The sequence below is a fragment of the Peribacillus sp. Aquil_B1 genome (assembly GCF_022603275.1).
Lineage (GTDB): Bacteria > Bacillota > Bacilli > Bacillales > DSM-1321 > Peribacillus.
Genome location: NZ_JAKXEE010000003.1, coordinates 1 through 115343, shown reverse-complemented (window position 1 = coordinate 115343; position 115343 = coordinate 1). Strand labels below are relative to the sequence as shown.

General features: G+C 41.9%; 115 protein-coding genes, 1 tRNA gene, 1 rRNA gene and 1 riboswitch (1 of these 118 running past the window's edge). Of the genes, 70 read left to right on the top strand and 47 right to left on the bottom strand.

Going from position 1 to position 115343, the window contains the following annotated elements; translation table 11 throughout:
* Positions 1-237: the final stretch of a leucyl aminopeptidase gene (locus tag MPH60_RS18715; protein ID WP_241592754.1), read on the top strand. 1269 nt of this gene lie to the left of the window's left edge; only the last 237 of its 1506 coding nucleotides appear in the window; its start codon lies off the left edge, out of view; it ends in the stop codon at positions 235-237.
* Positions 238-301: 64 nt separating this feature from the next.
* Here MPH60_RS18715 and MPH60_RS18710 read toward each other — a convergent pair whose 3' ends face one another.
* A complete protein-coding gene (locus MPH60_RS18710) occupies positions 302-697 on the bottom strand; it encodes a hypothetical protein (protein WP_241592764.1) in 396 nt (131 codons plus the stop codon).
* Between the two features lie 255 nt (positions 698-952).
* Between MPH60_RS18710 and MPH60_RS18705 the strand changes: the two genes are divergently transcribed.
* The 6 genes from MPH60_RS18705 (at position 953) to MPH60_RS18680 (ending at position 5843) form a co-directional block, all read left to right on the top strand.
* On the top strand, positions 953-1702 hold the full coding sequence (locus tag MPH60_RS18705) for a GTP cyclohydrolase II (RefSeq protein WP_241592766.1): 750 nt from the start codon (positions 953-955) through the stop codon (positions 1700-1702).
* A gap of 13 nt (positions 1703-1715) precedes the next feature.
* Positions 1716-2816, top strand: coding sequence for a bifunctional diaminohydroxyphosphoribosylaminopyrimidine deaminase/5-amino-6-(5-phosphoribosylamino)uracil reductase RibD (gene ribD / locus MPH60_RS18700; RefSeq protein WP_241592768.1), 1101 nt, complete (start codon positions 1716-1718; stop codon positions 2814-2816).
* Between the two features lie 17 nt (positions 2817-2833).
* Positions 2834-3931 carry an FAD-dependent monooxygenase gene (locus MPH60_RS18695; protein ID WP_241592770.1) on the top strand — a complete coding sequence of 366 codons (1098 nt, stop codon included), beginning with the start codon at positions 2834-2836 and terminating at the stop codon, positions 3929-3931.
* 15 nt (positions 3932-3946) lie between these two features.
* Entirely contained in the window at positions 3947-4510 is a 564-nt protein-coding gene (locus MPH60_RS18690) for a 5' nucleotidase, NT5C type (protein WP_241592773.1), read from the top strand.
* Positions 4511-4626: 116 nt separating this feature from the next.
* Positions 4627-5025, top strand: coding sequence for a hotdog fold thioesterase (locus tag MPH60_RS18685; RefSeq protein ID WP_241592774.1), 399 nt, complete (start codon positions 4627-4629; stop codon positions 5023-5025).
* 98 nt (positions 5026-5123) lie between these two features.
* Positions 5124-5843, top strand: a complete 720-nt coding sequence (locus MPH60_RS18680; protein WP_241592775.1) for an MOSC domain-containing protein — start codon at positions 5124-5126, stop codon at positions 5841-5843.
* Between the two features lie 53 nt (positions 5844-5896).
* Here MPH60_RS18680 and mnhG read toward each other — a convergent pair whose 3' ends face one another.
* From mnhG to MPH60_RS18645, 7 genes are read right to left on the bottom strand one after another with little or no spacing between them, the layout of a single operon-like run.
* Positions 5897-6235 carry a monovalent cation/H(+) antiporter subunit G gene (gene mnhG / locus MPH60_RS18675; RefSeq protein ID WP_241592776.1) on the bottom strand — a complete coding sequence of 113 codons (339 nt, stop codon included), beginning with the start codon at positions 6233-6235 and terminating at the stop codon, positions 5897-5899.
* Positions 6219-6491, bottom strand: a complete 273-nt coding sequence (locus tag MPH60_RS18670) for a Na(+)/H(+) antiporter subunit F1 (protein WP_370023645.1) — start codon at positions 6489-6491, stop codon at positions 6219-6221. The genes mnhG and MPH60_RS18670 overlap by 17 nt, the downstream gene beginning before the upstream one ends.
* 11 nt (positions 6492-6502) lie before the next feature.
* Positions 6503-6979, bottom strand: coding sequence for a Na+/H+ antiporter subunit E (locus MPH60_RS18665; RefSeq protein ID WP_241592777.1), 477 nt, complete (start codon positions 6977-6979; stop codon positions 6503-6505).
* Positions 6980-6985: 6 nt separating this feature from the next.
* Entirely contained in the window at positions 6986-8467 is a 1482-nt protein-coding gene (locus MPH60_RS18660; protein ID WP_241592779.1) for a Na+/H+ antiporter subunit D, read from the bottom strand.
* The gene (locus MPH60_RS18655) at positions 8460-8801 is read right to left on the bottom strand and encodes a Na(+)/H(+) antiporter subunit C (RefSeq protein WP_054398868.1); all 342 of its coding nucleotides are present in this window, start codon (positions 8799-8801) and stop codon (positions 8460-8462) included. The genes MPH60_RS18660 and MPH60_RS18655 overlap by 8 nt, the downstream gene beginning before the upstream one ends.
* Positions 8801-9223, bottom strand: a complete 423-nt coding sequence (locus tag MPH60_RS18650; protein ID WP_034310256.1) for a Na(+)/H(+) antiporter subunit B — start codon at positions 9221-9223, stop codon at positions 8801-8803. The genes MPH60_RS18655 and MPH60_RS18650 overlap by 1 nt, the downstream gene beginning before the upstream one ends.
* The gene (locus MPH60_RS18645) at positions 9220-11625 is read right to left on the bottom strand and encodes a Na+/H+ antiporter subunit A (RefSeq protein WP_241592781.1); all 2406 of its coding nucleotides are present in this window, start codon (positions 11623-11625) and stop codon (positions 9220-9222) included. Before MPH60_RS18645 ends, MPH60_RS18650 begins: the two co-directional genes overlap by 4 nt.
* 330 nt (positions 11626-11955) lie before the next feature.
* On the opposite strand from MPH60_RS18645, the gene MPH60_RS18640 reads away from it, so the two are divergent.
* Positions 11956-12513 (top strand): DUF5366 family protein, encoded by a 558-nt coding sequence (locus MPH60_RS18640; protein ID WP_241592783.1) that lies wholly within the window; start codon positions 11956-11958, stop codon positions 12511-12513.
* Positions 12514-13384: 871 nt separating this feature from the next.
* On the opposite strand, the gene MPH60_RS18635 is transcribed toward MPH60_RS18640, so the two are convergent.
* Positions 13385-15244 carry a transglycosylase domain-containing protein gene (locus tag MPH60_RS18635; protein ID WP_241592785.1) on the bottom strand — a complete coding sequence of 620 codons (1860 nt, stop codon included), beginning with the start codon at positions 15242-15244 and terminating at the stop codon, positions 13385-13387.
* 261 nt (positions 15245-15505) lie between these two features.
* Between MPH60_RS18635 and kapD the strand changes: the two genes are divergently transcribed.
* Positions 15506-16132, top strand: coding sequence for a 3'-5' exonuclease KapD (gene kapD, locus MPH60_RS18630; protein ID WP_241592787.1), 627 nt, complete (start codon positions 15506-15508; stop codon positions 16130-16132).
* A 40-nt stretch (positions 16133-16172) separates the two neighbouring features.
* Here kapD and MPH60_RS18625 read toward each other — a convergent pair whose 3' ends face one another.
* On the bottom strand, positions 16173-16559 hold the full coding sequence (locus tag MPH60_RS18625) for a kinase-associated lipoprotein B (protein ID WP_137016358.1): 387 nt from the start codon (positions 16557-16559) through the stop codon (positions 16173-16175).
* A 181-nt stretch (positions 16560-16740) separates the two neighbouring features.
* On the opposite strand from MPH60_RS18625, the gene MPH60_RS18620 reads away from it, so the two are divergent.
* The 4 genes from MPH60_RS18620 to MPH60_RS18605 all read left to right on the top strand — a co-directional run bounded on the left by MPH60_RS18620 (position 16741) and on the right by MPH60_RS18605 (position 18970).
* Complete coding sequence (locus tag MPH60_RS18620; protein ID WP_098371439.1) at positions 16741-17331, top strand: peptidylprolyl isomerase; 591 nt, start codon at positions 16741-16743, stop codon at positions 17329-17331.
* A 134-nt stretch (positions 17332-17465) separates the two neighbouring features.
* Complete coding sequence (locus tag MPH60_RS18615; protein ID WP_137016354.1) at positions 17466-17690, top strand: hypothetical protein; 225 nt, start codon at positions 17466-17468, stop codon at positions 17688-17690.
* 148 nt (positions 17691-17838) lie between these two features.
* Positions 17839-18315, top strand: coding sequence for a GNAT family N-acetyltransferase (locus tag MPH60_RS18610; RefSeq protein WP_241592846.1), 477 nt, complete (start codon positions 17839-17841; stop codon positions 18313-18315).
* A gap of 40 nt (positions 18316-18355) precedes the next feature.
* Positions 18356-18970 carry a PH domain-containing protein gene (locus MPH60_RS18605; protein ID WP_241592793.1) on the top strand — a complete coding sequence of 205 codons (615 nt, stop codon included), beginning with the start codon at positions 18356-18358 and terminating at the stop codon, positions 18968-18970.
* A gap of 40 nt (positions 18971-19010) precedes the next feature.
* Here MPH60_RS18605 and MPH60_RS18600 read toward each other — a convergent pair whose 3' ends face one another.
* On the bottom strand, positions 19011-19868 hold the full coding sequence (locus tag MPH60_RS18600) for a manganese catalase family protein (protein ID WP_241592795.1): 858 nt from the start codon (positions 19866-19868) through the stop codon (positions 19011-19013).
* A 143-nt stretch (positions 19869-20011) separates the two neighbouring features.
* On the opposite strand from MPH60_RS18600, the gene MPH60_RS18595 reads away from it, so the two are divergent.
* Entirely contained in the window at positions 20012-20767 is a 756-nt protein-coding gene (locus tag MPH60_RS18595) for a TraR/DksA C4-type zinc finger protein (protein WP_241592797.1), read from the top strand.
* A gap of 40 nt (positions 20768-20807) precedes the next feature.
* Here MPH60_RS18595 and MPH60_RS18590 read toward each other — a convergent pair whose 3' ends face one another.
* Positions 20808-21992 carry a MalY/PatB family protein gene (locus MPH60_RS18590; RefSeq protein ID WP_336275674.1) on the bottom strand — a complete coding sequence of 395 codons (1185 nt, stop codon included), beginning with the start codon at positions 21990-21992 and terminating at the stop codon, positions 20808-20810.
* Between the two features lie 93 nt (positions 21993-22085).
* Here MPH60_RS18590 and MPH60_RS18585 point away from each other — a divergent pair, with 93 nt between their 5' ends.
* Positions 22086-22346, top strand: coding sequence for a DUF1871 family protein (locus MPH60_RS18585; RefSeq protein WP_241592801.1), 261 nt, complete (start codon positions 22086-22088; stop codon positions 22344-22346).
* A 267-nt stretch (positions 22347-22613) separates the two neighbouring features.
* Here the strand turns inward: MPH60_RS18585 and MPH60_RS18580 are convergent, their stop codons facing one another.
* Positions 22614-23456, bottom strand: coding sequence for an alpha/beta fold hydrolase (locus tag MPH60_RS18580; RefSeq protein ID WP_241592803.1), 843 nt, complete (start codon positions 23454-23456; stop codon positions 22614-22616).
* Positions 23457-23740: 284 nt separating this feature from the next.
* On the opposite strand from MPH60_RS18580, the gene MPH60_RS18575 reads away from it, so the two are divergent.
* Together MPH60_RS18575 and MPH60_RS18570 are read left to right on the top strand one after the other, a co-directional pair.
* Positions 23741-24241: an Lrp/AsnC family transcriptional regulator gene (locus MPH60_RS18575; RefSeq protein WP_241592804.1), complete on the top strand. Its 501-nt coding sequence runs from the start codon at positions 23741-23743 to the stop codon at positions 24239-24241.
* The gene (locus MPH60_RS18570) at positions 24238-25407 is read left to right on the top strand and encodes an aminotransferase (RefSeq protein ID WP_241592806.1); all 1170 of its coding nucleotides are present in this window, start codon (positions 24238-24240) and stop codon (positions 25405-25407) included. Before MPH60_RS18575 ends, MPH60_RS18570 begins: the two co-directional genes overlap by 4 nt.
* Positions 25408-25564: 157 nt before the next feature.
* Here MPH60_RS18570 and MPH60_RS18565 read toward each other — a convergent pair whose 3' ends face one another.
* The gene (locus MPH60_RS18565) at positions 25565-25918 is read right to left on the bottom strand and encodes a helix-turn-helix domain-containing protein (RefSeq protein WP_054398881.1); all 354 of its coding nucleotides are present in this window, start codon (positions 25916-25918) and stop codon (positions 25565-25567) included.
* A gap of 140 nt (positions 25919-26058) precedes the next feature.
* A complete protein-coding gene (locus MPH60_RS18560; RefSeq protein ID WP_241592808.1) occupies positions 26059-27402 on the bottom strand; it encodes a sodium-dependent transporter in 1344 nt (447 codons plus the stop codon).
* Positions 27403-27747: 345 nt separating this feature from the next.
* On the opposite strand from MPH60_RS18560, the gene yugI reads away from it, so the two are divergent.
* The gene (yugI, locus tag MPH60_RS18555) at positions 27748-28152 is read left to right on the top strand and encodes a S1 domain-containing post-transcriptional regulator GSP13 (RefSeq protein WP_034310304.1); all 405 of its coding nucleotides are present in this window, start codon (positions 27748-27750) and stop codon (positions 28150-28152) included.
* A 155-nt stretch (positions 28153-28307) separates the two neighbouring features.
* Here the strand turns inward: yugI and MPH60_RS18550 are convergent, their stop codons facing one another.
* A complete protein-coding gene (locus tag MPH60_RS18550) occupies positions 28308-28541 on the bottom strand; it encodes a DUF378 domain-containing protein (protein WP_063234087.1) in 234 nt (77 codons plus the stop codon).
* A gap of 203 nt (positions 28542-28744) precedes the next feature.
* On the opposite strand from MPH60_RS18550, the gene MPH60_RS18545 reads away from it, so the two are divergent.
* From MPH60_RS18545 to MPH60_RS18535, 3 genes are all read left to right on the top strand, one after another.
* Positions 28745-29908 carry an iron-containing alcohol dehydrogenase gene (locus tag MPH60_RS18545; protein ID WP_241592811.1) on the top strand — a complete coding sequence of 388 codons (1164 nt, stop codon included), beginning with the start codon at positions 28745-28747 and terminating at the stop codon, positions 29906-29908.
* 147 nt (positions 29909-30055) lie between these two features.
* Positions 30056-31402 (top strand): glucose-6-phosphate isomerase, encoded by a 1347-nt coding sequence (locus tag MPH60_RS18540; RefSeq protein WP_241592813.1) that lies wholly within the window; start codon positions 30056-30058, stop codon positions 31400-31402.
* A 201-nt stretch (positions 31403-31603) separates the two neighbouring features.
* Positions 31604-32008, top strand: coding sequence for a YugN-like family protein (locus tag MPH60_RS18535; protein WP_137016332.1), 405 nt, complete (start codon positions 31604-31606; stop codon positions 32006-32008).
* Here the strand turns inward: MPH60_RS18535 and MPH60_RS18530 are convergent.
* Positions 32005-32997 (bottom strand): potassium channel family protein, encoded by a 993-nt coding sequence (locus MPH60_RS18530; RefSeq protein WP_241592814.1) that lies wholly within the window; start codon positions 32995-32997, stop codon positions 32005-32007. The two genes, MPH60_RS18535 and MPH60_RS18530, sit on opposite strands and share 4 nt — an antisense overlap.
* Positions 32998-33241: 244 nt before the next feature.
* Complete coding sequence (locus MPH60_RS18525) at positions 33242-34528, bottom strand: glycosyl hydrolase family 18 protein (protein ID WP_241592815.1); 1287 nt, start codon at positions 34526-34528, stop codon at positions 33242-33244.
* 166 nt (positions 34529-34694) lie between these two features.
* Here MPH60_RS18525 and MPH60_RS18520 point away from each other — a divergent pair, with 166 nt between their 5' ends.
* A complete protein-coding gene (locus tag MPH60_RS18520) occupies positions 34695-34904 on the top strand; it encodes an alpha/beta-type small acid-soluble spore protein (RefSeq protein WP_034310322.1) in 210 nt (69 codons plus the stop codon).
* Positions 34905-34964: 60 nt separating this feature from the next.
* Here the strand turns inward: MPH60_RS18520 and MPH60_RS18515 are convergent, their stop codons facing one another.
* Complete coding sequence (locus MPH60_RS18515; protein ID WP_241592816.1) at positions 34965-35708, bottom strand: glycerophosphodiester phosphodiesterase; 744 nt, start codon at positions 35706-35708, stop codon at positions 34965-34967.
* A 153-nt stretch (positions 35709-35861) separates the two neighbouring features.
* On the opposite strand from MPH60_RS18515, the gene MPH60_RS18510 reads away from it, so the two are divergent.
* From MPH60_RS18510 to MPH60_RS18495, 4 genes are all read left to right on the top strand, one after another.
* Positions 35862-36689 carry an undecaprenyl-diphosphate phosphatase gene (locus tag MPH60_RS18510; RefSeq protein WP_272492834.1) on the top strand — a complete coding sequence of 276 codons (828 nt, stop codon included), beginning with the start codon at positions 35862-35864 and terminating at the stop codon, positions 36687-36689.
* A 374-nt stretch (positions 36690-37063) separates the two neighbouring features.
* A complete protein-coding gene (locus MPH60_RS18505) occupies positions 37064-38386 on the top strand; it encodes an APC family permease (protein ID WP_241592817.1) in 1323 nt (440 codons plus the stop codon).
* A gap of 151 nt (positions 38387-38537) precedes the next feature.
* A complete protein-coding gene (locus MPH60_RS18500; RefSeq protein ID WP_241592818.1) occupies positions 38538-39728 on the top strand; it encodes an MFS transporter in 1191 nt (396 codons plus the stop codon).
* 100 nt (positions 39729-39828) lie between these two features.
* Positions 39829-40158 (top strand): hypothetical protein, encoded by a 330-nt coding sequence (locus tag MPH60_RS18495; RefSeq protein ID WP_241592819.1) that lies wholly within the window; start codon positions 39829-39831, stop codon positions 40156-40158.
* A 107-nt stretch (positions 40159-40265) separates the two neighbouring features.
* Here MPH60_RS18495 and MPH60_RS18490 read toward each other — a convergent pair whose 3' ends face one another.
* Complete coding sequence (locus MPH60_RS18490) at positions 40266-40409, bottom strand: hypothetical protein (protein ID WP_241592820.1); 144 nt, start codon at positions 40407-40409, stop codon at positions 40266-40268.
* Positions 40410-40554: 145 nt separating this feature from the next.
* Between MPH60_RS18490 and MPH60_RS18485 the strand changes: the two genes are divergently transcribed.
* From MPH60_RS18485 to MPH60_RS18475, 3 genes are all read left to right on the top strand, one after another.
* The gene (locus MPH60_RS18485) at positions 40555-41418 is read left to right on the top strand and encodes an STAS domain-containing protein (RefSeq protein ID WP_241592822.1); all 864 of its coding nucleotides are present in this window, start codon (positions 40555-40557) and stop codon (positions 41416-41418) included.
* 175 nt (positions 41419-41593) lie between these two features.
* The gene (locus tag MPH60_RS18480; protein ID WP_241592823.1) at positions 41594-42031 is read left to right on the top strand and encodes a hypothetical protein; all 438 of its coding nucleotides are present in this window, start codon (positions 41594-41596) and stop codon (positions 42029-42031) included.
* A 272-nt stretch (positions 42032-42303) separates the two neighbouring features.
* Positions 42304-44673 (top strand): penicillin acylase family protein, encoded by a 2370-nt coding sequence (locus MPH60_RS18475; RefSeq protein ID WP_241592826.1) that lies wholly within the window; start codon positions 42304-42306, stop codon positions 44671-44673.
* 55 nt (positions 44674-44728) lie between these two features.
* Here MPH60_RS18475 and MPH60_RS18470 read toward each other — a convergent pair whose 3' ends face one another.
* Complete coding sequence (locus tag MPH60_RS18470; RefSeq protein ID WP_241592828.1) at positions 44729-44947, bottom strand: hypothetical protein; 219 nt, start codon at positions 44945-44947, stop codon at positions 44729-44731.
* Positions 44940-45563 (bottom strand): sigma-70 family RNA polymerase sigma factor, encoded by a 624-nt coding sequence (locus tag MPH60_RS18465; protein WP_241592830.1) that lies wholly within the window; start codon positions 45561-45563, stop codon positions 44940-44942. Before MPH60_RS18465 ends, MPH60_RS18470 begins: the two co-directional genes overlap by 8 nt.
* Positions 45564-45719: 156 nt before the next feature.
* On the opposite strand from MPH60_RS18465, the gene MPH60_RS18460 reads away from it, so the two are divergent.
* The 3 genes from MPH60_RS18460 (at position 45720) to MPH60_RS18450 (ending at position 47615) form a co-directional block, all read left to right on the top strand.
* Positions 45720-45884, top strand: coding sequence for a YvrJ family protein (locus MPH60_RS18460; RefSeq protein WP_081088496.1), 165 nt, complete (start codon positions 45720-45722; stop codon positions 45882-45884).
* 412 nt (positions 45885-46296) lie between these two features.
* Positions 46297-47115: a GNAT family N-acetyltransferase gene (locus tag MPH60_RS18455; protein ID WP_241592832.1), complete on the top strand. Its 819-nt coding sequence runs from the start codon at positions 46297-46299 to the stop codon at positions 47113-47115.
* A gap of 41 nt (positions 47116-47156) precedes the next feature.
* Positions 47157-47615 (top strand): DinB family protein, encoded by a 459-nt coding sequence (locus MPH60_RS18450; RefSeq protein ID WP_241592834.1) that lies wholly within the window; start codon positions 47157-47159, stop codon positions 47613-47615.
* Positions 47616-47851: 236 nt separating this feature from the next.
* On the opposite strand, the gene MPH60_RS18445 is transcribed toward MPH60_RS18450, so the two are convergent.
* On the bottom strand, positions 47852-48337 hold the full coding sequence (locus MPH60_RS18445; RefSeq protein WP_241594845.1) for a DUF2798 domain-containing protein: 486 nt from the start codon (positions 48335-48337) through the stop codon (positions 47852-47854).
* A gap of 596 nt (positions 48338-48933) precedes the next feature.
* Between MPH60_RS18445 and MPH60_RS18440 the strand changes: the two genes are divergently transcribed.
* The gene (locus MPH60_RS18440) at positions 48934-52752 is read left to right on the top strand and encodes a bifunctional 2',3'-cyclic-nucleotide 2'-phosphodiesterase/3'-nucleotidase (protein WP_241594846.1); all 3819 of its coding nucleotides are present in this window, start codon (positions 48934-48936) and stop codon (positions 52750-52752) included.
* Positions 52753-52841: 89 nt separating this feature from the next.
* On the opposite strand, the gene MPH60_RS18435 is transcribed toward MPH60_RS18440, so the two are convergent.
* A complete protein-coding gene (locus MPH60_RS18435) occupies positions 52842-53300 on the bottom strand; it encodes a TspO/MBR family protein (protein ID WP_241594847.1) in 459 nt (152 codons plus the stop codon).
* Positions 53301-53443: 143 nt separating this feature from the next.
* Here MPH60_RS18435 and MPH60_RS18430 point away from each other — a divergent pair, with 143 nt between their 5' ends.
* Positions 53444-54310, top strand: a complete 867-nt coding sequence (locus tag MPH60_RS18430; RefSeq protein ID WP_241593965.1) for a DUF4349 domain-containing protein — start codon at positions 53444-53446, stop codon at positions 54308-54310.
* 44 nt (positions 54311-54354) lie between these two features.
* On the opposite strand, the gene MPH60_RS18425 is transcribed toward MPH60_RS18430, so the two are convergent.
* From MPH60_RS18425 to MPH60_RS18410, 4 genes are all read right to left on the bottom strand, one after another.
* A complete protein-coding gene (locus MPH60_RS18425; protein WP_101223582.1) occupies positions 54355-55722 on the bottom strand; it encodes an amino acid permease in 1368 nt (455 codons plus the stop codon).
* Positions 55723-56038: 316 nt separating this feature from the next.
* On the bottom strand, positions 56039-57196 hold the full coding sequence (locus MPH60_RS18420; protein WP_241593966.1) for an endonuclease: 1158 nt from the start codon (positions 57194-57196) through the stop codon (positions 56039-56041).
* Between the two features lie 587 nt (positions 57197-57783).
* Positions 57784-58131, bottom strand: a complete 348-nt coding sequence (locus tag MPH60_RS18415) for a phage holin family protein (protein WP_101223581.1) — start codon at positions 58129-58131, stop codon at positions 57784-57786.
* Between the two features lie 446 nt (positions 58132-58577).
* Positions 58578-59468, bottom strand: a complete 891-nt coding sequence (locus tag MPH60_RS18410) for a TetR/AcrR family transcriptional regulator (RefSeq protein ID WP_241593967.1) — start codon at positions 59466-59468, stop codon at positions 58578-58580.
* Positions 59469-60086: 618 nt separating this feature from the next.
* On the opposite strand from MPH60_RS18410, the gene katA reads away from it, so the two are divergent.
* Together katA and MPH60_RS18400 are read left to right on the top strand one after the other, a co-directional pair.
* Positions 60087-61541 carry a catalase KatA gene (katA, locus tag MPH60_RS18405; protein ID WP_101223579.1) on the top strand — a complete coding sequence of 485 codons (1455 nt, stop codon included), beginning with the start codon at positions 60087-60089 and terminating at the stop codon, positions 61539-61541.
* Positions 61542-61782: 241 nt separating this feature from the next.
* Entirely contained in the window at positions 61783-62976 is a 1194-nt protein-coding gene (locus tag MPH60_RS18400) for a M14 family metallopeptidase (protein WP_241593969.1), read from the top strand.
* A 440-nt stretch (positions 62977-63416) separates the two neighbouring features.
* Here the strand turns inward: MPH60_RS18400 and MPH60_RS18395 are convergent, their stop codons facing one another.
* A complete protein-coding gene (locus MPH60_RS18395; protein ID WP_241593971.1) occupies positions 63417-63743 on the bottom strand; it encodes a hypothetical protein in 327 nt (108 codons plus the stop codon).
* 276 nt (positions 63744-64019) lie between these two features.
* Between MPH60_RS18395 and purT the strand changes: the two genes are divergently transcribed.
* From purT to rpsN, 11 genes are all read left to right on the top strand, one after another.
* Positions 64020-65177 (top strand): phosphoribosylglycinamide formyltransferase 2, encoded by a 1158-nt coding sequence (gene purT / locus MPH60_RS18390; protein ID WP_241593973.1) that lies wholly within the window; start codon positions 64020-64022, stop codon positions 65175-65177.
* Positions 65178-65850: 673 nt separating this feature from the next.
* Positions 65851-67218 carry an alkaline phosphatase gene (locus MPH60_RS18385; protein ID WP_241593975.1) on the top strand — a complete coding sequence of 456 codons (1368 nt, stop codon included), beginning with the start codon at positions 65851-65853 and terminating at the stop codon, positions 67216-67218.
* Positions 67219-67239: 21 nt separating this feature from the next.
* Positions 67240-67887 (top strand): DUF4352 domain-containing protein, encoded by a 648-nt coding sequence (locus tag MPH60_RS18380; protein ID WP_241593976.1) that lies wholly within the window; start codon positions 67240-67242, stop codon positions 67885-67887.
* A 105-nt stretch (positions 67888-67992) separates the two neighbouring features.
* Positions 67993-68145, top strand: a complete 153-nt coding sequence (locus MPH60_RS18375; RefSeq protein WP_072272311.1) for a YpzG family protein — start codon at positions 67993-67995, stop codon at positions 68143-68145.
* Between the two features lie 205 nt (positions 68146-68350).
* Positions 68351-68731 carry a nucleotide excision repair endonuclease gene (locus MPH60_RS18370; protein ID WP_170971597.1) on the top strand — a complete coding sequence of 127 codons (381 nt, stop codon included), beginning with the start codon at positions 68351-68353 and terminating at the stop codon, positions 68729-68731.
* A gap of 154 nt (positions 68732-68885) precedes the next feature.
* Positions 68886-69056, top strand: coding sequence for a hypothetical protein (locus tag MPH60_RS18365; protein WP_156500230.1), 171 nt, complete (start codon positions 68886-68888; stop codon positions 69054-69056).
* A gap of 425 nt (positions 69057-69481) precedes the next feature.
* Positions 69482-70675: a GTP-binding protein gene (locus MPH60_RS18360; RefSeq protein ID WP_272492851.1), complete on the top strand. Its 1194-nt coding sequence runs from the start codon at positions 69482-69484 to the stop codon at positions 70673-70675.
* Positions 70676-70697: 22 nt separating this feature from the next.
* Positions 70698-70847 carry a 50S ribosomal protein L33 gene (gene rpmG / locus MPH60_RS18355; RefSeq protein ID WP_034310390.1) on the top strand — a complete coding sequence of 50 codons (150 nt, stop codon included), beginning with the start codon at positions 70698-70700 and terminating at the stop codon, positions 70845-70847.
* A 66-nt stretch (positions 70848-70913) separates the two neighbouring features.
* On the top strand, positions 70914-71351 hold the full coding sequence (locus MPH60_RS18350; protein WP_241593978.1) for an FAD/NAD(P)-binding protein: 438 nt from the start codon (positions 70914-70916) through the stop codon (positions 71349-71351).
* Between the two features lie 254 nt (positions 71352-71605).
* Positions 71606-72082: a hypothetical protein gene (locus tag MPH60_RS18345; RefSeq protein WP_241593980.1), complete on the top strand. Its 477-nt coding sequence runs from the start codon at positions 71606-71608 to the stop codon at positions 72080-72082.
* Positions 72083-72121: 39 nt separating this feature from the next.
* Entirely contained in the window at positions 72122-72391 is a 270-nt protein-coding gene (gene rpsN, locus MPH60_RS18340) for a 30S ribosomal protein S14 (protein ID WP_241593982.1), read from the top strand.
* Positions 72392-72524: 133 nt separating this feature from the next.
* Here rpsN and MPH60_RS18335 read toward each other — a convergent pair whose 3' ends face one another.
* Together MPH60_RS18335 and MPH60_RS18330 are read right to left on the bottom strand one after the other, a co-directional pair.
* On the bottom strand, positions 72525-74168 hold the full coding sequence (locus tag MPH60_RS18335; protein ID WP_241594031.1) for an alkaline phosphatase: 1644 nt from the start codon (positions 74166-74168) through the stop codon (positions 72525-72527).
* A 173-nt stretch (positions 74169-74341) separates the two neighbouring features.
* Positions 74342-74746, bottom strand: a complete 405-nt coding sequence (locus MPH60_RS18330) for a VOC family protein (RefSeq protein WP_241615855.1) — start codon at positions 74744-74746, stop codon at positions 74342-74344.
* A gap of 297 nt (positions 74747-75043) precedes the next feature.
* On the opposite strand from MPH60_RS18330, the gene MPH60_RS18325 reads away from it, so the two are divergent.
* The 3 genes from MPH60_RS18325 (at position 75044) to MPH60_RS18315 (ending at position 77737) form a co-directional block, all read left to right on the top strand.
* Positions 75044-75313 carry a DUF1292 domain-containing protein gene (locus MPH60_RS18325; protein WP_137020263.1) on the top strand — a complete coding sequence of 90 codons (270 nt, stop codon included), beginning with the start codon at positions 75044-75046 and terminating at the stop codon, positions 75311-75313.
* Between the two features lie 381 nt (positions 75314-75694).
* A complete protein-coding gene (locus MPH60_RS18320; RefSeq protein ID WP_137020264.1) occupies positions 75695-76123 on the top strand; it encodes a cell wall hydrolase in 429 nt (142 codons plus the stop codon).
* Positions 76124-76270: 147 nt separating this feature from the next.
* Positions 76271-77737 carry a PAS domain-containing sensor histidine kinase gene (locus tag MPH60_RS18315; protein ID WP_241593986.1) on the top strand — a complete coding sequence of 489 codons (1467 nt, stop codon included), beginning with the start codon at positions 76271-76273 and terminating at the stop codon, positions 77735-77737.
* A gap of 37 nt (positions 77738-77774) precedes the next feature.
* Here MPH60_RS18315 and MPH60_RS18310 read toward each other — a convergent pair whose 3' ends face one another.
* Positions 77775-78767 carry an NADPH:quinone oxidoreductase family protein gene (locus MPH60_RS18310; RefSeq protein ID WP_241593987.1) on the bottom strand — a complete coding sequence of 331 codons (993 nt, stop codon included), beginning with the start codon at positions 78765-78767 and terminating at the stop codon, positions 77775-77777.
* A gap of 162 nt (positions 78768-78929) precedes the next feature.
* Here MPH60_RS18310 and MPH60_RS18305 point away from each other — a divergent pair, with 162 nt between their 5' ends.
* Positions 78930-79370, top strand: a complete 441-nt coding sequence (locus MPH60_RS18305) for a peptidylprolyl isomerase (protein ID WP_202315618.1) — start codon at positions 78930-78932, stop codon at positions 79368-79370.
* Positions 79371-79447: 77 nt separating this feature from the next.
* Here MPH60_RS18305 and MPH60_RS18300 read toward each other — a convergent pair whose 3' ends face one another.
* Together MPH60_RS18300 and MPH60_RS18295 are read right to left on the bottom strand one after the other, a co-directional pair.
* Positions 79448-80386, bottom strand: a complete 939-nt coding sequence (locus MPH60_RS18300; protein ID WP_241593989.1) for an oxidoreductase — start codon at positions 80384-80386, stop codon at positions 79448-79450.
* 334 nt (positions 80387-80720) lie between these two features.
* Complete coding sequence (locus tag MPH60_RS18295) at positions 80721-81491, bottom strand: TSUP family transporter (RefSeq protein WP_241593992.1); 771 nt, start codon at positions 81489-81491, stop codon at positions 80721-80723.
* 212 nt (positions 81492-81703) lie between these two features.
* Between MPH60_RS18295 and MPH60_RS18290 the strand changes: the two genes are divergently transcribed.
* Entirely contained in the window at positions 81704-82486 is a 783-nt protein-coding gene (locus MPH60_RS18290; RefSeq protein WP_241593993.1) for a TrmB family transcriptional regulator, read from the top strand.
* Positions 82487-82550: 64 nt separating this feature from the next.
* On the opposite strand, the gene MPH60_RS18285 is transcribed toward MPH60_RS18290, so the two are convergent.
* Positions 82551-82904 (bottom strand): hypothetical protein, encoded by a 354-nt coding sequence (locus MPH60_RS18285; protein ID WP_241593995.1) that lies wholly within the window; start codon positions 82902-82904, stop codon positions 82551-82553.
* Between the two features lie 182 nt (positions 82905-83086).
* Between MPH60_RS18285 and nagZ the strand changes: the two genes are divergently transcribed.
* Together nagZ and MPH60_RS18275 are read left to right on the top strand one after the other, a co-directional pair.
* Positions 83087-84325: a beta-N-acetylhexosaminidase gene (gene nagZ / locus MPH60_RS18280; protein WP_241593999.1), complete on the top strand. Its 1239-nt coding sequence runs from the start codon at positions 83087-83089 to the stop codon at positions 84323-84325.
* A 91-nt stretch (positions 84326-84416) separates the two neighbouring features.
* Positions 84417-84605, top strand: coding sequence for a hypothetical protein (locus tag MPH60_RS18275; protein WP_241594000.1), 189 nt, complete (start codon positions 84417-84419; stop codon positions 84603-84605).
* Between the two features lie 173 nt (positions 84606-84778).
* Here the strand turns inward: MPH60_RS18275 and MPH60_RS18270 are convergent, their stop codons facing one another.
* Positions 84779-85180: an SET domain-containing protein gene (locus tag MPH60_RS18270; RefSeq protein ID WP_034310428.1), complete on the bottom strand. Its 402-nt coding sequence runs from the start codon at positions 85178-85180 to the stop codon at positions 84779-84781.
* Between the two features lie 273 nt (positions 85181-85453).
* Positions 85454-87079, bottom strand: a complete 1626-nt coding sequence (locus MPH60_RS18265; protein ID WP_241594002.1) for a M4 family metallopeptidase — start codon at positions 87077-87079, stop codon at positions 85454-85456.
* A 443-nt stretch (positions 87080-87522) separates the two neighbouring features.
* Between MPH60_RS18265 and MPH60_RS18260 the strand changes: the two genes are divergently transcribed.
* The 3 genes from MPH60_RS18260 (at position 87523) to MPH60_RS18250 (ending at position 91174) form a co-directional block, all read left to right on the top strand.
* On the top strand, positions 87523-89004 hold the full coding sequence (locus MPH60_RS18260) for an amino acid permease (RefSeq protein WP_241594004.1): 1482 nt from the start codon (positions 87523-87525) through the stop codon (positions 89002-89004).
* A 238-nt stretch (positions 89005-89242) separates the two neighbouring features.
* On the top strand, positions 89243-90346 hold the full coding sequence (locus MPH60_RS18255; protein ID WP_241594006.1) for a CaiB/BaiF CoA transferase family protein: 1104 nt from the start codon (positions 89243-89245) through the stop codon (positions 90344-90346).
* A gap of 300 nt (positions 90347-90646) precedes the next feature.
* Positions 90647-91174, top strand: a complete 528-nt coding sequence (locus tag MPH60_RS18250; RefSeq protein WP_241594008.1) for a hypothetical protein — start codon at positions 90647-90649, stop codon at positions 91172-91174.
* A gap of 107 nt (positions 91175-91281) precedes the next feature.
* Here MPH60_RS18250 and MPH60_RS18245 read toward each other — a convergent pair whose 3' ends face one another.
* Positions 91282-92742 (bottom strand): aldehyde dehydrogenase family protein, encoded by a 1461-nt coding sequence (locus MPH60_RS18245; protein ID WP_241594010.1) that lies wholly within the window; start codon positions 92740-92742, stop codon positions 91282-91284.
* 115 nt (positions 92743-92857) lie between these two features.
* On the opposite strand from MPH60_RS18245, the gene MPH60_RS18240 reads away from it, so the two are divergent.
* Positions 92858-93736 carry a LysR family transcriptional regulator gene (locus MPH60_RS18240; RefSeq protein WP_241594011.1) on the top strand — a complete coding sequence of 293 codons (879 nt, stop codon included), beginning with the start codon at positions 92858-92860 and terminating at the stop codon, positions 93734-93736.
* A gap of 55 nt (positions 93737-93791) precedes the next feature.
* Here the strand turns inward: MPH60_RS18240 and MPH60_RS18235 are convergent, their stop codons facing one another.
* Complete coding sequence (locus MPH60_RS18235) at positions 93792-94895, bottom strand: 5-methyltetrahydropteroyltriglutamate--homocysteine S-methyltransferase (RefSeq protein ID WP_241594013.1); 1104 nt, start codon at positions 94893-94895, stop codon at positions 93792-93794.
* A gap of 82 nt (positions 94896-94977) precedes the next feature.
* Positions 94978-95079: riboswitch (SAM riboswitch) on the bottom strand.
* Positions 95080-95235: 156 nt separating this feature from the next.
* On the opposite strand from MPH60_RS18235, the gene MPH60_RS18230 reads away from it, so the two are divergent.
* From MPH60_RS18230 to MPH60_RS18205, 6 genes are all read left to right on the top strand, one after another.
* A complete protein-coding gene (locus MPH60_RS18230; protein WP_241594014.1) occupies positions 95236-95664 on the top strand; it encodes a hypothetical protein in 429 nt (142 codons plus the stop codon).
* Between the two features lie 170 nt (positions 95665-95834).
* Complete coding sequence (locus MPH60_RS18225; RefSeq protein WP_048683275.1) at positions 95835-96377, top strand: glycerol-3-phosphate responsive antiterminator; 543 nt, start codon at positions 95835-95837, stop codon at positions 96375-96377.
* 226 nt (positions 96378-96603) lie between these two features.
* Positions 96604-97428 carry an MIP/aquaporin family protein gene (locus MPH60_RS18220; protein WP_241594015.1) on the top strand — a complete coding sequence of 275 codons (825 nt, stop codon included), beginning with the start codon at positions 96604-96606 and terminating at the stop codon, positions 97426-97428.
* Positions 97429-97449: 21 nt separating this feature from the next.
* Complete coding sequence (gene glpK, locus MPH60_RS18215) at positions 97450-98940, top strand: glycerol kinase GlpK (RefSeq protein ID WP_241594016.1); 1491 nt, start codon at positions 97450-97452, stop codon at positions 98938-98940.
* Between the two features lie 365 nt (positions 98941-99305).
* Positions 99306-100958: a glycerol-3-phosphate dehydrogenase/oxidase gene (locus tag MPH60_RS18210; protein ID WP_241594017.1), complete on the top strand. Its 1653-nt coding sequence runs from the start codon at positions 99306-99308 to the stop codon at positions 100956-100958.
* Between the two features lie 200 nt (positions 100959-101158).
* Complete coding sequence (locus MPH60_RS18205; RefSeq protein ID WP_241594019.1) at positions 101159-102613, top strand: alanine/glycine:cation symporter family protein; 1455 nt, start codon at positions 101159-101161, stop codon at positions 102611-102613.
* Positions 102614-103010: 397 nt separating this feature from the next.
* On the opposite strand, the gene MPH60_RS18200 is transcribed toward MPH60_RS18205, so the two are convergent.
* The 4 genes from MPH60_RS18200 to MPH60_RS18185 form a co-directional block, all read right to left on the bottom strand.
* Positions 103011-104231, bottom strand: a complete 1221-nt coding sequence (locus tag MPH60_RS18200; protein WP_241594021.1) for a PucR family transcriptional regulator — start codon at positions 104229-104231, stop codon at positions 103011-103013.
* Positions 104232-104361: 130 nt separating this feature from the next.
* Positions 104362-105831: a sodium/proline symporter PutP gene (gene putP / locus MPH60_RS18195; RefSeq protein WP_272492852.1), complete on the bottom strand. Its 1470-nt coding sequence runs from the start codon at positions 105829-105831 to the stop codon at positions 104362-104364.
* Between the two features lie 164 nt (positions 105832-105995).
* Positions 105996-107537 carry an L-glutamate gamma-semialdehyde dehydrogenase gene (gene pruA, locus MPH60_RS18190; RefSeq protein WP_241594023.1) on the bottom strand — a complete coding sequence of 514 codons (1542 nt, stop codon included), beginning with the start codon at positions 107535-107537 and terminating at the stop codon, positions 105996-105998.
* Positions 107538-107594: 57 nt separating this feature from the next.
* Complete coding sequence (locus tag MPH60_RS18185) at positions 107595-108512, bottom strand: proline dehydrogenase family protein (protein WP_054398961.1); 918 nt, start codon at positions 108510-108512, stop codon at positions 107595-107597.
* 406 nt (positions 108513-108918) lie between these two features.
* On the opposite strand from MPH60_RS18185, the gene MPH60_RS18180 reads away from it, so the two are divergent.
* Positions 108919-109083 carry a hypothetical protein gene (locus tag MPH60_RS18180; RefSeq protein ID WP_214744096.1) on the top strand — a complete coding sequence of 55 codons (165 nt, stop codon included), beginning with the start codon at positions 108919-108921 and terminating at the stop codon, positions 109081-109083.
* A gap of 375 nt (positions 109084-109458) precedes the next feature.
* Here the strand turns inward: MPH60_RS18180 and MPH60_RS18175 are convergent, their stop codons facing one another.
* Positions 109459-109689 (bottom strand): helix-turn-helix domain-containing protein, encoded by a 231-nt coding sequence (locus MPH60_RS18175; RefSeq protein ID WP_134782497.1) that lies wholly within the window; start codon positions 109687-109689, stop codon positions 109459-109461.
* Positions 109690-109935: 246 nt separating this feature from the next.
* Here MPH60_RS18175 and MPH60_RS18170 point away from each other — a divergent pair, with 246 nt between their 5' ends.
* The 3 genes from MPH60_RS18170 to MPH60_RS18160 all read left to right on the top strand — a co-directional run bounded on the left by MPH60_RS18170 (position 109936) and on the right by MPH60_RS18160 (position 112237).
* Entirely contained in the window at positions 109936-110331 is a 396-nt protein-coding gene (locus tag MPH60_RS18170) for a VOC family protein (RefSeq protein WP_241594024.1), read from the top strand.
* 24 nt (positions 110332-110355) lie between these two features.
* Positions 110356-110727, top strand: a complete 372-nt coding sequence (locus MPH60_RS18165; protein WP_241594026.1) for an MmcQ/YjbR family DNA-binding protein — start codon at positions 110356-110358, stop codon at positions 110725-110727.
* Positions 110728-111049: 322 nt separating this feature from the next.
* The gene (locus MPH60_RS18160) at positions 111050-112237 is read left to right on the top strand and encodes an aminotransferase-like domain-containing protein (protein WP_241594034.1); all 1188 of its coding nucleotides are present in this window, start codon (positions 111050-111052) and stop codon (positions 112235-112237) included.
* Positions 112238-112525: 288 nt separating this feature from the next.
* Here MPH60_RS18160 and MPH60_RS18155 read toward each other — a convergent pair.
* Together MPH60_RS18155 and MPH60_RS18150 are read right to left on the bottom strand one after the other, a co-directional pair.
* Positions 112526-112598: transfer RNA gene (locus MPH60_RS18155), tRNA-Ala, on the bottom strand.
* Between the two features lie 114 nt (positions 112599-112712).
* Positions 112713-113420: an MgtC/SapB family protein gene (locus MPH60_RS18150; RefSeq protein WP_101223535.1), complete on the bottom strand. Its 708-nt coding sequence runs from the start codon at positions 113418-113420 to the stop codon at positions 112713-112715.
* 152 nt (positions 113421-113572) lie between these two features.
* Between MPH60_RS18150 and MPH60_RS18145 the strand changes: the two genes are divergently transcribed.
* Complete coding sequence (locus MPH60_RS18145; RefSeq protein WP_245406423.1) at positions 113573-114472, top strand: DMT family transporter; 900 nt, start codon at positions 113573-113575, stop codon at positions 114470-114472.
* 32 nt (positions 114473-114504) lie between these two features.
* Here MPH60_RS18145 and MPH60_RS18140 read toward each other — a convergent pair whose 3' ends face one another.
* Positions 114505-114690: a hypothetical protein gene (locus MPH60_RS18140; RefSeq protein ID WP_101223533.1), complete on the bottom strand. Its 186-nt coding sequence runs from the start codon at positions 114688-114690 to the stop codon at positions 114505-114507.
* Between the two features lie 432 nt (positions 114691-115122).
* On the opposite strand from MPH60_RS18140, the gene MPH60_RS18135 reads away from it, so the two are divergent.
* A 16S ribosomal RNA gene (locus MPH60_RS18135) occupies positions 115123-115343 on the top strand; the annotation flags it as partial.

Genomic DNA, 115343 nt, shown 5'->3' with positions numbered 1-115343 from the left:
CGGGTACGCAATAGTAAAATAGCGGATTTGAATAATTCACCTGGAGGGGCGGGGCATGCGATCATGGGCGGCGCCTTCATCGGTGAATTTGCCGAAGACACTCCGTGGGTCCATCTGGATATTGCCGGAACATCCACAACCTCGAGCAGCTCTGAATTGTGCACGGCGGGGGCTACCGGTGTCATGGCACGAACGCTTGCACTATTGGTCGAAACCTTTGAATCGAAAACAAGATGAACCCAAATATCCGAAGCCGAAAATAGGCTTCGGTTTTTTTACCAAAAAGGGTATTGGACGGACATTATATATCCCTCCATTTCAAGCTTACGATGATATGGCAATTTTCTTCCCCTGCTTTAGGATAGAAATCAAAACGGATCCCATCGGGGTTATACGTGATATCAGGTTCGTTCTTAATTCCTATCTTTTTGATCATATCGATTACGACATTTTTTTGCGATGCTTGGGCAGCAGTCATCAACCGGTTCGAAAAAGGCTTGGATGTGGCTAAAGTATCCATGACTTTTTTTACATCAAGCATCAAAGATTGCGAGGTCTTTGCCGATTTTACTAGCAGATCTGGATTGGTTGCCGAGTAGGGTCGCAATGTTCCTTCCCGTTCCCGATTCATATTCATTGCCCTGGCGTGAGGCGGAAACAGGATAGGGTCATATAAAAAATAAGGGAAATCCTCCAAAAGGTTTCCTTCCTTTCCTTGAGTCTGTCTATAGACACGTTTTCGTTATACGTTAAAATATGTATAAAGGCCAGCCGATATGATAGCGGTTTGGGGATGACCTTTCTTCTGCAAAAAAACTTCTTGAAAATTATGATCAAAGACACACTATTATTTGTAAACTGCTTCATTGACAGGTATAGTGTATAGTAATATACTTACTTACCTAAAGTAAGGAGAAGGCACACTATAAATTATAAAATAGGTGATGTTAACATGAAAATAACCGAGGAAACAAAAAACCTTTTAATAGATAAAATGAATATCATAAAAACACCGGGAAAAGCTGATATATGCCTTGTAGGGCCTGTGAACCTGCCTGTTGAGCAAGGAGATTTCTCAACAGTTTTCCAATGGTATACATGGCTGCAGCTTGACGGATCGGATAATGACAAGGAAGCGGTGCTTGATTCGCTTTCGGAAGCCAACCTCGCTTTTGGACAGCAATCCTCCGTATTGGTGTATGGTGACTTTAAAAAGTCGGAGGATGCACTTGTCCGGATGCATAGCATCTGCCACACAGGTGATATATTCGGCAGTAAACGCTGTGATTGCGGCTACCAGCTCCACCAATCGATGAAGATGATAGCCGAGCATGGGTGCGGGGCCATTTTTTACCTTGCGGACCATGAAGGAAGAGGGATCGGCCTATTTTCCAAATCTCTTGCCTATTTGCTTCAGCAGGAAGGTTATGACACGGTCGAGGCGAATGAGGCTTTAGGATTCGAAGACGATACGCGATCTTACGAGGGAGCCATACGCGTGTTGAGGGAACTGCGCGAGGATCCGGTGACTTTAATCACGAACAACCCCAAAAAGCTGGACGCCCTCACGAAGCATGGCCTTGCGGCGAAGGACCATATTCCGCTTTGGGGCGGTTTGACGGAAGATAATAGTTTCTATCTCGATACAAAGGTTAAGAAGTCTGGGCATATTCCCGAAAAGAAGCCAACTTTGATTGTATAAGGAGAGCTATAGTATGAATGATGATCAATATTACATGAAGCTGGCACTGGATTTGGCAGCCAGTGCAAAAGGAAAGACGAATCCGAATCCTGTGGTCGGAGCAGTCATAGTCAAAGACGGTGTGATAGCCGGGACAGGGATCCACCGTAAAGCGGGTGAACCGCATGCGGAAGTGCATGCTTTCAAAATGGCGGGAGAGTATGCAGAAGGTGCAACGCTATATGTGACTCTTGAGCCTTGTTCCCATTATGGAAAGACACCTCCTTGTGCAAATTTGGTGAAAGAATCAGGTGTCCGGCGGGTTGTCGTGGCTACTCAAGATCCGAATCCGGAAGTGGCAGGCAGGGGGATATCGATCCTAAAGGATGCGGGAATTGAAGTGGAAGTTGGCGTCCTGAAAGAGGAAGCTCAAAGGCTGAATGAGCGTTTCATTCATAATATGCTGACGAATAGGCCCTTTGTCATATCGAAGTATGCGATGACGCTCGATGGAAAGCTCGCAACCCACACAGGCCATTCAAAATGGATAACAGGAGAAGAATCACGTCATTCCGTTCATTTGCTGCGTGATGAGGTGGATGCCATTCTCGTTGGAATCGGGACTGTGTTGGCCGATGATCCATCACTGACGACCAGACTTCCGGAGGGCAATGGGAAAAATCCGATCCGGATCATTTTAGACAGTGAATTACGGGTTCCCTTGGATGCCAATGTTGTACAAGCAGCAGATGCGAAAACCTTGATCGTAACGCATGAAAATGCACCTGCGGATAAAATGGACCTTTTACGTGAAAAGGGGGTCGAATTCATTTTTGTCCCCAAAAACGAAACGGGATTGAATCTAAGGGCTTTGATGGAAGAGCTGTATAAAAAGGGGATTACTGATGTCTTGCTGGAAGGCGGAAGCGAAGTGAATGCCTCTTTCCTTAGGGAAGGGCTCATCGATAAATACTTGATTTATATAGCTCCTAAACTATTGGGCGGGAGAAACTCACTAACTCCGTTTACTGGAATGAATGTGGATTCGATGGGTGAAGCGATGGATGTTTCCTTCTCTGGCGTGGAAACGTTTGGTGAGGATATACGCATCATGGCTTATCCTAAATTAAAATAGACAACAGGTGAAGAGGTATGTTGGTTAAATCAGATGTATGCATAGTCGGATCAGGACCGGGAGGAGCGCTGCTAGCTTATCTATTGGCCAAGCAGGACATTTCAGTCGTCCTGCTTGAGAGGCATTCTGAGGTTTCAAGGGAGTTCCGGGGTGAGTTCCTGAACGATGAAGGAGAGGCCATTCTTAATAAGCACGGTTTATTCGAGAGTGTGGAAAGACTAGGGTTACTTAGGATGGAACAAATTGAATATTGGAATGACGGCCAACTATTCAAGAGGATTTTCCCGGAATTTCCTATGGACCATGTTGGGATACATGTCCCTCAAAATCATCTGATTCCAGCTATATTGAATGAAGCCATAAAGCTGGAATCTTTTAAATTGATGATGAATACGAGGGTTACTGACTTGATACAGGATGAAATGGGCCGTTTTACGGGAGTCAAGGCTCGAAATGGCGGAAATGACCTGGAAGTGCAAAGTTCATTGATAATCGGAGCGGATGGCAGATTTTCCATCGTTCGAAAAAAAGCGGGAATTCCAGTCGTGATTAAAAATCATGGCTATGATTTACTATGGGCAAAAATTCCAGCTCCGGAGGGATGGAAGCCTTCGATCAAGATGGCATTGGTCAATGGCTCCCAAGTTGCCCTCTTTACCCAGGCTGGAGGTTTCATCCAAATTGGCTGGAATATAGAACATGGTTCATTTCCCCATTTGCGAAAACAGCATTTTGAACCGTTCATAGAAGATTTGCTATTTGCCTTTCCTGAATTAAAAAAGGTTGTGCATGAAAATATCCGCACTTGGCAGGACTTCATTTTATTGGATGTTTACAGCAGCTATTGTGAAACATGGACAAAGGATGGCGTTGCTTTATTAGGTGATGCAGCCCATACGATGACGCCTACAGGTGCGTTCGGACTCAATTGTGCCATGAAGGATGCCGATATATTGGCCGAGCTTATTTCTGGATGCATCCTGCAGGAGGATACTGGCTTCCTTGGACTTAAAATGGCTGAGCCAAAAAGAAAAGCCGAGATTGAAAGATTACAGGCCATTCAGGTGGACAAGGAAATTTCCTTTGCATCACAGTTTGCCGCAGCTTATGTTTGAATAGGAGTGAAGGATATGAAATTCGGTTTTGATATTGACGATACCCTTATTAACTTGAGGGAGTTCGCGTTCCATCTTTATAATGAAAAGCTTAATACAAACATAGAGTTAACGAAATTCAGAGCTTTAAAGACGTTGGAGATTCATGAAGCTTTCGGGCTTGATAAAGAGGCTGGGGGCAAAATGTGGAACAGCCTTGCCGATGAAGTGTATTATTCATCCTGTCCGGCCTTCGAGGGCGCAGTGGAAACGCTACAGGAACTTGAACGCGATGGTCATGAAATCTATTACATCACCGCCAGAAAAGCGGAGCATGGTGAACGGACGAAGAAATGGCTGATTGAAAACGGCTTTCCGGTTAAGGATGACCATTTTTACTGCGGGATGAAGGATCATGAAAAAATTGATACGATCCGCAAATTGGAATTGGATTATTATTTTGATGATAAACCGGCAGTGCTGGAAACGTTATTGGATATTCCAACGAAAGTGTACGCAATGGATAACTCCTATAACAGGGAATTGGATATTCCAAGACTGACAAGCTGGTATGAATTAAAAGAAATCCTCTCCAAATAATGCAAATCACATAATTGACGGATGACTTGATAGACTTGGGTCATCCTTTTTTTGTATACTAATATGAATAACGGTTCATTTTTTGCTAAAAAAACAAGAGAGTCGGGGGTAATGGGATGGAGAGAAATATTGAAAAGTCATTGATAGGTACGCTTGGGATTGAAATGAAAGAAGTCGGCGAGGGGAAAGTCATTGCGACGATGCCTGTGGATGAACGGACTAGGCAGCCGTATGGTTTATTGCATGGGGGAGCGTCCGTTGCGCTTGCGGAATCCGTTGCAAGCTTTGGAGGAATGCTGCTGGTAGATAGTACAAAACAAGCCGTCGTCGGCCTTGAAATCAATGCCAATCATGTTAGGGGCGTCCGTTCAGGTTTTGTGACCGCAGAAGGGAACATCATGCATCGCGGGAAGACAACGATGGTGTGGGACGTGAAAATTCGTGATGAAGAGGATCATCTTATCTGCATTTCACGCTGTACATTGGCGGTTATCGACTTACCAAAGCCAAAGTGAATCAAAAGAACGATCTCAATAAAGGGACGCAATGATTCTACGGTGTCCGGTTTAAGTATAAGATGGCAGTAGACTATTGTATGAAAAGAGGTTTTTTTATGCTGGTGGGTCATATACAAGAAATCACCCGTCATCCTGTAAAATCATTCACTGGTGAACAGGTACAGAAAACGAAGGTGATGGACTATGGACTATATGGAGATCGCAGTCATGCCTTTAAAGGTAAAAATGGGAAGTTCCTGACGATAACCCAGGTCCCTGAAATGGTCCGTTATCAAGCTGCTTTTTCTGGTGAGGAAGCACTTGACCAATATCCGGAAATCCAAGTGAAGACCCCTTCAGGAAACGTTTTGACATGGGGAGAAGGAGCCTTTCAGGAGGAAATGGAACGGTTGTTGAAACAGGAGGCAGAACCAGTTGTTTATCACCCTGCACATATTCCGTTAGGAGCGATTGAAGAAGAAAACATCCTGCTTGTTAGTGATGCCTCGATTGGCGAATTGACAAAACTTTGGGGAAAAGAACTGGATGGCAGGAGATTCAGGCAAAATTTAGTGCTATCTCTAGTGAACAAAACACCCTTTTTAGAAGAGAAATGGTTCGGAAAAAGGATCCTAATCGGAAATGAAGTGGAATTGGAGATCAAAAGGCATTGTGAACGCTGTATGATCATAACTGTCGATCCAAGCGATTCCCAGAGAGATCCATCGCTTCTGAAAACTGTGGTCAAGGAAAGAAAAAATCATTTTGGCGTATATGCCTCGGTTATGCAAACAGGTGAAATCAGAGTGGGCGATAAGGTATTTTTAAAGGATTGAGACAGAAAAGAGCTGCTCCTGTAATCAGGGCAGCTCTTTTGCAATGGCAGGAATCACGGGTTTTTCTTTAAATCATCCTGGACACTCCGATCCCACATTTTTACGCCAGTATGATAAGCCGAGCGCATGATTAAATGTCCGGCAACAGGGCTGGTCATGAAGATAAAGATGATCGCGAGCACGACACGGAAATCGAAATGGCTATGTTCATAATAAAAATATAACAAGGTGCCGATCAGGATGAACATGATTCCAAGTGTCGAGCTTTTTGAGGCAGCGTGATTTCTTGTATAGACGTCGGGCAGCCGGATGATGCCGAAAGCCGAGACTAAAAAGAGAAAGACTCCCATTAAAAGGAATAGGGCCGATAGGATTTCAACGATTACGGTCATCTTCGATTATCTCCCCTTTCTCAAGGAATTTGGCGAAAGCGACCGTTCCGATGAAAGATAGGATCCCGAGCAGAAGAATGGCTTCCAGATATGCGCTTGTATCCATGACAATGGAGGCAAGTGCAACGATTGCGATAAGATTGATTCCCATTGCATCGAGTGCGATGACGCGATCCGGCACGGAAGGCCCTTTGATTAAGCGGTATAAGAATCCAATCATGGAAAGCGAAACACCGAGCAGCGCGATTTTAAGCATTAGATCGAACATTATTTGCCCACCTCCATAATCGCTTTTTCAAATGTATTTTTAATGCTGTCCACGGCCTCAACTTTGTCGGCAATATCCATCGCGTGGATATAAAGAATCCGATTATCTTCCGATACTTCAACGACAAGTGTTCCTGGTGTCAGAGTAATTAAATTCGATAGTATCGTAATTTCCCAATCCTTGGTCAGCACGGTTTCAAATGCGAATATGCCAGGTCTCATATCCAGGTTCGGTTTAAGCACGGCCTTCAGGACGCTAATGTTGGAAAGTATAAGTTCCCTTGCGAATATGAGCAGCAATAAGACGACGGCATTCACCCTTTTCAAGTAAAAACGATCATTGAAAAAATGACGGAAGACGAACATGATGCCGAGCCCCAATAAATATCCGATGATAAAAGTGCTCCCGTTAAACTCATTTTTTAAAAACATCCAGATAACCGCAAGGAACACATTCAGTAAAATTTGGAATGACATCAGGCACTACTCCTTTAAAACCGCTTTGTTATAGATTTCGGGATTCATTAATGAATCTACAGCTTGTGTAATGTATGGGTATATCGATTCTGTTCCTACTCCGAATAAAACGGAAATGATGACAAGGAGTACGGCAGGAACCAGCATTTTATTAACCTTTCCATTAGTTAAGGCATAATCAGCTTTTGGAGTTCCCCAAAAGCCATTCATGAATATTTTCATCACGGAATAGAGGACCATCAAGCTTGAAATTAAGACAACGGCCATTCCCAAGTAGGCCCCTTTTTCTGCTGCTCCTTGAAGAATCAGGAGCTTGCCGGCAAAACCGCTGAACGGCGGAATTCCCGCCAATGATATGGCCGCTATGAAGAAGGTCCATGCAACGGCAGGGTATTGCTTGATCAAGCCGCCCATGTTCCGCAAATCATCCGATCCGCTGATTTTGACCATGATGCCTACAAGCAGGAAGAGTGCAGCCTTGATCAGCATGTCATGAATGATATATAGAATGGAGCCTGATAAGGCCTGTTCATTCATGACGGAGATGCCGAATAGGATAACCCCGACGGCGATGATGATATTGTAAATGATGATTTTTTTTACATCCCAATAAGCTATCGCGCCAATGACACCGATGATGATGGTCAAGATTGCCAGTATCGCAAGGAATGTATGGGTGAAATCCTGGTCATGATAAAACATCAGTGTATAGGTCCTGAAAATGGAATAGATCCCGACCTTTGTCAGCAATGCCCCGAATAGGGCCATCACTGGAATGGGCGGAGCATAATAGGAACCAGGCAGCCATTGGAAAAGCGGGAAAATCGCTCCCTTCAAACCGAATACGATCAGAAAGCCAATCGCTATCACCGAGATGATTCCAGGCTGGTTGACTTCCGTTATCCTCTGACTGATGTCCGCCATGTTCAATGTTCCTACGACTGAATAAAGATAAGCCACCATGATGACGAAAAAGGAAGAGGAAAGCACATTGACGATGATATACTTCAATGATTCCCTCAGCTGGATTTTCGTACCTCCCAGTACCAGCAGCACATAGGAAGCCATCAGCATGACTTCGAAGAATACGAATAGATTGAAAAGATCCCCCGTAAGGAAGGCGCCGTTTACCCCGATCAGCAAAAATTGAAATACAGGATAGTAATAATGCCTTTCACGATCTTCCCCTATGGAGTAAAACGAATAAATCAGTATGGCAAATCCAATGATATTCGTGGTCAGTACGAGCAGCGAAGAAAGCATATCCGCGACGATCACGATCCCGAATGGCGCATCCCAGCTGCCGACGCCTAAAGTCAAGATCCCTTGAGACTGGACCGTAAACACTAGATAAAGGGAAATTACAATTCCGATAAAAGAGGAAAAAAGCGATATCCCTCTTTGCAGCTTGATTTTTTTTGCAAAGAATATGAGAAGGATGCCTGTGAAAAGCGGCCATAAAACAGGCATGAAAGTAAGATTATTCATTCGTTTCCGTACCTCTCATTTCTTCCATGTCATCCGTACCGAGTTCCTGGTAGGTCCGATAAGCAAGTACCAGCAGAAATGATGTGACTCCGAAACTGATGACGATTGCCGTCAAGATAAGCGCTTGCGGAAGCGGATCGACATAGGATGCAGCTTCATCACTTAGCAATGGAACGGAACCGCCTTTCAAACCGCCCATCGTCAAAATCAAAAGGTGGGCGCCGTGACTGAGCAGCCCGGTACCGATTATGATTCTTAAAATGCTTTTGGAAAGCATTAAATAGGTCGCACACATAAATAGTATTCCAATGACAATGGCCATTAAAAGTTCCATTATTCACTCTCCCCTATCGTTTGAATAATGGTCATCGTTACACCAACAACCACAAGATAAACACCCAGATCAAAAAGGACCGCGGTATGAAGCGAGATATGCCCAAGAAGCGGTAAATCAACATATTGATAAACATGTGTCATGAGGGGCACCCCGAACACCAGCCCACCGGCCACGGTCAGGCTTGATATGAACAGCCCTGAACCGATCATTAACTTATAGTCAATCGGCAAAATGCCGGTGACGGTTTTAATGTCGAAAGCGAGCAACAGCAGGACTATGGCGGCTGAAGTCATTAAACCGCCGACAAACCCGCCACCCGGCGAATAATGCCCGCCTAAAAAGATGGCTACCGCAAACAGCAAGATAACAAAGGCGGCGACTTTCGTAACCGTTTGGAGAATCAGGTCATTTTGCTTCATGATTTATCTTTCCCCCCTGTCAAACGCAATTTGATCATCGCGAATATTCCGAGCGCAGCGATGGAAAGGACAGTGATTTCAAACATCGTATCAAGTCCGCGGAAGTCAACGAGAATGACATTTACGACGTTTTTCCCTCCCGCTTCCTTATAAGCATTTTCAAGATAGTAACTGGATATGGAATCAAATAGTTTGTTGCTATGTGCCGATAAGGCAATCAATGTCACGATGACCCCTACACCAATGGATATCAGGGCATTATTCAACTTGAATGTCATCCGTTCTTCCTTTCTGCTTGCCATTAACGGAAGGTGGAAGAAACAGAGCAAAAACAGCGATACCGAAATCGTTTCGATGACTAGTTGAGTCAAGGCTAAATCAGGTGCCCGCAGCAAAACGAAAAATAAGGAAATCGTATAACCGACGGCTCCCAAGATGATTATAGAAGTTAAACGGGATCTTGCAAACAGAATGGCGACGGAGCCAATCACAATAATTCCGGATAATACCAATTCATATATGCCGATCGGGGCAAAATTCCCTGCATCCAATTTAAATGCATTCTTCCAATAGAGCGTAAAGCCCAAGGAAAGAATGAAGAAAAGGAAGATTGAAAGCAGATACGTCCGAATCGAACCTGTCATTAATACTTTCATGACGAAGGAAGCTGAACGTTCGAGCCCTCTTACCCCGTTATCATACAAAGCATTCAGGGAAATGCGTTCAGGAATCCACTGAGTGACTTTCTGCCACTTCGGAAGTGTTTTATATAATAGAATTCCAAAAGCTATGATGCCGATGGTCATCCATACTTCAGGTTCGAATCCATGCCAGAAGGCGATATGGACTTGGAAATCCGGTCCCGCCAAGCTTGGCTGTATGCCCGCTACCGCAGGTTTAATGATGGATGAAGACAGCAAGTTTGGAAAAATACCGAAAACGATGACCAACGAAGCAAGGATGATCGGGGATATCAGCATCCCGACCGGTGCCTCGTGGGGCTTCTTTTCCAAAAGTTGTAACTGAAGTTTGCCTGTAAAGGGTTTGAGCACGACAATCATGCTATAAATAAAAGTGAATACACTGGCTACCCATGCAACTACAGGGAACAGGCCCCCCCATGTCTCCATATTGAAGATATTCAATTCCAATACATCCACCATGCTGGCCAGGAACATTTCCTTGCTCAAAAAACCATTGAAGGGCGGAAGTCCAGCCATTGAAAAAGCACCTATCACAGCGACGGTGAAAGTGATCGGCATCAACTGCATCAATCCGCCAAGCTTTCTGATATCACGCGTACCGGTTTCATGATCAATGATGCCTGCAACCATGAATAGGCTCCCTTTAAAGGTCGCATGATTAATCAAGTGGAATACTGCTGCAACCGTGGCTGCCAAGTATATATTTTCCCCCAACGTTTCATAGTGGAGTGCCGCAGCACCAAGTCCCAAAAGCGACATGATCAATCCGAGCTGACTGATGGTGGAAAAAGCGAGAATCCCCTTCAAATCAGTCTGCTTGATTGCAGAGAAAGAACCCCAGAACAGGGTGATCAATCCGGCGATCGAAACGAGCCAGAACCATAATCCTGATTCTGCAAAAACAGGGCTTAATCTGGCAACCAAATAAATACCAGCCTTGACCATTGTGGCGGAATGAAGGTAAGCACTGACCGGAGTAGGGGCTTCCATCGCGTCGGGAAGCCAGATATGGAACGGGAACTGTGCGGATTTAGTGAACGCGCCAAGCAGCACAAGCAAAAGTGCAGGAACGAAGAGCGAGTGGTCCATAAGTTCTCCGCTTTGGGCAATCAATTCACGTATGCTGAATGTGTTTCCCATAATGGAAAGGAGAATGATGCCTCCAAGCATGCTTAAGCCTCCAAGCACAGTGATCAGCAGCGATTTCTGAGCCCCATAACGTGAACGCTCCCTCTCATTCCAATATCCTATCAATAGAAAAGATGATAAACTCGTGAATTCCCAAAACGAATAAAGGACTATTAGATTATCGGAAAGGACGACACCAAGCATTGCCCCCATGAAAAGCAAAAGGAAGACGTAAAATTGGTTCAGCTTTTCTTTCTCCTTCGATAAATAGAAAATGGAATAAAGAACGACGAGTGAACCGATACCTGTAATGAGCAAGGCAAACAAAAGCCCTAGTCCATCCACATAGAAATCAACATCAATTCCGAGAGAAGGAATCCATGTGGCGCTTTCCATGATGATATCCCCTTGTTTGGTCAAGGAAATGAACCTTGAAAAATAGGTGAAAAGGAGAATCGGTAAAATCAAAACAAACCATCCTGTATGTATTTGTCGAAATAGTTTGTACAATATCGGTACAATAATTGCTAATAGAAACGGTGATAATACCGCCCAATGAAGTAAAGACATAAACTCCCCCCTTTTTTAAAACGAAGTCAGTCGTCTTATTATGCTTTTGTCGCGCAATTCTAGACGTTAGGAATCTTCGTTGAATATGTATTTTTTTATCGAATGCTTGCCTCGCTTAAAAGTATAACGCAATTTATGTGGGTTTGCATGGCTTTAAAAACGGTGAAGGTCAACTTGAATGATGTTTTATATATAGGTAGAAAAGGAGGGGGAACCGCCCTGAAAAATTTATTAAAAAAAGTTTTCAACGGTGAATGAGTAGAGTATCCATTGTGAAATCATGGATTATCTTGCATAATATAGGATAAAAGACACATGGATGGAGAAATCATGAAAAACACCTATTTATTTAGCTATTTACCAATCATTTCGATCCTATTATTCAGTCTCTCCTTTGCCATTTATGGCGAAATGCAAATGCTCAAGTTATTTGGGAATTTGGGAATCTACCAAGGGATGCGGGAGTTCTTTTCTGAAGCCGGCATCAAGCTGGCGTTGCTGATCGTATTGCTCCTTTTATTCTTCATGGTTTTTGCTGCATTGAAGCTGATCTCCGATACGATATTGGAGCTTTCTTTATTATTCTTTTCCAGGGATTCGGAGGGGAAAGCCCTGAACAGTGCAAGAAAGGGGTCTGTCATTTATGTGATTGGCGGTGCCTTTTCATTGTTCAGCGTTCAATTCATCTTCGGGCTTGGAGCGATCTTTATCGCGACGAATGTCGTGGCTTTAATTTATTTTGTCAATAAGTTGAGCCCGAGCCTGAATTTGTCGAGGCTAGTGGGATTGGTTTTCTTTCCAATCTTCGTTTGGACGGCACTGATTTCAATAGTCGCTTATGCAGGATTGAAGCTTTATAACAGCATCATCGCAAGCATTCCCATATAGCAAAAAAGAAGGTGGCATCATCGGGCCTTACAGACTGTAGACGATAATGGAGTTGCCTACAGTTTTTTTGAGGAAATGTAAAATTAACTGAACTTGATTTCCACACCAGGCACTCGCTTTCCGCGGGCGGTCCGGGAGCCTCCTCGGCGCAAGCACCTGCGGGGTCTCCCTTTGACGCGCTTTTCCCGCAGGAGTCTCGTACCTTCCGTTCCAATCCAATCAACTTTGTTTTAACATTTAGATGGAACTTCTTTTGTCTACACAACAGGAAGGTGCCATCAGACTGTAGAGTCGATAATAATGGAGTTGCCTACAGTTTTTTTGAGGAAATGTAAAATTAACTGAACTTGATTTCCACACCAGGCACTCGCTTTCCGCGGGCGGTCCGGGAGCCTCCTCGGCGCAAGCACCTGCGGGTCTCCCTTTGACGCGCTTTCCCCGCAGGAGTCTCGTACCTTCCGTTCCAATCCAATCAACTTTGTTTTAACATTTAGATGGAACTTCTTTTGTCTACACAACAGGAAGGTGCCATCAGACTGTAGAGTCGATAATAATGGAGTTGCCTACAGTTTTTTGAGGAAATGTAAAATTAATTGAACGTTGAGTTCCACTCCAGGCACTTGCTTTCCGCTGCCTTTCTGCCAAGCCTCATCAAAGCAAGCATATATTGGGGTCTTGGCTTGCAGGCTATTCGGCAGGAATGTCGCAATTTTCTACAATCCAGTGAGTTTTCATCCCATGTAAAACAAATCATGGAGTAGGAGCATGTTCATAGCAATAATTCCATGATCATATCGCATCAGGGATTGAGACCGTTCCAAACCTCATTTTATCGACAAAAAAGAAGGTGCCATCTCGGCACCTTCTTTTTTCACTCGGCAGTCTGGCTGATATCTTTCCAAATCAATACATGGGGCGTATGTGAATAAATGGATTGTAGATTGGATGGCTTGTCCCTTCCAATCCAAACCCCGGTTGTATAGTTTGCTGTCAGGCCGACAAACCACATGTCTTTTACATCATTGGTCGTACCGGTTTTACCGCCGACATATTCTGTAGGAAAGTAGGCTTTGCGGGCTGTCCCGGAAATGATCGTTTCATGGAGCAGCTGCCGCATCTTGGCTACAGTGCTTTTGCTCCATATTTCCTTGGAGCGGTCTTTCCATTTATAAAGGACTTTACCGTCCTGATCGGTGACTTTAATAATGGCGCGCGCTGGCTGATAGTTTCCGTCATTGAAGGAAGTATAGGCATTTGTCAGTTCAAGGGGACTCATGCCATATTCGAATCCGCCTATGGCCGAACTCGTATGGTGGTCTTTTTTGCTCACCTTTTTAAAGTCGAATTCATCGAGGTACTTGAAACTCGTTTCCACTCCCGTCTTTTCAAAAATTCTTATGGCGGGTGTATTATAGGACTGAGCGAAGGCAGTTCTTAGTGTGACCATCCCGTAGCTGTCGCCGCTATAATTCTTTGGACAATAACTATTGCTGCAATAGCTTGCTCCGCTAACTAGCTGATTGATGTCAGAATCCGTTTCCTCCAAATAGGGAGCATAATCGAGAAGCGGCTTAATGGCTGATCCAGGCTGCCTATAGCTTTGGTATGCACGGTTGAAAGAATTTTTTTTATAATCTTTTCCCCCAATCAAAGAGACAAGCTCGTGCGTATGATGCTGTATAACCACTAAAGCTCCCTCGATATCATTGACACCGATTTTCGATTGTACGGCAGTCTTTGACTGTGATTGCAGCTTGGTATCGAGTGCGGTATGGATGGTTACACCGGAATTCAAAAGCTTTTTGACCTTTTTATCCAGCTCAGCTTCCGCTTTCTTACGGATGGCGACTTCAGGGCTTTGCAGAGATTTGTCAAGACCCTCGGAGGATGCCACCAGGTTTTTCAACTCCTGATGAACATATGTCACATAATCGGGATATAAGTCGACCGGGGTGGACAAGTCTAATTTAATCGTACTTTTAATGAGCTTCTCGTACTCGGCCTGTTCTAAATCACCTTCGGCCACCATTTGTTTCAGTAATCTCTCCTGCCGCTTTTTAGTCGCATCGAAATGTTTAAGAGGGTTATAGAGTTCCGGATTATTAGGGATTGCGGCCAGGAAGGCAAGTTCCGCCTTGGATAACTCTCCAGTGGGTTTACTGAAATAATATTGGGAAGCAGCTTCGATTCCATAAGCTCCATTACTGAAATATATGGCATTCAAATACAGCTCCATGATTTCCGGTTTTGATTTTTTTCGCTCTATCTGATAGGCGTAGATGAGTTCACTGAGTTTTCGGTTATACGTCCTATCATGTGAAAGATAAACATTCCTGGCCAGTTGCTGGGTAATGGTACTGCCGCCTTGTTCGATTGTTTTATTTTGTGAATTGATAAGAAGCGCCCTGCTTATGCCGGATAGGTCAACGCCTGCATGATCATAAAATTTCTGATCCTCTGTAACGATGAATAGATTTTCCAGGAAGAGGGGGATGTCTTCAAGTTTTAGGTAAGTCCTTTTCTCACCAGTGGAAATTTCACTGATGACCTTTCCATTTGCGGCCTTCATGTAACTATTCTGAGCCAGTTCTATCGATTCAATGGGAATTCGCTCGTCGAGTACATGATAGGGAGATTGTGCTAAGGACCACTCCTGATAGGAAAGAAAAATGAAAAGGATCAATACGGGAATCAAAAGGAAAATCGTGGTATAACCAAGATACGTGCGCATAGTTCAACTTCCTAACTAATATATTTTTAGTATGTCCTTGGATTGAAGGAATGAAAAAATGGTACTTTTGGTTTATTCATCCATCATAATCCAAATAATGTAGACAATAAAGAGTTTTGGGTAAATTAGGTATGACGGCTATAGCGTATCCGGATGGTGTATTACGGAAAACTTTCTAAATCTTCTGTTATAATAGTCTCGTGAGAAAAAAACATCTTTTGTTTATATGTTGATGTCAGGAATATGAAGGGGGTCATAAAAATGGAGGAACAACAGCAATATGTATTCATTGATTTTGAATTTACGATGCCGGAAGGAAAAGCCAATCCAGTAGGTTTTTATCCGGAAATCATTGAGGTTGGCTTAGTCACCGTCATTAATGAGACCATTCAGGAACAATTCTCATCTTTTGTTAACCCATTGAAATTTCCAGTCTTAACGGGAAGATGCAAAAAGTTCTTGAACATTACCCAGGATCAGGTGGACCGGGGGATTTCATTTGAAGAGCTTGTTAATTTATTGAAGAAAGTGGATGAGCAGCACCCGACGACGACGATTGTTACTTGGGGTAATATGGATATGAAGGTACTTCGCCAGAACTGTCAGAAAGCAGGATTGGATTTCCCTTTTTCAGGGAAACAAAGTGATCTTTGCCTGGAGTATAAACGCTTTTTCGGGGATCAAAATCAAACCGGGCTTTGGAAAGCTGTACAGGCCTATGGCAAAGAAGGGACAGGCAAGCATCACCGGGCGCTGGATGATGCGATTACGACATATAATATCTTTAAGTTAGTGGAAAAAGATAAAAGTTATATGAAAAATCATGAACCTACGACAATTGGCGATCGCATTGATTTATCAAAAGTATTGAATCATTTAGCGTTATAAAAGCCAAATCATATACTATTGATTTGGCTTTTATCATGCTTTATTTAAAATAATCCGCCTCTAGATCTTCAAGCAACTGTAAGCTTTTATCATTCCACTCTGTTTGGGCTTCGCTTAAAGTGCCTTTCATTTTCTCAACAGCTTCTCTTAAGGATTCCTTATACTCAGGGATCTCCTCATTAAAGTTCCTGACCATATTCTTTGGCACATTGGTTTGCTCCCGGAAAGCTAGAGCACGCCGCTGATGGAACATGGACACTTCCGTTTGCTTCGGGTTATGAAGATCTCCCTGCATGGGATGCTTCAAGACAGCCAACACTTTAACAAGATATGCAGCAGGTCTGATATCGGTGACTTCCCCGATGTATTTTCCAGTTTTATATATGGCGGTGACCTTATCGCCGATTTTAAAATCCTGTTCTGACATTTCCCTACCACCTTTCTTTCTTTTAACTTCCTTCATGATACATAAGAACGACGATTTTTCACAGCGAATTTGTTCAATTTCGTAAAGATGCTTTTTTTATGAAAATCGTGTAAAGTGTACAAATGAAGATGAAAAATGGTGTTTCATGCCATTTAATTTTAAAAGAAAGAGGTTATGTAGTATGACAAACTTTCCACAATTAACAAGTGAAGTTTTGGAAAATGAAAAAGCGGTCATCATGCAAACGACGATGGGCGATATTAAAATTAAACTATTCCCTGAACTGGCTCCAAAGACAGTGGAGAATTTCTTGACACATGCTGAAAACGGTTATTACGAAGGAATCATCTTTCACCGTGTCATCAAGGATTTCATGCTTCAAGGCGGAGATCCGACAGGCACTGGAATGGGTGGAGAAAGTATTTGGGGAACTCCATTTGAGGACGAGTTCTCCATGCAATTATTCAATTTGCGCGGAGCTCTTTCCATGGCAAATGCAGGCCCGGGAACAAACGGCAGCCAATTCTTCGTCGTACAAGCCCAGCATGTGGACAGCAGGATGGGTGAGCAAATGAAGCAAGCCGGTTATCCGGAAGAAATCATCAGTGCTTATATGGAGCAAGGCGGCACACCTTGGCTGGATCACAAACACTCTGTCTTCGGACAAGTGGTCGAAGGCATGGACGTTGTTGATACGATTGCTAACGTAGAGACAGTTGCGGGAGACAAGCCTGCAGTGGACGTAGTCATTAAAGGGATCACCATTTTATAAATAAAAGAGAAGTGAGGGGCTCAATGCCTCTCTTTTTTTTCGGGGTTTAGGGAGTAAGCTCCACTAGTGGATTCTTTTGGTAATTGATATAATGGGATAATGCAGTTAATTCCCTATCAGGAAGGATGTATCGGATGGACTTTCTCAATCATGCTTTACTAGGTTTGTTTCTTTACTTTCCGGAAGACAAGACTGAATATATCTCAGCTGGTATAACTTGCTTCATTTTTTTAGTAGCAGCCGTTTTTACGATGAGGGCAATTATAAGATATTCAAAGAAGGAAGAAATGAAAACGAAGCAATTCGAAGATGAGGTCACCAGAAGGAACCAGCGAATAAAGGATGATACAATTTCTTGATCCCGGAAGATGCCTTTTGATATTGATTATCTTAATATGAATGGTATTATGTTTTGTTAGAAGGTGTAAAGAATTAAATGTTCCCTTATCAGCATAAGCATTTTATACTATAAGCATAGAGATAGAAATTTTGGGGGCGTAGTTGGTTATGCAAATCATGGCGAAAAGAATGATTGCGGCAGATACGGTTAAGGATTTTTTCATTCAGCACTGGGAGACGACCCAAGTCGTTTTTTCAAGAGGCTTGTTTCATTATGCGGAACTTGAGGGTTTTGGGGTGATGGACGAGAATGAAAAAATCACGGGGTTGGGAACATACAAATTATCCGACCATGTATGTCAGATCATCTCTTTGAATAGTGAGCATGAGAATCAAGGTGTTGGCTCATCGTTGCTTTATGTGATGGAGAATAACGCTAAGGAAAAAAATTGCCATACGATTAAAGCGATTACAACGAACGATAATTTACAGGCATTGAAGTTTTTTCAAAAGCGTGGTTATGTCATTTCGGAAATCGTTAAAAATGCCGTGGAAGAATCCCGGAAAATTAAGCCTGAAATACCATTTTACAGTTTTGATGGAATTCCGATCAGAGACGAGATAATACTGGAGAAATACTTATAATAAGGTGTAATTCACCTGGATTTTGATAGGGGGAATAGGGATGTTCAAGAAAATGGCGGCAGATGCCCTTGGTCTTAGTGATATTGGAAGTGTGATTAGTCCTGCTGATTATGACAAGGTGGATGCAGATGACTATATCATGCATGAAGATGGGGAAAAAATTTATTTCCTGATTAAATCAAAAACGGATGAGTACTGTTTCACGAATCAAGCGTTCATACATTTGGACGGTACAAGTGCGATAAGCAAAAAGCGTACACTAACGAGATATAGCTACAGCCAGTATACGATTTCCAACGCCACGCTTGAAACCGCAGGGACCGTGGATTTGGATGCTGAAATAAAATTTTCAATCGGTGCAAAGACTTTCTCCATTGATGTCCATAAGAAATTCATTGAAGAATTAAAGGACTTGTTCAAATCACTCGTGAAAATTTCGGAAATTTGCCATGAGAATGAGTTTGCCCTTCAATATGCCCATCAAAGCGTAAATCTTGCTTCTTCCACTTTGAACCAAGTTCGCACTGATGGAAGCCAAATGGCTGCAAGCTTCAAGGAAATTAATTCCGCCGCTTTCGAATGGCTGATGGACAGCCGGAAAAAGTACCATGTGAAAGATTTTGGCTTTGTTTTTGAAAAATATATCAATAATTAAAAAAGAAGGCGAACACAGAATGATGTGTCCGCCTTCTTTTTTAATTGTTCAAATCACTCAAGCCAGGGCTATGTTCGTTGGGCATATCCGGCATATCGGGCACCGGGAATCCTTTTGGCGGCTCGGTAACAGCAAGGTTTCCGCCATTTCGGCTCGGTGTTTCCCCTTGGAAAATCTCGCCGATTCGAGTTTGATCCATCCTGAAATTGAATTGGGCATTATGGTAGCCTAAATCCACATATTTGCGGCATTCAGGATATTTGTTCAAATCATAATTAGGTACAGGGAAGATTTTCCCCCAGTCGACCCCAAGTGTTTCCAATGCCTTGGCAAATGCATTTTGATGGGCATTGTCCCGAACCATTAAAAATGCCAGTGTTTCGCGCATTGATTTATTGGAACTCATTTCATAAATCCTGGACTTTTGCAGGACTCCCGTAGATTCAAGCATGACATTGTTCAAAAGGTTGGCCACAAGATTACCGTGATCATAAACCCATGATCCGTTCCATGGATTGCCGCCGGCATCGACGGGGAGGGATGCTTTTGCACCGATGATGAAATGGTGAGGGTTTGCGCCGCCTTTGATGACTTCATCCAATGGGGCGCCATCGGTAGCGACATCTCCAGGCATATCCCCGCCAGCATCATTCAGCAGCTGGTTGATAGTTGATTGGACAAGTTCAATGTGGCTAAGTTCCTCCAAGAAAACTCCACGGATTAAATCACGATATTGTTTAGCCTTGCCGCGGAAATTGGCGCTCTGGAAAGAATACTGCATCATCGTCCGCATTTCACCGAATTGCCCTCCAAGCGTTTCTTGAAGCACTTTTGCCGCATTCGGATCAGGCTTATCAGGAACGATCATATTGATTAAGTCTTCTTTATAGAAATACAAATGGAAGCCCTCCTTGAAATTAATATTTCTAAATTAGCTTCTGTTATCTGAATTAAATTATTCCTAAGGTAAAAAGTACCTTTATGGAATGATGGGAAGAGAGAAATACTAGAAGGAAGAACGATTTTGAAAGGATGTTGCACATGCTATCCAATCAGCAGCTAAAAGAATTTCAACAGCAATTGCAGCAAACGAAGCAAGAGTTGGAAGAGCGATTAAATGATTCAGGCAACTACGATTTAAGAAGAAGCCTGGAGGATTCGACTGGTGAGTTATCGAGTTACGATAATCATCCCGGAGATGAAGGAACCGAGTTATATGAACGGGAAAAGGATTTGGCCCTTTCCGAGCATGATCGGGATGAGATAAGGGATATTGAACGGGCGCTTTCAGCCATCGAGGCAGGTGAGTATGGAAAGTGCCAGGTATGTTCACAGGAAATACCTCTTGAACGTTTGAAAGCAATCCCTACAACGACTTATTGTGTCGAGCATACCCCATCACAGGAAACTTCGGACAATCGGCCGGTCGAAGAGGAAGTATTGGGACCGCCATTTGGAAGGTTTGATTTTGACGACCGGCACGAATCGGTTGCGTATGATGCGGAGGATTCTTGGCAGGATGTTGCCAGTTATGGAACATCTGAATCGCCTTCAGATTTTGTAAATCCGCCAAACGATTACGAAGATATGTATGTCGAGTCCGAGGAAAATGTCGGCTATGTCGAAAATTATGAAAATTTCGTTGGTGTGGATATATACGGTAAAGAGATAACGGTTTATCCGAACTCGCAATATGAAGAATTGAAGGAAGAACTATTTGAAGAAAACATCCAAACATCATTTGGGGATCTGCCCCGATATGAGCATGATCCTTATGTGGATGAAGAAAAAGAATAAAAAAGAAGAACCAGGATTCTTAGCCTGGTTCTTCTTTTATTTAAGAAAAAGCCAATTTCAAACGGTTTAGCCCATCCATCAGGACGGTGCGTGAACAACCGAGATTCATTCGGACGAAACCTTCTCCGCCAGGTCCGTATTTAGATCCAGGCTCCAATGCGAGCTTCCCTTGATGAATCAGCCGATCCTTGATTTCTTTGTCGGTCAATCCAAGGTCACGGCAGTCAATCCATAACAGGTAAGAGGCTTCCGGATGCATGACATGGAGTGAAGGTATTTCGGCTGCAATGAATTCCTCTGCCACTTTTATATTCTCCTCAATGTAGCCAATCATGTCTTCAAGCCATTCCAAGCCCTCACGATACGCGGCTTCCATTGCTGTTAAGGCAAAGATGTTGAGACCATGGAAGGCCAGTTTCGTTTGCGCCTTTTGCAATTGCTTCTGTAATTTTTCATTACTTGTGATCAGGAATGAAGCCTGAAGGCCGGCAATATTGAATGTTTTGCTTGGCGCCATCAATGTAACGGTCATGTCCGCCAATTTTTCTGAAAGCGAGCCGATCGGATAATGCCTTGATGTTGTATGGAATAAATCAGCATGTATCTCATCACTGACGATGACTACATCATATTTTTCACATAGCTCCCCGATCCGTAAGAGTTCGTCCTTTGTCCAAACGCGTCCGCCGGGGTTATGCGGACTGCAAAAAAGGAATAGTTTCACTCCGCTTTTCAGCTTGTCCTCAAAATCAGTGAAATCAATCTCAAAGCGGTCCTTATCCATGATAAGGGGACTATTGACCACTTCCCGGTCATTATTTTTGATCATATCAAAAAATGGTGTATAAACGGGAGATTGTAACAATATTTTATCGCCCGGATTCGTGAATGCTTGAATCGTTGTACCGATTGCGGAAACGACGCCGGAGCTGAATGAAATCCACTCTTTATCGATTTGCCAGGAGTGCCGGTCCCTAAGCCAGCTCTGAATTTCAGTGAAGACCGTTTCAGAAGGGACGGTATAGCCGAAAATCGGATGATTCAAGCGTTCCATCAATGCCTTTTGTATGGCCTCAGGAGATGGGAAGTCCATATCGGCAACCCACATTGGCAGGACATCCTCGCGCCCATATAAGGATGTCAGGAAGTTTTTATCCCATTTTGCAGACCCTGAATTTTCCCTGTTGATTTGTTCTTCAAATATTGACTTGTTCAAAATATCCACCACCGAATAAAAATTTGTCGTCTTCGCGAAAAGCCTGTTGTTATGATACTATGATATCATGTTCTTTGAAAATATTGAGCAGGTGATGATTTTATGGATACACAGCAAATGAATTTAGCGTTGGTTGCCGTTATGCAAGAATGGGACCCTTTCAAGATAGGATGGGATCTATATGAGCCTGAAATTGCCGATACGGTCGTAGCAATCCGGGATATAGATGATCCAAAGGAACTGGCGGAAAAGATAAAATCCATTTATGAGTTCTCGTTCGATGAATCCGTTCAGATCGATAAGTGCATGGAAGTTGCTCAAAAGCTACTCATCATCAAGAATGATGCGAGCTGTTCGATCTAAAGGTGACAAAGGGTGTACCCAAAACAGGGGCACCTTTTTTGCGTTTTTTTATACTTATAGTTTGTGCATCTGACTCGTGAAATGGGCCATTACTCGTAAGTTCTGGTGATTTACTCGTAAGTTTGTGCGATTTACTCGTGAGATGGGCCATTACTCGTAAGTTTTGGTGATTTACTCGTGAGTTTGTGCGATTTACTCGTGAGTTTGTGCGATTTACTCGTGATTTTGGACGATTTACTCGTGAGTTTTGGTGATTTACTCGTGAGTTTACGTTGGGGTGGCCACTCCTATAAACCCCTTAATTAATTGATACACTTCTTCCGGTTTCTCCTCTGGAAGAAGGTGCCCGGTATCCTCAATGACAACAAGTTCGGAATTAGGCAGATCTTCATGGAGCCTTTCGCCAATACTTAAAGGTACCACTCGATCATGCCTTCCCCAAATAAGCAGGCATGGTGTATGAATATCACTAAGGTCCTCCTTCAACAAATCGATTTCCTTATCTCGAAGCATCCTCCCCAATGCCCGGAAAATATCATGCTTCTTAATGAATGGCCCTAGATATCCCTGCCGCATTTCATCGTCAATCATCGCCGGGTCATGGACGACATTTTTCAAGTTTTTTTCGATACCCGATTTTTGCAGATACCGTTTTATCCCGTATGAAAAGAAAGGCAGGTAACTGACCAGCTTCATTTTTTCCGAATATCCGGGCTGATAGCCTGAACCGGCAAGTAGAATGGCATGGTCGACAAGATCAGGGTATGATTTGATGAGCTGCAGGGAAATCTGTCCGCCCATTGAATGGCCGATGATACTGAATTTCCTGATGCTTTTTCCCTCTAAGAATAGAACGACGGATTTAGCGATATTCCGGAATGAATATGTATATCGATAATCTTTTCCGCTTTGCCCGAATGGCGGGAGGTCTATGGAAATCACATTGTATTCCTTGGTTAAATAGGGGACTAATTTACGGAAACTGAAGCTCGATGACAAAAATCCATGAAGCAGGACAAGGTTGGGGAGGGAATCATCGATTCGGTCATATTCAAAATAGATTTCGATGTCACCCACCCGTTCGACACCTTTGATTGTATGATTTTCCATAAAAGTTCCTCCTCCGTTATTGGTCCCTGAATATTCCAAAATAGGTCCTTTAATACTGTTGCATAACAGTAATTGTAATAATAACGATGAAAAAACACAATTACTATAACAGGTCACCAACCAATTTTGATATAATAGTGTAAGTTTATCCTGACAGCATAGGACTTATTAAATTATATTGTCATATAGGATTTTTAAAAGAGTCTAATAAGGTAATTCGTGAGACTATCTGCCAGCCGAACCATCACATCTAAATTAGTGAATTCCAAAAGGGGGGTTTTCCAATGCACTTGAATGAAGAGGAATTGGAAGTCTTGAGAATCATTGAAAATAACAGCCGGATTGATCTGAAGGATTTGGCTAAAATGACCGATCAATCAGAAGCGGACATTGAAATAACATTGAAGAAATTAGAAGATATGCGGGTCATTGTACGTTACTTAACCGTCATTAACTGGGCAAAAGTGGATGAATACCATGGTGTCACAGCGATGATCGATGTAAAAGTCACTCCAAAACGCGGTGTCGGTTTCGATGAGGTCGCAAAAAGGATTTACAAATTCAAAGAAGTCCAGTCCGTTTATTTAATGTCAGGGGCTTATGATCTTTCGGTCATTGTCGAAGGGCGTTCGATGAATGAAGTGGCAAGCTTCGTTTCGGAAAAACTTTCGACACTGGATTCCGTCATTTCTACGACGACTCATTTCATCATGAAAAAATACAAGCATGATGGCACCATTTTTGATCAAACTGAAGAAGATAAGCGGATAGTGGTGTCACCATGATTAAAACGAGTTATGTTTCAAAAACGATTGCAGAGCTTAAACCATCAGGCATCCGCCGCTTTTTCGACTTGGCAGCCAATTTGGAAGGGGTCGTATCTCTTGGTGTGGGTGAACCGGATTTCGTTACATCTTGGGCAGTAAGGGAAGCGGCGATCAATTCCTTGGAGGAAGGATATACCTCATATACGGCAAATGCCGGATTATTTGAATTAAGGTCGGAAATCAGCCGGTATATGGAGAAGCAGTTCCATGTTTCGTATAGACCGGACGATCAAATCATTGTCACGGTCGGAGCAAGCCAGGCCCTTGATATTGCCCTGAGGACCATCTTGAATCCAGGTGAAGAAGTCATTGTCGTCGAACCTTGTTTCGTTGCCTATGCACCGCTTGTGACCATGGCAGGGGGAATACCGGTCACGGTCCAAACATCCAAGGAAGAAGACTTTAAGTTGACTCCCCAACAACTCGAAGCGGCGATCACGCCTAAAACGAAGGCCGTTTTAATTTGTTCACCGAATAATCCGACGGGAACCCAGCTTGGGCAGGAAGAATTAGTGATGCTTGCTGACATCGTTAAAAAGCATGACTTGCTGGTGATTTCCGATGAAATCTATGCTGAACTTGCTTATGATGAGGAATTCACTTCTTTTGCTGCCATTGACGGCATGATTGAGCGGACAATTGTCATCAATGGGTTTTCGAAAGGGTTTGCGATGACTGGATGGCGTCTTGGGTTCGTTTGTGCGCCTAAGGAAATTTCGGAAGCGATGCTTAAGCTTCACCAATATGCGATGATGTGCGCGCCGACCGTTGCGCAGCATGCTGCATTGGAAGCACTAAAGAACGGTATGCAGGATGTGGAAGAAATGCGTCGCAGTTATCGGAGAAGACGAAATTATATCGTGAAATCATTTAACGATATGGGGCTGGATTGCCATAATCCCGGCGGGGCTTTTTATGCTTTTCCATCAATCGAAAGAACGGGGATGACTTCGATGGAATTTGCTGAAAAGCTTCTGACGGAAGAACTTGTTGCCGTTGTACCGGGAGATGTGTTCGGGGAAAGCGGTGAGGGGCATATCCGCTGTTCTTATGCATCCTCCATGGAACAGCTTCAGGAGGCACTCAGAAGAATGGAACGTTTCATGAAGAATCATTGCCAATAAAAGCAAAAAAATGGGGATCCGGTCTTTACAGCCGGATCCCTTTCCATAGGGGGAATTAGAAAAAAGAGTTAATCTAATGGATTAACATAGAAAGTGTTAATCATAGTATATCCAGTACCCAGAAAAAAAATACACATACTACGACCCATTTTTTGCATTAAGCTTGTGTATTATATAAAGTATGCATAACTTTCAGAATTTGTTCTTCGCTAAAGTCCTTGGCTGTTCTTAGAATGAGCTCCGCTTTTTTGGTTCCGATTTCTTCAATCAATTTTTTTATGTCCTCGTCGATACCAGCGGCGTTACCGGTCTGGGCATCCTTCAGGAATTCTGAAGCCGGAATGTCAAGAACCGTGGAAAGCCGTAAAATGGTTTGTGTATCAGGAACCGATTCACCCGATTCATACTTTTCGATTTTCTTCGTGCCGATTCGTAATTTCAAAGCCAGTTCCTGTTGAGTTAGGTTGTGATCTTCTCGGTATTGACGGATATTCTTCGCGATATTTGACATGGTCTGACACTCCTTTTTCAGGAAATATATTTTTATTATGTCATTATTTTACCATATTATTACTTAATGGAAGGAACGGAATATGTAGGTTTTGTGAAAAAAATGCCGCATCGAGAAATATCGAAACGGCAAGTTGCATGCTAAATGAGATTAGTTGACTTAAGGAATACGAGTATGATCATGATCGGCACGATGTAGCGAATCAGGAAGTACCAAAGTTTAAAAAGTGATCGGCCGGGATCAGCGCCGGTTTCGAACTCCTTTTGTACCTCGATCCTTTTCATTTGATAGCCGATGAAAAGGGATATGAACAAGGCGCCGACTGGCAGCGCAATATTGCTTGTCAGATAATCAGCGAAATCGAATATGGATAAATTGAATATCTTCACATCCGAAAGCACCCCGAATGATAATGCGCTTGGAATCCCAATTAAGAAAACGGTGATACCAGCTATCCAAGAAGCCTTCTTACGCTTTGCAGCCTCCCCCTTGATCATGGCGGCAACGACGATTTCTAGAATGGAGAATGCCGTCGTAAGGGTGGCAAATAATAATAATATGAAGAAAATGAACATGAAGATCCCGCCAAGCGCCATTTCATTGAAAACGGCTGGCAACACGACAAATACCAGTCCAGGCCCGCTTGAAGGGCTGAAGCCTAGTGCGAAAACGGCCGGGAAGATGACCAAACCTGCCAGCAATGAAATGAAGATATTCAGTCCAACTACCGAAAAGGCCGATTTTGTAATATCTTCTTTTTTGCTTAAATAGGATGCGTAGGTTACCATCACGGAAACACCAACACTTAGTGCAAAGAAGGATTGGCCCAGTGCCAATAGGATCGTTTCCCCTGTTAATGCGGAAAAGTCCGGCTTCAAGAAGAATTTAACACCCTCCATCGCTCCATCCAGTGTCAAGGAACGGATGAGAAGAATGATGAAAAGGATGAACAAGGAAGGCATCATATATTTATTCGCCTTTTCAATTCCTTTGGAAACGCCGCCTTGTACGACCCAAATGGTAAAGACCATGAATAATAACTGAGCGATAACCGTTTCATAAGGATTACTGATTATCTTATTGAAGAAGTTTCCATATTCTTCTTGAGTCAAGTTTGAGAGGGAACCTGTAAAGCTTCTGGCTAAATAAGAGATGATCCAGCCTCCGACAACACTGAAGAAGGAAAGCAGAATGATGGAAGCGACGACACCGCCATATCCGATCAATGCCCAAGGCTTCCCCGGGGCGATATGTTTATATGCGCTAATGGCATCTTTCTGTGCATTGCGGCCAATCGTGAATTCCGCTATTAATATCGGTGCACCGATAAGCAGGGTGAATAAAATGAAGAGCAGGAAAAAGACCCCTCCTCCATTTAGCCCGGTCATATATGGGAGCTTCCAAATGGCACCCAATCCAATTGCGGATCCAGCGGCTGCCAGGATGAACCCAAGTTTTGAAGTCCATTGATCTTGTTTTGACATGATGGAAAAACTCCTTTAGATGTAAAAAATATCTAGCTGCATATTGTATTTTTAAAACATTTTCTCATCTTACTATGATTATGTGGAATTGAATAGTGTTTTAATATTACAATCTTTAGAAAAATGAGTAAATATATTAAGGGAAATAGAGGTTATTTGCAAATTATTAGGATAAGTTATAAATAAAGATCTTATAATATTTATTATTTCCAAAAAACAAACATTTTTAATGAGTAAAATCCTAAAAAGTATGGTATACTTAACTTTGATTATTTTCCAATTATGTGATATAATTTTTTATTGCGTGAAAAGACGAAAAAATATATATAAAATAGGAGTGTTACCATGTCTGAAAAATTCGAAATTGGTGCGGTAGTTGCTGGTAAAGTTACTGGTATTCAACCATACGGTGCATTTGTTGCTCTAGATGAATCAACTCAAGGTTTAGTTCATATTTCTGAAATCACTCACGGCTTCGTTAAAGATATCAACGAACATTTAAAAGTGGGCGATGAAGTGAAAGTTAAAGTGCTTTCCATCGATTCAGCAGCTGGAAAAATCGGCTTATCGATCCGTGCTACAGAAGAAGCTCCTGAGCGTACTGAAGCTCCGAAAAAAGCTCCGAAAAAACGCCAAGCATCTGTTAAAGCGACATCTCACATCGAATCTACTGAAGGTTTCAACACATTGAAAGACAAACTTCAAGAGTGGATTGAACAATCTCAACGCGAAGACTTAATCAAAAAATAATTTTTTTTTAACCGGCAGATCCTTAGATCAGCCGGTTTTTTTGTACATTGTCCTGGCTGGTAGCGGGACATATGAATGAAATAAAGCCGGGTCATGTGTTTATCCATGGTCCGGCTTTATTTTATCGAATAGAAACATTGTCCATTGTCATGATCTCAACGAGTCGGTTTGGTTTCAGGCTCTCTGGAAATTTCAGGACTTGGTTTGAAGAGAAGACCAAGATTAATGAGACCGGCAATTCCAACCAATCCATAAACGATACGGGCCAATCCAGCATCTTGCCCTCCGAAAATCGAAGCCACCAAGTCAAATTGGAAAAAACCTATTAAACCCCAGTTGATTGCCCCGATTATTGTAAGAACAAGTGCAGTTCTTTGTATTCCACTCATTGTACAGCCTCCTTTTTTTGAAAAAATCAGTTCTTTACTTATCATGCTTTTTCATCATGTAAATATACATCTACTCAAAAGTTCCGGGCGGATATTTTGTATTTAAATGGAACATTGGTCATAATGAATAAAAGAAATACTAGCACTTGGCACTGTCGACAATTCAAAAACGGAGTCAATGCGGCATAAAGGAGAGATATCCATTGGAAAATTTCACTTATAAAAATCCTACTAAAGTAATTTTCGGGAAAGGTCAGCTTGAAAGCTTAAAAGCTGAAATTCCTGTGTATGGCGATAAAGTTTTACTTGTATACGGCGGGGGAAGCATAAAGAAAAATGGCTTATATGAAAAAGTGGTCAATGCCTTGAAAGAAATCGATGCAGAGGTGCACGAACTTTCTGGAGTTGAACCGAACCCACGTATCTCGACGGTCAGAAAAGGTGTTGACCTTTGTAAAGAACATGGTATCGACTTTGTGCTTGCAGTTGGAGGAGGAAGCGTCATAGACGCTACAAAGGCCATCGTTGCAGGTGCTAAATATGAGGGCGATCCATGGGATCTTGTCATCAAGAAGGCACCAGTCGAACAGGCCCTTCCATTCGGAACGGTGCTGACTTTAGCGGCAACCGGCTCTGAAGCGAATTCCGGATCTGTCATAACAAACTGGGAAACGAAAGAAAAATATGGATGGGGAAGTCCATTGGTATTTCCGCAATTCTCCATTTTGGATCCTGAAAATACGTTTTCGGTACCAAAAAATCAAACGGTATACGGAATGGTCGATATGATGTCACATGTATTCGAAACGTACTTCCATCCTGAAACGCATGCGCCGCTTCAAGACCGTTTTTGTGAATCGCTGTTATCTACGGTTATTGAAACCGCACCTAAGTTATTGGAAAACCTGGAAGATTACGAGCACCGGGCCACTATTCTATATGCTGGAAACCTAGCCTTGAATGGGTCGCTTGGGGTTGGTTATAGCGGTGATTGGGCAACGCATAACATTGAACATGCCGTTTCAGCTGTTTATGACATCCCGCATGCAGGAGGATTGGCCATCTTATTCCCTAATTGGATGAAGCATGTGCTCCATGAAAATGTCGCACGCTTTAAACAAGTTGCAGTCCGTGTTTTCCATGTGGATCCGGAAGGTAAATCGGATGAGGAAGCGGCCCTTGAAGGCATTGAAAGACTTAGGTCATTTTGGAGCAGCTTAGGGGCGCCAACCAATCTTTCCGACTATGGCATCGATGACTCACAATTGGAAGTCATGGCTGATAAAGCGATGAGCAGAGGGGAATTTGGACGTTTCAAAGTCCTGAACCGTGAAGATGTCCTTGCCATTTTACGGGCTTCATTATAAAAAAGTGATAGGATCCTTTCTCCCGCCTTATTAGGTGGGAGATTACTTTATAGGGATAATTCGTTTTTTACTTGATCGATTTCTTGATTATGAGAATTACATCAGATAAAGTGAAAGGGAAACTAAAGAATTCAAGGAGGAATTTGAATGGCCCATATTCGTTTCGATTATTCAAAAGCCCTGCCGTTTTTCGGGGAGCATGAGATTACCTATTTACAGGATGCTGTAAAAGTGGCACACCATTCCCTGCATGAGCAGACAGGGGCAGGCAATGAATATCTTGGCTGGCTTGATTTACCCGCCAATTATGATAAAGAAGAGTTCTCAAGGATCAAAGAAGCGGCAGCGAAAATAAAAGAAGATTCAGATGTTCTGCTGGTTATCGGTATCGGCGGATCATACCTGGGAGCACGAGCGGCAGTTGAGATGCTTCAACATAGTTTTTATAACATTTTACCGTCGGATAAAAGAAATGCACCGCAAATTTTATTTGTAGGTAATAATATAAGCTCTACATATATGCAGGACGTAATGGACCTATTGGAAAATAGGGATTTCTCGATCAATGTCATCTCAAAATCCGGTACGACCACGGAGCCCGCATTGGCCTTCAGGATTTTCCGGAAACTGCTGGAACAAAAATACGGTGTTGAAGAAGCTAAGAGCCGCATTTATGCGACCACTGATAAAGAAAAGGGCGCATTAAAAACGGTAGCGACGGAGGAAGGTTTCCAAACTTTCGTCATTCCTGATGATGTTGGCGGACGTTACTCGGTCTTAACGGCTGTAGGACTGCTTCCGATTGCGGTCAGCGGGGCGGATATCGATCAAATCATGGAGGGAGCCGAGCGTGCTAGGGTCGACTTCAGTTCTTCCGAGCTAGGTGAGAATCAGGCTTACCAATATGCGGCGGTTCGGAATATCCTTTACAATAAAGGGAAAACGATTGAAATGCTGATAAACTATGAGCCTGGACTTCAATACTTCTCTGAGTGGTGGAAACAATTATTTGGAGAAAGTGAAGGAAAGGATCAAAAAGGGATATTCCCATCATCGGCCAACTTTTCGACTGACCTGCATTCATTAGGGCAGTATGTTCAGGAAGGAAGGCGTGACCTTTTTGAAACAGTCATCAAAGTGGAAAAGGCCCGTCATGAAATCTCGATTGAAGAAGCGGCCAATGACTTGGATGGCCTGAATTACCTTGCAGGCGAATCGGTGCAATTCGTGAATAATAAAGCATTTGAGGGTACGCTGTTAGCCCATACGGACGGTGGCGTTCCAAACCTGATCGTAACGGTTCCGCAACTCGATGCTTATACTTTTGGCTACCTTGTATATTTCTTCGAGAAAGCTTGTGCGATGAGCGGATACTTACTGGGTGTTAATCCATTTGATCAGCCTGGAGTGGAAGCTTATAAGGTGAACATGTTTGCTCTTTTAGGCAAGCCGGGTTATGAAAAGAAAAAAGCTGAGCTTGAACAGCGCTTATAATAAAAAAGGCATCAAGCTGGAATTACATCCAGCATGATGCCTTTTTTTCTGTTTGAAAAGCTAAATTAGTGTCAGGAGAAGAGAATGAAACTTCACAAAAGAACTCCCATTCCTTTTGTCCAATTGAAGGAAAAATAGGCCGGGTTTTTTTATGGTACTTTGGTTAAGCTAATAGAAAATTAGCGAAAGAGGTTTTATACAATGATTAAAATTTCTTCTCAATTGGAAGGGAAAACATTCGGTTTGTTCGATCTGGAGACGAAGTTAAAACCGGAAGGATATGCGATTGGCGGAGGATGGGATTATGACCACGGTTCTTTTGATTATAAGATTGATGACAGTGATGGCTACCAATTCTTGAGAGTCCCTTTCAAGGCTGTTGATGGTTCACTCGATCAGGACGGGGTAATGGTTGAACTTTTACAACCGTTTTTGTTATCTCATAAGTACGAGGACGGGATTGATGATGAAGGGAATATCGGAAACCTCTCCGCTTCCTTCAATCAGTTCGCCGAGCCTGAAAATCCGGATGCCGAATTTCCGGAAAACTATATTTCATATGGAAAAACGCTTGTCCGTGATTTGGAAAAGCTATTATTACATTAATCATCAATGATGAGCAGAGTGTCATCACGATGTATGATTACATCTCCAGGGGGCTTGATTAAGGTCTTGCCTCCTGAAATGATGCCGACCAATAAAATGTCTTGATCGAATAGCATTATGTTCAACTGTTTAAACGTCAAGTCCACCCAGTCATCTTGGATGGGCAGCTGTTTGAGGTTCAATCCATCCTGATCTTTTTGTTCTTCTGCTTCCACGATGATCCCCTTTGATAAGCACTCTTGCATATATTCACTCGCAAATTTATTCGTTTCGACTATACCGTCCGCTCCGGCCCGTAAAGCATTTTCTTTTTGTTCATGCGTCAATATTTCCACAAGACAATACACATGAGGGTTCAGACCTTTTACAGCCAGTAACGTTAAGATTGAGAACATATCCGTTTGCAGCTCGTCTTGTTTAAGGTCTGCCGTGATCAGGACGCGCATGGCTTGTTTAATATTGGCTTTCTGTAAAACGGAATCCAATGTAGCTTTTCCCTGGATAAAGTGGATATTCGTTCTTGGAAGCGGGTGCTTTTGCAGTGTATCATCGATAAGGACAATGGGTTGATGGTGTTTACGATCATGAATGTTTTGGATGATTCTCTTGGAACGGCCATTCCAGCCCACGATGATAATATGTCCGCCGCCGCCGAATACTTTTTTTCCTGTTAGAAATTGCTGTTCATTGGATATGGAAATTTTAGCGATGTACGCAAAATAAGAGGTGATCAGGCCTGCGCCTGACAAAATGAGGACTATCCCAATGATTTTTCCAAGATTGGTCACCGGAGTGAAATCTCCATAACCCACTGTTGACATAGTCACGATTGCCCACCAGATGCCATCAAGTAAAGTAGGGAATCTCTTTGGCTCTACAATATGGATCAAGACCCCGAATGAAAATAAAAATAATGCGATGATAGAAAGCAATCTGATGAAACGCGGAAATCTGGGAACGGTACTGATGTATGAACCGATTCGAATCATTTTTTTCACACCCTTTGAGCTGTTCTTTATAGTATGGTCAAAAAAGGCTTGGCTCATAAGGGTGCGGACAGACAAACTTTGAATGATGAATATCGCCATATTGCCTGTCAAATTACGGTAAATGATAAAAGCCCTCCGGAAGATGTCGGAAGGCTTTTAGTGCTGAGTCACGTATCCTGAATGGACTTCATGCTCGATGATTGATTATATGCCCGTTTGAGCTTCGTTATTCCTTTATTTTTTCTTAAACCCTTCTCCGTACATTGAAGTTATCACTAATTAGCAGCCAGTTTTGAGGGAAGGCTAAGCCCAGCTTCCAATAACTCATCCCCCTTAGGTTCAATTCTTTGAGTAAATCGAATTTTGCCTGAATGGATCTGGCATCTTCAAACCATACCTCATGCTGCCTATCCTCAATATCGGTATAATTGAAGTGCGGGGCCTGTGCGGTTTCATCATACTCGATGGAAACATCATTGTCCGCAGCAATCTGGATGGCCTGCTGCGGACTCACGGCCCTGGCGGTGGTTCCCTGTACAAAAGGGAGGGTCCAATCATAGCCATATAGATTTTGCCCCATCAGGATCTTGTTGGATGGAATATCGGTGACGGCATATTCGAGAACATCCCGAACAGGTCCGATAGGTGAAACTGCCATTGGGGGTCCGCCGCTATATCCCCATTCATATGTCATGATGATGACGAAGTCGACGATTTCACCATGTGCTTTATAGTCATGGGCCTCATACCAACGGCCTTTTTGCTCAGCACTTGTTTTAGGGGCCAAAGCAGTGGAAATGAACCATCCTTCCTTCTTGAAGCGATCCCTGGCTTTTCGGAGAAATTGATTATAGGCTTCTCTGTCGGCCGGCCGTAAATACTCAAAGTCAAAGTGGATATCGCGGAAACCATATTTCTTTGCCGTTGTAACGATATTGTTCAGGAACTTATTCTGAACGGAAGTATTCGTTAAGATGATACGCCCGAGTTCATCGCTGAATTGGTCATTCTCCTGATTTGTGATCACCATCATCAGGACATTTTTATTTTCCCTGGCGATGGCAGGGAATTCATTGAGTAATGGCTCTTTTAAGGAGCCGTCCCGCAGCGCCTGGAAGCTGAAAGGGGCTAAGTAGGTTAAATAGGGCGCAGCTTCCCTGGCGGCCGTCTCAAGGGCCGGTGCAACCGTCGTACCCCTCGGCTCGACATAGCCGTTGAATTCTGCTGTCCTTTTCTTCCGAGCCGGAATATAGAGCCGGTATCCAACGGATAGGACTTGATTTTCGGAAATGCCATTTATATTTGCCAATTCTTGAACAGGGACATCAACCCTTTGCGAAATGGAATAAAGACTATCACCCGGTTGAACGAAATAATAACTGCCGACGATTGGAATGACAAGAGCCTGCCCCGAAACAAGATTATTTGGGTTAGGGATCTTGTTTGATTCAACGAGCCTGTCAACGGTTACGCTGTATGTCTGGGCGATGCCATATAACGTCTGGCCTGGCCTAACCACATGTATTTGCAATTTCTTTTCCCTCCTACTGAAAGTTTCCTAACAGTTTATGAGCATAAAAAGAAATTCATGATAAAGAGCTTATGGTTGAGAGAAACACAGATAAAAAAATACAATAAATTGGCAATAATAATTTAAGCTTAAAATGCTAATTAATATTAGTAGGAGGTGAAAACACATGGCAAACAACAATAACAGCAATCAACTTTTAGTATCTGGTGCAGAACAAGCTCTTCAACAAATGAAAAATGAAATCGCTAGTGAATTTGGTGTAAACCTAGGTGCTGACACTACTTCTCGCGCTAACGGATCTGTTGGTGGGGAAATCACAAAACGTTTGGTTCAAATGGCTGAACAACAACTAGGCGGTTCAAACTTTTCTCGTTAATTAATTGAATAAATATGGATTTGAAAGAGAAGGAGCATCGCTCCTTCTCTTTTGCATTGTTCAGCCATGTGACTGCCAAGCTTTTAAAATCTTGATTGCCTTTTCAGGGAAATCGGTCATGATGACGTCGACTCCCAACTCTGCCATCTTGACGATATCGGCTTCATCATTGGCGACCCAAGGCCGGATTTTATATCCAAGCTTTTTCGCTTTTTCTTTAACTGCTGGAGTCAGGCTCTTTTTATCTGGATGAAAACCCGATTCTTTTTTATTACGTAAGATTTCTTCGAAGTTTTCAGGAAGCCCCTCGAACAATAATGCACGTTCAAGGTCTGGGGCAAGCATCTTCACTTTTTCAATGGATTGATGGTTGAAGGAAGAGAGGATCACCCGATTTTCCATTCCGTATTGACGAATTAAATCAATGATCTTCTGTTCGATTCCTTCGTAAGCGAGTTTATCCGTTTTGATTTCGATATTCATCAATAAAGCATTTCCCATAGCCCAGTCGAAAACGTCCCTTAAAAAGGGAATCTGCTCCCCAAGGAATTCATTGGAAAATTTGCTTCCGGCATCAGCCGTTTTCAGTTTTTGGGCTGAATGATCCTTTACATAACCAGTAAGGGTGGTCGTTCGATCAAGTGTTTCGTCATGGATGATGACCAATTCCCCGTCATAACTGAGGTGGACATCGAACTCGATTCCTTCGGCGCCGATTTCTGCCGCCTTTTGGAATGCTGCCATGGTATTTTCAGGATGCGTCCCCTTGGACCCTCTATGAGCGAAAATAAGTATGTTTTGCAAAATCATCACTTCCCCTTTAAACTTTATCTTGAACCCTATCATACATGTATCACTAAATTGTTTCAGCAATGTTTAATAGACAATATTTTAAACAACGAGTAAAATACATATGATATTTCCATAAATAGGTGTTCGAATTATGAGGTGAATAAAATGAATATGTGGGAAATTTTTGTTGCAGTTATCCTTGGTCTTGTAGAAGGATTAACTGAATTTGCTCCTGTATCGTCTACAGGGCATATGATTATCGTCGATGATTTATGGCTGAAATCAACTGAGCTTTTCGGGAGTGAAGTAGCCAATGCCTTTAAGGTGGTCATCCAGCTTGGTTCGATACTCGCCGTTGTCGTGCTCTTCTGGGGACGTTTCATGGACTTGCTTGGTTTAAGGAAGCTGAAAGGCACATCTGCTGTAAAAGGCCCAAAGCTTAACCTATTGCAGATCTTTGTCGGATTGTTACCTGCTGGCGTTTTAGGTCTATTATTCGAAGATTACATTGATGATCATTTATTTACGATGAAGACAGTTATCGTCGGATTGTTCTTGGGTGCATTTCTGATGATTGCTGCGGATAAATTCCGTCCAAAGCTGACTGCAGAAACGGTTGACCAAATCACTTATAAACAAGCTTTCGGTGTAGGGTTGATTCAATGTTTGTCACTATGGCCAGGATTCTCGCGTTCAGGCTCGACCATTTCCGGTGGAGTGCTTTTGGGAATGAGCTATCGGGCTGCTTCCGATTTCACGTTCATCATGGCCGTACCGATCATGGCTGGTGCCAGTCTGTTGAAAATTGTGAAATACTGGGAACACTTCACACCTGAAGTTCTGCCATTCTTTATTGCAGGTTTCATCAGTGCATTTATCTTTGCATTATTCTGTATCCGCTTTTTCTTGATTTTAATCAATAAAGTTAAATTGACTCCTTTTGCCATTTACCGGATTGTCTTGGCGGTTGTGCTTCTATTCATTATATGGTAATACGAAATGAAGCTTGAAAGAGGAGAGGAACCATCCCGTTGATTCGGGGTGGTTTTTTGTGTGTCCGAAAATAAGTAGGATTGCCATAAAATCATTAACGAATGATAATTTAGTTTTGTGGTTTTTAATTCGTTATTTTAATGTTAAATATCAATAATTCTTTTTATGATGAAAAAATATTCGGTTTTTAGTGCAGTTTCAGACATAATTAGTAAAAAAAATATAAATGTAATAAAGCTCCCTGAGCGTAATGATACCAACGTGTTTGGATATTTTTTGCAATATTCAAATGATTACATAAACTATTTCCGTATAATTTATATGATATAATTTTAGTATAAATAAAGTACATGTGTACACCTGGGGAGGACAACATGGGAAATGACCAATTGAAGAAAACGATTGGCTTTTGGGTTGGAACATCTATTGTAGTTGGAACGGTTATCGGTTCTGGTATATTCATGAGACCTGGTGACGTGCTTGAGTTAAGCGGTAATTCCACCATGGCCTTATTAGCTTGGCTGATAGGCGGTCTCATTACCCTTGCAAGCGGGTTGACGATTGCCGAAGTGAGTACCCGGATTCCTAAAACGGGCGGCTTATATGTCTATATGGAAGAAGTGTACGGAAAAGCATGGGGATTCCTATGCGGCTGGGTTCAGACATTGGTATATGGACCTGCAGTCATGGGTGCACTTAGTTTATACTTCGGCATATTAGTTGCAGGAATATTTAATATCGCTTCAGGCTACACTTTGGCAATAGGGATTTTTACGATTGTATTCATAGCAGGCATGAATCTTCTGGGAACAAAATACGGCGGTATTATCCAAACCATATCGACCGTTGCTAAATTGATCCCAATCATTTTCATAGCTGTGTTCGGTATCACGCAAGGTGATATGCCTGTATTCAATATCAGTAGTGAAAGTTCAATGAAAATCAGTATGGCCGGTGCGATTTTGGCTACGCTTTGGGCGTATGATGGCTGGATGAATGTCGGCTTCATGGCAGGGGAAATGAAAAACCCGCAGAAAACGCTGCCGCGAGCAATCATAACGGGATTGGTTGTGGTCATGGTCGCTTACTTGGCTGTGAACCTTGCGATGCTTTCTGTATTGGGAGCAGAGGGAGTCATAGCTCATGGTACGAATGCCGCGAACGTTGCGGCCACGATGCTATTCGGTGAATTGGGCGGGAAATTGATAGCAATCGGAATAGCGATTTCAATCTTCGGTTGCTTGAACGGAAAGCTTTTGACCTTTCCGCGCATTACCTTGGCGATGGCGACTGATAAAATGATACCAGGCCATGAACAAATCGGAAAAATATCGCCCAAGTTCAAAACGCCTATAAATGCCACGGTATTGCAAGTGATCATTGCAATCATCATGATGGTTGCAACAGACCCTGACAAACTTACCAATATGGCCGTATTCTCTGTCTTCTGTTTTTATGGATTAGCCTTCTTCGCGGTCTTCATCTTACGCAGAAAAGATCCGGATGCGAAAACGTATAAAGTGCCATTTTACCCATTCATCCCCATCGTGGCGATTGCTGGTGCAATATACATTGTTTTAAGCACCTTAATCCAAACACCTTTAAATGCTCTGTACTCGGTGATCATCCTCATTATAGGAATGCCTGTGTACTGGCTCCTTAAAAAAAGTGAGCGGAATGATAAACGGTCATATTAATGAAAAACCCTTCACTGCATGCCAGTGAAGGGTTTTTTTTGAGAATTGCTGGAACATAACTTTCCCTTTGGACAAAAGTGACGAAATAGACAACTCGCGAAGTTCGTATTAACATAGGGGGAAAGTTAAATAGTGAAGGGTCTGAACAACAGTGAATTATATCGAGCCTGCTGGTAAATCATTCAGGAAAACAATCTTGGCTTTATTTCTTGGTAGCTTTGTAACGTTTGCGGATCTGTATAGTACCCAACCGGTCATTCCGGTTTTCGCAAAGCAATTCGGAGTCTCACCTGCAATGGCAAGCCTTACATTATCTTTCGCAACAGGAACGCTTGCACTCTGTTTATTGCTTGTTTCTTTTTTCTCAGAAAATATCGATAGAAAAAAAATAATGGGGACGGCGCTCACTCTGTCTGCTTTGTTATCCATATGTGTCAGCTTCATCCAGGATGATCTATACATCCTGATTGCGATACGGGCGATTCAAGGAGCTGTGCTTGCAGGTTTCCCGGCCATTGCGATGGCCTATATCAATGAAGAGTTTCATCCGAAAAGCCTTGGCTATGTAATGGGGATCTATGTGAGCGGTTCGAGTATCGGCGGATTGGCTGGAAGGCTGATTGTCGGCGTGCTGACAGACCATTTTTCATGGAACATAGCGATTGGAAGCCTTGGAGCTTTAAGTTTGATCATCAGTCTGGCATTTTGGTGGATGCTTCCGCCTTCACAGCATGCCGTCCGCGCAGGAGTCTCATTGTCGAGAATCAAAACCTCCCTAATCAATAACTTAAGGAATAGCGGACTAGTACTCTTATTCGGCATGGCCTTCCTATTGATGGGCTCGTTCGTTACCGTTTATAACTTTGTGGGTATTCCATTAATGGGACCGCCATATCATTTATCACAAACATTGATTGGCTTCATTTTCATAATCTATCTTGTGGGGACATTTAGTTCTACATGGATGGGAAAGCTCGCCGATCAATATACTCGGAGGATTGTACTTCTTACCGGAATCGCAATCATGCTAATGGGCGCCCTTTTAACCTTATTGGATCCGCTTTTGCTGAAAATAATGGGGCTTGCCCTGTTTACATTTGGCTTTTTCGGAGCCCATTCCATTGCGAGCAGCTGGGTCGGCAGTTTGGCAGATAAGAGTGAAAAGGCACAAGCATCCGCATTATATCTCCTGTTTTACTATGCGGGATCAAGTATAGTGGGGGCATCAGGCGGTTTATTCCTGATGAAGTTCGGCTGGGGAGGGGTCATCTCGGCTGTATCGATCCTGATCATCCTGGCTGCCGCTTGTGTGATGATCGTTGAAAAGAAAATCGTTAAATAAAGTTTATCTTTTTTATCATGTTTTTCCGGAATCCTGAATATAATCTGGTGAAAATGGATATTGAATAATAGATTGATAAGAGAAGAGGGTAATAGATAGAGTGAAACGAAAAGCAGTAATTCTCATTGGGTTAATAGCCGTTTTAATTATATTATTCGTTGTGTACTTAACAAGTCCTGGGAGATTGCAAAAGGTGCAGATAGTTGAAAAATACTATCCGCATTTCTCCGATGGCAAGGCAGTCGGTTTTAAGACGAACGAAGTCATTGATGTGACGGAAACCGAAGAGGGATCCAATTGCGCAATGAAATTCGACAATGGGAAAACGTTGGAAATTGATTGTGACCGTTATTTAACATACAAAATTGATGAAACAGTCTATATTACCACTGAAGGAAACCATGTGAAGGAAATTCGGAGAAAAAGGTAGTGGCTTTTCAATAGTTAATGACGGAAGAGCTGGGTTTGCTTAATAAACAAACCCGGCTCTTTATTTTTATCCACTCAAAAACCCAGACCATTTTGGACTGGGTTTTTTCATTTTTTATCTTTGCTTTTACTTTTATCCTTTTTATTACGCCGAAGTACATCCAAGATTCTTCGGCTGTTATTTTTACTGTTTATGAGTTCTACTAGATCGCTCATGTTTTCAGATTCGAAGTCTTGTTGATCTTTTTTCATGATAATCCCTCCAAGTCATATATCATAATACCCTTATAAAGAAAAGGGTAAACGTCTATTATCATATTGGTAATAGAAGGATTTTATATCCTTAACCATTCATTATTTGATAAAATGTGATAAAAGCCCTGTATGGGAGGTCTACATGGAAGAATTAAGAATGATCGGTGAAAAAATTGAAAAATTTAAATATATCTTAGTGGAGCATATCGAGTTGTTTGAAGAAGAGGAACCGCTCTATGATTTTGAAACCAGTAAAGAGGTACGGTCAAAGCTTATTCAAATTCATGCAGATGCCTTGATTCATGGAAAGGCACAAGCAATGGAAAGTATGAAAATAACGGGTATGGAAATAGGTAAGCGCATCGTGGATATGGGCATTCCTTTAGATAAGAATATTGAGGAAGCTCAGCTTGTGCGTAACCTTTTCTGGAGTTTCATTGAAGAAGAAGTAAGCAATCGCTATTACTCGATTGAAATTCTGCTAAAGGCAAGCTCGATAATTGATGCAATCCTGGACCAGTTCATACACTGTGTGAGTATCAGTTACGTGAATCATTATAAAGAAATGGCGAAAATGGCAAACGATTCTTTGCAGAAGATAAAAGAAAACCAAGAAGTCATGGAAGAATTGTCCACCCCGATTGTTCAGACCGTATTAAAGGATGTGCTGCTCTTACCATTGATCGGACGAATTGACGATTGGAGAATGGAGTCGATGCAATCGACGGTACTGCAAAAATGTGCAGATCTGCATGCAGAAGTATTAATCATGGATTTTTCCGGAATTACCTTTACGAAGGAAAGCAACATGCTCTCCCTGCTGGATCAATTAGTGGGGGCACTGGCGTTGATGGGTACGGAAACGATGTTTGTCGGCTTTACACCTGATGCAGTGAAAGAGATCGTCAAACTTGATTTCGTAAATCAGGTAAAAGCCTTCCTATCATTCAGGCAGGCACTGCAATATCTGTTTAAACAAAGAGGGCTGGCTCTTAAGCCAGTATGATGGAGGTATCCTTTTTAGGGTATCTTTTTTTTCTATGTCATGTAGTTCCCAGGAAGCTTTCATACTTTATCGTCCATCAATATTTCTTCATGATATAGTTAATGGCGTGAGGGCATGTTGATTTTCATTTAAGTAACGTGAATAATGTAAAGCGTGTAAGGAAGGTGGACGAAGAGTGTTTTTCAAGAAAAAGGGCGAACCTGATCATAACGAAAAATGGTATTGTGTAGGAATCATGACGGATAAAGGGTTGGAGGACGAAGAATATGATGTTTTGTCCAAACGAATCCTCGACTCGGTCCAAAATGTCTCGGTCATATCGGACTTGGTAAGGGTCGAATGGGACCGGGATAAATTGCGAGCCTTGAACGAGCGTTTTCGGGACCCCTCATTTTCCGACCCATGTTTTATCATTAATGAATTCATACCAGAGGATATAAAAAAGGAAAGAAAACTTCTCGAGAAAACTCATAAATGGAAGAGGCTACTTGGTCTCCTCTCTCCGATAGAATACATGGAAGCCGAGACGAAGGCGGCCCATGACTTTGATAAAGCTCTCTTTTATACAGACGATGTAGATAAAGTCATTGAATACATTATTGCAAATAGCTAGCATCCCTGCCACACCGATACATTGTATCGGTGTTTTTGCATTGATTTAATGTTTATCGGAGCAATTTCGCAGTAGTAATTCGACTAGTGGGGAAAATCCTGGCCTTGTGTGGTAGTCGACCTTGCGCAGGAAAAATTCGTCCTTGAACCTTTCCAGCCTTACTGAAATAAAAAGAGAGAATGTAAGGATGTTGGTAGGAAAGATGGGTGGAAACGCGGAATATCTTAAATAGAAAGAAAGAGAGTTTTATGGGGAGAGAGGGAGATGAATCGATGGAAGTTGCCGTACCTCAGCAAAAGCCAAAACGGAAGTGGAGAAAGCGGGTGCTATGGAGTTTTGGAATCGTGATGATACTTTTGCTGTCTGTTTTGATTGCTGCAAATGTATTTCTTTCAAGGTCCTTGCCGGTAACGAAGGGGGAAATATCGCTTCCAGGTCTTTTGAAACCGGTTACGGTAGTGAGGGATTCAAGCGGGGTCCCGCATATCAAAGCAGCGAATGAACATGATTTGTATTTAGCCCAAGGGTATATCCAAGCACAGGATCGTTTATTTCAAATGGATTTAAGCAGGCGTCAGGCTTCTGGAAGATTGAGTGAAGTGATTGGTGAGAAAACCGTCAAAAACGATAAGTATTTCCGTACACTAGGGTTGAGGCGGGCGGCTGAAGCCTCTTATGCAGCATATACTAGTGACGGGAAAGAAGCCTTGGATGTGTTTGCCGAGGGGGTAAATCTTTATATCAATGAATTGAAGGAGAGTGGGAAATGGCCGGCGGAGTTCACACTGCTTGGATACGAACCAGAGCCGTGGACACCCGTCGATTCGCTGACCATCGGTAAATATATGGCATTTGATTTAGGCGGGAACTGGGAAGATCAGGCGTTTAGGCAGTATTTGCTGCAAACGTTCCCAAAGGAAAAGGCATATGATTTATTCCCTAATTATCCAAAGAGCGCTCCATATATCATCAGCAAGGAAGAACTGGATATTGAAAGAAGTTTTGCCGGGGCCGTAATTCCTTATGAATTCAACGGCAGCAATAACTGGGTAGTTTCAGGCAAGAAAACGGATTCCGGTCAGCCGTTATTGGCCGATGATCCCCATCTGGGATTAGCTACACCGTCCGTTTGGTATCAAATGCATTTGGAGGCCCCGTCGGTCAATGTGAGCGGTGTTATTTTTGCCGGTATTCCGGGAATCATCCTCGGTCATAACGAAAAGGTGGCTTGGGGTGTGACCAATACCGGTCCGGATGTACAGGATCTTTATATTGAGAGGAGAAACCCGGAAAATGAGAAAGAATTCTCCTACAAAGGTAACTGGGAAAAAGCTGAAATTTTGGACGAACCCATCAAGGTGAAGGATGGGGAAACACTCGACTATAAAGTGACGGTTACCCGCCATGGACCGGTTGTCTCCGAGTTTGCCGGGAAAAGCGGAAAAGATACTGTGCTTGCATTAAGGTGGACGGCACTCGATCCATCTGCCGAGCTTGAAGCGGTACTGAATATGAATAAAGCGGGAAACTGGAAAGAATTCGAAAAGGCCCTCTTGCAATTCGAAACACCGGCCCAGAATTTCGTCTTTGCCTCAGTCGACGGGACCATTGCCTATAAGGCGAATGGGAAAATCCCAATCAGGAAAAAAGGCGATAGTATGCTGCCTGTACCTGGCTGGACTGATGAATTTGAGTGGAAAGGCTATATTCCCTTTGATGAACTTCCAAAAACGGTGAATCCGGAAGAGGGATTCATTTCGACAGCGAATAATAAAGTCATCTCAGATGATTATCCTTACCACATCAGCAATAACTGGGCACAGCCGTACCGTCAGATGAGGATACAGGAGTTTTTAAAAGCCAATAAAAAGCTTACGGCCGAGGATATGCAAAGCCTGCAGATGGATACAGTGAATTTGCAAGCCAAGGAGTTCGTTCCTCAATTCGTAGAAGTATTGAAAGGTCCATGGGGGAAACAGGAAGACCAGGCACTAACGATTCTGAAAAAATGGAATCATATTGATGCCGTTGATGAAGCGGCACCGATGATTTTTAATGTCTGGATGCGAAAAATAGGTGATGTTCTGCTTAAGGAAGAAATACCTGAGGAAACCCTCAACCTCTTTAATGGAAGGCGTTCGGCCGTAGATGAACTACTAAGGAGGGCACTGGACGGTAAGCCGGGCCCTTGGATTGAAGAGGCGGGCGGACTTGAGCAAGTGCTTGCCAAGTCGCTGCAGGAGACCTTAACGGAACTTGAAGAATCACAAGGTGACGATATAGCCGATTGGGAATGGGGAGACTATCATCAGGTCAGGTTTAACCACCCGCTATCGAGTGTCGCCCCATTAAATTATTTATTTAACAGCGGCGGCGGAATGCCGGTAGGGGGCAGCAGTGTCACCGTACAGGCGGCTGCATTTTTAGATGATGGAACCGTTAATCATGGCGGCTCCTGGAGATTTGTCATCGACCTAGCCGACATGAATCAAGGATATCACCTCGTTGGCCCGGGTCAATCAGGTAACGTGAAAAGTGAGTGGTATCACGATCAGCTTGATGATTGGGCAGAAGGTACTTATCATAAAACCACTTTAGACGATCCAAAAGGTGATACGCTGACATTGAAACCAACATACTGATATTCAGAAAAAAAAGTACCAAGCCCAGCATTCTTGCTCTGGACTTGGTACTTTTTCAATGTTTTTGCTTAGTAAGGAATTCTGCAAGGAACTCCTCAAAATTAGGGGCCTCGATTGCCGCGATTTTTTCATATGATTCAATGATCTTGAGTTTAATTTCTTGCTCCAGATCATTCCGGTCTTGATAGTTCGTGTTTTTTAACGATTTTTTTATTTTAGGATTCAAAGAGTCGATTAGATCCAACAATTCTTCTTTTGACAGTTTTTTATCCACAATGGCTTTTCTCCTTTCTAACATATACCTCATCCATATAGTGCTTTCGCAGTTTTTTTAAAGCTTGTTTACGGATGCTTGAGATATTCTGTGGCGACTCATTGAAATATGCAGCAATTTCCTTGTTTGATAGGCCGTAGGAAAAGATCATGGTGAGCACCAGACTTTGTTTGGTTGTTAACTTTTTCAAGGCTTTTATCATCTCTTCATCACTTATGTGTGAAGCGAGGTCATTCGTTTCCCCCATCTTTTCAAGTTGACCGTCCATCGTACCGATTCGATCGATCAATCCGCCAGTATCCCTTGGTGTCGCATCAAGGACCATTCGATAGCGTTCCCGCTGTTTCCGTGCCCTTTTATCAAAATCAACAGAGAAAAAGTAAATTAAGGAGCACATGTATTTGTAAACTTTAGCCCGGTAATAGAAAATTTTGAAAGTCTCGTTGAGATGGCAAATGTTGTGGGAAGAAGGGGAATCAAGAGTTTCCGTGAAAATCTTTAAATGCTCTGGGTTCTGTAAAAATACTTGAATGATCGGTTGTTCAAAGAAAGATGAGTACTGTTGTTGCAGAAACTCCAATGAATGAGAAAAAAAATGAGAAGTCAATTGGTTCATTGTTATCCCTCCTTTAATTAATAAAGTGATAGACAAGGGGAATAAATCAATTATATACGAACATTCGTTCTTTTTTCCATGAATCAATAGTGCTAGATTGATTTTTTAAAACAAGTTTCACTTTAGATATCAGATACAAGAAAAGGGGTGAAGAGGATGATGATTGAGGATGCTACTATGTGGGTTTCATTAGTTAGCGAATTTGGCTATCCATTCGTCGTTTCTATGTTTTTGCTCTTCCGCTTCGGTAAACAATTAAAAGAACTGACAACGGACGTAGAGAACTTAAAAAAGTCCGCTCATAAAACGAAAAAACGATAACCTCAGGACGTATGTGCCAGGTGATAAACACCGAATTTCGGATTCCATTCAAAAAAGGGTCCGGAATTCGGGTATAAAGAAATGGGTACTATCTGAAACTCAAGACTTTGCAAACACCCCTCCCTTAAACTCAAATAAAAAATGGTAAACCATTATTTGGAATATAGCACAAAATAGGTAAAAAATAATCGTCATTTGGAATCATTTTACTACTATAATTCATCCGTCAATGGAATTAGATAGGAAATCCTCCCCTCATACGATTTTAGTTTTATGGATTAAAGTGAAAATACTTTTAAAAAAACAACATCATCAATAAACTTATGGTAATAAGTGGCATCCGAGTAAAAGGATGCTGCTTTTCTTATTTTTTTTGGTAATAAACTGATAATATGGAAAAGGGGTGGAGAATTTGAAGGATAAACAGCTAGAAGATATTCGAATCCTGCAGCATGAATGTGAACGGGAAGGTTTTACTTTAAAGCTGAACTGGGAAACACTTCGCAGTCGAAATGGCATGAATAAGAATGACTTTCTTCACTATGATGGATTGAAGCTTGTTGGTTTTCTCGGTCTATACGATTTTGGAAACAAAGCGGAGATGTGCGGGATGGTGCATCCTGATTACCGGAGGCAAGGCATTTTTACAACGCTTCTGGAAGAGGCCATAAGGAGTGCAGTGGAGCGCAACTATAAGTTGATTCTCTTGAACTCACCTGCTCAATCCCATTCAGGGACAGGATTTTTGAAACAGCTCAATTGTGAGTTTGCTTTTTCAGAGTTTCAAATGAAATGGTCCGCAACGGAGCTTGACGATTATGGTGATGCAGTCGTTCGCCCTTCACGGAGAGATGATGAGGAAACGGAAATTGAGCTGGATATTCAATGCTTCCAATTTACGAAACAAGAAGCGAAGGATTATTATCAGCGCATCCTATATGAGGATACTCTGAAAACCATGATGATTGAAAAGGATGGCCTTGCAGTCGGTAAGATCCGTGTTGATCACTCAGGACGGGAAGCGTGGATTTATGGATTTTCCATTTTGCCAAAATACCAGGGAAACGGACTTGGCAGAAAGGCATTGAAAAAGGTCGTAGCCGAACAAAGCCAGCTGGGATATGATATTTTTCTCGAGGTCGAGGCGACTAATGAGCATGCTTTAAGACTCTATGAATCTTGTGGATTCAAAACCATTCAAAGGCAGGATTATTATCAATACAAAGGCTGAGGGATACTTCGATGACATTAAGTGTGAGGGGGATGTGACGGATGTTGATCTTATTCAATTATAATTGGCAGGTCCGAAATGAGTGGTTCAAGTGGTGCCGGTCCTTACCGAATGAGGAGCTGAAACGGCAGCGCATAGGAGGGATGGGGAATATATTGAAGACACTTGCCCATATCATCGATGTCGAATGCAGCTGGATCAGGGCCATAGAAGGGAAGCCTGATGTCGCGATCGATTTGGAAGCTTATGATACGATCGAAAAAGTGGAGGATTTATCTATCTGTTATCATTCTGAGGTCATTGGCTATTTGAACTCGCATGCTATTGAAGATGAGAATGGAATGATTCAACCAGCTTGGATGGAGGGGACATACGAAAAAGGCAGGATACTGCGCCATCTGATAGCGCACGAAATTCACCATATAGGCCAGCTGTCCATTTGGTCGAGGGAGATGGGCGTCGAACCAGTATCCGCCAGTTTAATAGATCGGGATTTATAGGCTTTATACTTTTAAAACTGGTAATGCAACTTGCTTTAACAGTTTTTTATTTTGCAAGGAATTCCGCAGGTTTTTTCAAAAAAAAGGGGATTATGGAGGGAGGACAAGCAGGGACAGGATCATTCATAATATAAGGATTCGTATTAACGCAGCAGGATATAACATATTAAATAAAAAGGATTAGCGTATTAGCTTAATCCTTTTTATTTATTTTTCATATGTTACTATTTACGTACTCAAACTTTTGTTAATTTTGGCTTTTGTGTCGCCGGTTTAATGTATTTGGTTAATAACCAGCGTGAGATTGGTCCGACAATTAGTAACTGTGATGGTAGCGCCACGATAAAGTTTAGACCAACTGTTTTAAGGTAAGCTATGAAAATTGAACCCTCAATCCCTATCATTAAACTAGTTAAAATAAGCCCATATACTGACATAATAAGGACCATTACTGGGACCATACAAAAGGCAATTGCAATAATAAAGTTGGTTTCTTTCGATTTATCATAAGGCATTGATAATGCAAGTTTACGCGCCTTCGGTTCAACTATTGACTCTGCAATAAAAGCGACGATAAATGTTACCGCAAATTGAATCACTGCACCCCCTACTGTAAACGATGAAAAACCGTGTAAAGTGGTGTTGTAAACTGACATAATAAGGACCATACCAAAACACATAAAAAGTCCAAAGATTATACCTTCCTTTTTATTACTAGGCAAATAAAAACATCCTTTCTTTTAAGCATGAATGTAATTATATATGCCAAGAAATTTTTACATAAGTGACATTTTTATGACTTTTATTTTGAGTTACGTTAAATTACACTTTTGTTTTGATGAAACCTTGTTTATAGAGACTTTGCAAAAAAACGAATGAGAAAAAATTAATAGATAAAGAAAACCATAAAGAATCATAACGAAATTAATTTGTTTCAATGGTTTTGAGATGATTTATTAGATTCTTCAGTAAGCATTTCATTTTCAATTGGGAGTATGCTGGGGTGAGTGCCTTGGTCTTATAATAATCAAGCGGACTAACTTCAGTCAGCGGCGCTTCCGTTTACTGTTGAAGTAGAGAGCGTCGAAGAAGAAGGAAAGATCTTGAAATCCCATACGGTGTAAGCAGGCTGGCTCATGTGCATGGGCCAGCCCTTTATATATATGTGAAGGAAAAACGGTCCATGTTCAGTGAATGAAAATAGATAAAAAGTACCATTTATTCAAAATTCGTAATATTACGGTAAATTTTGGCGTTTATTCGACAAAATCATGATATATTATTCTAGCATTTTACAAAAATAGAAGGGTTGTGAAGTATGTCGTTCAAAATGCATGTTAATAAGATGCTCGCCCCGATACTTGCTGTGAGTTTGATTACAGCCCCATTTACCGTAACGGGGGAGACATCCGCCAAAGAGTCTAATAAGAAACCGGTCAAGACTGAACCATTTACCATTTCAACTCCTACTGTTCATTACTCAAAAGGCACCAAAGCGACTGTAACGGTCACACCGAAAAAAGGAAACAAAGGAAATGAAACCGTTGTCTTCCAATTAATGAATGGGACGAAGGTCATTTCACAGTCAGCCATTGAGGCGGATATTAAATCGGCCCAAAAGTTCTCTGCGTATTTCAACTCGTACCAATCGGGTTATTGGATCAAAGTATCGGTTGTCTCCAAGTATAACGGCAATACGAGTAACTTCGGCAACAGCCTGGCGGTCTCCGTTTCGGATGCACCTTTTGAACTAAGGATCATGGAAACGACAGATATACACACTAATCTGGTGAGCTATGATTACTATAAGGATGCCGTATCGGACTCTGTCGGCTTTTCCCGCACGGCTTCTTTAATCAAACAGGCACGAAAAGAAGTGAAAAATAGCGTTTTAGTGGATAACGGCGACCTTATTCAAGGGACACCGCTAGGTACGTACAAAGCAAAAATAGCGCCACTTAAAAAAGGTGAAGTCCATCCCGTCTATAAAGCGATGAACTTGCTTGACTATGATGTGGCCACATTCGGCAATCATGAATTCAATTATGGTTTAGCTTATTTGGACGAGGCCATCAACGATGCGAACTTCCCTTATGTCAATGCCAATGTTTATAAAAAAGATAAAGACAATAATTCAAACAATGATAAAAATAAATATACTCCTTATAAAATCGTCACAAAGAAAGTAAAGGACATCAATGGAAAAGAAAAATCAGTAAAAATAGGCTACATTGGATTTGCCCCTCCGCAAATCATGGATTGGGATAAAGCGAACCTTGAAGGTAAGGTCATTACAAAAGAAATCATCACGACTGCAAAAAAATATGTACCTGAAATGAAGAAAAAGGGCGCGGATATCATCGTGGCGCTCACGCATTCCGGGTTTAATGGCGATATCAAGAATACCGAGGATGTCATCTATTCATTAAGCAAGGTATCCGGCATCGATGCCATCACGTTCTCCCACACGCATAAGGTCTTTCCGGCTCAAGATGAGGCTTCTTTAGACAGCCTATTCAAAGATAGCCAAGGAAAAGTCCTTAAAGGCGTGGATAATAAAAAGGGTACCATCAATGGTGTACCAGCCGTTCAAGCAGGATATGGCGGCAGTAATCTCGGGATCATCGATCTTGATATCCAGAATATCAAGGGGAAATGGAAAGTCGTCAATTCCGATTCAACAACACGGGCAATCAACGATAAATTAACAGGAAAAAAAGCAGCTGAAGATGCATCTGTCGTCAAAGCCGTGAAGAAGGATCACGAAGGAACGATCAAGTATGTCAACACGCCAATTGGAATGACTACAGCTCCAATTCATAGTTATTTCGCGCTTGTGCAAGACGATCCTTCCGTACAGGTCGTGACGAGTGCACAGAAATGGTATGTAGAAAAATACATCCAAAGCAACCGCCCTGAATACAAAGACTTGCCGATTCTATCTGTAGGAGCCCCTTTCAAAGCGGGTCGAAATGGAGTCGAGGAATTCACCGAAATCAAGGAAGGCGGACTGACCATTCGCAGCGCCGGTGATTTATATTTATACGATAATACCTTGAAGGCAATCAAGACCAAAGGGTCAGTTGTTAAAGAGTGGCTTGAGATGTCTGCCGGGAAATACAATACAATCGATCCTGCCAAATCTGAGGAGCAGGAGCTGCTTAATGGAAAGTTTGCCGTTTATAACTTTGATGTGATTGATGGCGTTACGTATCAAATCGATGTCACCAAGGCTCCGCGCTATGATGAAAAAGGGATAAAAGTGTCGGATTCAAGCAGGATTGCCGATTTGAAATATAATGGAGAACCAGTGGACCCAAATCAAGATTTCATCGTCGTGACGAATAATTATCGTGCTTCGGGCGGGGGGAACTTCCCGGGAGTCAAGGGCAGCGAATATGTAGTTGACTCTGCGGATGAAAATCGTCAGATCTTGATGGATTACATCACACAAGAGGGTGAGATCAATCCAACTGCTGATAATAACTGGTCGATTGCCCCGATTTCAGGCAAGGTGAACGTTACTTTCACCTCATCACCAAAAGGTGCGGAATATTTAAAGGAAGACAGCCCGATTTCCTTTACAGGCAAAAAGGATGATAAAGGCTTTGGCATTTACAAATATAATTTGGGAAAAGAAAACGTTAAGGTGCAATTGCTCGGGATCAATGATCTTCACGGCCAGCTTGATACCACTTCCGAATTTGGCGGTATCAAACAAGGGCGTGCCGATTATTTAGCTGCGCACTTAAAGCAGCGTAAAGCTGAAAACCCTGAAAATACACTTTTACTTTCGGCAGGGGATGCTGTTGGGGCAAGTGCACCCGTTTCTTCTTTGATCCAGGACAAACCGACGCTTCAGTTTTTGAATAATATGAAATTCGATGTCGGAACTGTCGGGAACCATGAGTTCGACAAAGGGGTAGAAACCCTGATGGCTCAAATCAATGGCGGAAAGTCACCAACATCCGATGTGGTATTCGATAAAATGAACTTTCCATATGTAGTTGCCAATGTCGTATATAAAGACACGAAAAAACCGATTTTGGATCCTTACGTCATAAAAAAGGTCGGCGGGGTTGATATTGGATTCATAGGTGTAGTCACGAATGCCACACCTCAAAAAGTAAGTCCGGATGGCATTAAGAATGTGGAATTCATAGAACAGGCACCTGCTGTAAATAAGGCGGTTAACGAGTTGAAGGAAAAAGGCGTAAAATCGATTGTAATCATCTCACATGACCCAGGCACTGAAAAGGAAGGGGTCATCACAGGCGAAGTGGCTGATCTTGCTAATGCTGTGGATGATGAAGTAGATGTGATCTTAGCAGGGGATAATCATGCAAAGGTCAACAACTATGTGGATAATAAATTGATTGTACAAGCTTACTCTTATGGAACGGCTTTTGAAGATGTGGATTTGGAAATCGATCCAAACACTAAGGATATTGTCAAAAAGTCAGCTGAGATTGTCACGGTTACACAAGATGGCATCACACCGGATGCCGGGACGACGAAATTCATTAACGACTATCTAGACATGTTCCCCGAGTTGAAAGCCCCGCTTGGGACAACGGATGAGAAAATTTTAAGAGCCAATGCGTATACGCAGGAAACGGGCCTTGGGAATTTAATTGCCGATTCCATGAAGGCAGATTTGAATTCCGATTTTGCCTTCATGAATCCAGGCGGAATTCGTGCAGATATTCCAAAGGGGGAAGTCACTTTTTCCGATTTAGCGAAAATCCAGCCGTTCGGAAACGTATTGGTTAAGCTGGAACTGACTGGAGCGGAAGTGAAAACGCTGCTTCAACAGCAATGGATCGTTGAAGGATCTCCGAAAACCTTGCAAATTTCTGGACTGAGCTATACAGCCGACTTCAGTAAACCTGTCACGGAACGTGTCACCTTATTGAAGAAAACGGACGGAACACTGATCAAGGATACTGAAACATACACGGTGGCCGTCAATGATTTCATGGCAAGCGGCGGTGATAACTATACCGTCCTGAAAGGAAAAGAGCGTGTGTTTGGACATGCTGATCTGGAAGCATTCGTTAACTATGTAAAAGAAACGTTCAAAGGCGGGAAGATCACGGCAGAAATTGAAGGCAGAATTACGAATATCAATAATTAATAGAAGTTTCCTCGTAAGTTAAGCGGGTTTACTCGTGAAACTCTAAAAGAGAGCGCTCCTTAATAGAAGGGGCGCTTCCTTTTTTGTGATTAATTGTTTCTGAAAATGGAAAAGTTCAATCCCAATGCAAAGGTGACCCATGCAATATAGGGAACCATGGCTAAACCGGATGTACGGTCTATTTTATAAAACTCGAATGCCGTTAATGTAATCAAGGTCAGCAGTGCAGCCATTTCAATAAAGGCTGTTCCGCGCAAGCCCCATTTGAAGAATAAAAAAGACCATAAGAAATTCAACCCTAGTTGAGTATCATAGAGGAGTTCAGCGGACTTCGATTCTTTTTCTTTGGATGCAATGCGATACTTCGCTATTCCCATGATTGTATAAAGGCTGGTCCAAGCAACGGGGAAAGTCCAGGAAGGAGGTGCAAAAGACGGTTTCTTGAGTTTGTCATAAATTTCTTTGGAATTCCTTGTGGCGAATATCCCCACAAGTGAACCTCCGACCACAGGTATCAATACACTTTTTGCCAATTTCCCGTAATTCATAATGCAATCCTCTTCTTTCTTCATTATTTGGATGTTCTTATACTTTTACCTTCTTATCTGAAAATAAAACATTCCCTTTAATCAAGAAGTGTAACTTTCTTCCAAACTTTACGTCGGTACTATTAAGAAAAGGGGGAATACCGATGAACCATAAAACAATGATGTTTATGTTCAGTTTGTTCCTTTTACTTGCTGGATGCAGCAGTAATGAAAAAGATGATTCAACATCGAAATCACAGGATGAAAAGGCGGAAAGTAAAATGAACGCTTCAATTTCCGGGAATATGGTGCAGCAGGAGGAAGCAGCGGAAAAGGAAGGGGTGACGGATGAAAGAAAGGTCATCCATCAAGCCCAGCTTGAGTTGAAGGTGAAGAACCTCGAAAAGGCACAAATGAAGATTGAGAATAAGGTGGCTGAATATGGCGGATATGTTGTCGAGTCCAATGTATACAGGGAAGATGAAGAACTGGTGGAAGGAACGATCACTGTTCGGGTCCCTGAAGCCCATTTTCAGGATTTTCTAGCCGATAGCGAGGGCGCGGCTTCAGAAGTGGTCGGAAGGAATGTGACAGGACAGGATATAACGGAGCAATATGTAGATTTAAAAGCAAGGTTGAAGTCAAAAAGGGCAGTAGAGGAAAGGTTGCTCGCATTCATGAAGGATGCTGAGAAGACGGAGGATTTGCTGAAAATATCATCCGATCTTGCCGTGGTGCAAGAAGAAATAGAGCAGCTGACCGGGCAAATGAAGTATCTTGAGAACCAGACTTCATATTCGACGGTTACCATCACGTTATCACAGGACCGGATAGTTGTGCCGGGCATTGATAATAAGGAATGGAATACATGGGAAAGAACGAAGAAACAACTTGCAACAAGTGCGAATCTATTACTTAAAGCTGGTTCAGGAATCATTGTTTTTATAATAGGAAACTTGCCTATCCTCATTATTATAGGCGGAGCTGGTGCGGCGGTCCATTGGGTGATCAAAAGAAGGGGTAAAAGATGAAGCCAGAAAAAGAGGGTGCCAATTAGATTGGCACCCTCTGACCTTTATCTTTTCCGTTTATGCAATCCGGTCACATAATAAAGGGCTACCAGCAGTAAGATCCAAATCGGACCAACGATTAGAGCGATTCTTGTATCTGCTGAAAAACCGAGTACGACCATTACGAATACTAAAAAGGCTAAAGTTAAATAAGAAGTGAATGGGAAAAGAGGCATCTTGTAAGACAAGCCTTGTTTTTCTCCCTGACTCATTTTCCGCCTAGACATGATCTGTGTGACAAGTATGGTTCCCCATGTCCAGAGGGCACCGAATGTAGCGACACTTGTAACGTAAGTGAAAACTTTATCGGCTTCCATGTAGTTAAGGTAAACACCGAAAAGAAGCACGATAGCTGAAACGATAATGGCAACGCCAGGAACGCCTGACTTTGTTGTACGCTCGAAACTTTTTGGTGATTCACCTTGCTGCGCTAGGTTGAATAACATTCTTCCTGTACTGAAGATCCCGCTGTTACAAGATGAAAGGGCTGCTGTCAGTACGACAAACTGAATGATCCCTGCTGCGCCAGGAATACCGATTTTATCGAACATCATAACGAATGGGCTGTTTTCTCCATTCATTTCATCCCATGGAGTGATCGATAAAATGACTGTCAGAGCTAAAACGTAAAATAGTAAAATTCGATAAAAAACGGTATCGATGGCTCTTTTTAAGGATTTTTCAGGGTTTTTAACTTCACCTGCGGTTACACCGAGCATTTCAATTCCCAAATAGGCGAACATGACCATTTGAAACGAGAGGATGACACCAGAAATCCCATTCGGGAAAAATCCTCCATTTTCAACAAGGTTGCCGAATCCGACCGCGATTCCGCCGTTCCCCAGTCCAAAGATGATCATTCCGAAGCCAAGTACGATCATAAGGATGATCGTTACGATTTTAATAAGGGCGAACCAAAACTCCAATTCACCGTAAGCTTTTACAGCAAGAAAGTTAATCGTTGTCATGATGGCAAGTGCGGCTAACGCCCAAGCCCATTGCGGAGTATCTGGGAACCAAAATTGCATATAGATTCCGACTGCCGTAATTTCAGCCATACAGGTGGCGATCCAAACGAACCAGTAATTCCATCCGGTTATATACCCGGCAAGAGGACCGACAAATTCGCTTGCATAGCGACTGAAAGAACCTGCGACAGGATTTTTTATCGCCATTTCACCAAGTGCACGCATGATAAGATAGATCATAAGCCCGCCAATTGCATAGGAAATGATGATGGCTGGGCCGGCTAATTTAATCGCAGATGCCGAGCCGAGAAATAAACCGACTCCAATGGCTGCGCCAAGAGACATTAATGCGATATGTCTTTCTTCCAAACCTCTATGTAGTTGAGATTCTTTGGAGTTTTGCATAATTTTCCCCTTTTCTATGTTGGAGTTTAATTTTCTCTATCTAGCATTTTATCACTAGTAGAGGAGAATACATATTATTCATTGGTTTTTCACATAATATTACAACTAAATAATATATTTTAATAGTCAGAATGTAAAGAAAAAAATGAAAACGCTTACCACGGAAGTGATCCTATCTGTTATCATCGTCTAACAAACTTTCAAAACTAATTGGAATGCTATTCAACCAAAATATAATTATGTGATTTTTCAAAAAAATCAGTTATTTAATAGTGGAAAAGCTGTCCCAAAAATAAGGAACAGCTTGTCCGTTTTATCATTGCCAGATGGCGGAGGCCCATTCAGGATGATCTATGAATGGGTTGCGATTATGCTGATATTCATTATAAATGATCTCATTCCGTTTACGCTCGAAGGCATCTACGGGGTCCTGTTCATTCCATTCCAGTAAAACAGCCAATTTACCATGATATGGAGCGGTACCATTGTTCACTTGATTATTTAATTCTAAATCGACTTCCCCTGCATCACCCTCGTACCGAACTGCCATATAAAACAGCATCCGGGCGACATCACCTTTGACACTATCGCGAGGTTCCCATGAATCAGAATCATAGTAATTTCCTATCGCTTCGGTATGTTCAGAACCTCCATTATCAAAGTCCAGGTTGTTTCTTGTACTGTTGACAGAGACATCAGTCGGCCGAAGATGGTGCAGATCGGTGCCGGGACCTAAAGTGGTACCAAAATCACCATGTGATTTTGCCCATACATGCTCGCGATTCCAATCATTAACGCCGGATCCGTTCATCGTTTTTCCTTGGGAACGCCCTGTATAAAGAAGAATGACATTATTGGTGTTATTCGGGTCCTCATCGGTTTTCCGTAAAGCGTCCCATACATTTGAATACGATATTTCCGAATGGTCATCGATGATTTGATGGAGGGCATTCTTTAGTGCCAACCCTGATTTTCCGCTGGCTGAATCATAGTATGAGCCACCCCCCGGTGTCTCCGGTTCTGGTGAATCATTCCCTGAAAACATGGCAGATACATCTTTTAAGCCTGGATGGGTGAAATAGGCACTCAGTGTGCCAGTTACGGTGACTTTTTTTCCTTTTAAAGAAGGATTTGTTTTTAAGCCAAATTCAGAGCGGAAAGAGGAGGGAATCTGAACATATACCATTTTGGCATTGTTTGTTTCCGATGAGCTGTCTGCCAATGCTATGGCATAATCATTCGGATAGCCGCTCGTGACGACGGTATTGGATGAAGTGGGCTGACCCGTCACATAGCCACTGACCGTTTTAACCATGCTGTCTTGATTCGCAATCGCTTGGGAAACGGAGTAAGGAGATGACAAGCTGCCATCGCCAGCCGCGGCTAATGATGGGGGAATGAAAAAACTGGGAATAAAGAAAGCAAGCACGAGTAAAATGGGCAGAGCAAATCTTGGTTCAGGTTTTGTGAACATGTCATTCCTCCATAAATCGATTCATACCCATTTCGAGAGAAATCGGCATGTATATGTAAAGTTATGGATTTGAGGAGCTTTCTCCTTCTGCATTGTCAAAAATGAGCGAATACAGCTAGTGAAGCTTAGCGGAATTTGGGGATATAGCCCGGGAAATATCGAAGGGCTGTTTTGGAAATGAAAAATATACGAAAAACCGTCCAACTTACTGATTCAGTTTGTAGAAAAAAGGGGTAAGTTATTTGAAATGGAGGGGAGTTTTAACAAAAATACAGGTTCTAAACTTTGGCGATCGACTTCGGAATACGTATCTTTTACCAAGTCAAAAATAAAAGGAAATTGAATAGCTCCAACTAAATGATGTTCAGTAACCAATTGGCCCAAGTTATGATTTCTATCTGAATTTTAAAACAAAGTTGATTGGAGCGGGTGTACGGGACTCCTGCGGGAAAAGCGTGTCCAGGGGAGCCCGTGGAAAGCGAGTGCCTCTAGTGGTAACTCAACGTTTCATATTGTATAAACTCAAAAAAACTGTAGAAAAATTCGATTTTTCATCGAGTTGTCTACAGTCTGAAACCGTCAGTATGCTACTGACGGTTTTTTTTACTCTGTTTTATAAGAAGACTTTGAATGAAACTCAATAACAATGATCCGATTAAAGCTCCCCAAAAAGAATTTATGACAAAGCCACTGACGGCATAGGAAGTGATTTGGAATGTGAATGCATTGATAATGAAAGAGAACAACCCGAACGTCAGGATGGTGATCGGCAATGTGATAAGCTGGAGAATGGGCCTAACCAGCAAGTTCATGATTGATAATATAAAAACCGCCAGCAAGGCTGTTCCGTAAGATTTAATCGTGATGGAGTCGAGAAGCCAGTCAATAACGAGCAATACCAGCCCGTTGATAAGAAAACGCATGATTATGTTCATGAAAAAACTCCTTCTGAAGTCACCTTTACTACAAGTCATTATACTAAAATTCCATGAATTTCAGTTATATGTTTGCAGAATTGTCACAAAAAAAAGAGGAATACATATGTATTCCCTCAGAGTGAAAAAAGGCCCATTAAAGGGTTTTAAAGCAGTTTTTCTTTAAAAACAGTCCAGTTGATTGGAGCGGGTGTTCGAGACTCCTGCGGGAAAAACGCGTCGACCCCACAGGCGCTTGCGCCGAGGAGGCTCCAGGACCGCCCTCGGAAAGCGAGTGCCTGTTGAGGAAATCAACGTTCTATTTTACAAACCCTCAAAAAGAACGTTTCAGCTAGTTTTCTTCAATCCATTGAGGATTTCATATAACAGTAAAAAACCATTTAGTATAACTTATTCTTATTGTGGTTTGGAATAAATTCCGAACCCCATTTGTCTTCTTTTTCTATTTAATTGTTCGCAATGATCTTTTCGAATTCACTTAATTCCAATGTGTTTTTCAAGTTTGGATTGGTGTTTAAGGAAAGCAGGGCACTTTCAATGAGAAAGGTTCGCGGTTCAACGTTTTGTAATAATTCCTCTTGGATAAAGTGAATCAATTTTAGGTTTTTAACCCGTTCTGCTTCATCATCTTGGCATAGCCTTAGGATCATCTTTTTTAGGTCGTTTGCAGAGTGAAGGAGTGCAGTATGAAAATCCTGCTGTGAATGGAAGCACTCTGGCAGCCATTGCTTTATGAGGTCCGGTTCCAAAAGTTGTGCATTTGACTGGCTGACATCTTCGAAAATCGATTTAATCCTATCGACGCAATAACGGATAATTTCAGTAGGGTTAAATTCGGGCTCTTTAGCCAAAGCATTAAAATGAATCGTTTGATGCATCATTCCCGAGTAAAGAATGGCACAGTCCAAAATATAGGGTTTTTTATCAGCACCGAAAATGTCCAGAAACCGTTTTGATAGCCAATGGATATGCTGGAATTTAGCATGTGTGATGAAGTTCTTAAGTTCAGTATCATTTGAAATCATTACTTCTTCATATAAGAAAAAGATTTTATTGTTTTTGTTGGAGTGCATTTGTAATTCTGATTGTTTGATGAATATCTCAATATCTGCAAGGTTTTGCCCAATCAGCAATTCATTCCGCTCTTTTTCGAATTTTTCTTGCGAAGTTAGGAAGACTGCCTTAAGCAATTCGCTTTTAGAAGAAAAATAGTTATAAAATGTTCCTTTTGAAATGCCGCTATAATCTAAAATATCCTGAATGGAAGTTGCTTGATATCCCTTTTCAATAAATAATTGGTGTGCATATTTAACTACCAATTGTTTGCGCTCATTCATATATATCACCCTTACTCTTATTGGACGGTCATTTTAACGTAATAGTATCTTATTTTCTAAACGAACACAAACCAGTATGTTTACATTTGCTCTAGCAAATAAAGGGTGAAGGCCTCTTGTTTCAGTCAATTCATCATGAAGTGTTCTGCTGAAGATAGGATTCACAAAAGCAATGAAAAATTCAGTTTCTATGCATCCTTCTATTCACCATGTAAATAAAGGCAGATGAAGTGAACAAAGTCACAGGAGAACACTTCGGTTTGTTATAAGATAAATAGAAGGAGATGGGTGAAGTAGCGCAAAGTATCTATGCATATTCAGCATCATTCTCGATTACTAACCCATTGGTAGGAGAAATGATAAAATCACTTGTCGTGAAGGATTATTGGTTATAAGGGTCGTATACCATTATTAGGAATGTAATTATGGCAATATGCTGTTCCTTCAGCGGTTTGCACCAATATAATTTTCCATATGTTAGGATTCTGTAAAATCGTAATCGTAATAAAAGGATAATGAATTGATTATTATATTAAAATTATTATAAATAAGTATTGATTTTTTTCTGAGAAGCTTTATCATTATATACATAAATAATAATGAAAAGGTGGTTCAATAATGACAAATAAGAAAAACCTCACTACAAGCTGGGGAGCGCCAGTTGGAGATAATCAAAACTCGATCACTGCCGGCGAACGCGGCCCGGTGCTCATTCAAGATGTACACTTATTGGAAAAACTAGCCCACTTCAACCGTGAACGTGTGCCTGAACGTGTAGTTCATGCGAAGGGTGCAGGTGCATTCGGAACTTTCGAAGTAACGAACGACCTTTCTCAGTACACGAAAGCTAAACTTTTCAATGGTGTGGGCAAGAAGACAGATCTTTTTATCCGTTTCTCCACAGTTGCGGGTGAATTGGGTTCTGCTGATACAGTCCGTGACCCGCGTGGATTTGCTGTTAAATTCTATACGGAAGAAGGAAACTACGATATCGTCGGTAATAATACGCCTGTATTCTTTATTCGCGATGCGATTAAATTCCCCGACTTCATCCATACACAAAAAAGAGATCCTAGAACTCATTTGAAAAATCCTACGGCAGTTTGGGATTTCTGGTCACATTCACCGGAATCTCTTCACCAAGTGACGATCCTGATGTCCGACCGGGGCATTCCTGCTACACTCCGTCATACACATGGTTTCGGAAGCCACACATTTAAATGGGTGAATGCTGAAGGAAAAGGCGTTTGGGTGAAATACCACTTCAAAACAGAGCAGGGCATCAAAAACCTTGATGTGGATCTAGCTGCAAAACTAGCAGGTGAAAACCCTGATTACCATACGGAAGATCTTTTCAATGCCATTGAAAAAGGGGACTTCCCTGCATGGAAATTATATGTTCAGATCATGCCTCTGGAAGATGCGGATACATACCGTTTCGATCCATTCGATGTGACGAAGGTATGGTCTCAAAAAGATTATCCGCTGATCGAGCTTGGTCGTATGGTATTGAACAGAAATCCTGAAAACTACTTTGCAGAAGTGGAGCAAGCCACGTTCTCACCGGGAACATTCGTACCGGGAATTGAAGCTTCCCCAGACAAGATGCTTCAAGGACGCCTATTCGCTTATGGAGATGCACACCGTTACCGTGTGGGCTCGAATCATAACCAGCTTCCGGTTAACCGTCCGAAAGTTGAAGCGAATAACTATCAGCGTGATGGCTTCATGCGTGCAGATGACAATGGCAAGGGATCTGTTTATTATGAGCCGAATAGTTTTGGAGGCCCTGCCGAATCAACGGAAAATAAAGTCACTCCTTTCGAGGTGACTGGGCAAGCTGCACAAGTCGGTCATAATAGTGATGATCACTACACCCAAGCAGGTGACCTATACCGTCTATTAAGTGCCGAAGAGAAAACTCGCCTTGTTGACACGATCGTGGGCGCAATGAAACCTGTGGAATTGGAAGAAATCAAGCTTCGTCAAATCGGCCATTTTTACAAAGCCGATCCGGAATACGGAACGCGCATAGCCGAAGGTTTAGGTTTACCTGTACCGCAAGAAGCGTAAAATATAGGACTACCAATCTAGTAAATGCAAACAGGCATCCATTCATGAATGGATGCCTGTTTTGATTTATGCAGGGCTCCATTTATAAATGACACCCGACAAGTTCGGTAAGAATATATAGTTATAAATGGTTTGTAAGGAAGTCATGGAGGAGTGACTTTTCTATAAGTCCAGAAAGGCCAGGGTGCGTTGGCAATAATTAAATCGAATCAGCATACATTTGGTTAAGAGGAGGTGCAGTATGGACGTTTTTGTGCGGCAGAATGATTCCTTGTGGTATTATAGCCAGTTATTCAAGGTTAATTACCAACTTATCATTGATTCCAATAGTGGGATTGATCCACTTGCACTTATGATTGGCCAACAAATCAAAATTCCCGGCTTTACGACGACCGGTTATAATATTAAACAGGGTGATTCGTTATGGGCAATTGCCAGATCACGTAATCTTTCATTGGATGCCCTATTTTTGACTAACCCTAATCTCAACCCGAATGCCCTGCAAGTTGGTCAGGCAATTTCTGTGCCAGTAAGGATTACGTGGAGGCTAATTCAAGGAAACCGGGAATATGATTATGAGACGATGATGACCGATGTAAGACGTTTGAAAACGATCTATCCATTTATTAATACCTCCCCCATCGGGGACTCGGTGCTTGAAAGGGATATCCCCGAAGTGCTGATTGGAAATGGTAACAAGCGAGTGCACTATAATGGTTCTTTTCATGCGAATGAGTGGATAACCACGCCTGTAATCATGACCTTTTTAAATGATTACTTACTCGCAATCACGAATCAGGCTGACATCCGCGGTCTATCTATGTTTCCCTTTTATCAACAGACGATGCTGTCGATCGTCCCAATGGTGAATCCGGACGGAGTGGAGTTGGTTCTGAAAGGCCCTCCTGCTGATGTGTCATTGAGAAGACGGCTCGTCGAATGGAATAATGGCAGCGAAGACTTCTCTGGCTGGAAAGCCAATATTAACGGGGTGGATTTGAATGATCAATTTCCCGCAAAATGGGAACTGGAACAAGCTCGCAATAATGTAACGGAGCCAGGTCCGGCAAATTATCCAGGGGAGGGGCCGCTTACACAGCCAGAAGCTATTGCAATGTCAGAGTTGACAAGAAAACGTGATTTTGGCAAAGTCCTTGCGTTCCATACTCAGGGAGAGGTCATTTATTGGGGATTTGAAGGTTTGGAACCACCCGAGTCGGAAACGATAGTCAATGAGTTTGCGAGGGTCAGTGGATATGAGCCTGTCAAATCCGCCAATAGTTATGCAGGGTATAAGGATTGGTTCATTCAGGATTGGCGAAGGCCGGGGTTTACCGTGGAGCTTGGAAAAGGAACGAATCCCTTGCCAATAGCACAGTTCGATGAAATTTATCAGAAGTCGCTTGGCATATTCTTAGCAGGGTTATATATGTGAAATTTGACCAGATGAAAAAGCTCAACTCCGTTTCCATGGGGTAGAGCTTTTTAGTCTTATAAACTATTAGATCTGAAACGATGAGGGCTGCTGCAAAAAATAAGTAAAGGTATGCTTTACTTATCGATTGCATGATTAACTCGCTTTTTAGCCTAAAATTAACGGACATTCTCCATGTCCCGGTAATATTGCAGCCCTTGCCAAAAGGAATTCTAATAGTTTTGCTGTAAAGAAGATTAACTCCCTTAGCGCTAGTATTGGCCCCACCTACGCCAGATACTTTGACGGCCACGCATGCCATCCAACCTAATTTCATTATAATAGAAAGCGCTTACATTTTCAAAAATAATCGTATTGCAAATTTCGACATTCACATAAGTGTCCCTTACCAGTAGGAGGAGAATGGGCATATTACTGATAAGGGCCTTATAAGATTCAGGTTAATCTGCAATGAATTCCTGCAACTTTTGCTTTAGGCCACCATTGCCGAATTTAATGAACTTTGTTTTTCCGGCTTCTTGTTCAGGGGTAGAAGCGAAATCCAAAAAGGCTAAAAGGTTGATCCGGCGGTGAAGAATATGGACAATGCCATATTCATAGAACCAATGATCGATCGTGTTGTAAACCCCTCTGTTCAGTCGATATTGCTGCTGGCACCAATGGAAAAATATTCTGTCCGGCAGATTAAGGTACTCCATATTTTCTAAGCCCCCAATTTGCTTCTCATTCATGATAGGGGAAATAATCCGTAGCGATTCCTTTTGCATAGTGTAATCCTCCCTCAATGATAAAAACGAAAAAACCCCCTATCCTTGTTGAATAGAGAGCCTCCAGTGAACTAGTCAGCTTATATATTTTCCTTATATAAAAGTAGCATAAAACATATTAATCCAATTTGTCAAGTTGGTATTGGGAATACTTAAAATATATATGTTTATTTTATATTTTCTGAGTGATTTGATTGTAAATACGAATAAAAATTTATGTTTATTCGTTTATAGTTCGTATATAATGTTTTTGAGGAATTAAGGAGGAGAGACTGAATGTATAAATCAAAAAAGATTTTATTATTGGGCTCAGGTGAATTGGGGAAAGAGGTCATACTTGAAGCACAGCGGCTTGGTGTGGAGACCGTTGCTGTAGACCGCTATGAACATGCCCCTGCCATGCAAGTCGCTCATCGCAGTTATGTGATCGATATGCTGGATGCGGAACAACTAAGAGGAGTTGTAGAAAAAGAACAACCCGATTTGATTGTGCCGGAAATCGAGGCCATCGCTACATCCGAATTAGTCAAGTTGGAAGAGGAAGGCTTTCATGTCATTCCGACGGCAAGAGCGGCTAAATTGACTATGGATCGTGAAGGAATCAGGAGATTGGCTTCTGAAACTCTGGAGATTCCGACCGCAGCCTACAAATTCGCCGATACATATGAAGAATTTGTCCAAGCTGCCAAGGAAGTTGGCTTTCCCAATGTCGTCAAACCGCTGATGAGTTCTTCAGGTAAAGGACAAAGTGTGTGCCGCACGGAAGGTGATCTGGAGGAATGCTGGAAAATCGCGATGGAAGGCGGCCGGGTTCAAAATGGACGGGTGATCATTGAAGAATTTATCCGTTTTGATTCGGAAATCACGCTGCTTACTGTCCGGGCTGTAAATGGTACCATGTTTTGTGCTCCCATCGGTCATATCCAGCAGGGCGGGGATTATATTGAATCCTGGCAGCCGCATAATATGACAGAAACGCAAATAATGGAAGCGAAAAAAATTGCCCATTCCATTACAGATGAACTTGGTGGGTACGGATTATTCGGGGTTGAGCTTTTCCTCTCAGGGGATAAAGTCTATTTCAGTGAAGTTTCCCCACGTCCGCATGATACGGGGCTAGTGACATTAGTGACTCAAAATTTGTCCGAGTTTGCCCTTCATATTCGGGCAATTCTAGGATTCCCCATTCCGGAAATCAAGCTGATCAGCCCAGGTGCCAGCCGTCCATTAAAAGCTCAAGAAGAGTTATCGGAATATTCAATAGTCGGTGTTGAAAAGGCTTTGGCTTTACCTAATACACAGGTGCGTCTTTTCGGAAAACCTGTTACAAAGGCAGGCAGAAGAGTGGCAGTCGCCTTGTCATCTGCCGATTCAATCGAGGTGGCGAGAGTCAATGCGGCCCGTGCTTTGGAATGTTTAGTTGTAGAGAAATAATAGTGAAAAAAGCGCTCTTTAAATGGAGAGCTTCAGTTTGTCGACAAAGGGGGGCGGAAAGGGAGCGGATTTCTTTAATCAAACGTTTGATTACTACTCCAGGCACTCGCTTTCCGCCCTAAAGAAAATTGTAGGCTGGTCTCATCCGAACTGTTTAAGACTAGTTTATTCCATGGTTTTTACTGTTTTATAAAACTCCTATTTAATGGAAGGGATTTGTGACACTTCTGGCAAATAGCTAGCTAGCCGAGACTCCAACGGGCTTGCTTGATGAGGCTTGGCAGACAGCCGGCGGAAAGGGAGCGGATTTCTGGAAAAACGGTAGGGATAGAATTTGTTTGCAGTCTGACTCTGAAGCATCCTGATAGGGTGCTTTATTTTCTTTTGTCCAATTTTTTAGCACTTTCAAATTACCCTGATTTGATGAAGTTAAATGAAAGATCACTTATCCACGCTGGTGTTTACTCTGCTAGACCCTGTAACAGACCCCCACTACTGATGATTTTCCTGAATAACCAACAGCTTCATGAAAGTGCATATAATTTTGTGACATTGCTGCCTTTACCTTGTCTTAACAATTATCCTGCTGCTTTTTTACATAGCCTTGACAATGAGTTCATGTTCTTCACCTATAGTTAAATTAAATAGAAAAGATTAACGGGAGGTCATTCATTTGAATCGCACATGGAGTAAAAAGGTGTTACCCATTACACTCGTTTCGGCATTAGCATTTGGAAGTTTATCATGGTCCGCTGCGGATCATGTTTCGGCAAAGGGGAACCAAAAAAAAGAACCGGAAATCAAGAACGTGATTTTCCTGATCGGTGACGGCATGGGTGTTTCCTATACCTCCGCTTACCGGTATTTAAAAGATAATCCTGATACGAAGGTGGCAGAGCGGACAGAGTTTGATAAATACTTGGTTGGCCAGCAAATGACTTACCCAGAAGACTCTGCACAAAATATAACGGATTCAGCATCAGCCGCAACGGCAATGTCTGCCGGAGTGAAGACTTATAACGCTGCCATTGCAGTGGATAATGATAAATCCGAAGTCAAAACGGTATTGGAAGCAGCAAAGGAAAAAGGAAAAGCGACGGGATTGGTTGCCACTTCAGAAATCACTCATGCTACACCTGCTTCTTTTGGCGCCCATGATGAAAATCGGAAAAACATGAATTCAATCGCAGACGATTATTATAATGACTTAATCAAGGGCAAACATAAAATTGACGTCCTATTGGGCGGTGGGAAGTCCAATTTTGTCCGTCCTGATGTCAATTTGGCGAAAGCCTTCGAAAAAGACGGTTACAGTTATGTGACGGATAAAAATCAAATGCTTAAGGACAAAAATGAACAGGTCCTTGGTTTATTCGCTTCTGAAGGACTCCCGAAAATGATTGACCGCCCAAGTGAAACGCCTTCTTTGGCAGACATGACAAGTTCGGCGATCCAGCGCTTGAATAAAGATAAAGATGGATTCTTCCTTATGGTCGAGGGAAGCCAGGTCGATTGGGCCGGACATGATAATGATATCGTAGGTGCAATGAGTGAAATGGAAGACTTTGAAAAAGCATACAAGTCAGCCATGGAATTCGCGAAGAAAGACAAACATACCTTAGTGGTGGCTACTGCGGATCACTCTACAGGAGGATTCTCGATCGGAGCAAAAGGAATATATAACTGGTACGGTGAACCGATCAAGGCAGCCAAACGCACCCCTGACTTCATGGCGGATGCCATCGTCAAAGGAGCCGATGTTGAAAAGACGTTAAAGCAATATATTAACCAAAATGAAGTGAAGCTAACTGATGATGAAATCAAAACGGTAACAGAAGCTGCCAAATCAAAAAATGTGACGAACGTCGATAATGCCATCGAAGCTATATTTGATAATCGGACCAATACTGCCTGGACTACCGGGGGACATACGGGTGAAGATGTTCCGGTCTACGCATACGGCCCATATAAAGAACGTTTTGCCGGGCAGGTCGATAACACGGATCAGGCCAAAATCATCTTTGATCTATTAAAGAAGTAATAACACTTCAGGAGGGATTCAATGAACAGACTGATGATTGGTGCCCTGTTATTAACCGCTTTTGGCGCACTTAATACCCAACCAGCTTACGAAGAAGAAACGACGGCTAAAGATAAAACAGAGGAAATTGCACGGCCACTGGAAAAAAAGGATGTCTATGTTCCGAATCCACAGCTTCCTGATGATGTAAACTTGAACCAGATCGGTCAGAATGTTTCTGATGCCAAAGGCGAATTAACTTTGAAGGCCTATAAAAAAGTGAATGAAACGCTGAATGTTGGTCCAATCGAGGTTAAAGTCAAAGAAATGAAAGTGATGCATGCCACGCCGGATTACAGCATGATTGATTTCTTCCACGGCTATACGCATGATGAAGATTTCGATATCGTAAAAGTGAACGTGGAAATCAAAAACAATACGGATAAAAAAATTAAGTTTTCCCCAGTTGCTTTCCTTGAAACGGACAGAGGAGAACATCTTACGTGGGAAGATGAGATCTACTTGGAAGAACTTACTGGTGAAATAGAAGGAAACGGTTCAAAAAGCGGAAACATTGGTTTCATTCTAAATGATGGAGACATAAAGGGCATTTCCCTCATGACTAGTGATGCGGTAAATGAAGAAGGGGAAGTCCTTGCAAAGGGCAAGTCAGCTGAATTCGCTTTTTAATGAATATGGCGTATGAATCTTTATAAAAATCAAATACTAGAACAAGTGATGGGTAATACTATCACTGAACGGAATATCCAAATCCTAATGATGAGGTGACACAGAATGAGCTATAAAGATCAATTAGATCCACATTCTCAAAAGTTTCACCATAATTGGACAAGACCTAAGCGTTCAAAATCTCAAGTTAATGGCCATACGCAAGAATCGCAAACAAACATTATACTAAGAAGCAATGCAAAGGCTCACAGGTGGTAACGGATATTCCCGACAAAGAAGGAGACTCTTAGCGAGTCTTCTTCTTTATATTAAATATAGTTCATCTAAACAAATCAAGGCATACATGGCTTTTCATTCATAATTATGATAACATTTACCTTTAAGATTGAAGTGATGAGCTTGGCGTGAAACTGGAGTTTTTGATTCCGATGAAAGTTTCACCTTATACAAATAGAGGACGTGAATTGTAATGATTAAAATTGAAATCCCTGCAGCGGATATAAGCATCAAACAAAGGAAGCAAGTTATAGAAGGAGACGAACCTGTCATTCCTGAAATTTACGGGTTTATCGATTTTCATTTGATTCCCCGTGATAAGGGCGGCATCATCTTGTTTTACAATGAAAACGATGAGCTGATTTTTGTCGGGAAAGCTCGTAAATTAAGACCAAGGGTCAAGAAGCATTTCGAGGATAATGTTTCTCCGATTAAAGATCATCGTAATGAAGTCAAGAAAATTGACATTCTTATAGTTGAAGACGCTATGGAACGTGAAATCTATGAAACGTACATGATCAATAAACTTCATGCCAAATACAACGTCGACAAAGTGTTTTATAAATAAGAAACACCTATGAAAAGCTGACTGCATATGCATTCAGCTTTTTTGTGTTTACATATGTACAAAAATAATTTCGTACATTTACAGCAGCTACATGTTAGGTTAACAATGTTGGTTTATATTTAGAGTATTCCAATACATTCTCAGGAGGAAGCTATTGAAGAAAATACTTTGTAAAAAGGTGTTAGTTATCTCGATCGGGACAGTGATTGCTTTTGGGAATTTAACGTGGTCCATGTCACAAGCTTCTAAACTGGCGAAACAGAGAGAAATTGAAACTTTTGAACAAAAGACAGTAACATCTTCAGGGTGGGAAATGGCGGAATAAGCACAATAGCCAATAATTTTTTTTTTCGAATTCAACAAAGAAAAGAAAAATGTATTGGATATTGAAACGTTGTTGATGAACAGCAGTTGTCAATATGGAAGTACAATAATGATAAAACTCCAATGGAGGTTCATTACACATGATGTTATGTGTGACTGGGCTTCCATTTAATTTTTGTTTTCATTTCATGAAGAATGTCAGCATCTTTCATTTATCCTTGATTGCCCATGAGCAGTATTGGAGCAATCGTGATTACATTAGTTCAGAAAAAGTATTTCGGGGCATTTTTTGAAAAAAACTTGCAAATAGTAATGATTACGTTTTATTATTAAGGAGTGTTTTTACATGAGTGATAGCTTCGGTATTTAAATCGTAATGATTTTGATTTATGTGCAGCAAAGAAATCAGGTAAAGGAGTGGTATGGATGGAGATGAAGAAAATTCCGGTTACGGTATTGAGTGGATACCTTGGTGCGGGAAAGACGACGCTTTTGAATCATATTCTTGAAAATCGGAATGACCTGAAGGTTGCCGTCATCGTTAATGATATGAGTGAAATCAATATTGATGCTTCGCTGGTTAAACAGGGAGGGTTTACCCGGACAGATGAAAAACTGGTGGAAATGCAGAATGGCTGCATTTGCTGTACGCTTCGTGAGGATTTGATGATTGAAGTGGAGAAATTGGCGAAACAAGGGAACATTGATTACATCGTGATTGAATCGACTGGGATAAGCGAACCGGTACCTGTAGCCCAGACCTTCACCTATCTTGATGAAAGCATGGGAATTGATTTATCGGAATATTGCCGGCTTGATACGATGGTCACAGTTGTTGATGGGTATAACTTTTGGCAAGACTTCACTTCCGGAGAAACACTTATTGACAGGATGCAGGCAACTGATGCTGCCGATGGCAGGGAAGTGGTCGACCTACTAATAGATCAGATAGAGTTCGCCAATGTCATCTTGTTAAATAAAATCGATCTAATGGATGCCGACGCCGTTGAGGAATTAAAGGCGGTTCTTCATAAAATGAATGCGGATGCGAGGATCATCGAAACGAATCATTCCAAGGTGCCGCTAAAGGGTGTATTGAATACACATTTATTTGATTTTGAAGAGGCAAGCCAAGGAGCGGGCTGGATAAAGGAATTGAATGAAGAGCATATCCCGGAGACCCTGGAGTACGGGATTTCATCCTTCGTTTACAGAAGGCAAATACCCTTTCATCCCGAACGGCTGATGGAGTGGTTTGAAAACTGGCCCGTACAGGTGGTGAGGGCAAAGGGGTTCCTTTGGCTGGCATCGAGAAATGATACGGCAGGTTTGCTTTCGCAGGCAGGACCGTCATTAACTTTACAAGCCGCCGGTAAATGGATCGCAGCATACCCTGGGGATGAACAACGCCAAATTTTAAAGGAAGCACCTGAATTATTGGAACGGTGGAATGCAGTATATGGGGACAGGATGACGGAGCTTGTAATGATTGGCATTCAAATGAATCAACAGGAAATCGAAAATGAATTAGATCAATGCTTATTGACGGAAATGGAGATGCAGCAGGATTGGTCTCTTTATGAAGATCGATTGCCTGCATTTACGGAAAGCGTTCATTAAAAAACTTTAGGAGGAAATGAAAATGAGAGTAAACATTACGTTAGCATGCACAGAATCAGGGGACCGCAATTATATCACGACGAAAAACAAGCGGAATAACCCGGACAGGATTGAATTGAAGAAGTACTGCCCGCGATTAAAGAAACACACGCTTCACCGTGAAACGAAGTAATTTTAAGGTTTAAATCGTAATGATTATGTTTTATTGAAGAGGATGGATATAAAAGGAGGGAAGTTCATGTTGGAATGGATCATTATTGGCGGAGGCATTCAAGGTATGACGATGGCGGCATTTTTACTTAAGTCAGGAAAAACGACAGTGGACCAGCTGGCGATCGTTGATAGAAATGAAGAACCATTGGCAAGATGGAAGCATTGTACGGAAGTCATTTCAATGCCCTATTTACGTTCTCCATCCGTACACCATTTGGATGTGAATCCATTCAGCCTGCAGAAATATGTGGAAAAGGCAGACTGGAACAATAACTTTTACGGCCAATATAAGCGGCCATCCCTAAAATCCTTCAATGAACATAGTGTTCATTTGGCTGATGATTTATCCATTAAGCAGGCATGGGTGCAAGGGGAAGTCACCTCTGCCTGCAAAACGGGACAGTGCTGGGAAATCCAATTGCAGAACAAACGACGGCTTTTAGGACAAAAACTTGTGATTTAAATTGGTATTGGTGAACAGCCTTATTGGCCTGATTGGGCACGGCAATTAAAACAAGAGCATGGGGGTCCCATTTACCACATATTCGATGAAAATATTCCGGAGCTGACACAATTACAAGGACCCATCACGATCATTGGGGCGGCATATCTTCTGTACATCTTGCTTTAAAGCTGAGTAAAAGCTATCCCAATGACGTAACGCTACTAAAGCGGCATCCATTTAGGATTCATGATTTCGACAGTGATCCTGGTTGGTTGGGGCCGAAAAAACAGCGTCCTTTCCATGCTATAACTAGCTATCAAAAAAGACGCGAGACCATTATCCAGGCCCGTAATAAGGGATCCATCCCACCTGACTTACATAAGGCGCTGATGAATCAGGTTAAACAGGGATTATTGCGTGTCATGGATGTTGAGGTGATAAGCGCTGTGTGGAGGGACGGCCATATCAGCCTCAGGGATAAAAATGAAAAGGTCATTCAACAAACGGGGACGGTCCTATTAGCGACCGGATTTAAGTCATCAATGCCAGGGAAGGATTGGCTGACGCCAGTCATCCGGTCGCATGATTTACGCTGCGCGGAATGTGGTTATCCAATTGTATCGCAGTCGTTGCAGTGGGGACCTGGTTTATATGTCACGGGTGCATTGGCTGAACTTGAAATGCTCCCGATATCCAGGAATATATCGGGAGCAAGACAGGCAGCGGAACGAATTGTGAATAGTTTATAGATTTTCATGAATTTAAGATCTTAAAAAAGGAGAATTGAAATGGCGAAAAAATCTAAGGTGATAAAAGCGCAAAAACAGCTGGCAATGGTCGAAAAGTATGCAGAACTAAGAAAGGAATTGAAGGAGAAAGGGGATTATGCCGCATTGGCCAAACTCCCGCGTGATTCCTCGCCGACAAGGGTCCACAATCGCTGTGGCGTAACAGGGAGGCCCCGTGGATATATGCGCAGATTCAACATGTCACGTATCGTTTTTAGGGAACTTGCTCATAAAGGGCAACTGCCGGGTGTCAAAAAGTCAAGCTGGTGAAGCGGGGAGAAGGAAGGTGATTTAATGGTGTTTCTTTCATTCACTTTTTATGAAAAGGATCAAGAACTAAATCTTAAGAAAAGGAGCCCTTGTTAAAAACAAGGGCTCCTACATCATTATAAAGAAGTGTTGCTTACTTGACTGCCTTTAATGCATGTTCAGATATATAGAAGTCTTTTCCGTTGTAAACGGTGATGGCGTTTATTTCCTTTTGTTTAGTGGATTTAGGAGTCTTGGTGATCACGATATTCTTATTGGCAGGCAACTCCACTTTTTGCTGCCCCTTTTTCGCTACGAAAACTGGGTTATTCGGGTCTGTCACATCAATACGGGTAGAATATCCTTTTTTCTCAAAGGAATCTTTAGCATTCATGTATAGTTTGTTCGATAATTTTTGTAAATCAAAGCCCATGAATTCGGCCATTTTTTTAGCGAGGTCTGTATTCTCCACTAATCCAGTCGGTCTTGAAGGGCCATAAGAATACAGGAATACGTCTTCCCCTGTATGACCTCCTGTTGTAAAGCCAATGTTGGCACGGTTAGCAAGCAGCTTTGTCATTTCAGTGCCTACGTTTTTAGAAGAGGTAAGTTTTGCTGTTTCTTCAGAAGTCAGATCATCAAGTCCATAAAGTGCTGCAACTTCTTTTAGATTGGAATGATCGGGTTTTAACTTACTTAAAGCTCCTTCAACCGTCATCTTCGCTTTCTTTAATGGATCGATATAGGCTGATACGGGTGTTTCCGGGTAGGAGGAATTCGTGTTTACGTTACCCATTGTAATTCCGCTGTTCCCATGGTCCGTTACAGCAATGACCATCGTGTTTCCGTCATTTTTTGCAAACTTAAGGGCTTCGTTCACGGCATCATCAAAAGCTAAAGTATCACTAATCATTCCAATCGTGTCGTTTCCGTGAGCAGCCCAGTCAATCTTGCTTCCTTCGACAAATAAGAAGAAGCCATCTTTATCTTTTTTCAAGGTTTTAAGGGCTTTATTGGTCATTTCGGCTAAAGTGGGCTCACTTGGCTTTGTTGTTTCACGGTCTAAATCATATGCTAGGGCACTTGGTGCAAAGCTTCCCCAAATTTTATTCGATTTAGAATTTAACAGCTCGTCACGGGTTTCAACAAAATCATATTTTTCTTCATCAAGCACTTCCAAAAGGTTTTCTCCATCAATTCTTGCATTTTTTGTTTTACCTGGTAAAAGGGATTCTTTGCCCCCTCCCAAAACAACGTCAATCCCCTGATAAACCTGCTGTTCCGCAATATCACCATAATTGCTTCGATGTGTCACGTGAGCGGAGAAGCCTGCGGGTGTGGCATGCTGGATTTCAGATGTAGAAATGATGCCAGTAGCCTTTCCGGCTTGTTTCGCACCCTCCAAAACGTTAGCGACTGGTTTATGGGCATTCTTCGGATTAACCGGATCGAGCCCTGGAGAATTAACGATGGTTGGCAGGACACCGACAAATTTATCATTGGATTTATTTCCTGTCGCAAGCGCTGTTGCTGCAGGAGCTGAGTCTGTAATGGCCGATTCAGCAGAATATGTACGCATACCGCCAGACAGCATTTCGTCCATCGCTAGATTATCGCCTTTATACCATCTTGAAAGGGTTGTGGCTCCTGTGCTTGTCCCATCCATCACCATCATGATGACGTTTGTTGGTTCTTTTTTCTTGTCTTTTGCCTGAACATCTTCCTTCATCGTTGAAATACCCAGTGATGAAATGGCTACCGCGCCCGCTAACGTAATACCTGCTACCTTTTTGCTCATTTTCCCCAAAATGCATACCTCCAAAAATATTATTACTTTTAGGATAAATGCAGTATATTAAGAAATTACTTCAGTTAAGTAAAGAAAGGTTTTTTATCTGTAAATTTTGCTAAAATATTGAAGAAGCGTTAAAAAGCAGAAGTCTTTAAGACTCTGCTTTTTTAGTATGCTTTTTACCTTTGGAAAAATTCAATCCACTCTTTTTCCGGTCCATATATGTAGAAATAGCGATAACCATTTGGAAGAGTGACGATCTCTTCATCAATCAGCTCGGTGTTATCCAAGCTTTTGATCCGGGCATATTCTTCTTCGATATCATCCACGGTAATGGCAAAATGGTGGATCGTTGCTTCGGATGGCAGTGTGTCGCTATATCCCTGAATCAATTCTATTTCTGTTTCATCGGACTCTTCGTAACCCAGGAATGCCAGTTCGATTACCCCATTAGTATGAGTCATGCGTGCTTTTAATTTTAAATCCAGCACATCTTGATAAAAGGCGATGGATTTTTCAAGATCTTTTACAACAACGCCAATGTGATCTACCCTCTTCACAGCCAAGAAATCTTCCTCCTTCATTAAATTCAATTTGCTAATATTAGTATATATAAGAGTATTCGGAATTAAATTACATTTTTATAGCCGTTTTTAGATAATTTTTTAAAAGATGTTAATAAAGGGAAAGTGTTGGTAAGTAATGAGAAATACCAAATGACTTCTGGGATAATACTTTTCTTCCATAATATCTATTGATTGATTCTTTTCATGTAAGAATGAAATTTAACATTTTCCAGGGCAAAAATTTGTTTCTAAATGGAATAGTAGATATACTATGGAAACAACTCCATTATTAATGGATATGAGAGGAGAGGTAGTATGGGAAAAATTCGTGAAGGTGAAATATTCACCCTTACTGATGACAGTGATGAAGGCCATGAAGTTGAGGTTTTAGGTTCATTGGATGTAGAAGGAACGGAATATGTTGCAGTAGGTTTGCTTGAAGATATTGAAGAGGATACAGATGAAGATATCGATATTTTCTTTTTCAGGGTCGAAGGCGAAGGTGAACTGCTCGATATCGAATCGGATGAAGAGTTCGAAAAGGTATCATTGGCGTTTGAAGCGGCATTTGAAGCGAAAGAATGACAAGATAAAAAGACGGAACAATGTGTGCGGCCTCAGTTTACAGACAAAAAGGTTTCGGAATGACACCATTCCGAAACCTTTTTGAGTTAAGAGAGTGCCTTAAGGCAAATTGTACAAACCCTTAAAAACTGTAAATAAACTGGACTTTCATCGAGTTTGTCTACAGTCCGACGCACAATATGTGCCGCCTTTTTTATATGTATAAAGAAAGTATTGGCCCCGCCTTCGCCAAATACCATGATAGCCACGCGTGCTATCCAGCCTTACTTAAGTATAGGGTTGTATTATTGATAGTACGTGTACTCCATATGAAGATTTTGTTAATAAACGGAGTATTTTTCCATCTCCGAGGCATAGGATAAAAAAAGTGGAGGTGTTGGAATGGCCGTTGTAAAGCACACTGATGCCGATATAGCCTTATTGGCAAGATTGCTTAGGGCGGAAGGCGAGGGCGAAGGTGATCAGGGCATGTTGATGATCGGTAATGTAGGGATCAATCGGATTAGGTCGAATTGTTCTGATTTCAAAGGGCTGAGGACGATTCCAGACATGATTTATCAGGAGCATGCCTTTGAAGCTGTACAGAAGGGGTATTTTTATCAGCGGGCACGGGACAGGGAAAAAAGACTTGCACGCCGAAGTGTAAATGGTGAAAGGATATGGCCTTCGAAATTTAGCCTATGGTACTTCAGGCCACCGGGAGATTGTCCGGCAACCTGGTATAATCAACCTCTTGTTGGACGTTTCAAGCTTCATTGCTTTTATGAACCAACAGGTACAGAATGTCCAAATATTTATAATACATTTTAAGAAAGAGGCTGAACCTTATGCGGGTTTGGCCTCTTTGTGCATCAATCCTTAACTTGGAAAAATCATATGATAAAACTGGCAAATGATTTACTGATACTGTAAAATTGAGACTGTAAATTTCCGGATAAGAAAGGAATAAAAAAATTGATGAGTAAAAGGCTTATTAATTATGGACAAGGGAAAATGGGGGAACGGGCGGAGGATAATACCGAGAAATTTAAGTCTTTCATGGAGAATAACCCGGACGCCATTTCCATTGTTGATCTGGAAGGAAATACCCTTCAAGTGAATGCAGCTTTTGAAGAGTTTTTCGGTTGGACGAATGATGAGCTCATAGGCATGCCGTTTCCAATTATTCCTGATTTCTTGAAGGAGTCAGTCAATGAGCTGCATGACCAGATTAAGGCAGGGGTACAAAAGAAAGGCTTTGAAACGGTCAGGCTAAGGAAGGATGGCCAATTAATCGATGTAAGCATTTCCTTGTTCAATATCCGTAATGATGAAAATGAGCCGTGTGCACTCGTTTTCGTTTATCGGGACATCACGAATCAAAAACTTGCTGAAGCTGCCTTGAAGGAAAGTGAGCAAAGGTATCGCAGTTTAGTTGAGGTCTCACCTGAAGCGATTTTTGTACATCGTAATGGGATAATCGAGTATATGAATCCCATGGGGGCAAAAATGCTTGGGATGGATAGTGTGGAAGATATTATCGGTAAATCGGTTTTTCAATTCGTTCACCTGGAGTCCCGGGAAAGTGTACAAAAAAGAATCGAGATCATGAGGGACGATCATCAGGCTGTTGGTTTACTGGAACAAAAGTTCATTCGACTTGACGGACAAGTATTTTATGGAGAAACACTCGGTCTTCCGATTATATATAAAGGTCAACCGGCCATACAGGTATTTTGCAGGGATATTACGGAGCGTAAAAAGACCGAAGAGCTGCTCTGTAAATCCAATATGTTATCGGCGGTAGGACAGATGGCTGCGGGCATCGCACATGAAATAAGAAATCCATTAACTACGGTCAAAGGATTTTTACAATTATTAAGGGAATACCCTGAGCAAAAGGACTATCTTGAAATGATGGTCAGTGAAGTAGAAAAAATCGAAAACCTGGCCAATGAGTTTTTGAGTTTAGCAGAGCCTGAAGCGAAGGTTTGTGAATTCATTCAGCTTAACGATATATTGGATAGTGTGATTACATTAGCTGAGTTTCAAGCGATATTGAATGATGTCGAAGTCATCAAGGAATATAATACGGATTCGGCATCTGTCTTTGGCGAACCGAATCAGTTAAAACAAGTATTCACGAATGTCATCAATAATGCGATAGAAGCCATGCCGAATGGCGGAAAACTTCATATACAGTTAAACCATGAAGGTGACTCTGCAATGATCCGGTTCACTGATCAAGGCTGCGGAATCTCAAATGAGCGCATGAAGCATCTAGGGCAGCCTTTTTATAGCACATCTGAAAAAGGAACAGGGTTTGGGCTCATGGTCAGCACTAAAATCATCCATGAGCATAATGGGGAAATTCATTTCAGCAGCGAAGTGGGAGAAGGGACGATTGTAGATATCAGTCTCCCTATCAATGAAAGTTCACAATGAAAAGTGACGAGAAGCCATGCTCTCGTCACTTTTTGGATTATAGCTTAACGATCGTCCTGCCTCTTGCTTCCCCTTTTAATAGGGTAGGAAGGACGTCAGGCAATTCTTCAAGTGTAATTTCCTGTTGAACGAGCTGTTCTAAATGCTCTAGTTTAAAGTCGGTGGCAAGGCGATGCCAAACTTTCAATCTTGTATCCATGGGGCAATTGACCGAATCGATCCCAAGAAGATTAACCCCTCTTAGGATGAAAGGAAAGACGGTGGCAGGAAGGCTTGTACCAGCTGTCAATCCACTGACCGCCACAGACCCGCCATACTTGATTTGGCTAAGGACCGATGCTAACGGTTCACCGCCGACGGGATCTACCGCCCCGCTCCACTTCTGCTTGCCCAGTGCCCGCAGCTTGCCATCATATACATCTTCTCGCGATACAATGGTCGCTGCACCGATTTTCTTCAAGTATCCATGTTCCGATTCTTTTCCTGTACTCGCCTCAACGGAATAGCCAAGTTTGGAAAGGATCGAGACAGCGAAACTGCCGACCCCGCCAGTTGCACCAGTGACGAGAACGTTCCCTTGCTCAGGGGTGAGGTTATTTTCTTCCAATCGCAGAACCGATAGTGCTGCAGTGAAACCGGCCGTTCCGATGATCATCGCCTCTTTCATTGTAAGGCCATCAGGTAGCGGGACGATCCACTCTGCAGGAACACGGGCAAACTGACTATAGCCTCCTGATTGGGAAACGCCAATCCCGTAGGAGGTCGCAATGACTTCGTCTCCTTCTTTAAAGCGGGAATCCTCAGATGAAATGACAACACCAGCCATATCAATGCCCGGAACGATCGGATAGCTGCTGACGATGTTTCCATTTGGAATGGCTGCAAGGCTATCTTTATAGTTCACACCGGAATAATGAACACGGATGAGCACTTCGCCTTGAGGTAGATCATCAAGTGATAGTTGCTGAATGTTAACGGTGAATTGATCATCTTGCTTGTTCACGACTAAAGCATCAAATTGCTGAATCATGGTACGTTCCCCCTTATAATAATGAATCTACCCCATTATAAAAGAAAAAATATAGGAATGTATAATGATACAATTCGAAATAAGTAGCGCTCGCTTTTCTTTCTGCTTCTAAAAATGGTACTATTAGATTTGATTCAGTTCATATTAAAGGAGATGTTTTACATGGCTAAAAAAGGATACATACTTATGGCAAACGGAGAAAAAATCGAATTCGACCTTTTCCCGAACGAAGCACCGAACACAGTGGCTAACTTCGAAAATTTGGCAAACACAGGATTTTATAATGGAGTGGTCTTTCACCGTGTCATTCCTGGTTTCGTAAGCCAAGGCGGAGATCCAACAGGTACAGGTGCAGGCGGAAGCGGCACGCAAATCAAATGTGAAACAGTAGGAAACCCTCACAAACATGAGGCAGGCAGTCTATCTATGGCACATGCAGGAAAAGATACTGGCTCAAGCCAATTCTTTATCGTGCACGAACCACAACCGCATCTTAACGGGGTTCACACAGTATTCGGTAAAGTGACATCTGGACTTGAAACAGCCAAAGCTATGAAAAATGGCGACAAAATGGAAAAAGTGGAAGTTTTTGACGCTGAATGATGAAAGCGAAAAGAGGGGGCATTATGCTCCCTCTTTTTTTTGCACTGTTCATGAGCGAAAACAGGGGAAATATAAAGTCATTTTGGTGTGATGCTTTCGGTGAAACGATAGTTGACCTCTGTCAAGGTTTCTGAAATATCCCATAATCTTTTTGAAGTTTCTTCATTATATAAGGTATCGATGATATCGTCTTTTCTAGGAAAGCCTTTTCTGCTCTTCTTTCCATCGGGTCCGATATACTCCCCGCCTGTTAATGTAGGTTCAGTTGCGGCATAAAGGGTAGGCAAGGCTCCCATACTTGCCGGCTGGGTGATGGTTTTCGAAAGAAAGTGCACGAATCTATTTATGGGTTGGCCAGATCCTCGTGACATGAGATTAGTATGGGAAAGGCCAGGATGACAGGCAACACTGATCGGGGTTGCATCATGCTGGTTGAATTTATTCTGTAATTCGCGGGCGAAGAGTAGATTGGCCAGCTTGCTTTGCCCATAGTATTTCATTGGTTTATAACCGTTTTCACCATTTAAATTTTCGAAGTCTATATATCCATTGATGGCGGCCAAGCTGCTCAATGTGACCACACGCGATTTTGGCGTAGAAAGGATACGCGGAAGAAGGAGACCTGTCAAAGCAAAATGACCGAGATGATTGCTGCCGAATTGAAGCTCAAAACCATCCTTCGTTTTACTGTAGGGAGGAATCATCACACCTGCGTTATTGATGAGGACGGAGAGAGATTCATAGTTTTCCTGAAAGGAGTCAGCAAAATGACGAATGCTGCTTAAATCACTTAAATCGAGCTGCATCACGCGTACATTTGCTTTAGGGTGGACCCCTAAGATTCTATCGACCGCCTTTTCTCCCTTTGAAGCATTCCGGACAGCAAGGATGATCTCTGCTCCCTTACCGGCCAGTGCAAAAGCCGTTTCGAAGCCAAGGCCACTATTGGCACCTGTAATCACAATGGTTTGCCCTGATACATCTGCCATTTCTTCGCCATTCCACTTTTCAATCATCTAACCACACCTTTCCACCAGTCTATACCTATCATATACCCAAATAATTCCTATATGTCACATAATGTGGCGGGAATCAGGTGCTGAATTCTATTTTTTAAAAAAAGCTCTTTTCGTAAAGATTGTTGTTTTTAAAACGAAACGATTTAAGGTTGATTGAAGCGGAAGTGCGAGACTCCTGCGGGAGCAGCGGGACAGGTGAGACCCCACAGGCGTTCACGCCGAGGAGGCTCACCGCCCGCCCCGCGGAAAGCGAGCAATGGAGGGGAAATCAACCACACCGCATTACTTGGTGAATAGCAACAAAGTATGCGAAAACAGCCTTTTAAAAAAATTAGCCCCCCATTAAGTAATCCATTATATTTTTCATGATCAGAATGACGGTTACTATGATAAATAATACTCTTACATATGCCACTCCCTTCTTAATGGCGAATTTAGAACCGGCCAAGGCTCCAGCTATCATGGAGATCCCCATCGGTATTCCATAGGAAAAGTTGACGGTATCAAGGAATATGAACATGATCAGTGCTGCCAAATTACTTCCGAAGTTCAAAAATTTTGCATTTCCTGCAGAGTGCAAAAAATCAAAGCCAATCATTAAAAAGGCAAACAAAATGAAAGATCCTGTTCCAGCACCCAAAAAACCATCATAAAAACCAATGGCAAATATAGCGAACGCAAATAGTGCAGTCTTTTGCCATGTGAGTTTATGGTAAGTCGATTTCTGTCCCCAGTCCTTTTTAAAAAAAGTATAAATGGCAATAGCTATTAATAGAACCAAGATCATTGGCTTTAATAATTCAGGGGAGACGAAATTGACAACCCAAGCTCCTAGCAGGGAACCTATGAAAATTAGTGGGAAAAGTTTGGAAACCAGTTTAAAATCAACCTTACCTGAGCGAATGAAGGCAATGGTACTTGTTAAAGACCCCATGGAACTTGCTAACTTATTCGTTGCGATCGCTGCTGAAGGGGAAAGTCCTGAAAATAATAAAGCGGGTATGGAAATCAGGCCACCGCCCCCGACTACAGAATCAATGAATGCTGCCAAAAATCCGAAAAACATCAGCAGCAAAAGTGTTGAAATTTGTATATCCTCCATCTAAGAAGCCTCCGTATCAATGGGATTAGGGCTGAATTGCTAGTTTTGCTGAAGCCATAACCCATTTTTATTAGTCACTATTTAGATAGTAACTAATCGAAACCATTCTGTAAATAAGAATATTATGAGTCATACCAATTGAAATCGAATAGATTTCGATAAGAGATTTGGTATGATAGGCATATAACTTACTAAAAGCACTAGGAGGTACTATGCAAGATATCATTCAAAAACTACAGTCTCTCGGGTTTAGTCAATATGAAGCAAAGGCTTATGTTTCTTTGGTTCGCCAAGGCCCGACCAGTGCCTATCAAGTAAGCAAGGAATCAGGAATTCCAAGGGCCCGTATCTATGAAATATTAAATGGACTGCAAGAAGAAGGAATCGTCTTAAAAGAGGAAATCAATGACTCGATACAATATTCACCGCTGCCAGTCGATGTTTTTTTGGAATCGGTTCAATCAAAATGGAACAATACCTATCAATCCATCAGCCATACACTAAAGCAATTCGAGAAAATCGAACCGATGTCCGACAATCGTGTAATGACGCTTAAGGGTGAAGGGCACATCCTATCCTTCTGCCGTACTTTAATTCACAAAGCCGAGAAAAGGGTGGTAGTTTCCTTATGGGACGAGATGTATGGAAAACTTGAACAAGAGCTAAAAGCGGTCGCCGGGCATTGCACTCTCAAGGGGATTGCATTTCAGGTTGAAAACCCATTATCAGGTATAGATATACATCGAAAAACAAGCTATGTGGAAAATATCGGAGAAAACAAATGGTTCATTTTATCCATCGATGGCAAAGAGACGATTTACGGCCCTTCTCCCGAAACGAGGGAAACGGCGTTTTACACAGATGATCCCATTCATATCAATTTTCTCGAAAATTACATTTGGCATGATATCCTCGTTAACCGCTTGGTTAAAAAGGATGAAGAAGATGCAGAGAAATGGATTTCAAGTGAAAGAGACCGTTTTTTCTCCCTATAAGATTTAAAAAAAGCTGATAACCCCATATGCAGGGGAGATCAGCTTTTTTATTTTTGTACCAGAATCATTCGGATAAAAGGGTTTTAGGAAATTTAATGGCCGTGGGCAAACTGGGTTTATCCCGATAAGACCTGTAAGACACAATCGTGTGATTATGCGCTTGAACATCCAACTGGAGAACCTGTGAGCTTTTCATTTCCAAATAATACGTAACGTCTTCTTTTTGTAAATGATAAAAAGAAAAAGGTATCCCTAAAAGGTCTTTCCTGATTAGTTTTGTTTCAGGCTGATTGATGATGTGCTCACTCAATTCCGCTATCGTAACAGAAGTTGTTCCTGTAATGGCCGTTATTTTTTCTTTTGCATAATTGACTGCATGACTGAAAGTGACGGCAATATTCTTCAAGATTCCGTTCATGGGGGCATCTCCTTTGAATTAGGCTATGTATGTAGTATTGTACGCGGCTAATGGTTTATGCAAAAAAATCGGCAATGATGATATAGAACTGTCACTTTATGAACATGATTAAGAAGAGTGCAGCGAAATCAATAAAAGGGCTATCAAGGAAGGACAGAGAAAATGTCAATGAAGGTCAAAGCATGAAGAATAAAAAAAATATTTATTGGGGTCTGTTCCTCATTGCAATCCTCGCTTTTACAGTGGTGCTCATTCAGTTGAATATGGATGTGAATTCCAGAGAGGAAAAACGAAAAGACACCGGTGCGGATAGTCACGAGAGAATAGAAAAATTGCTGAAAAAAATGACGCTTGAAGAAAAAATCGGACAGCTTATGATGGTAGGTTTTAAGGGAACTGAAAAGAGCAGTGAAATTACGGAGCTTATTGAACAAAAACATATAGGGGGCGTCATTTATTTTGACCGTAATATGAAATCCCCTAAACAAGTGGCTAGGTTATCCAATTCACTTCAGCAATTGGCCAATCAAAGTACGCATTCGCTTCCGTTGATGGTGGCCATCGATCAGGAAGGCGGGGACATCGTTCGGATGAAGGAACGGGTATCGCCCCTCCCTGCACAACAGGATCTTGGAAAAAATGCATCTGCTGAAGACATGTACAAGGTGGCCAAATTGAATGGGACAGAACTAGGATCCATGGGAATTAACATTAATTTCGCCCCTGTTCTTGATCTATCGAAAACGGATAATCGCTCATTTGGACAAGATCCGGAAAAGGTGTTTCAATACGGAAAGAAAGCCATTCAAGGCTTGAACGATGTATCGATAACTGGTGCATTGAAGCACTTTCCTGGAAACGGACGGAGCGAAATCGATCCGCATGTCGAAACATCATCCGTGGAGGCAAACCAACTTGATCTGGAAAATTCGGATATTTATCCTTTTAAGCAAATCATAAGTGAACTGGATAACCAAAAGTTTTTCGTGATGGTGACCCACATTAAATATCCAGCCTATGATAAAGAAAAACCAGCAAGCCTTTCTAAAATCATCATCGAAGATCTGCTTCGGGGGAAACTAAAATATGAAGGGCTTGTCGTAACCGACGATTTGGAAATGGGTGCTGTGAACAAGTATTTCTCCTATGAAGAGATGGGGAAGCAGGCAATCCTTGCAGGAGTTGATTTATTACTTGTCTGTCATGAATATTCCCATGAGCTTGAGGTATATAACGGATTACTGCATGCAGTAAAAGCAGGGGAAGTTCCAATGGATAGAATTGACGAGTCAGTGAAAAGAGTGCTGACATATAAACTTTACAATATGAAGCAAACGAAAGCTGACCCGGAACAAGCTGAAAAAGTCGTGAAAAATCCCGAAAGCATAAAGTTTATCGAAAGGCTGAGCGAGGATAGATAAAAGCGAAACCGCTCTCTCAAAAGGATGCCTTTGTTTAAATCGGCTGATAGAGGGAATACTATATAGGACTAACTTGAAGGAGGAAACTAACATGCCATCAAACAAAATGCTTGGAACCGTCCTGATAGGAGCTGCCGCATTTTTAATGCGCAATAAGAAAACCCGTGAAAAAACGATGAGTCAAATAAGATCCTTAGCCACACCGGAAACCATTGATAAGGTTAAGGGCCAATTCCAATCAATTATCAAAACAAAATCAAGTAACCCATCCGTACGTTAAGGTGAAATGACCCCATTAAGTTATTCTTAATGGGGTTTTTTTATTGCTTATATCCTTTTAGTAAAATCCAGCAGAGAATTCATCAAGCAGGAAAAAGGAAAAGCACCCGCTTCTTTCGAAGACCCTTGGACAGGTCTTTCAAAAGTACAAGTGCTTTCTTGAATGATCAATGATCATTCAGCTTCATCTTCACCGTCATTTTCTTTATTGAACCAAAGCGGATCCTCATTATCGACTTCACCATTATAATTAATCAGGATTTCTTCTCCTGCTTTTATGTCGGTGTAAGCAAAGAAATCAAACGTATGATTCTTGAAGTTTATATCATACGTAGCGTTGGGTGTATAAGAATGATTAAACAGCATGCCATAGCCTAAAAGCATGGCAGTATGGTTTATACCATATTCAAACGCATAATCAGCCAGCAATGTCTTCTCTATGAAAACATGCTCCTCGTTTGGATATGCAATGACAGGTGCCTCATGCAAAAGCTCACCTTTTTTAATATCTCGTGTTGCGAATACGCCTCTATTGAACTCACCATCACTGAGTGTGGAAGTTTTAACTTCAATCATGTTCGTCACCTACTTGTTCTATTCAATATAGTCCAGATCATCTAAGCTTGACAGTTAATAAGAAGAAAAGCAACTATTTTGCGGAATTAATCATTTTTAGCAAACGATAAGATTGTTTTTATTGAGGGTCTTCCCATACCAAGAGACGGAATTCTTCACAGGAAGGCCAAAAAAAGGCAGCGAACTGCTCAAATAACCGGGATAGCCCGCATAAGAAAAAACACCTCCGCTAGAGGTGAAGCTAGGGAGGTGTTTGATATATAGGTAAATCTCTTAATTCACACCGACAGCTGTAAAGGCATTTTTGACTGCCGTGACTTCTGCACTGCTTGAACCGTATAAATCAGAGGCCGCTTGTATGACTGCCGCTCTAGCTTGTGAAAAAGTCGACGAAGAAGTTAAATAAGTTGTGTTTGCCCGGTAAAAGATGGTTCCTAGTTTATCGATGCCGATCCCGGATACGGTCACGCCATGGTGAGTTCCGCCTGCAGAGATTAAATAAGCTGCCTTATTAATGATTCCGCTGTTCGTGTGAACTCCGCCGTTATCACCCGTTCCCGTATAACGGTTCGAATAATGGTCAGGGTCACCATTCAATGTTGGATTAGCCATCGAGCGGAGTGCATCACCGGAAATATTAGGTGTGTAAATATCTTCTCCTACCAAATAATCGGCTTTGGCACTTTGATTTTTAAATTCTACAACGGTTCCAAAAATATCAGATATCGCTTCATTCAAAGCACCGGATTCATTTTGATAGGTAAGGTTCGATTCCGAGGAAGTCACGGCATGCGTCAATTCATGTGCAACGACATCGAGCCCCCCGGACAATGGGATGAATGTCGTGCCATCTCCATCACCGTAAACCATTTGGGTGCCATCCCAGAAAGCGTTATTGTATCTTGAGCCATAATGGACGGTTGATTTCAGGCTGGTTCCATTTCCATCATAAGAGTTCCGTCCAAATGTCGATTTGTAATAATCATAGGTTTTACCCGCATAATAATGGGCATCCACCGCAGCTTTATCGGCAGAAGCAGTAAAAGCATTTGTTGTGTTGGAAAAGAGCGTACCAGGCAATCTTGAACGGTTATTGGCATTATAAGTGAAGATACCTTTACCGCGTGTATTGTCTTGTAAGTAGTATTGACCGTTGGATAAGGTAGTGTTCAGCGAGACGGTGTTGTTTAAGACGCCCGTTCCCGTTCCGACGGAATTGGTTCCCGTCACTTCATCTAGTGTATTATATTTATTCAGAATTTTACCCGTTTTGACTGAAATGAAATAATTATGATTTCCTGGTTCCGGACTTAAGAATTTCAAATTGACTTTATATACATAATCGGCCTTGCCTTCATTTGCGTATACATATAGGTCAGATTCAGGTGATTGTTCATAGGCAGGAGTGAACCCAAGATCCGCTTCCGCTATTTTGATAGCTTCGGATTTACTGATGCCTTTTTTAGCCTTTTTGCCTAATTTCGTGTTTAGATTGGCTTCAACGGTACCGGATACGACGGTCAATACACCTTTAGCGTCAATCAATACTGCTTGTGTGGAATTCCATACAGGTACGCCTTTATAGGTTTGTTGCAATCTAAGGACGGTATTGCCTAGCTCATCCTTGCTTTCTTTCTGAATCGTGAAGGAGTCTTTCGCCTTTTGCCTTTCTAGCTTGTAAGACTTTTTGTTTTCATCAAAAAAGGTAAGAATGATATCTTCTGCCGTTTGCTTCGATGGGTCCGTAAGTTTCCCAGACTTGAATTCTAGCGAATCCTTATGCTTATTGTACTTTTCAACACTTAACACATTTTTTGCCGCTAAAGCTTCTTGATGGGGAATAGCAGAAAATAATAGACCGATGGATAGTGCAGTTCCTAAAAATACCTTACCTTTCATAACACTCAACTCCTTCATGAGAATACCTCATTTTTACATCGTTTCATATTTATTATCAAATTGAGTAAACTCGCAAAAAATATGACATTTAAAGGAATAAAATGGAGAAAAATGGTTTTTAGTAGAAATATTCTTTGAATATATTCTTTTAGTAATATTTGGAATGAATTAAAATTAAACCAAATGAATAAAAGTGCAAAAAAACATGGCATAATGTGCAAAAAAACGTGGCGTAAAGTGCAAAAAAATTTGTCTATTTAAGGCGATTTTTTTGATGATTTGTTGAATATTGCGTTTTATAAATTTGGCATGAAAATTGCATATATTCAGAAAAGGAATTCTAATTGTAAATTAGGTCTATTTGAAAGTCTATGAAATAGGAAAATTTATTAAATGGATTTCTCCATATATGAAAGCGCTTATATAGAAAGGGATGAAAATTTATGATACCAAAACAAGAACAAGACATCTTGCATCCTCCACAGCAAGAAGGACAAGAACTAAAGCGCGGTTTGAAATCCCGCCATTTAACGATGATTTCCATTGGCGGGGCTATCGGCACCGGGCTGTTCCTCAGCAGCGGGGCAGCCATTCATACAGCTGGACCAGGCGGCGCATTACTTGCTTATGCCTTAGTTGGGGCAATGGTGTACTTTGTGATGACGAGCTTAGGGGAACTGGCAGCATTCATGCCGACAAGCGGCTCATTCAGTACCTATGGATCGAAATTCGTCGATCCGGCATTTGGGTTTGCCTTGGGATGGACGTATTGGTTCAATTGGTCGATGACGATAGCGGCAGAGTTGGCAGCCTCGACAATGATCATGAAATTCTGGTTTCCGAATAGTCCATCATTGTTGTGGAGTTCATCATTCTTGGTGCTCATTTTCCTATTGAACTATTTATCCGTTAAAGGATATGGTGAAGGGGAATACTGGTTTTCCTTCATAAAAGTCACGGCCATCGTTATTTTTATAATCGTCGGGCTGCTAATGATCGTCGGCATTATGGGCGGTGAAGCAGTAGGTTTTAAAAACTTCACCGTCGATGATGCTCCTTTCCCGGGTGGATTCATGGGTGTATTCATTGTATTCATAGCGGCTGGCTTTTCTTTTCAAGGTACTGAAATTGTCGGTGTGGCTGCCGGTGAGAGTGAAGATCCAGCAAGGAATATACCGAAGGCCATTAAAAGTGTATTCTGGAGAATCCTGCTCTTTTACGTATTTGCAATCTTCGTAATTGGACTGCTTATTCCTTATACGAACCCAAGTTTACAAGGCGATAACGTCATGGTAAGTCCATTCACGCTCATTTTTGAAAAAGCTGGAGTGGCTTTTGCTGCTTCGCTTATGAATGCCGTCATTTTAACAGCGGTATTATCAGCAGGTAACTCGAGTCTATATGCGTCAACGCGTATGTTATACTCAATGGCAAAAGATGGACAAGCACCGCGTATTTTTGCAAAACTTAATAAACGCGGAGTACCAGTTGCAGGCATGATTTTGACATGTTCCATCGGCATGCTAGCCTTTTTAGCCTCCGTATTCGGTGATGGTAAAGTGTATATTTGGTTAATGAATGCCATTGGAATTACAGGATTCATCTTTTGGCTGGGCATCTCCATCAGCCATTACCGTTTCCGGAAAGCATTCATCGCTCAAGGTCATTCATTGGAGAAGCTGCCATATAAGGCATTATGGTTTCCGATAGGTCCGATCTTTGCCATATTAATTGGCATGATCGTCATCCTGTCCCAAAATATCCAAGCCTTTTTCTCAGACCAGATCGATTGGGGCAGTGTTATAGCTGCATACCTAGGAATCCCGCTTTTCCTTGGTCTATGGTTTGGCTATAAGCTGATAAGAAAAACTAAATTCGTTAAACTTGATGAAGTTGAATTTGACTTTGACAAAAAATATGAATGAACAACCTTAAGTGAAATCAGCCGGACAATGCAGTATTGATTTGTCCGGCTTTTACATATTAAGCTCATTATCAAAAAGCTAGGAAGCCGATTCCTAGCTTTTTATTTTTGTTAAATGGAAATTTATACAAATCCGATGAGAGGTGTTATATGATAATCGTAATCTCTGCTAAATTGAATGTACAAAACGAGGGGGAAAGCTTTTAATATTTTCAATGGAAAGGGAAGGTGCACGGCTGATGACCTTATTGACTCATTTAAAAGTATTGGACTTTTCAACGTTACTGCCAGGCCCATTTGCCACTTTGATGCTAGCGGATTTAGGAGCGGATGTTTTGAAGGTAGAGAGGCCGGGAGCAAAGGATTCATGGGGTGTGAACCAATATCTTAACAGATCGAAGAAGTCGATTACACTGGATTTAAAACAATCTGAGTCAATCGAATCTGTAAAAAACCTAGTGAAGGAATACGATATCGTTATAGAACAATTCCGTCCAGGAGTCATGGAACGTCTGGGACTGGGGTATGAGGCATTAAAATCGATCAATCCAAAGCTGATTTACTGTTCCATCACGGGATTCGGCCAGACTGGTCCCTATAAAGACCGACCGGGACATGATATCAATTATATTTCGATTGCAGGCTTATCAGGCTATTCCGGTACGAAAAAGGGCGGACCGGCAAAAAACGGAACCCAAATAGCAGATCTTGCCGGAGGCTCACTGCATGCTGTTATTGGTATATTATCTGCAGTCATTCACAGGGAAAGAACGGGATTCGGCCAAGCCATCGACATCAGCATGACCGACTGCAGTTTTGCCTTGAATGCCATATCCGCACCTTTGAATTTACAAGGGGGCCTCGAGCTTGAACCAGAAAAAATGATGTTAAACGGAGGGTCCTTTTATGACTTTTACGAAACGAAAGATGGACGCCATTTTTCGGTAGGGAGCCTTGAGCCCCCATTTCGAAAAGCATTATGCGAAGCAATCGGTGCACCCGAAATGTATGAACTGAGCATGAAAAGCGATGAAAAAAGTGAAATCAGGTTTAAAACGGCCATCCGACTGGCTTTCCTTGAAAAGGATTTTCATGAATGGCAGGAAATATTCGCTGATTTCGAGGCCTGTGCAGAACCAGTGCTGACTTTCACCGAAGCGGCCGAGCATCCCCAATTGAAGGAAAGGGGAATGATCGTCGAGGTACCTGACGGAAAAGGAAATGTCCAGAAGCAAATCGCCTGCCCGATCAAAACATCGGTTTTCACCCCTGAATATAAACATGCAGGCTTGAGGCCAGGGCAAAACAACGCAGAAATTCTTCGACCCCCCATCACTAAATAAAGATGTAAACGCTATCACTTTTCCGGAATTTTAGGGAAGGAGATAGCTTTTTTTTGAAGGCCGGAAAAAGTAGGCGGAAGGTCGAATAAAGCTGGAGATAGGTCGAATTAATTGGTGAAAGGTCGAATAAAGCTGGAGATAGGTCGAATTAATCGGTGGAAGGCCGGATTAAGGAGAAGAGAACAATTATCCTCTTATCACTTGTGGAAAGCAACATATGATTACTGTGAAAATTTACTAGTTATAACCAGTGTGTGCAGGGTATCAGAGTAGCATCCTGGTAAGGAGGGTTGCTTAAACATGTTTGGTCTCTCTGATATCATTAAATTTCTATTTTCCTTTTTTTTAATCATGCCGATCGTTACGCTGATACATTTGAGCGGGCATATTTTCTTTGTTACGATCTTTGGAGGATCAGAAAAGAAAATCTTGATTGGTTGTGGCAATAAACTTTTTGCTTTTCGGAACATAGAGGTGAGAAAATATTATTTTTGGAATGGGACTTGCGAGTTCAAGGGTTTGAAACATGATAATCGATTGACGAATACGCTGATATATTTAGGGGGGGCTATCTTTAATTTAATCAGCATGCTGATCATATATAGCTTAGTGTATCAGAAGATCCTGGACAGCTCGGTAATCTGGTATCAATTTATCTATTTCTCTTTCTATGTTATGTTTTTCTCCTTGTTTCCGATGTATTTCTCGGACGGATCGCCTAGTGATGGGAAGGCTGCGGAATTAGCCTTGAGGAACAAGTTGGAAGATAGGGTGACGGATGATATATTTGTGAAGAAAATGGATGATGATGATGATAGCTGCAAGTAAAAAGGGGACGTGCTGGTGGCCGTCCTTTTTTTGTGACCTTTCCTTAGTACAAAAAGGCATCTGTATACATCCTGAAAGGTTGTACCAGATGCCTGATGAATCAATGGTTAAAATGGATATTCACGATATTGTGTTTGAAGGGAAATCCATTTCGTAACAGTGAATTCTTCGACAATCCATGGGCTTCCGAATCTGCCTAAACCACTCATTTTGTTCCCGCCGAATGGTATGTTCGTTCCATCATTAACGGTTTGATCATTGATGTGTGTCATTCCGCTGTCGATTTGCAACCCTAAGCGTTCGCCCTTTTCCAGATCAGAAGTGAAGATAGCCGAGCTTAAACCATAAATGGTGTCATTGGCGATATCAATGGCTTCTTCATCTGTTTCTGTTTGAATGATGGACACGACAGGAGAAAACATTTCTGTTTGTGCGATTTTATCCGAGTTCTGGACGTCCCGGAAAATAGTTGGTGTCAGTACATTGCCAATGCGTTCTCCCTCAAGTGCAACATGGACCCCGGCAGCTTTAGTTTCCTCGATGATTTGTTGTACTTTTTGTAATTGACGCTCGTTTACAAGTGGTCCAATGATTGTTTTAGGATCTAATTGGTCACCAAATGGAAGAGCTTTTGCACGTTCAACGAATTTTGCAGTAAAGTCTTCGTAAAGGTCTTTATGCACGATTATGCGGTTAATGCACATGCAAATCTGTCCTTGGTGAATGTACTTCCCAAAGATTGCAGCATCAACGGCACGGTCCACATCTGCATCAGATAATACAATGAAAGGATTATTACCGCCAAGCTCCAGCGCAACTCGTTTTAGGTTTTTCCCTGCAATGGCCCCGATGTGCTGTCCTACAGGAGTGGAACCTGTGAAGCTGATTAATTTGGGAATCGGGTTTGTCAGCATGCCATCACCGATTTCTTCCAGGTCAGTTAGGATCATATTAAAGACTCCTTTTGGAAGACCGGCATATTCAAATGCTGCAGCAATGATGATTCCTCCAGTAAATCCAACTTGAACGTCCGGTTTATGAACGACTGCATTTCCTAATGCAATGGCTGGTGCGATGGTTCTCATTGACAAGTTCATCGGAAAGTTAAACGGAGATATAGAAGAAATAACTCCTAGTGGCAGTCGATGTATACGATTGACTTTATGATCTATAGCTGACGGAACCTCATGCATTTGATATATTTCATCCACCATGTTAGAAGATTCTTCGACTATTTCCATAGTAAGCTGAAATTCAACATTTGCTTTAATAAGCGATCCACCCGTTTCACGGGAAATCATTTCAACGATTTCATTCCGGTTTTCCTGGAGGAATTCACCAACTTTAAGCAGGACCTGACGACGTTTTTCAGCTGATGTTTTTGCCCAGCCTTTTTGAGCATTTTTTGCTATTTCAAATGATTCTTCGAGCTGTTTTGATGTAGCCAAGCTCACATTTGAAATCACGGCATTATTGTATGGGTTTAAAATATTATATCTGCGTTGACTTGAGCCTTCCACCCATTCCCCATTGATGAAACTTTTGTTTAGATCCTTGAATTTCTCCATTATGAACACCCCTTTAAGTTGTAAACAAATATATTTTACTGCTGTTTGTATCATATTTAAAATATCTATATAATTAAGTTTATATACGAAATGCATATATATCAGAGGTGTCAAAATGGATATTAGACAATTAAGATATTTTCTTATTCTTGCAGAAGAAGGCCAGGTTTCCCGTGCAGCAAAAAAATTGAATATGTCACAGCCGCCATTAAGCCAGCAGCTCCGCCTTATGGAAGAAGAATTAGGGACTACTTTACTTGAGAGAAAAAGGAACGGTAAAAGTATGGAGTTGACCGAAGCAGGGAGGGTACTTTACGAGAAGGCTAAGAATATGCTGCAATATTTCGAGGACTCCTTGCTCGAAGTGAAGGAAACGGGTGAGGGAATTAAAGGTACCCTTTCAGTAGGTTCCGTACTTGCTTATATGTCTTATTTACCTGATAAAATTAATGATTTCAAGAAAAAATTTCCTTCCGTTTCCTTTAAAATATTCGCAGGAGATCCATATGAAATAAGTAATTATTTGGAGAATCAGGATATTGAACTTGCCATTGTTCATTTACCTGTCGAGATGAAGGGTCTTTCCATTTTGAACATAGGACAAGTGCCGAATGTTTTTGTTGTACCTGAGGATTGGGACAGTTTCACTTCGAAGGATAGGGTTCATTTAAAGGATATTGAAAATATCCCATTGCTTTTAGTGCATAGGGAAAAAGGACAAGGGATTTATGAAGAAATTATCGAGGAATTTAAAGAGCGGGAAATACAGCCAAATATTTTATGCGAATGCCATGATGTAAATGTTCTGCTCTCACTGGTTTCAGCTGGAGTTGGGGCGAGCATTGTTCCGAAATCAGCTGTTTCACCTCATATTATAAAAGGAGTGAAAGTGTTGGATATTATCGATTCTTCAATTCAATCGAATATAGCTTTGGTTTTTAGACAAGATCGTTATCTTTCAAAAACGGCAAAACATTTTATTGAGCTGTTTTGAAGAAAAGCTAGGCCTGCTTAAAGTGCCTAGCTTTTACGTTACAGTTAAAGATGAATCATTCCCATACTTCTTTCGCTACATCAACAACGAATTTCAGTTTTTCCCATTGCTGTTCTTCGGTCAGCTTGTTGCCGTGATGGGTGGAGGCAAAGCCGCATTGCGGGCTTAAGCATAATTGTTCGAGAGGAACGAAGTCTGATGCCTCCTTGATGCGAGCCCTGACTGCTTCCTTGTCTTCGATTTCTCCATTTTTTGAAGTGACGACGCCCAGTACGACCCGTGCCCCGCCATTTGGAATGAATTCCAATGGTTTGAAATCCCCTGAGCGTTGATCGTCATATTCCAGGAAGAATCCATCGACTTTTTCTTTTGCCAATAAAGTTGGGGCGATACGTGCATAGCTTCCTTCAAACGCCCAAGTTGACTGGTAGTTCCCACGACATAGGTGTGTAGTGACGACAAGGTCTTCTGGTTTTCCTTCCAATGCGCCATTAATTACGCGAAGTGCAAGGTCGATTAACTGTTCCCTCGTATATTTTCCATCTTTGAACTGGAAATCCGGAGCTGAAAGTCTGGCAATATAAACATCATCCAATTGAAGATAACGCACACCTGCTTCATAAAAGGCTTTCAAAGCATGCTGGTACGCCTTGATGATATCATTTGCATAGTCTTCAATATCAGGGTAGACGTCTTCATTATGAATGCCTGCAGCAAATAATTGATTCGGACTGGGAATGGTTTGCTTGGCAACGGCACGTCCGTTCACGATTTTGTTCAATTCAATGAAATCGCGAATGAAGGGATGTTCAGGATTGAATGAAACCTTCCCGGTATTGCGAACGTTATATCTCTCTGTTTCCACACCATCGAACGAGAGACCTTTTTCAGTCACATATCCCTCGATGCCATTTAAATGTTCGAGGAAGTCGAAGTGCCACCATGTTCGTCTGAACTCACCGTCGGTAACGGCCTCTAATCCAACTTCAATTTGTTTTTCGACAATCCGATTGATTTCTTCGGTCTCAACTTCACGAAGACGCTCTGCTGAAATGGTACCTTCCTTATAGTTCTTTCTGGCAATATGTAGACGTTCTGGTCTTAATAAACTTCCAACGTGGTCGGCTCTGAATGGTGCTTTCGTTAATGTGATTGACATGTTGCATTCCTTCTTTCTCTTTAAAAATAAAAAACCTCTTCTTAAAAATAAGAAGAGGTGTTGGCAGCAAAGCTATATACTCTTCTTATCTTCAAGTTTTTACACTTCTGGAATTAGCACAGTACATGAATAGTCTGTTGCTGAGGCATCAAAGGGCCAGTCCCTCCACCTCTCTGGATAAGAGTTGTCTATTAAATTAAGTATGACTATACAGGTAGTTTGTACAAAGGTCAAGCTTTGAAGGTGGAATATTTCGAATATACCGATTGTTAATTCGGGCAGAAATGTTAACTGCATCGGGGAACCCGGCATATGCTTTGAGTGGGGAGGGAATGCGAGGATGAGTATATTCAATCCATTCAAAAATGGCATACCGATAACGGTAACTGAAGCTATGATAGAGAGAATCATAAAAATGAAATCACCTGGTCAGGATATTAAAGTCGAGATTACGCCAAAGCATATTGTGCTTTCCGGAACGATGGAAGTGAAAAAAATGATGTTTAAGAAAAACGTAGCTTTCCGAATTACATTAAAACCGGTTTCTGTTGAAAAAAGAACGATATCATTTGAATTAGTGGAAATGGAACCAATTGACAGGAATTTCATCAACCAAAGGATATTTAACAGACCGCCATTTTTTGAATATGAAAAAAGAGCGATCAAAATGAATGTTAATGCTTGGGACATCGTGAGAAAAATTCCGGTGGGCACAATTAAATCGTATGAACTTGTCGAAGGTGCATTGAAAATGAAACTCTCTTTATGAGTTAAGGGATATTTTACATACAACCTTATCCGCAATATAAAGGGAGTGCCAGGTGTGTTAGTGTTATGGTGAGATTGGTCAAGAAAAAAATGTGATTGATAAATCAAGCTCTTTAAAATATACTAAATAACTTGAAGTTTTGAGTTTTTCTGGGAATGAGGAGGATAATGATGGATCAAAAGATTTTGCCTGCTTCAGCAAGCATGAAGGATTTTGAAAGATTTCTAGAAAGCTCCTATGAAATAGGTGTGTTTCTTGATTTGCATATATCACAATTGAAAAATGTAAGTATGATGGCAAAGCAGCATAATAAGAAAATGATTTATCATGTCGATTTGATTCATGGCATAAGAAGTGATGAGTACGCGACAGAATTCATATGTCAGGAATATAATCCCTATGGACTGATTTCAACTAAATCAAGCGTTATATTGAAGGCAAAGCAAAAGGGAGTCATTGCGATCCAGCGAATCTTTTTAATAGACTCACATGCGCTTGAGAAAAGTTATAAGCTGGTGCAGAAAACCAAGCCGGATTATATCGAAGTATTGCCGGGTGCCATGCCATGGATGATAAAAGAAGTGAAGGAACGATTGCAGACACCCATTTTTGCAGGCGGCCTCATACGTACTTCGGATGAAGTCCTGAACGCTCTTGATGCCGGAGCGTCGTCAATTACCACTTCCAAAACTGAATTATGGGATATCGTCTAATAGAGAAAAATTGAAAAAAATTACAGAAAAATAGATTAATTTTTCACAAAATATTGACAGCGTTTTCATAACCTAGTATATTTTACAGTACAAGTTAATATATGTGACGGAGACTAGGAGATTCACAACAGATCTATTCATAATTTATTTATGAAGATAGTTCTGCTGTGGATCTCCTTTTATTTGTTGGCAAGGTTTAAAAAATTATCAGGGGAGGGGTTTTATCATGACTCCATTTTGGGGAGAAGTGTTAGGCACGATGATATTAGTTGTATTCGGAGCAGGTATTGGGGCTGGTTCATCCTTAAAGGGTTCCTATGCAAAAGATGCCGGCTGGATCGTTGTCACGATTGCGTGGGGATTGGCCGTTACCATGGGTGTTTTTGCAGTGGGATCCATAAGCGGGGCGCATTTAAACCCGGCGGTCACAGTAGGGTTTGCCATTATTGGAGAATTTCCTTGGAGTGATGTGCCCGGTTACATCCTTGCCCAAATGATTGGCGCAATCCTGGGCGCAACTCTAGTATTCCTGCACTATTTGCCACACTGGAAAGCTACGGATGATCCAGGAGCGAAGCTGGGTGTGTTCGCGACTTCACCTGCGATCCCGCACACATTTTCAAATCTATTAAGTGAGATGATTGGAACCTTCATCCTTATTCTTGGTCTATTATTTATAGGGGCCAATGATTTTACAGAGGGTCTAAACCCATTCGCAGTCGGTTTATTGATTGTCGTGATCGGGATGTCACTTGGGGGAACGACAGGATACGCCATTAACCCGGCCCGCGATCTGGGTCCGCGCATCGCTCACTTTTTGCTGCCGATACCTGGTAAAGGCAATTCTAATTGGGGCTATTCATGGATTCCGGTCGTTGGACCGATTGTTGGGGGTTCACTTGGTGCCGTTTGTTATAAAGCATTCTTTAAGGGGGAAATAACAGCAGGATTTTGGTCTGTTTTGGGTGCAAGCCTGGTACTATTGATATTAGCCTATGCTTTTGGTAAAAAACAGTCACATGAAATGGAAAGCAGAAATATCGCCAGTTAACTAAAAGGAGGGGCATACACAATGGAAAAATACATTTTATCATTAGATCAAGGAACAACAAGTTCGCGGGCGATTTTATTTAACGAAAAGGGGGAAATCGTCCATTCCTCCCAAAAGGAATTCACGCAGCATTTCCCTAAACCAGGCTGGGTCGAGCATAACGCCAATGAGATTTGGGGATCGATCCTGGCGGTGATTGCAGGTGTACTATCTGAATCCGGTGTAAAGCCAGAGCAAATTGCCGGGATCGGGATCACTAATCAGCGTGAAACGGCCGTCGTTTGGGATAAGGAAACGGGTACCCCTGTTTATAATGCGATTGTATGGCAGTCCAGGCAAACAAGTGAAATCTGTGATGATTTGAAGGAAAAGGGACTTAATGATCTATTCCGGGATAAAACGGGATTGTTGATAGATGCCTATTTTTCCGGAACGAAAGTGAAATGGATCCTCGATAATGTGGAAGGGGCACGACAAAAGGCAGATGAAGGCAAGCTATTATTCGGTACCATCGATACTTGGCTGATCTGGAAGCTATCAGGAGGCAAGGCTCATGTAACGGACTATTCCAATGCATCCCGGACATTGATGTACAATATCCATGAACTGAAATGGGATGAAGAACTGCTTGAGATATTGACTGTACCAAAGTCGATGCTGCCGGAAGTAAGGCCTTCCTCTGAGGAATATGCACGTACGATCGAATATCATTTCTTCGGCCAATCGATTCCAATCGCAGGGGCAGCCGGTGATCAGCAGGCAGCATTATTCGGCCAAGCCTGCTTTAATGAAGGAATGGCTAAAAATACGTATGGAACAGGCTGTTTCATGCTCATGAATACAGGAGCCAAGGCCGTCAGCTCTGAACACGGACTATTGACGACTCTTGCCTGGGGACTGAATGGGAAGGTCGAATATGCACTGGAAGGCAGTATATTCGTAGCGGGCTCCGCCATCCAATGGCTGCGCGATGGCCTGCGGATGCTTCATGATGCCAAGGACAGCGAATCCTATGCAAAACGGGTGGAAAGTACGGATGGAGTATATGTGGTACCGGCTTTTGTAGGACTTGGAACTCCATATTGGGACAGTGAAGTGAGGGGAGCAGTTTTTGGTTTGACGCGCGGCACATCAAAAGAACATTTCATTCGTGCCACACTTGAATCACTTGCGTATCAAACGAAGGATGTCCTTGATGCAATGGAGGCGGATTCAGGAATCGAGCTGCAAACATTAAGAGTGGATGGCGGGGCAGTCAAGAATGACTTCTTGATGCAATTCCAAAGCGACTTACTACGTGTGCCCGTGGAGAGACCGACCATAAACGAAACTACAGCATTAGGTGCTGCATACTTAGCTGGCCTGGCTGTCGGGTATTGGAAGGATCAAGAAGAAATCTCCCGGCAATGGGCGGTAGACAAAACCTTTAAACAGTCCATGGAAGAGCAAGATAGTGAAAAATTATATGAAGGCTGGAAAAAAGCTGTACATGCCGCTATGGCGTTTAAATAAAAAACAAGATGTATTCTTTCTCAAATGAGATGGAGTATGCTATAATGAAATCAAGTTAATAACTCGGCCGGAGAACAGGAGAGACCATGAATGCGTTATCGTTAATTCGATAATGTGCATTTATGGTCTCTTTTTTTGTTTTTAATGGCAGATTAGGGATATTAATATCTATATAAACTATACGAACAAATGAACCAATTGAATATAATGACCGAACTCACGAGTAAAGCGTGTGAATTCACGAGTAAAGCGTGCGAATTCACGAGTAAAAGTGCAGAATTCACGAATAAACTGTTCGAATTCACCAGTAAACGCAGAATTCATACAAAAAAACTAGAATGCAATACTTTAAGGAGGAGTCAGGGATGAGGTTTTCAAATATATATCGGGAAGAAACGATCGAACTTTTGAAAAAAGAGAAATATGATGTGGTTGTCATTGGCGGGGGAATTACCGGTGCAGGGATCGCCCTGGATGCAACGACCCGTGGAATGAAAGTGGCATTGGTTGAAATGCAGGACTTTGCAGCAGGTACTTCAAGCCGCTCGACAAAACTTGTTCATGGCGGATTGCGGTATTTGAAGCAATTTGAAATAAAAATGGTTGCCGAGGTTGGTAAAGAACGGGAAATCGTTTATGAAAATGGACCGCATGTGACCACGCCGGAATGGATGCTGTTACCGATGCACAAAGGTGGCACTTTCGGGAAATTCAGTACCTCCATTGGACTTCGGGTATATGATTTCCTTGCAGGCGTTAAAAAAGCTGAACGCAGGAAAATGCTTTCGGCGGAGGAAACACTAAAACGGGAGCCGCTCGTTAAGAAAGAAGGACTGAAGGGCGGAGGCTACTATGTTGAATATCGGACAGATGATGCGCGTCTTACGATTGAAGTGATGAAGGCGGCTGTCGATAAAGGGGCTACTCCGATAAATTATACAAAGGTAGAACAATTGTTATATGAAAGTGGAAAGGTGAACGGCGTCCAGGTTGCCGATTTACTTTCAGGTGATGCTTATGAAATATACGCAGACAAAGTCATTAATGCAGCAGGTCCATGGGTCGATTCCATTCGTGAAAAGGACCAATCGAAAAAAGGGAAAACGCTGAAGTTATCCAAGGGTGTTCATGTGGTCATCGACCAATCGAAATTCCCGTTGAAGCAGGCGCTTTATTTTGATACGCCTGATGGCCGGATGATTTTTGCCATCCCGAGAGCGGGTAAAGCTTATGTAGGGACTACGGACACTTTTTATGATGGTGATCCTGCAGTGCCGGCCGTTACTTCCGAAGATCGTGCCTATTTATTAAAGTCGATACATTATATGTTTCCAGAAGTGAACATTACGAATGATGATATCGAATCTAGCTGGGCTGGGGTAAGGCCGTTGATTCTTGAAGAAGGGAAAGATCCTTCTGAAATATCAAGGAAAGATGAAATTTGGGAGTCCGATTCTGGCCTTATCACGATTGCGGGAGGGAAATTGACCGGTTATCGCAAAATGGCCAAAACGACGGTCGACCTTTTGGCAGGGAAGCTTGCCGAGCAATCCAATAAAACTTATCCAGCCAGCAGCACTAAGGGCATGCCGATTTCCGGAGGGGATGTCGGGGGATCAAGTAATTTCTCCGATTATATCAAGCATCATATTCAAATGGGAGTAGACTCAGGACTCGCTGTAAAGGACTCCGAAGCTATATTGGCCATGTACGGGTCCAACGCACCTATGTTATTCGATATCGCAAAAAGCGAAGGAGACGGAGGAGCAAGCAGCGGCCTTCCGCAGAAGTTGTTCGTACAGCTGAAATACGCACTAGATCATGAAATGACCGCAACTCCAGTGGACTTCTTCTTCCGCAGGACGGGGACGCTATTATTCGATATCGATTTAGTCCAAACGCATAAATATGCAGTGATCGACTATATGGCTGGATATTTTGGATGGACGGAATCAACAAAAATGGAGAGAACCAATCAATTGAAACAGGAAATATCGGGTGCGGTTAAAGTATCTTGACCTATATGCAAAAAAATGACGCCGGCGGAATCGCTGGCGTTTTTTGAATTCGGGATGTGATTATCGGGGTATTTGCAAGTGGAAAATAAAAATGTTTATGTAAGGTTTCCTGACGCGAAAACTATTGTTTAATTAATCCAGATGAAATATAATCATTAGATAAATTAGAATTTTCAAAATATAAAAAAGGGGGAGCTTTATTGTCAGAGTTTATTACGGCTTTAAATGGAGTATTATGGAGTGCGCCAGTCATTTATATTTTATTGGGAGTAGGCTTGTTATTTTCGATTTTAACTCGTTTTCTGCAAGTGAGGCATATTAAGGAAATGGTCGTTTTAATGTTCCAAGGCAAAAGTTCGGAAGCGGGGGTTTCCTCATTCCAAGCTTTATCCATAGCACTTTCAGGGCGGGTCGGTACAGGTAACATTGCAGGAGTGGCCACGGCTATCGCCTTTGGAGGACCCGGTGCCGTTTTCTGGATGTGGGCCATCGCCTTCATAGGAGCGGCCAGTGCTTTTGTTGAATCCACTTTAGCTCAAATTTATAAAGTCAAACAAGATGAACAATATCGGGGAGGCCCCGCTTATTATATTGAAAAAGGGATAGGGTGGAAGTGGTTTGCTGTACTTTTTGCATTTGCAGCACTTATTGCCATGGCCGTTCTTATGCCTGGTGTTCAGTCCAATTCGATTGCTGCCGGAGTGGAAAATGCATTTGGCATCAACCCGGTGATCACTGGGTTGGCAATCGTCCTTTTACTGGGCTTCATTATATTCGGCGGTGTAAAACGGATAGCTAATGCTGCAACCTTGATTGTGCCTTTCATGGCTCTAGGTTATATATTGCTATCTGTTGTCATCGTCCTAATGAATATAACTGAATTACCGGGAATCATCTCTTTAATATTCAGAAGTGCCTTCGGGTTGGATTCTGCATTTGGGGGAATCATTGGCATGGCGATTGCCTGGGGAGTGAAACGCGGCGTTTATTCGAATGAGGCAGGCCAAGGGACAGGCGCTCATCCGGCGGCTGCGGCTGAAGTATCACATCCGGCAAAGCAGGGTCTTGTCCAGGCATTCTCGGTTTATATCGACACACTGTTCGTTTGTTCCGCCACGGCCTTCATGATTTTATTTACAGGCATGTATAATACACAAGCGGAAAATGGTTCATATATCGTCAATAACTTGGGTGATGTAACACCTGGTCCAGGGTATACACAAGCGGCAATCGATAGTGTAATCCCGGGTTTTGGTGCTGGCTTTGTTGCAGTAGCTCTTTTCTTCTTCGCCTTTACGACAATCATGGCCTACTATTATATTGCAGAAACCAATATCGCCTATTTAATGCGCAACCGGAATGGTAAATGGGCCATGTTCGCCTTGAAAATCATTATCCTGGCGGCCAGTTTTTACGGATCCGTGCGGACGGCAGAGCTGGCTTGGGCATTAGGGGACGCTGGCCTGGGCATAATGGTGTGGCTCAATGTCATTGCCATTTTAATACTGGCTAAACCGGCGCTTATTGCGTTAAAGGATTACGAAATGCAAAAGAAGGCAGGAGTCGATCCGGTTTTCAATCCGAAAGCTTTAGGTATAAAAAATGCCGATTTTTGGGAGCGTGAATACACCGGCAACAAAGAAAACGTTTCTTGAAGGAAAATGCCCTTATTTTAATATAAAATAGGAAAATACATAAAAAACCAGCTCAAGGTATTTTAGAGCTGGTTTTTTATAGTTTTGTGGATTGGACACACCTGTGATGGATTCCATGATCACCTTGGGGCAAATTCTTGTTGGCGGCACTCCGCAAAGTGGAAGGACCATCGAAACCTTGGTTTTAGCAAACTATCGAAAGAGGAAAGCATGGATTTTTTGTTCGTACTGGGACGTCTAAAGTTTCCGTATAGGGTGAATCAGTAAAATCGTTATAACCCTTTAGAAAGATAATAGGTGAAACATGTATAAGGAGAGAAGAATACGGCAGACCTAGCCGCGTTTCTTCTCTCCTTAGCTTTTGAATCTCCCGAACTTAAAAAACAGGATCCTCTCTTTAAGATCTCTGCTTTATAAGCTGTAAATCGATGTATAGTTGCATTCTCGAATGAAAGTCATCAAAATCGATTGAGGTGAGATCGGTTATTTGATTCAATCTATATTTCAATGTGTTGGTATGAATGTATAGCTGTTCAGCTGTCGGTTTGATCCGGCAATTGTTCAAGAGATATATTTCCAGAGTTTGAAGGAGTTTGGTCTGGCTTTCCTGGTCCTTCTTTTGAAGAATCTCTAAATCCGTATTGATATAATTCGTTTTAGCATGATGGTTGGAGATCATTTCGAGGTAACGGAAAATCCCAAGCTTGCTATATTGGAAGGGAAGCTGTTCAGGTTCACCGATGAACTTGGCTGCGTTGATCACTTCCAGGGCTTCGAGGTAGGATTTTCTTAATTGAAGAATCGAAGAATACTCATTTCCGATTCCCGGAAATACCTTTTTGTCATTGAATTGGGAAAGAACGGTGTTCGTTAAATCATTGGCGCTATCGATAAGCAGGTCTTTCCCTTTTCCGTTGCTGCCAATCAGGACGATGATCTTCAATTGGTTTGTGAATACATGGGTAAAATGATTCAACGCATTGGCGAATAGACTGACTGTATCCGCTAACTCATCGAAATGTTCCGCATCGGATTGAGCGATGGTAAAGACATTGACAAGGAAAGTCTCCGGAATGAGAAGACTCATATTGGCGGCTTCCCATTTTATTTGGTTTTCCGTTTGATAGACTTCGTCAATGACCTTTTGATAAAACTCATTTTTTTCTTCATCTTTTTTCATGTTTATCTGTTTTTTCTGATAAAGGAGCTTGCCGATATGATGGGAAACCTCATGTAAAAATTCCAAATCGGAATCAGTCATCATTTCTGTTTCTTGGACCCAAATGTATCCGAAGACCTGATCTTTGTGAACGGCGCTCACAACGACTCTTTGATTTAATCCGATTTCCTCAATTTGTTTCACCCTAAAGGGATGCTCCACTGTTTTAAGCTGTTCAACAATGCCCTCATCCATGAATTTTTCAAGGATTGGAATCGGCCAATGCTTTGTGAAGATGGTTTGCCGATTGGCTTGGTCGAAGTGTTCGATATAATAAGAACTATATGCCAGCAATAAAAATTGGTCATTTTCGATGACGACTGGTTTTTTTAAATAAGTGCTGACCATATCCGTTATATCGTTGATGTTTGTGAGTGTCAGGATTTTTTCTAATGACATATATGGCCCCCTGTAGTTTTTTGAAGTATATGACAACTTAGTTTAATAATACTTTTAAACTAATGATGTGTATAGGGGCAAGAACAAAGAAGGAACGGTATATGAAAAAATACCGTTCCTTTTAGGGGGTTTATTTTTGTTTTAAAGTTTTTTCGAATTCTTCGAATTTCGCTTCTACTTCTTTTGATGGTTTCGCTGTTAGAAGACTGACCAGGATGATGGCAATCAAGCTTGCGCCAAAACCAGGAATCATTTCATAAAGCGTATCGGATAATCCTGCCATGGACCAGAAAATTACAGTAGCGGCACCAACGATCATCCCGGCTAAAGCGCCCCATCTTGTCATTCGTTTCCAGCAGAGGCTCAGTATGACCAATGGACCGAATGAAGATCCGAATCCAGCCCATGCATAGCCGACAAGTCCAAGGATCGTGTCATTCTGTTCCCAAGAGAGAATGAGCGCGATGACGGATATGGCCAGTACGGAAAGTCTGCCCAGGAAAACAAGCTCTTTATCTGAAGCGGAACGACGGAAGAAAGTTTTGTACATATCCTCCGTTAAAGAGCTGGCCGTAACCAAAAGCTGCGAAGAAATCGTGCTCATGATGGCTGCCAGTATCGCTGAAATCAAGAAACCAGTGATAAGCGGGTGGAATAGTATTTCCCCTAGCTCTATGAAAATCGTTTCAGGATCAGCTAACTTGAGACCATTCTGGTGATAATACGTGATACCGATGAATCCAGTCAGCATGGCACCGATACTGGAGAAAATCATCCAGCCCATTCCGATAGTACGGGCTTTCTTGATTTCTTTAATAGAACTGATCGCCATAAAGCGGACAATGATATGCGGCTGTCCGAAGTAACCCAGTCCCCAAGCAAATAATGAGATGACTCCTAAAAAGCTCGTCCCCGTGAAAATATTCAACAGAGCAGGATCAATGGAACGTGGCGTGTCAATCGCAGGACCGAAACCGCCAACATGGAAAAGGGTGACGATCGGTACAAGAACCAAGGCGACAACCATGATGATCCCTTGAACAAAGTCTGTCCAGCTTACTGCCAGGAATCCACCGAATAAAGTATAGGCAACGGTGACGCCTGTCAAGATCCATAGGCCTGTATGGTAATCAAGGCCAAATGTACTTTGGAATAAGACTCCGCCGGATACCATTCCGGAAGAAACGTAAAAGGTAAAGAATACGAGGATAACCAAAGCCGAAATGAGCCTTAAGATCTGTGAGCCCTCGCCAAAACGATTTTCCAGGAAAGCGGGGATCGTAATCGAGTTATTGGCGACTTCCGTATAGGTTCTCAATCTAGGTGCAACATACAGCCAGTTCATATAGGCTCCTAATGTGAGACCGATTACAATCCAGATTGAACTTAGTCCTGTTGCGAACATGGCACCAGGCATACCCATTAAAAGCCAGCCGCTCATATCCGCGGCACCGGCGCTTAATGCAGTGACAGCAGGTCCAAGACCCCGGTCGCCCAGCATATAATCATTTAAATTGGAAGTCCTTTTGTATGCGAAGTAACCGATGAGAAGCATGCCAGCCATGTAAATGCTGATCGAAATTATTAATGCGTAATCCATAAAAGACTCCCTTCGTGATGAAATATATAATTTTTTGTTTTAAAAGAGGAAGCAACCTATTTGTCACTTCCTCCATTTAACTTCATTTTGGTTTCCGTATCCAGAATGGATACGGAAACCATAGGGATTTCAAATCATCTTCCAAATTGCTCAATGGAACATTATCAGAATGTTTCGGATGTTGTTTTTGCTTGCATATGAAGCTGCAAGTAGTCCGGTCCGCCTGCCTTGGAATCAGTTCCTGACATGTTGAACCCGCCGAATGGCTGATAACCTACGATTGCACCAGTACAGCCGCGGTTGAAATACAAGTTCCCGACATGGAATTCTTCGCGTGCCTTTTCCATGTTAAGGCGATTTGTCGTAATGACAGCCCCAGTCAAACCATATTCAGTGTTATTGGCAATCTCAAGTGCTTCGTTAAAGTCCTTGGCTTTTGTGAAGGCAACGACTGGTCCGAAGATTTCTTCTTGCATCAAGCGGGCTTGAGGATCGACATCAGCAACGATTGTCGGCTGAACGAAGTAGCCTGTAGAGCTATCTCCTTCTCCTCCAGTCAGAATGCGTCCTTCTTGGTTCCCGATTTCAATATAGCTCATGATTTTGTCAAAAGCAGCCTGATCGATAACTGGACCCATGAAATGATTTTCTACAGGATTGCCAACTGTAAGTTGTTTTGTTAATTCAACAGCCCGATCTAATACTTGATCGTATACATCTTCTACGATGACAGCACGTGAACAAGCAGAACATTTTTGTCCAGAGAAGCCAAATGCAGATTTCACGATCGATTGAGCGGCCAATTCAAGATCTGCCTCTTTGTCGACAACGATTGTATCTTTTCCGCCCATTTCAGCGATGACACGCTTCAGCCAAATTTGGCCTTCGTTCACTTCTGAAGCACGTTTGTAAATGCGCAGACCTACATCACGTGAACCTGTGAAGGAAATGAAACGTGTTTTAGGGTGATCGACCAGGTAGTCGCCGACCTCTGCTCCGCTTCCTGGAACGAAATTCAACACACCTGCTGGAAGGCCTGCTTCAAGCATCACTTCAACGAATTTCGCAGCAACGATAGGAGTAGTAGAAGCTGGTTTCAACAGGATTGTGTTACCAGTAACGATAGCGGCAACAGCTGTACCTGCCATGATCGCAAATGGGAAGTTCCAAGGAGAAATGATGATGCCTACTCCTAATGGAATGTAATCATAGCGGTTGAATTCTCCCGGACGGCTTTGAACAGGCACACCATCTTTAAGAGTCAGCATTTGACGAGCGTAGAATTCAAGGAAATCGATTGCTTCCGCTGTATCAGCATCAGCCTCATTCCAAGGTTTTCCCGCTTCTTTCGTCAATAATGCAGAGAATTCATGCTTGCGTCTGCGAATGATGGCAGCCGCTTTGAATAAAACGTCAGCGCGGATTTCCGGCTTCACTTTTTTCCAGCTTTCAAAAGCGGTAACAGCTTCCTGCATGGCTTTTTCAGCAAGATCCCTATTCGCTTTCGATACGCGGCCGATGACCTCTTGCTTATCTGCTGGGTTGTATGAAACGATTTTCTCATCAGTCGTCACTTGCTCTGCCCCGATATAAAGAGGGTAGTCTTGCCCTAAGTAGCCTTCAACAGTTTGAAGCGCTTCCTGATATGCTTTTTTGTTTTCCTCGTTTGTAAAATCAACAAATGGTTCGTGTTTATATGAAATCATTGATAATCACACCTTTTAATAGATTTTTTGTGGCAATTAATAATGTTGAATGTATATTTAGCTTCTGACCATCCCTTTGAAGGCAAAGGCAATATTGGATGGCCTTTCTGCAAGCCTTCTCATGAAGTATCCATACCAATCCAGACCATATGGTACATAGACGCGCATTTTGTAACCTTGCTTGACCAATTCGTATTGAGTCTTGTTCCTCATGCCATAAAGCATTTGGAATTCGAATTGTGTATTTGGGATGTCATATTTCTTGGCCAGTTCTTTCGTATATTCGATGATTTTGTCATCATGTGAAGCAATGGCCGTGTAATTTCCGTTAAGAAGACTTTGCTTAATCAACTTTTTATAGTTTTCGTCTACATCATTCTTCTCGGGAAAAGCCACCTCTGGAGATTCCTTATAGGCACCCTTTACGAGACGCAGGAATGGTTTATATTGGCCAAGGTCCTCCAAATCTTTCTCTGTGCGGAATAAATATGCTTGTAGAACAGTACTTATGCAGCTGTATTTTTCTTTGAACTGTCTAAAGATATCGATTGTTGCCTGACAGCGAACTTCATCTTCCATATCGATCGTGACCATGACTTTATGTTTTTCGGCTGTATCAAGAATTTTCGTCATATTCTCAATCACTAGTTTATGATCGATATCAAGTCCCAAAGAAGTCATTTTCAGAGAAACCTGTGAATCAAGTTTTTCCCTGCTGATCATTTCGATGGTTTCGATGCATTCTGCCGTCCGTTCCTGAGTCACTTCCTTCGAATCAACGAATTCCCCAAGATGGTCGACTGTAACCGACAAGCCGCTATTATTAAGTTGTTTAATGAATTTAATGGAACTTTGGAAATCAGTTCCCCCAATGATCTTTCCAGCAGCAAAATTTCCTCCGCTTTTTTTAGCAATATTATTAAGCAGGTTATTCTTAGATAAAAATAAGAAAAAGTCCCTTGTAATGGCTTCCATATAAAGCGCACCCCCTAAGAAGATGTAATTCTTAAATTAAGCTTACGGTTTTTCGACAATATTCTCAATGTTCTCAAAAAACAATAATTCTGTCATTTCTTTGTCGGTTTTGGACAAATGAAAAGGTTTACAATTTTTCTTGAATGTTCGGATGAAACGAAGGTTTATATTTTAACGTAAAGAGAAACGCTAGAAATAAAGCATTTAATAGTGAGGCGATGGAAAAACATCAATGAATGCGTGTAAAAGTGGAAACTCGACCATAATCATCCAATGCGTTATAATGAACCTTATTTAACAGAATGAGTGCAATGCACGATAAAAAAATGATAAATGAAGCTTTCAGAAGTAAAATGAATGTAAAACCGTAAATTAAGTCGCTTCGGCAAGCCGGGGAGGATAAGGAATGGATGCTGTACTTGAAGAACTTAGAGAAACATCAGGATTGATAATAGGATTAATAATGGCCCTGATAATAATGGGGCTGATTGGTTATGCCCTTACGAATGTACATGAATCCATTGTGTCACCTGTGGTTCAGTTCATAAAGAAAATGGTTAGTCGAAAATAGCGGTTGCGGAATACATAACCCTTTGTCTTTCAGTGATAATAAGCCTAATTATAGAAATCCCTGCAGGGTTTGTCTAAAAGCGACAAAAGAGCCGCAAGCTATAAGCATATTATCCGAGAAAGATGAAAATCCCCCGCTTCTTATGGAAGTGGGGGATTTTCATTCAGGGGATGTTGTTGAATCTCATATGAACTTTTTCACCTAATAATCTCTTCTACGGAACTCTAAGGATATAAGTGAGTTTGAAAAGCTGGGGGCAGTTGGAATGAAGGGATTTTGAAAGTATTTGAAAATGGCGGGATGCAGGCAATAGGAGAGTTTGAACAAGAATTGAATAATACATTTAGCCCCGGCCATAAGCTAGGGCCTTTTTGTTTACAAATCAAAATAATCATCTGCCTTTGCGCCTGCATCTATACTTCGAACCGCCTTCATGATTTTCTTTAAAACCCCGGCTGACGGTACATACTTGGGATCGCTGCAAACTCTGCTTATCGTATTGCGTGAGATTCCTGACGCACTTACAAACTCCTCTTGAGTATATCCGTGCTTATCGATTAATTTACCGACCTTGCTTCGCGGCTTTCTCTTCCCGAATCTAAACATTTTGATAACCTCCTAGAATTATTTACTAGCAGTCTCGTCAAACTTTCACAAAAATATACTCATAGTTTCGCAAATATTTGGTATACAAAATAATAGAAAAGCGTTTCCCGGGTTATTGTGTGATAAAACTCCAATCTCTTTGAATTTATTTCCATTTAAATTATAATAATAAATGTACATTGTAAGCGAACGCAGACTGAATAATTTAAGGATATGGTTAATTCTTGTGTGAATTAGGAGGAAATCATGGGTAGAATCGTTCATTTTGAAATTCATGTGAATGACATGGAACGGGCAAAGAAGTTTTATGGAGAGGTATTCGGATGGTCATTTCAAGACTGGAGTGATTATGCAGGGATGCCTTACTTTGGAGCAGTAACTGGCAATGAGAATGAACCTGGGATCGATGGTGCCTTGATGCAGCGTCGTAGTGCTCCGCCGGAAACGCACCAAGCGTTAAATGCATATGCTTGTACCATGGGAGTGGAAGATTACGATTTAACGGAAGCTAAAATCATTGAGAATGGCGGCAAGGTCGCAATGCCCAAATTTGCCCTGCCCGGAATGGCTTGGCAAGGATACTATATTGATACCGAAGGCAATACTTTTGGAATTCATCAACCCGATGTGAATGCAAAATAGAGTTGATGATAGGTGAATTAAAACATGAAATCACAAGACACGGCAGCCATGCTTGAAAATGTACGCAATATCTGTCTTGTGCTGCCCGAAGCTGTTGAACATATTGACGGATTCGGTCACAATACTTTTAAAATCAATGGAAAATCCTTCGTGATTTCAGGTGAAAGTGAGACAGGATTCAGCTTGTCGTTCAAGTCAGATCGAGAAACTCAAGAATTATTGCTACAGAAAGAGAATTTTTTCAAAACCCCATATATAGGACGTCACGGTTGGGTTTCCATTCAAAATCCGGATAGGGAAGACTGGTATGAATTGACCTATCTAATTCAAGAAGCCTATTTACGTGCGGCACCGAAGCGTATGGTTAAGAAATGGAATGAGTTGAATAAAAAGTGAAGAAAGGCGGACGATCTGCCTTTCTTTATTTTTTCGGAATTTTAGCAGCTCTACAGATACTGAAAGACTAAACGCATAGTTAAAAGAAAAAAGCTAGCGGTCAAAAGAGTTCTGTGTAAGAGGGACTCCGGAATTTGTTAAATATAAAGAGAGGGATTGTTGTCTCCCGCCGGAAGAAAGCTTAAAATTAATATCAGGTTATTTTTACATAAGATGGATGGTTACCTGCGGGAATTTTTGATTTGTATCGTAAATAAGCAGCAATCTTCAAAAATCACGAGTATCAATTAAGATTTGATTGACGGGGAGGTGTATGGTTGAAGTGAATGTTGAATCTTTTTTTTCTCAAAACATTAAAACGGCACTTAAGAATGACCCGCCCGGTGCATGGATGCCAGATCTGCCGGATGGTTGTATTCGCTTGAGTTCAGGCTATCCTGATCCTGCGCTCGTTCCCGCTGGGGAACTCAAGGCAGCTGTTGTAAAACTTCTTGATGAGGAGCAGGATTTGCCGCTCCATTACCTTGGAAGTCCACGAATTGCAAAACTGAAGCAGCAAATCCAGAAAAGATTGGCAGAGCGTGGAATTTGCATTTTGGAAGAACAGCTTTTGATTACATCAGGAGCTTGCCAAGGAATTGATCTCATTGCCCGCATTCTCCTTGATGATAAAGCGGTCGTAGCGGTAGAGTCTCCCACCTATATGGAGGCTCTAGAGATTTTTCAAAACTATACGAAGCAGATTATCAGTATACCTATAGATGAACAGGGGCTCCAAACATACCGATTAAAAGAAATGCTGGATGAAAGGAAACGTACAGGTTTGACGCTCCCGCGTTTTCTTTATACTATCCCAAGCTTTCAAAATCCAACTGGCACGACTATGACAATTGAGCGCCGGAAGCATTTATTGGAGCTTTCCATCGAGTTTGATTTTCTCATTCTAGAGGATGATGCGTACGGTGAATTATCCTTCGATAAAAATCCGGTGCCAATAAAATCTATTGATGAACGCGGGCGGGTCCTCCACGTTGGATCCTTATCCAAGGTTGTTGCGCCAGGAATGCGGATTGGATGGATAGCAGGAGAAAGTGAATTCATTAAGGCTTTGGAGTGGTTTAAAAAAGATTTAGACCATCCATTTGCTCAAAGTGCAATGGCTGTATACTTAGAAAACAACGATTTTGATAAACGGCTTGACCAACTAAAAGATGTGTATCGTTCTAAATGTAATGCGTTAATCCGTTCGATGGAACAATTTCTTCCAGAATCCGTTTCATGGTATGTACCAGATGGTGGTTACTTTGTATGGGTGAGAATTCCAGGTGTGGATACGTCGCATTTATTATCACAGGCTCTGGCTGAGGGTGTTTCATATGTTCCAGGAAAATACTTTTTCTTGGATCAAAACGATGGATCCGAGTTTCTCCGGCTTTCGTTCAGCTATGCCAATGAGAAAGACATATTCAAGGGAATTCAAAGACTAGGACAGCTTATCTCATCTTCTTGATAGATTGTCCTGAAGGATTGTTAGTTGATTAATCATTGCAATGGTTAACGCTATAAGCCATTTCGAAGCTTTTATTGAAAAAATTTGAAAGTGCCTACTTCCTTAAAGGAGGTAGGCACTTTGTTAATGAGGATTCTTTAACTCCTTCGCGATGGTTTTATCGCAAATTGGTTCATACCTTTAATTCTTGAAAGGAACTAATGACGTTCTTGACCAAAGTATGATCTGTACGTTTGTTTTTTTAAAAGCCATAGAAAAAAACCCTTGCTACACAAGGGTTTCTAAGTATGGAGCATAGCGGGATCGAACCGCTGACCTCTACGCTGCCAGCGTAGCGCTCTCCCAGCTGAGCTAATGCCCCGAATTGAGGTACAATAATTATTTTATCGGATTTTGGTGAAAAGTCAATATAAAATATGAGATTTTTGCAAAAATGATAAAAAAACCGTTTGAGGGTAGTCAAACGGTTTTTTTATTATGCATTTTCGATTTCTACCCTTTCAATCTCCTTAAGGTTGGAAACGGTGTAGTACACTTCCGATGTTCTGACTTTATGATCGACCAGAACTTTAAGTGTCAAGAGGTGGTTGTCATTTGCGACATCTTTGATTCTAAGGTTTTTGATGAATATTTTTTCGTCTTTGATTTTTTTCAGTACGACGGCAATGTCATCTTTATTTTGTACGACCAGCTGCAGAAAGATTTCTTTTTGCCGTAGCTTCATCGGTCCGAGCCAGGTGACGATTGCGGGCACCAATTCAACACTTATGATCAATAGGATAACTCCCGCTATGGCCTCGAGGAAAAATCCAGCTCCAACGGCGATTCCGATTCCCGCAGCTCCCCAGATGATGGCGGCGGTCGTTAAACCGGATATGCTATTGTTGTCCCGCCGGAGAATGACACCAGCACCGATAAACCCTACGCCAGAAACGATTTGGGCCGCTAGACGCAAGGGGTCCATCGTGATATTTACGTCATCGCTCCCCGGGAACTTATAAGCAGATTCCATGGAAACGATCGTTAATAAACAGCTCACGATTGAAATGACCAGGCTTGTTTTTAATCCTACGGGTTTTCGTTTCATTTCTCGCTCGAGTCCGATAATTAGTCCAAGGAGAGCTGAAATGCCCAATTTGATAAGGATTTGAAGTTCCGATTGAGGGTCGAATGTCCATTCCATTTTGTTTCACCACTTCCGAATTATTATCGAAGAATAAGATCGTCTGTTGCCATATACCCGTTTTTCAAAAAAAACTACCCTAATGATCTTAACATAGTAGAATAGAGTTCAATGAAATGTAATTCTGTTTGAATGGAGGAATTTGAGTGCAAATGCCAAAAGTGAATCCCTATGTAGCGTTGGCGATCGGTGTGGCATCCGTATCGTTTTCGGCCATCCTTGTTAAATTGGCGACAGCTCCATCGGGTGTTATCGCTTTTTACCGTTTATTATTTACCGTCCTACTTATGTTGCCGGTTTTCTTGATGAAATACCGTCATGAACTTAAATTCATTGAAAAAAAGGATTGGCTGTATTCGATTGCGTCAGGAGTGTTTTTGGCTTTTCATTTTATTTTATGGTTTGAATCGCTTAATTACACATCGGTTGCGAGTTCAACTGTGCTTGTCACCCTCCAGCCTTTATTCGCTTTTGCCGGAGCTTACCTGTTTTTTAAAGAAAGATTTTCAATGAAGGCGATATTGAGCGGCATCATTGCGATAGCAGGCAGCCTCGTCATTAGCTGGGGTGATTTGAGAATTAGCGGTATGGCGCTTTGGGGAGATATTCTTTCGCTTATCGCATGTGCGCTGGTAACCGGTTATTTACTGTTTGGTCAAAATGTCCGAAAACGTATCTCTTCTATAACATATACATTTGTCGTGTATGCAATCAGTGCTGTTGCATTGTTTTTCTATGTGATCTTCAAGGGAGAGGCATTAGCGCCTTATCCTGCTTCAGATTGGGTCTATTTCGTTTTGCTTGCGATTTTCCCGACTTTATTAGGGCATTCTTTATTCAATTGGTCACTGAAGTGGTTAAGCACTTCAACGCTTTCGATGGGAATCTTACTTGAACCGGTGGGAGCGACAATTCTGGCTTACTTCATATTAGATGAACCGATACTCTGGACCCAGGTCCTGGGAGGTACCATCATATTGGGTGGTTTGATGATGTTCTTAAAAGATGAAAAGAAAAGCAAGGCACATGAAGAAGCGCAAGTTTCCGTATAAAAGCAGTAAGTCTCCCGACTTACTGCTTTTATTTAATAGGGGTGAAACAAATAGGTGATCCTTGTGAAAACCAAAGCGAAAGTAAAGCTGAATAAAAACGTCGTGCCATTCACCTTGCCTTTTTCCCTGCTGAACTTGATGGCTTCGTAATAAGCGGTACTGAATAAGTAAAGGGTCATACTGTAAGAAATGAGTAATCCGATTAATGGTAGATTCATTGCTTCACCTCATGGAAAAAGATATCTATATATGACTATTTGTGTTTCTTTAGAAATATGCTTCGTTTATTCATAAACCATGAGCATGCCCCCAGAAAGCAGGGATAAGGGTGCGTTGTATAAAGAATATATAGAAGAAAATAGGTGAAACGATTTTTTTTGAAAAAGTTTTAAAAAACGTATTGCAAACATTTTTAGTACATGGTATATTATTTCTTGTCGCTAAGACAGCAACTTAAACAGCTAACAAGCTGTGAAAAACATTTTAAAAAAAGTTGTTGACGAAACGTGACAGAATGTGTTACATTATAGAGGTCGCTTCTGAGAGAAACGACAATAAATTGCTCTTTGAAAACTGAACAAAACAAAGCGCCAACGTTAAATTTTAAGTGAGCACACACTATCAAAAAGCAAATGAGCAAGTCAAACATTTCTTCGGAGAGTTTGATCCTGGCTCAGGACGAACGCTGGCGGCGTGCCTAATACATGCAAGTCGAGCGAATCGATGGGAGCTTGCTCCCTGAGGTTAGCGGCGGACGGGTGAGTAACACGTGGGCAACCTGCCTATAAGACTGGGATAACTTCGGGAAACCGGAGCTAATACCGGATACGTTCTTTTCTCGCATGAGAGAAGATGGAAAGACGGTTTACGC

Bases quoted from the DNA above. Each gene is read 5' to 3' on its own strand.
- MPH60_RS18705 (WP_241592766.1), top strand. From the start codon at position 953: ATGAAAATAACCGAGGAAACAAAAAACCTTTTAATAGATAAAATGAAT.
- ribD (WP_241592768.1), top strand. From the start codon at position 1,716: ATGAATGATGATCAATATTACATGAAGCTGGCACTGGATTTGGCAGCC.
- MPH60_RS18695 (WP_241592770.1), top strand. From the start codon at position 2,834: ATGTTGGTTAAATCAGATGTATGCATAGTCGGATCAGGACCGGGAGGA.
- MPH60_RS18690 (WP_241592773.1), top strand. From the start codon at position 3,947: ATGAAATTCGGTTTTGATATTGACGATACCCTTATTAACTTGAGGGAG.
- MPH60_RS18685 (WP_241592774.1), top strand. From the start codon at position 4,627: ATGGAGAGAAATATTGAAAAGTCATTGATAGGTACGCTTGGGATTGAA.
- MPH60_RS18680 (WP_241592775.1), top strand. From the start codon at position 5,124: ATGCTGGTGGGTCATATACAAGAAATCACCCGTCATCCTGTAAAATCA.
- mnhG (WP_241592776.1), bottom strand. From the start codon at position 6,235: ATGACCGTAATCGTTGAAATCCTATCGGCCCTATTCCTTTTAATGGGA.
- MPH60_RS18670 (WP_370023645.1), bottom strand. From the start codon at position 6,491: ATGCTTAAAATCGCGCTGCTCGGTGTTTCGCTTTCCATGATTGGATTC.
- MPH60_RS18665 (WP_241592777.1), bottom strand. From the start codon at position 6,979: ATGTCATTCCAAATTTTACTGAATGTGTTCCTTGCGGTTATCTGGATG.
- MPH60_RS18660 (WP_241592779.1), bottom strand. From the start codon at position 8,467: ATGAATAATCTTACTTTCATGCCTGTTTTATGGCCGCTTTTCACAGGC.
- MPH60_RS18655 (WP_054398868.1), bottom strand. From the start codon at position 8,801: ATGGAACTTTTAATGGCCATTGTCATTGGAATACTATTTATGTGTGCG.
- MPH60_RS18650 (WP_034310256.1), bottom strand. From the start codon at position 9,223: ATGAAGCAAAATGACCTGATTCTCCAAACGGTTACGAAAGTCGCCGCC.
- MPH60_RS18645 (WP_241592781.1), bottom strand. From the start codon at position 11,625: ATGTCTTTACTTCATTGGGCGGTATTATCACCGTTTCTATTAGCAATT.
- MPH60_RS18640 (WP_241592783.1), top strand. From the start codon at position 11,956: ATGAAAAACACCTATTTATTTAGCTATTTACCAATCATTTCGATCCTA.
- MPH60_RS18635 (WP_241592785.1), bottom strand. From the start codon at position 15,244: ATGCGCACGTATCTTGGTTATACCACGATTTTCCTTTTGATTCCCGTA.
- kapD (WP_241592787.1), top strand. From the start codon at position 15,506: ATGGAGGAACAACAGCAATATGTATTCATTGATTTTGAATTTACGATG.
- MPH60_RS18625 (WP_137016358.1), bottom strand. From the start codon at position 16,559: ATGTCAGAACAGGATTTTAAAATCGGCGATAAGGTCACCGCCATATAT.
- MPH60_RS18620 (WP_098371439.1), top strand. From the start codon at position 16,741: ATGACAAACTTTCCACAATTAACAAGTGAAGTTTTGGAAAATGAAAAA.
- MPH60_RS18615 (WP_137016354.1), top strand. From the start codon at position 17,466: ATGGACTTTCTCAATCATGCTTTACTAGGTTTGTTTCTTTACTTTCCG.
- MPH60_RS18610 (WP_241592846.1), top strand. From the start codon at position 17,839: ATGCAAATCATGGCGAAAAGAATGATTGCGGCAGATACGGTTAAGGAT.
- MPH60_RS18605 (WP_241592793.1), top strand. From the start codon at position 18,356: ATGTTCAAGAAAATGGCGGCAGATGCCCTTGGTCTTAGTGATATTGGA.
- MPH60_RS18595 (WP_241592797.1), top strand. From the start codon at position 20,012: ATGCTATCCAATCAGCAGCTAAAAGAATTTCAACAGCAATTGCAGCAA.
- MPH60_RS18585 (WP_241592801.1), top strand. From the start codon at position 22,086: ATGGATACACAGCAAATGAATTTAGCGTTGGTTGCCGTTATGCAAGAA.
- MPH60_RS18580 (WP_241592803.1), bottom strand. From the start codon at position 23,456: ATGGAAAATCATACAATCAAAGGTGTCGAACGGGTGGGTGACATCGAA.
- MPH60_RS18575 (WP_241592804.1), top strand. From the start codon at position 23,741: ATGCACTTGAATGAAGAGGAATTGGAAGTCTTGAGAATCATTGAAAAT.
- MPH60_RS18570 (WP_241592806.1), top strand. From the start codon at position 24,238: ATGATTAAAACGAGTTATGTTTCAAAAACGATTGCAGAGCTTAAACCA.
- MPH60_RS18565 (WP_054398881.1), bottom strand. From the start codon at position 25,918: ATGTCAAATATCGCGAAGAATATCCGTCAATACCGAGAAGATCACAAC.
- MPH60_RS18560 (WP_241592808.1), bottom strand. From the start codon at position 27,402: ATGTCAAAACAAGATCAATGGACTTCAAAACTTGGGTTCATCCTGGCA.
- yugI (WP_034310304.1), top strand. From the start codon at position 27,748: ATGTCTGAAAAATTCGAAATTGGTGCGGTAGTTGCTGGTAAAGTTACT.
- MPH60_RS18550 (WP_063234087.1), bottom strand. From the start codon at position 28,541: ATGAGTGGAATACAAAGAACTGCACTTGTTCTTACAATAATCGGGGCA.
- MPH60_RS18540 (WP_241592813.1), top strand. From the start codon at position 30,056: ATGGCCCATATTCGTTTCGATTATTCAAAAGCCCTGCCGTTTTTCGGG.
- MPH60_RS18535 (WP_137016332.1), top strand. From the start codon at position 31,604: ATGATTAAAATTTCTTCTCAATTGGAAGGGAAAACATTCGGTTTGTTC.
- MPH60_RS18530 (WP_241592814.1), bottom strand. From the start codon at position 32,997: ATGATTCGAATCGGTTCATACATCAGTACCGTTCCCAGATTTCCGCGT.
- MPH60_RS18520 (WP_034310322.1), top strand. From the start codon at position 34,695: ATGGCAAACAACAATAACAGCAATCAACTTTTAGTATCTGGTGCAGAA.
- MPH60_RS18510 (WP_272492834.1), top strand. From the start codon at position 35,862: ATGAATATGTGGGAAATTTTTGTTGCAGTTATCCTTGGTCTTGTAGAA.
- MPH60_RS18505 (WP_241592817.1), top strand. From the start codon at position 37,064: ATGGGAAATGACCAATTGAAGAAAACGATTGGCTTTTGGGTTGGAACA.
- MPH60_RS18490 (WP_241592820.1), bottom strand. From the start codon at position 40,409: ATGAAAAAAGATCAACAAGACTTCGAATCTGAAAACATGAGCGATCTA.
- MPH60_RS18485 (WP_241592822.1), top strand. From the start codon at position 40,555: ATGGAAGAATTAAGAATGATCGGTGAAAAAATTGAAAAATTTAAATAT.
- MPH60_RS18475 (WP_241592826.1), top strand. From the start codon at position 42,304: ATGGAAGTTGCCGTACCTCAGCAAAAGCCAAAACGGAAGTGGAGAAAG.
- MPH60_RS18465 (WP_241592830.1), bottom strand. From the start codon at position 45,563: ATGAACCAATTGACTTCTCATTTTTTTTCTCATTCATTGGAGTTTCTG.
- MPH60_RS18460 (WP_081088496.1), top strand. From the start codon at position 45,720: ATGATGATTGAGGATGCTACTATGTGGGTTTCATTAGTTAGCGAATTT.
- MPH60_RS18450 (WP_241592834.1), top strand. From the start codon at position 47,157: ATGTTGATCTTATTCAATTATAATTGGCAGGTCCGAAATGAGTGGTTC.
- MPH60_RS18440 (WP_241594846.1), top strand. From the start codon at position 48,934: ATGTCGTTCAAAATGCATGTTAATAAGATGCTCGCCCCGATACTTGCT.
- MPH60_RS18435 (WP_241594847.1), bottom strand. From the start codon at position 53,300: ATGAATTACGGGAAATTGGCAAAAAGTGTATTGATACCTGTGGTCGGA.
- MPH60_RS18430 (WP_241593965.1), top strand. From the start codon at position 53,444: ATGAACCATAAAACAATGATGTTTATGTTCAGTTTGTTCCTTTTACTT.
- MPH60_RS18425 (WP_101223582.1), bottom strand. From the start codon at position 55,722: ATGCAAAACTCCAAAGAATCTCAACTACATAGAGGTTTGGAAGAAAGA.
- MPH60_RS18420 (WP_241593966.1), bottom strand. From the start codon at position 57,196: ATGTTCACAAAACCTGAACCAAGATTTGCTCTGCCCATTTTACTCGTG.
- MPH60_RS18415 (WP_101223581.1), bottom strand. From the start codon at position 58,131: ATGAACATAATCATGCGTTTTCTTATCAACGGGCTGGTATTGCTCGTT.
- MPH60_RS18410 (WP_241593967.1), bottom strand. From the start codon at position 59,468: ATGAATGAGCGCAAACAATTGGTAGTTAAATATGCACACCAATTATTT.
- katA (WP_101223579.1), top strand. From the start codon at position 60,087: ATGACAAATAAGAAAAACCTCACTACAAGCTGGGGAGCGCCAGTTGGA.
- MPH60_RS18400 (WP_241593969.1), top strand. From the start codon at position 61,783: ATGGACGTTTTTGTGCGGCAGAATGATTCCTTGTGGTATTATAGCCAG.
- MPH60_RS18395 (WP_241593971.1), bottom strand. From the start codon at position 63,743: ATGCAAAAGGAATCGCTACGGATTATTTCCCCTATCATGAATGAGAAG.
- purT (WP_241593973.1), top strand. From the start codon at position 64,020: ATGTATAAATCAAAAAAGATTTTATTATTGGGCTCAGGTGAATTGGGG.
- MPH60_RS18380 (WP_241593976.1), top strand. From the start codon at position 67,240: ATGAACAGACTGATGATTGGTGCCCTGTTATTAACCGCTTTTGGCGCA.
- MPH60_RS18375 (WP_072272311.1), top strand. From the start codon at position 67,993: ATGAGCTATAAAGATCAATTAGATCCACATTCTCAAAAGTTTCACCAT.
- MPH60_RS18360 (WP_272492851.1), top strand. From the start codon at position 69,482: ATGGAGATGAAGAAAATTCCGGTTACGGTATTGAGTGGATACCTTGGT.
- rpmG (WP_034310390.1), top strand. From the start codon at position 70,698: ATGAGAGTAAACATTACGTTAGCATGCACAGAATCAGGGGACCGCAAT.
- MPH60_RS18350 (WP_241593978.1), top strand. From the start codon at position 70,914: ATGTTGGAATGGATCATTATTGGCGGAGGCATTCAAGGTATGACGATG.
- rpsN (WP_241593982.1), top strand. From the start codon at position 72,122: ATGGCGAAAAAATCTAAGGTGATAAAAGCGCAAAAACAGCTGGCAATG.
- MPH60_RS18335 (WP_241594031.1), bottom strand. From the start codon at position 74,168: ATGAGCAAAAAGGTAGCAGGTATTACGTTAGCGGGCGCGGTAGCCATT.
- MPH60_RS18330 (WP_241615855.1), bottom strand. From the start codon at position 74,746: ATGAAGGAGGAAGATTTCTTGGCTGTGAAGAGGGTAGATCACATTGGC.
- MPH60_RS18325 (WP_137020263.1), top strand. From the start codon at position 75,044: ATGGGAAAAATTCGTGAAGGTGAAATATTCACCCTTACTGATGACAGT.
- MPH60_RS18320 (WP_137020264.1), top strand. From the start codon at position 75,695: ATGGCCGTTGTAAAGCACACTGATGCCGATATAGCCTTATTGGCAAGA.
- MPH60_RS18315 (WP_241593986.1), top strand. From the start codon at position 76,271: ATGAGTAAAAGGCTTATTAATTATGGACAAGGGAAAATGGGGGAACGG.
- MPH60_RS18310 (WP_241593987.1), bottom strand. From the start codon at position 78,767: ATGATTCAGCAATTTGATGCTTTAGTCGTGAACAAGCAAGATGATCAA.
- MPH60_RS18305 (WP_202315618.1), top strand. From the start codon at position 78,930: ATGGCTAAAAAAGGATACATACTTATGGCAAACGGAGAAAAAATCGAA.
- MPH60_RS18300 (WP_241593989.1), bottom strand. From the start codon at position 80,386: ATGATTGAAAAGTGGAATGGCGAAGAAATGGCAGATGTATCAGGGCAA.
- MPH60_RS18295 (WP_241593992.1), bottom strand. From the start codon at position 81,491: ATGGAGGATATACAAATTTCAACACTTTTGCTGCTGATGTTTTTCGGA.
- MPH60_RS18290 (WP_241593993.1), top strand. From the start codon at position 81,704: ATGCAAGATATCATTCAAAAACTACAGTCTCTCGGGTTTAGTCAATAT.
- MPH60_RS18285 (WP_241593995.1), bottom strand. From the start codon at position 82,904: ATGAACGGAATCTTGAAGAATATTGCCGTCACTTTCAGTCATGCAGTC.
- nagZ (WP_241593999.1), top strand. From the start codon at position 83,087: ATGAAGAATAAAAAAAATATTTATTGGGGTCTGTTCCTCATTGCAATC.
- MPH60_RS18275 (WP_241594000.1), top strand. From the start codon at position 84,417: ATGCCATCAAACAAAATGCTTGGAACCGTCCTGATAGGAGCTGCCGCA.
- MPH60_RS18270 (WP_034310428.1), bottom strand. From the start codon at position 85,180: ATGATTGAAGTTAAAACTTCCACACTCAGTGATGGTGAGTTCAATAGA.
- MPH60_RS18265 (WP_241594002.1), bottom strand. From the start codon at position 87,079: ATGAAAGGTAAGGTATTTTTAGGAACTGCACTATCCATCGGTCTATTA.
- MPH60_RS18260 (WP_241594004.1), top strand. From the start codon at position 87,523: ATGATACCAAAACAAGAACAAGACATCTTGCATCCTCCACAGCAAGAA.
- MPH60_RS18255 (WP_241594006.1), top strand. From the start codon at position 89,243: ATGACCTTATTGACTCATTTAAAAGTATTGGACTTTTCAACGTTACTG.
- MPH60_RS18250 (WP_241594008.1), top strand. From the start codon at position 90,647: ATGTTTGGTCTCTCTGATATCATTAAATTTCTATTTTCCTTTTTTTTA.
- MPH60_RS18245 (WP_241594010.1), bottom strand. From the start codon at position 92,742: ATGGAGAAATTCAAGGATCTAAACAAAAGTTTCATCAATGGGGAATGG.
- MPH60_RS18240 (WP_241594011.1), top strand. From the start codon at position 92,858: ATGGATATTAGACAATTAAGATATTTTCTTATTCTTGCAGAAGAAGGC.
- MPH60_RS18235 (WP_241594013.1), bottom strand. From the start codon at position 94,895: ATGTCAATCACATTAACGAAAGCACCATTCAGAGCCGACCACGTTGGA.
- MPH60_RS18230 (WP_241594014.1), top strand. From the start codon at position 95,236: ATGAGTATATTCAATCCATTCAAAAATGGCATACCGATAACGGTAACT.
- MPH60_RS18225 (WP_048683275.1), top strand. From the start codon at position 95,835: ATGGATCAAAAGATTTTGCCTGCTTCAGCAAGCATGAAGGATTTTGAA.
- MPH60_RS18220 (WP_241594015.1), top strand. From the start codon at position 96,604: ATGACTCCATTTTGGGGAGAAGTGTTAGGCACGATGATATTAGTTGTA.
- glpK (WP_241594016.1), top strand. From the start codon at position 97,450: ATGGAAAAATACATTTTATCATTAGATCAAGGAACAACAAGTTCGCGG.
- MPH60_RS18210 (WP_241594017.1), top strand. From the start codon at position 99,306: ATGAGGTTTTCAAATATATATCGGGAAGAAACGATCGAACTTTTGAAA.
- MPH60_RS18200 (WP_241594021.1), bottom strand. From the start codon at position 104,231: ATGTCATTAGAAAAAATCCTGACACTCACAAACATCAACGATATAACG.
- putP (WP_272492852.1), bottom strand. From the start codon at position 105,831: ATGGATTACGCATTAATAATTTCGATCAGCATTTACATGGCTGGCATG.
- pruA (WP_241594023.1), bottom strand. From the start codon at position 107,537: ATGATTTCATATAAACACGAACCATTTGTTGATTTTACAAACGAGGAA.
- MPH60_RS18185 (WP_054398961.1), bottom strand. From the start codon at position 108,512: ATGGAAGCCATTACAAGGGACTTTTTCTTATTTTTATCTAAGAATAAC.
- MPH60_RS18180 (WP_214744096.1), top strand. From the start codon at position 108,919: ATGGATGCTGTACTTGAAGAACTTAGAGAAACATCAGGATTGATAATA.
- MPH60_RS18175 (WP_134782497.1), bottom strand. From the start codon at position 109,689: ATGTTTAGATTCGGGAAGAGAAAGCCGCGAAGCAAGGTCGGTAAATTA.
- MPH60_RS18170 (WP_241594024.1), top strand. From the start codon at position 109,936: ATGGGTAGAATCGTTCATTTTGAAATTCATGTGAATGACATGGAACGG.
- MPH60_RS18165 (WP_241594026.1), top strand. From the start codon at position 110,356: ATGAAATCACAAGACACGGCAGCCATGCTTGAAAATGTACGCAATATC.
- MPH60_RS18150 (WP_101223535.1), bottom strand. From the start codon at position 113,420: ATGGAATGGACATTCGACCCTCAATCGGAACTTCAAATCCTTATCAAA.
- MPH60_RS18145 (WP_245406423.1), top strand. From the start codon at position 113,573: ATGCCAAAAGTGAATCCCTATGTAGCGTTGGCGATCGGTGTGGCATCC.
- MPH60_RS18140 (WP_101223533.1), bottom strand. From the start codon at position 114,690: ATGAATCTACCATTAATCGGATTACTCATTTCTTACAGTATGACCCTT.